Source organism: Luteimonas sp. AC640a, assembly GCF_979256585.1.
The window spans coordinates 316,567-429,539 of the sequence record NZ_CEEDOV010000007.1 but is presented as its reverse complement, the minus strand read 5'-3'; the positions used below and the strand labels follow the sequence as shown (position 1 = coordinate 429,539).

The following is a 112,973-nucleotide window of genomic DNA, read 5'->3' as shown; positions in this document are numbered from 1 at the left end:
GGACGCGGCGTACGCGGCGGAACAGATCGAGTGATGGGTCGCGTGGCCTGAGCAGAGATTCCGACCTCGACGACGCAAGGTCGCGCTATCCACCAGGCCGTCGCCCCGGCGCAGGCCGGGGCCCAGCGACTCCGGCTCGGGACGCGACTGATTTCTGACCGCGTAAAGGCGCTGGATCCCGGCGTACGCCGGGATGACAGGTTCCGGTTTTCGTCATGCCAGAGAATGCGTGGCACGTCGTCCCGCAATTCGCCCGCAACACCCGCTTGTCGCCAACCCGAATCACCCGTAGAATTCGCGTCCCGATCGCGCCACCCCTTGTGGGTCCAGCGCTGCGGAGACGGCCCAGGCAGTTTGCCCGCCCCTCCGAACGATCCGGGCGGTTAGCTCAGCGGTAGAGCATTGCCTTCACACGGCAAGGGTCACAGGTTCAATCCCTGTACCGCCCACCAGACACCAAGCGTGTGCGAGAAAGCCGGCCTGAGCGCCGGCTTTTTCGTACGCGCGCGTTCCTGCGATTCGCATTCTTCACGGCCGTGCGCGATGGACGGTCATCTCCCTGTGTTTCGCTTCGTGACCGTGCGCCGGTTGAACCGGCGTCCTGCACGTCCGCTGCACGATCCCACGCCTACTTTGGCGCACCTCCAAGGAAGATCTCCCGCAATGCGTGTCCAAGCCGGCTGCGAACTCTCGATCGAAACCGACACCGCCAGCCCGGTCATTGCCATGCTGCGCCCGCGCGACGGCATCGCCAGCTGGCGGATCAACGACCGCTCGGGCTTCGAGCGCAGTCACGGGTTCGATGAGCATGTCGACAGCTTCGGCAATCGCTGCCAGCGTTTCGTGGTGCCGAAGGGACTGACCCGCGTGCGGATCGACACCACCGTCGAGACCACGCCCGATATCCGGGTCGCGCCCGACGCGCCCGCGATCGATCCCGGTGCACTGCCGGCCGACACCCTGCAGTTCCTGTTGCCCAGCCGTTACTGCCCGTCCGACCGCAGTGCGATGTGGGAACAGGCACGCAACGTCGTCGGCGATGCCGCGCCGGGCTACGCCCAGGCCGAGGCGATCCGTCGCTGGATCGCCGCGCATCTCGAATATCGCTACGGCGTCAGCAACGCGAGCACCGATGCGCAGGACACCCTGGCGCACGGCGCCGGCGTGTGTCGCGATTTCGCCCATGTCGGCATCACCCTGTGCCGCGCGCTCGACATTCCGGCGCGCATGGTCGTGGGCTGGCTGCACGACCTCAAGCCCATGGACATGCATGCCTGGTTCGAGGCCTACCTCGGCGGCGCCTGGTACACCTTCGACGCCACCCAATCCGCCCCGCGCGGCGGACGCGTGGTGATCGCACATGGCCGCGACGCCGCCGACGTGGCGTTCCTGACCACCTATCGTCCGCTGCGTACGCTGTCGCTGCGCGTCTGGGCCGACCTCGAGTCTTCTGCCGCTCGCACGTTCGACGACGATCTCGGCCACGCCGCCTGATCCCGGAGCGACCTTGCCATGCAACTGTTCAAGTGCTCGCATTGCGAGCAGGTGCTGTACTTCGAAAACACCGCATGCCTGCGCTGCGGCAAGACGTTGGGCTTCCTGCCGCAGACGCTGACGCTCGAAGCGCTGGATCTCGATGCCGGCGAGTGGGTCACGCCCGCGCGGCCCGGCGCGCGCTTCAAGTTCTGCCGCAATGCCACGCATTCGGCCTGCAACTGGCTTCTGCCCACCAGCGATTCGAGCAGCTACTGTCTCGCCTGCCGGCACAACCGGACGATTCCCAACCTCGGCGATGCCGAACGCCTGGCCGACTGGCAGAAGATCGAAGTCGCCAAGCGCCGGCTGTTCTATACCTTGCTGCGTCTGCAGCTGCCGACGCCCGCGCCGGGCAGCGCTGATCCGCGACCGCTGTCATTCGATTTCCTCGCCGATCCCAAGACCGGCCCACGGGTCATGACCGGCCACGACAACGGCCACATCACCATCGCACTCGTCGAGGCCGACGATGCTGCGCGCGAGGCTACGCGGATCGCGATGGGCGAGTTGTACCGCACTCTGCTCGGTCACTTCCGCCACGAGATCGGCCATTACTACTGGGACCGTCTGGTGCGTGATGCGGGCGATGACGAACTCGCACGCTGTCGTGCGCTGTTCGGCGACGACAGCCAGAGCTACAGCGATGCGCTGGAGCGTTATTACGACCGCGGCGCGCCGGCCGACTGGCAGGCCGCGCACGTGAGCCCGTACGCGACGATGCATCCCTGGGAAGACTGGGCCGAGACGTGGGCGCACTACCTGCACATCGTCGATACCCTGGAGATGGCATCGGCGTTCGGCATCCGCATTGCGCCCGACGTTGCCGACGACCCGTCGATGGAAACCGACCTGTCGTTCGATCCGCATCGCGTTGCCGACATCCAGCGTTTGGTCGACGCGTGGCTGCCACTGACCTGGGCGATCAACAGCCTCAACCGCACGATGGGATTTCCGGATCTCTATCCGTTTGTGATCGCGCCGCCCGTAGTGGAGAAGATGGCGTACATCCACGGCCTGATTCGCCGCGCGCGGCGGGCGGCCGCCGCGCGACCCGCCACGCCGGCCGCACACTGAGCGCAGTGTCCACGACACGACGTGTGGCCTCGTCACCGAGACGAGGTTTGGACGCGATCCGCGAGCTGCACCACAATCACGCCGCGTCAGCGACATAAGTCACGCCGCAGTGTCGCGTTCCGCGTCTTCCGCGCCCCGCCTTGGAGTTGTCATGACCCTGCGTTTCAGCGAATCCCTGCGTCAATCCTGCGCGTCCACCTGGACCCGCGCCGTCGAACACCGCTTCGTGCAGGAGCTTGGAGAAGGCCGCATCGCCGATGAGGTGATGGCCGCCTATCTGGTGCAGGACCACCGCTTCCTCGACAGCTTCCTGGTACTGCTGGGCGCGGCGATCGCGAGCAGCGACCGCTTCGAATCGCGGCTGGTGCTGGGCGGCTTCGTCGGCATGGTCTGCGGCGAGGAGAACACCTATTTCCTGCGCGCGTTCGACGCACTGGGCGTTGACGCCGACACGCGGCACCGCGCGCCCGACACCGCGCCGACTGCCGGCTTCAAGGCGATCATGCGCGAGGCTGCGGCGACGCGGTCCTATGCCGCAACGCTCGCCGTGCTCAACGTCGCCGAAGGCCTGTATCTCGACTGGGCGCAGCGCGTGCCGCGCCCGCTGCCGACGCATTTCGTCCATGCCGAGTGGGTCACGTTGCACGACAACCCGATGTTCGTGGAATTCGTCGCGTTCCTGCAGGCAGAACTCGACCGTGTGGGGCCGGACGATGCCGCACGCGCGCAGGATTTCTTCCAGCGCGCGGTGGACCTCGAACTCGCGTTCTTCGACGCGGCGTATGCGGATGGCAACGCCTGATGTCGCTGTTCGAACGACTCAAGGCTGCGGCACCGAGCGACTGGACAAGCTATGTCGATCACGCGTTCGTGCGCGGCATGGGCGATGGCACGCTGCCCGAAGCCGCGTTCCGAACGTATCTGGTGCAGGACTATCTGTTCCTGATCCAGTTCGCACGCGCCAATGCGCTGGCCGCCTACAAGAGCCGCACGCTGGCCGATCTGCGCGCGGCGAAAGACGGACTGTCGGCAATCGTCGATGTCGAACTCGATCTGCACGTGCGGTTGTGCGAGCGCTGGGGACTGTCGCCTGCCGACATCGAGCGCGCGCCCGAGCATCAGGCCACCGTCGCGTACACGCGCTTCGTGCTCGATTGCGGCATGTCGGGCGATCTGCTCGACCTGCAGGTCGCACTGGCGCCCTGCGTGCTGGGCTACGCGGAGATCGGCCGCGCGCTGGCACCGACGGGCGTCGATGCGCTCGCCGGGCATCCGTATCGCGAATGGATCGGCGAATACGCCGGTGACAGCTATCAGGCGGTTGCTGCGAATGCGTCGCGCCATCTCGATGATCTGGGCGCGCGTTATCTCACTGCAGCCCGCTTCGACGAACTTGCCGCGCTGTTCGGCAAGGCCTCGCGACTGGAAGCCGATTTCTGGCAGATGGGACTGGTGGGACTGGACGCGACAGGAGGCTGATCGCGACGCCGATCAGTCGATACCGTCCGATCAGCTGCGTGTCTGTTGCAGCGCGTCGTAGTGCATGTCTGCCATCCGGTGCGCGTCGATGGTCGCGCACTGTTCGGCGATCGCCTCGCGATGCGCGGGGCGGTCCCAGCAGCGCGCGGTGTAGGCCTGCAGGACATCGCGGCCGTCGAGGAGGTCCAGACGATGCGCGATCTTCAGCACCGAGGACAGCATGAGATCGGCAACCGAGAAGTCGTCTCCGACAATCCAGGTCCGCGTGCCGAGCGCATCCTGCAGGTCGCTCAGACGCGTGCGCGCGGCGTCTTCGACGACCGGGCGACGCGCAGCCTGCTGCGCTGGATCCCTGGTGAAATACGCGACCTCCGCGACATTCATCAAAGCCGGCTCGACCGAGTTCAGCGCCGCGATGACCCAGCAGCTCGCGAGCGCGCGCTCGCCGGGATCCAGCGGCAGCAGTTTCCCCGCACGCGTGGCGACATCGAGCACCAACGCGCCTGATTCGAACAACGGCGGCCGGCCGTCTTCCTCGAGCACCGGCACCTGACCGAAGGGCTGGGCGCGACGGTACTCGGCGGATTTCATGCCAGGCGCGTCAAGCAGACGCACCTCGTAGGGCCAGCCCACCTCACGCAGCACCCAGCGCACGCGGTGATCCCGGACCTGCCCCGCCGCAAAGGGCGGTGCCCATTTCATTGCGGTGATCCGGATCATGTTTACCCTCCCGCGCGACGGATGTGCGCAGGCTGAGGCGGCGGACTGTAGAACCAGGTGAACACCGTGGAATGACGTCACCGCATTGACGCGGACGTCCAGGCGCACGTCGGCGACGCGGGACGCGCGAAGCGCACGTAGCCGGTCCGCGCCGTCCCGGCGCAGTGCGCCGGGACGGATCACACGATCAGGCGGCCTGCTGGACCTGACCGATTTCCTTCTCCGCGTCGGTCGCGTCGCGCACCGCGACGATCTCGATCGCGAAATGCAGGGTCTTGCCGGCGAGCGGATGATTGCCGTCGATCTTGACCTCGGTGTCGCCCACCTCGACCACGGTCACCAGCATCGGACCGGCGCCGCCCTGGGCCTGGAACTGCATGCCCGGCTCGATCGTGTCGATGCCCTGGAATGCCTGGCGCGGGACGGCCTGGACGAGGCTGTCGTTGCGCAGGCCGTAGCCTTCTTCAGGCTTCACGTCGACCTTCAGCGTATCGCCGGCTTTGCGGCCTTCCAGCGCCTGCTCCAGGCCCGGCACGATGTTGCCGCCGCCATGGAAGTACGGCAAAGGATTGGCTTCCGCCGACTTGTCGATGACGTTGCCGTCGTCGTCAGTGAGGGTGTAGTGGAACGTGGCGACGCGCGCAGCGGCGATCTCCATGGACGAACTCCTTGGATGGAATAGAACGAAGGGAATGCTGCAGAAGGCACCGGTAAAACGCACGATGCAGCAGCGATGGAACGCCGCTCACGATACCGGCCGGGCCCTTCGCGCGCAAACCTGCAGCCCTGCGCGTTCGACGCCCGTACACTTCGACAGCGCGCAGCAAATGGCGGAAATTCCCGCATATCCGCCGCATTTCCACTGGACGACGATGCACGCAGACGACACCGCCGACGAGACACCGCCGCAGATCTGGGTCGATGCCGACGCCTGCCCGGTGGTGATCCGCGACATCCTGTTCCGCGCCGCGCAGCGCGCGCAGGTCCACGTGACTTTCGTCGCCAACCAGTGGCTGCGCACGCCGGTTTCGCGCTACCTCCGGGCGATGCAGGTCTCCGGTGGCTACGACGTCGCCGACGACGCGATCGCCGCGCGTGCGCGCCCGGGCGATCTCGTCGTCACCCAGGACATTCCGCTGGCCGCGCGCGTGATCGAACGCGGCGCCGATGCGATCGATCCACGCGGGCAACGCTTCACACCCGACAACATCGCCGAGCGCCTGTCGATGCGGAATTTCATGGACGAGCTGCGCGGCGCCGGCGTGCAGACCGGCGGTCCTGCGGCGTTGCATGCGCGTGACCGGCAGGCGTTCGCCAGCCGGCTGGACCAGTGGATCGCCGGGCGTGACGCGCGACGGTGACGCACATCGATGCGCACGCCTTTCTACTGCACCGCTGCCAAGCGGTTCACAATAGCGGCATGTCACGTCCCCAGTCCCCCACAGAACCGCAGCTGATGCATCCGCGCAACCGCCACCAGGGTCGGTACGACCTCAAGCGGCTCTCCCGGGTCACACCTGCGCTGCAGCCTTTTCTCGTGCGCACGCCTGCGGGCGACACCAGCGTGGATTTCTCCAATCCGCGCGCGGTGCGCTTTCTCAACCAGGCGCTGCTGAAGGCCGATTACGGCATCGCGCACTGGGAAATTCCGGAGTCGTACCTGTGCCCACCGGTGCCGGGCCGCGCCGACTATGTCCATGGGCTTGCCGACCTGCTCGCAGGCGACCGTGACGGCGATATCCCGCGTGGCGATGACGTGCGGCTGTTCGATCTCGGCACTGGTGCGAACGTGATCTACCCGCTGCTCGGATACACCGAATACGGTTGGCACTTCGTCGGCTCGGACATCGACGAGACCGCGCTGCGCATCGCCGAATCGATCGTGCGCGGCAATCAGCTCGGCGGCGCGATCGAAGTACGCCCACAGACGCTGCGCGGACATCTGTTCCACGGCGCGCTGCGCAAGGGGGAGCGATACGCCGCCACGCTCTGCAACCCGCCGTTCCATGCCTCAGCGGCCGACGCCAATCGTAGCGGCCGCGACAAACGGCGCAATCTGGCGGCCCGCTCCGACGGTCCACCGCGCGCGTCGCGCAAGCTGCCCCTTAACTTCAGTGGCCGCGACGGCGAGCTCTGGTGCCAGGGCGGCGAAGCGCGGTTCGTGCGCAAGATGATCCGCGAGAGCGTGGATTTCGGATCGCAGGTGCTGTGGTTCAGCAGCCTGATTTCGAAGTCGGCGCATTTGCCGGGTCTGCGCGCCGAGCTGCGCAAGGCCGGCGCGGTGGAGGTCCGCGAGGTGGCCATGGCGCAGGGCAACAAGCAAAGCCGGTTCCTGGCCTGGAGCTTCCTGGCGACCGACGCCCGCCGTGACTGGTGGCGTGAGCCAGCCCATCCGACGCCGGACCACGGCAAGCCCTGACACATGCGCCGGGCGAGTCCCGGCACGGCACTCGACAGGTGCTGCCTACGCTGGTTCTCCCGTTGCCGGAGCACCGGATCGATGACCAGTCGCAGCGCCCGCACCACACTCGTCCTCATGCTGGCAGTCATGGCGCACGCCACGTCGGACGCACAGGCACAGACCGGCGAGCAGGGCCTGTTGTGGCGGTCCGGCGATCCGTTCGTGTTCTGCCGCCACGGCATGCAGCACAGTCCGAAAGCCTGGTACACCATTTCCGATTACGCCACGTCCACGCCCCGTCCGACGCCGGGCTACTGCCCGTGGCCGACCACCTATTGCCAGTATCAGCGTGGCTGGACGATGGACGAGATCTTCGCGTTCTTCACCTACCTGCGCATCTGTCCGCAGGCCGAGCGTTCCGGCCGCTGGGAAGGCGTGGGCGAGGGCACCCAGGCGCCGTTTTCGCACTGACGTTGCAGACACGTGGCGACGCGCAACGCAATCGCCACCCGCCCGGGATCGTGACCCCGGGTCACAGCGACTGCCGGCATGGTGTCTCGGTGATGTCGCCCTCTATGGGCTGCGCAAGATGACAATCCACCACAGGCTTGCGCCCGCCTTGCACCTGACGACAACTGCGTGGTCCGACCGACCTGCCCGCCTAGAGCATGTTGGTCATCGTAGCCGCCTCCCTGCACGCGGCCGTTCAGTCCTTCCGTCGCGCCGCATCCGTGCAGTGGACGTCCGGGGTCTGCCGGGGCCGCGTGCCTGACGACGCCGGATTCACCACCGCACTGGCATTTATCCGGTTCGGCCCGCGTTCGCGAGCACAGAACGGATACTTCCGATGGCACTGATCCACTCGATTCTCATGGGCGCCGTGGCCGGCATGCGCGCGATGACGCCGCTGGCCACGGTCGCGAACGCCGCCTGCAAGGGGACCCTGCCCCGCGGCAACGGCGCGCCGCGTCTGCTGTCGAACCGGCTGGCCTCGACCGGCGCCAAGCTGCTGGCTGCCGGCGAGCTGGCGGGCGACAAGATGGACGACGCGCCGGACCGCATCGTGGCGGCCGGCATGCTGGCGCGCATCGTTACCGGCGCCATTGCCGGCATGGCGCTGGCGCCGCGCGAGCAGCGTCCGCTGGCCGCTGTGCTCGGTGCCGGTGCGGCGGTCGGCATGGCCTATGTGACGTTCGACCTGCGCATCCGCGCGATGCGCCGCTTCGGGCAGAAGACAACCGGCGCGGTCGAGGACGCGATCACTGTCGGCAGCGCCACGCTGATCGCGCGCAGCGCGGCGCCCAAGCGCCGGGGACTGCTGCGCCGCTGATCCACGCGAAGCGCGTTACGACGCGCTTTCCGGTCACCACGCGTTCCGTGAAGCGTTGCTGGAGGCGTTGTTCGCGGCGGCGTGTGCGCACGTGAATCCGCACTGCGCAAGTCTCAACATCCGCGAACGGCCGACCCTACAATGCGCGCCCCCCGTCGCGGTCGCATTGCATGCACATCGTCGTTCTCGAAGAACTCAAGGCCTACATCGATCCGTTGACCCCCGACGAGTACGAAGCGCTCGAGCGCAGTCTGCTCGCCGAAGGCTGTCGCGATGCGCTGGTGCTGTGGGGCGACATCCTCGTCGACGGCCACAATCGGTACGGCATCTGCCAGAAGCACGACATCCCGTTCAACACGATGCAGAACACCCGCTTCCAGTCGATGGACGACGTGCATCTGTGGATGATCGAGCAGCATCTCGGACGACGGAGCGTGTCCGATTACCAGCGTGGCGTGCTGGCGCTGCGCAAGCGCGACATCGTCGCTGCCCGACAGCAGGCGCAGCGCATCGCGGCGCTGGAGACCGCGCCGGCCACGGGCACCGACGCACCTCCCGAGGACACCGACGACCGGCCGCCGTGGGACGACGCACCGTCGCAGGTGAGCCGCGCCGAGCTCGCCCGCGAGGCCAAGCTCAGCAGCAACCAGGTCGCGATGATCGAACGCATCCACGCCCAGGCCACGCCCGAGCTGGTCGAAGCGCTGAAGTCCGGCGCGATCTCGATGAGCGCGGCGGCGGCGGTCGCCAGCCTGCCCGAAGACGAGCAGCGCAGCGCCGCCCAGGCCGGCAAGGCCGAGCTGAAACAGGCCGCCAAACGGGCACGCGATTCGAAAAAGCGTCCGAAATCCGGCGACGAAGACGCGGCGGTCGCTGACGGCGTAGCGCCCTCGCCCGATGCGAAGGCGCTGCAGCGACGCGTCACCGAACTGGAACGCGAGAACGCGGACCTACGGGGCCAGATCGAAACGCTGCAGAACCAGATCGTGCGTCTGCGCGGCTGAGGGGCTGGAACCCCGGGATTCCCGGGCTGCGCCGACATGTGCCGCAGTGGGTTTCAGTTCCTGAATGGCGAAACTGGATGAGACCGCCTCCCAGATGAGACACTAGGCCGCTCAATCCAAGGGAGTTTCCGTGGCCAAGCCCAACTATTCGTTCGAAAAGCGTCAGCGCGAACTCGCCAAAAAGAAGAAGCAGGACGAGAAGGACGCGAAGAAGCGGGCCGAACGCGACGCTGCCAAGGGCACCGCAGAGTCGGGGCAGGACGCCGGTTCCGAGTCAGCCTGATCGGCAGCGCCGGGCGGCGCATGCCGCCCGGTACGGTCTTCGGATCTGTTGTTCCGCGCGACCGCCTCCGCGCGCGTCGACCGGGCGCAGCGCGCGCCCGACCGTCGGTTTTCATCGACGACGCGTACTGAATCACAGGTCTCGCACCGGAATACGGACAGCTCCGACACGCATGCGAACGTTTGTACTCAGAGCGCGGGCCGCGCCGACCGAGAGCCAGGCCTTACTGGCCGCTGTCGGCCAGGACGCGCACACCGAGATCCTCGCCCACACGCTGATGAACGCGATGTTCGTCGCGCAGGCGCATCGTCCGGACGTGACGGTCTATCTGGTGCTCGAGAGCACGCGGGATTTCTCCCGCACGATCCGCTTTGAAGTCAACGCCATGCGCGACATCGGCGGCTTCGACGAGCGGGCCCTGCTGGGCAAGATCGCGAACGCATTGGATACATCACGCGGCATGGGAAAGGACGAGACGCGTCCGGTGGAATCGGGCGTCGAGGTCCGGACGACCAGCTTCGAGCGGCTGGTGCAGACGCTGTCCGAAGACCACCAGCTGTTCCTGATGGATCGCAAGGGCACGCCGATCCGTGAGCAGGTGTTCGCGGACAATCCGTGTTTCCTGCTGACCGACCACATCCCGATGCCGAAGAAGACGATTCCCGGCCTCGAGCGCATGGGCGCGCGGAAGATCGCGCTCGGCCCGAAGATGCTGTTCGCCTCGCAGTGCGTCGTGCTGATCCATTACGAGCTGGATCAGAGCTGAGGCGCGATGTCGCTTATCCTTCTCTAGCTGGCGGAAGGTGCCCAGAGGACGTATACGGATGTTTTTACGGCGCGCTCAGTAGAGCCTGGACCCTCACCCGACGCGTTTTGCGCGTCGACCGCGCATCGAGTTCGGGGCAGGCTCTCTGCCGAAGGAAGAGGCGCTCGCTTTCCCGCATCTGTGAGGCACGACACACGTCGGCCGTTACGAAACATGTGGGTTCCGGCTCACAGGTCCCTTATCAGCCGCCGCGCACCCGCATCGTCAGGCCCTTGAGGAAATTGCGCAGCAGTTGGTCGCCGCACGGACGGAAATTGCGGTGTCCGGCCTGGCGGAACAGGGCCGACATCTCCGGCTTCGAAATCGGGAAGCCCGCGTCGGCGAAGATCTGGTGCATGTCGACGTCGGTCAGTTCGAACGCGACCCGCAGCTTCTTCAGCACGACATTGTTGCTGATGCGCGATTCAACCGGGCGCGCGGCCTGGCGCTCGTCGCGGCCACGGCGGTGCACGATCAGGCCGTCGAGCACATGCGCGAGCACGCTGTCGCTGCAGGCCACATAGCCGGGCTCGTCTTCCTTCAACAGCAGCGGACGCACGTCGTCCTTGTCGAGGGCGAAGTCGGGATCCACCAGTTTGGCGAGATCGACGACCTTCTGGTCGCTCAGGTCGAGCATGTAACGGATGCTGCGCAGGACGTCGTTGGTGATCATCGATCCAACAGGGCGGTTCGGAAGAGGCGCAATTCTACCGCTGTCGACCGGTGCGTCCCCGAAAGCAGTGCACGCACGCGCGTGATTTTCCGCAAGTACGTTCAAAACGGAGCGGGCGTATCGCGCGTGGCGGCCGGTGTGATGCGGGCATTCAACGCACGCGATCGAACCGGAACGTGCGCATGACCGCCTTGCCGTCGGCGCCGAAATGCACCGCGGTCTCGATCAGCTGGTCGCCATCCGGTGTGACCGCATAGACCCGCGTCGAGGCCGGCATGCCCTGCTTCGCCAGCGCCATCGTCAGCACGTCGCCGGTGGGCCGCTTCACAGCGATCGCGTCGGCTTCCAGCGTGTCGCCTTCGATCGGCACGGTGCTGCCATCGATCGGCACGGTCGCCGAGGACACACGCGCTGCGCCCTCGGCCGGCACGATCTCGACCCGTACCTTTAGCGCGCCCGCTGCCGCCTCGTCGAACGCCACCGTGACCCGCTGCGGCCGCGCCTCTGGCGGCATCGGCAACTGCACCACGTCGACCGACCACATGCCGAGCAGCCGCGCACCGTCGTCTGCCTGCACCGCTGCCGGCATCGCGAGCGCGATCACCGCAGCCATCCACACACCCGCCATCGTCTGTCGCATCGCTCGGCACTCCGGTCCGCGAAGGTTCGGGAACGACGCAGACCACACGGCCCGCTCGCCCTCGCCGCATCATCCACGCAATCGCCATGCTTGAGGCGCTGCGTCCGACGAACGCGCCGACCGGCCCCGCTCGCTACACTGCCCGCCCCGATTCCCGGCTGCACCCGATGTCCGCCCCCGTCCGACTGGCCAAACGCGTCTCCGAACTCGCCCGCTGCTCGCGCAGCGAGGCCGAGCAGTACATCGAAGGCGGCTGGGTATCGGTCGACGGCCGTGTTGTGGACATGCCGCAGCACATGGTGACCGACGAGGCCGTCGAACTCGATGCGGCTGCGAAGCTCGCAGTTGCCGAGCCGGCGACGATCCTGTTCCACAAACCCGCCGGTCTGGATGCGTTCGCCACGTCCGATGCCGCCCTGCCCTACGTCGAGCCGACCACGCGCTGGAGCGAGGATCCGACCGAAGTGCGCCTGCTGCAGCGGCACTTCCATCGGTTGACGCCCCTCGCGCCGCTGGAAGCCGAGGCCAGTGGTCTGATGGTGCTGAGCCAGGACGGCCGCGTGTGGCGGCGTTTGACCGAAGACCTGGATGGCATCGAGCAGGAATTCGTCGTCGAAGTAACCGGCGAAATGCCGTTCTACGGCATGCAGCGGCTCAAGCACGGCCTGCAGTACGACGGCCACACGCTGCCGCCGTGCAAGGTCAGCTGGCAGAACGAAGTGCGCCTGCGCTTCGCGATCAAGGGCGTGCGGCCGGGGCAGCTGCGCGACATGTGTGCGCAGGTCGGGCTGGGCGTCGTGTGGATCCGGCGCTTGCGCATCGGGCGCGTGTCGCTGGCGAAGATGCCGGTCGGCGCGTGGCGTTACCTGCCGGTCGAAGACCGCTTCTGAGCACAACGCGTTGCCGTGCGGTTGTCGGCCGGACCCGCACCGAAATCGGGCTTTCTAGCCGCCCGACGCTGCACGACGTCCGCTTCCGGATGCGACAGCACGCACGCTTGAGACAGGCGCCTGAATGCAGGCGCAGTCCGGCCCGCGACGCTTCACCCGCACACCCCCGGCTGCCGGTATCGTCTCCCGTCCACGTCGATAGAAGCGCCACCATGTCCAACCAGCACAAGAGTTCTCTGCGGCAGGCCAACGCGGCCATCGCGCGCGGCGACATCGAGGGGTTTCTGGCGTACTGCACCGACGACATCCAGTGGACGACCGTTGGCGGATCGACGCTCGACGGCAAGGACGCGGTGCGCGAGTGGATGACCGGCGCCTATGTCGAGCCGCCGGTGTTCACCGTCGATCACCTCATCGCCGAAGAAGACTTCGTGATCGCGCTGGGCAGCATCACCGTCAAGGCGGCAGACGGTACCGAGACGCGCCATGCCTACTCGGATGCGTGGCGGTTCCACGACGGCAAGATGGCGGAACTGCGTGCATTCGTGATCTGACGACACTAGATGTCCGCGACGCATTCGCGGATGCCGCAAATGCACGAACGCCGCCGGTGATGGAGAGATCACCGGCGGCGTTTTCACGTGCGTCGGAATCGATCGTCAGTCGTCGACCGTGCAGCCCAGCAACACGCGTGCGTGCGGATAGCCGGTGTCCGGATCGATCCACAGCTCCAGCACCGTGATGTCCTGGTCGGAGCGACCCCAGCTCCGGTAGCACTGGTCGTCCGCGTCGCGCCAGGCGTTGTCGATCGCCTCTTGGCTGCTGCGGCCGTAGGACTCGCCGATCACATCGAAATGATGTCGCGCTGCGAATGCGGTCGTGCTGGCAGCCACCGTGGTCAGCAGCAATACGCCGGACAAAGCCCACTTCTTCATCGGAAACTCCACGCGTCTGGAAGGAACCTCGACCTTTCCACTGCGATGCGACCGTGGTGTTAAGCATCGGTAAGACACGCGCGTTCAAGCGCGAGGCGATGTCCGTTACGTGACCGGGATTGCGTTGTGACGTGCCAGTGTCGCGTCGCGTTGCGACTCAGCCGGCCTCCGGCACCTTCGACGGCGCCCTTCGGCGCGCTGCAGGCTTCTTCGGCGTGGGCGAGTCGTCCGCGTCGGCTTCCACGTCGCCGTCCTCATCCTTGGCCGCCGCCATGGCCTCGGGCTCGAGTTCCTCGACGCTGCGGTTGAGTCGCAGGAACACGCCCCAGCCGACCAGCAACAGGGCCGCGGTCGCACCGATTGCCGCGGCGTAAGGCAACTGTTCCGGCGCTTCGTGCAGCAGGCGGAACACCGCGACCAGGGTTTCGATCGACAGCGCCACCACCAGCACCACCATGAAGCGCGACAGGAACCGGCGCACGCGCGTCGGCCCGCTGATCTTGACCTCCCGGCGCACTTCTTCCTCGAACACCGTCTGCGCCAGTTCGAACGCGACCAGCGCGATGGTCACGATGCCGATCGCATCGAGCACCGAGTCGAACCGTCCGCGCAGATCCATTGATTGCGCAGGCACCAGGGCCTGCCACATCTCGATCGCCGCCAGCCCGATCAGCGCGGCACCGGCGAACAGGAACAGGGCGATCACGGCGAGATAGCCGGCGGCGAAAAGGCGTTCGATGAGGCGCGTCATGGGCGGCGACTCTCGCTGTTCGAGACCCCGGGCCGCGTGAAGGTCAACCGTGGCGTTCCGGACGACGTCGTTGCACCGCCGAGGCGGCGCGATGCAGGTCAATCGGAAGGCGTCGCATCCTGCGAGCGCTGCGGTGTGTCGACCAGCTTGTCGACCGGGTAATCCATCGCGCGCGCCTGATCGATGAGCCGGCTGCGGATCTCCGGATCGAGCTGCGGCTCGCGCGACAGGATCCACAGGTAGTCCTTGCCCGGCGAGCCGACCATCGCCCAGCGGTACTCCGCTTCGTCGAGCGCGATCACCCAGTAATCGCCCCAGACCATCGGCAGCCACGACAGCCACTGCGGCGCGAATCGCACTTCCAGTGTCGAGGTCTTTCCGTCGACCACACGCGCGATGCCGTGTGCCTCGTTGAAGCTGCCGTCCTTCGTGCGGCAGCGGTTCAACACGCCGACCGTGCCATCCGGGTTGACGCTGTAGTTGGCGGTGGTGTCGTCGATGCATTTGCGCTGGAAGAACATCGGCAGATGCGCCTGCTCGTACCAGGTGCCGGCGTAGCGCGCGAGATCGACGGCGGCGACGGGTTCGTTCGGCACGGGCGGCTGGCGCGCCGCGTCGGCAGCGGCGGGCGCGGTCAGGCCCGCGGCAATCAGAAGAGGAGCAATTGGCAGGCGCATGGGCCACTCCGTGTGCAAAACACGATTCTCCGGGGGCGTGGCGTGCGGGCAACGTGAGGCTCCAAGATGCGGCGCGTTATCGCCTGAACAGAGCACGCGTGCAGTGGAGCCTGTTGCGAAATGACATTCATTCGCATCTAATACGCCTGCAGTTTCATACGCCCGCGGAGCGGGTAGGCAACCGACGCCGCCATTGCAGGGCCCAGAGAGGCGCTGCGGACGGAGCGATCCGATCACCCAATGCTGCCATCGGCAGCGGGACTGCAGCCTGGGAAACGCGCCGGAACTGCGCGCCCCAACGCACTTGATCGCTTTCCTCCCGCCCCGCTTGGCAAGGTTCCCATGTCCATGCTTCTGCAGTCCGTTGCTTCGATCCGCGCGCCCGCCAGCGCTGTCCTGTCGTGCGCCATTGCCCTCGCCTTGTCGGCAGGTGCGCTGCCTGCCTTCGCCGCCACGCGGGACGTTTCCGACACCGGGGCCGGCGCAACCGAACTCGATACGATCTTCGTGGTGTCGCAGCGCGCGGGCCGCGTCAGCAACGGCGCGACCAACCTCGACCTCGACATCAAGGACACGCCGCAGTCGATCAGCGTCGTCAGCAGCGAGCAGATGCAGAAGTTCGGCGCCGACAGCCTCAACGAGGCGCTGCGTCTGGCGACCGGCATCCAGGTCGAGGAATGGGAAACCAACCGCAGCAACTACACCGCGCGCGGTTTCGATATCGCCAACACCCAGATCGACGGCGTCGGCCTGCCCAACGGCTGGGGCATCGTCACCGGCGCGATGGACACCTTCGGCTACGAGAAGCTGGAGGTGATCCGCGGCGCCAACGGTCTGCTGACCGGCGTCGGCAACGCCGCCGGCACGATCAACTACGTGCGCAAGCGACCGACCAACCAGGCCGAAGGCTCGGCCGGGATCAGCTACGGGTCCTGGGGCACGACGCGCGGTGAAGTGGACTACTCCACGCCGTTCACCGAAGACGGCACCTGGGCCGGCCGCATTGTCGCCGCGCACGAGGAAGGCGATTCCTGGCTGCGTGGCAAGGACGACCGCCGCGACTTCGTCTACGGCGTCGTCGACGGCCAGATCGGCGAGAACGGCACGCTGACGCTCGGCACTTCGTGGCAGGACGCGCGCACCAACGGCAACATGTGGGGCGCGCTCGGCTTCATGTACAGCGACGGCACCCAGGCGCGCTGGGACCGCGGCGCATCGACCACGCAGGACTGGACCTACTGGGACACCACCAGCCAGACCGCGTTCGCCGAGTACGTGCACCAGCTCGGCGTCGACTGGCAGCTCAAGCTGGCCTACAACCATCGCGACGTGCGCAACGACGACCGCCTGTTCTACGCGACCGATTTCAACGCCACCGGTCTCGAGCCCGGCACCAATCTCGGCCTGTACGGCTATCCGTGGGGCGGCGAGGACGAACTGAAAGCCGATCTGGTCTCGGCCACGCTCAACGGCCATTTCCAGATGTGGGGCCGCGACCAGGAAGTCATGCTCGGCGTGGGCTGGTCGAAGAGCGAGAACGTCAGCTCGGAATTCGCCGGCGCGCTGTGCGGCGGTGCGCCGTGCGGCTACATCGAGATGCCCGGCTTCCCGTGGGCGGGCAATGTGATTCCCGAGCCACTGTGGGGCGAGAGTTCGGTCTACAGCACGCTCGACGAACGCCTCAAGCGCGCCTACGGCGCCACGCGCCTGGCGTTCACCGATCGCCTCAAGGCCGTCGTCGGTTTCAACTATGCCGAGTACCACCGCGACGACGTGAACTACGGCGTCCGCTTCGACCAGACCGAAAGCGAAACCAGTCCCTACGCCGGCCTGACCTACGATTTCAGCCCGAATGTGCTGGGTTACGTCAGCTACTCCGACATCTACCAGCCGCAAAGCCAGTCGGATGCGGACGGCCGTTACCTCGATCCGACCAAGGGCGCGAACTACGAAGTGGGCGTCAAGGCCGACTGGCTGGACAAGCGCCTGCTGACCACGCTGGCGGTGTTCCGCGCCGAGCAGAGTGGCCTGGCGACCGGCGCCGGCTACAACGACCGGGGCCAGTTCTATTACGAAGGCGTCGATGTCGAATCGAAGGGCGTCGAGCTCGAAGCCACCGGTCGCCTGAGCGAACACGTGGATCTGGTCGTGGGCTACACCGCGCTCAAGCTCACCGGCGACGACGGCGACGACACCTATCGCTGGGTGCCGCGTCGCACTGCCAACCTCGTGCTCAGCGCACTCGTGCCGAGCTACACAGCGCTGTCGTTCGGCATCGGCGGGCGTTGGCAGAGCGCGATCTCGAATGTCGAGAGCAACGGTTTCACCGTGCGCCAAGACAGCTACGCGGTGTTCAACGGTTTCGTCGGCTGGGACTTCCAGCCGAACGCCACGTTGCGCCTCAACGTCAACAACGTCGGCGACGAGACCTACATCAACACGCTGCGCTACAGCGGGTACTACGGCGCGCCGCGCAACTACACGCTGAGCCTGAACTACCGCTTCTGATCTGGATGCCCTGATCCACGTTTCCCGCCCTCTCGACACCGCAGCCGCCATGTCCCACGCCGCCATGTTCTCGACCCCTGCCCCGCGCCTGCGGCTCGCCGCGCGCATCGGCGCCGCCGTGTTCGGCGGCTATGCGTTCACCTGGGGCTGCATCGCCGCCGGTGCCGCGCTGATGTGCAAGGCCGGCATGGATTTCCACGATGCCGAGTTCCTGTCCAGCGCGCTCGGCCTGCTGGTGTTCCTGACGGTGTTCCTGTGGACATTCGCCACGCGTCGGCTCGTGCTGGCGTGGGGGGTGCTGGCCGGCGGTGGCGCGCTGCTGGCGGGCGTCGCGTCGCTGGTCCAGGCGAGCATCGTCTGATGGCGGCCCAGGGCGTGGTGACGCAGAGCTTCCGCCAGGCAATGGCATGGCTGCACACGTGGTTCGGCCTGGTGCTCGGCTTCGTGCTGATGGCCGCATTCTTCTTCGGCGCGCTGTCGGTATTCGATCGCGAGATCGACCGCTGGGCGATTCCATCCACGCGCTTCGAACCGCAGCCGATGCCGTCCTACGAGCAGATCCTGCGGCCGGCGTTCGAGCGTATGCAGCCCACGCAACAGGCCATCGATGCGATGCAGCCGCGCGTCGACGGCCCGATGCCCGAGCACTTCGACACCGTCGCCAACTGGAGCGCCTACACCACGCACCGCGATCCGGTGCTGGCGCTGTTCGCCGGCTTCCAGGTGCCGGGCGCCAAAGATCCCGACGAAGCGATCTTCACTCTCGGCACCATCGATCCGCGCGATGGAACCGCGCTGCCGGACGACCGGCTCAAGATCGGCAGCGGCTTCTTCTACCCGATGCACTACAGCCTGACGCTGGACTGGAAGAATCTCGGCTTCTGGATCGTCGGTTTCTCCGCGCTGGTGATGCTGGCCGCGCTGGTCAGCGGCGTGGTGATGCACCGCAAGTTCTTCCGCGAACTCTTCACCTTCCGGCCCGGCAAGGGCGGTCTGCGCAGCGTGCTGGACCTGCACAACCTCACCGGCGTGGTCGCGCTGCCGTTCCACTTCTTCTTCGCGTTCACCGGCCTGGTGATCTTCTCGGCGACGTATTTCTTTCCGGTCGGTCACACCCAGCTGCACGACCTGCACGATCTGCATGCCGCGACCGAAGCGAGCGAACTCGGCCTGCCGCACCAGCGCGCCGGTGTGCCCGCGGGCCTGGCGAACGTGGATGCGATGGTCGCCGAGGCGCAACGCCGCTGGGCGGCGCGCGACATGGCCGGCGATGTGGGTTTCCTCGTGCTGCAGCACGTCGGCGACGCCAACGGATACGTCAGCGTCTACCGCGCCGGTACCGATCGCATCGCGCTGGTCGGCCAGGGCATCCACTTCAAGGCGTCCACGGGAGAACTGATCCGCGAGGATCCCGTCGCCACGCCGGTGGGCAAAGTCGCCGAATTCCTGACCGGTCTGCATCTGCAGCATTTCCGCCACTGGCTGCTGCGCTGGCTGTACGTGCTCGGCGGCCTGCTAGGCGCGGTGTGCATCGCCACCGGCTTCGTGTTCTTCGTCGAGAAGCGCAAGCGCCAGCATGCGAAACAGGGCAGCCAGGGCGCGCGCATCGTCGACGCGCTGGCGGTGACGATGATCACCGGCATGGTCGCGGCCACGCTCGGCATTCTTGTCGCCAACCGCCTGCTGCCGGACGATCTGCCGGCGCGCGGCGACTGGGAACGCTACGCGTTCTGGGGCACCTGGGCGCTGGCGCTGCTGCATGCGGGCCTGCGCAGTGCACCGGTCGCACGCGGTCTGGCGAACCCGGCGTGGCGCGAGCAATGCGGCGCGATCGTCGTGCTGGCATTGGCCGCCGTCGCGCTGAACTGGATCACCACCGGCGACCATCTGCTGCGCACGCTCGGCGCAGGCTACTGGCCGGTGGCCGGTCTCGATCTCGCGTTGCTGGCGACCGCAGCCATTGCAGGCGCCACCGGCCTGCACCTGCGCCGCCGCGCAGCGGCCACGGCAGCCGTCGCACAGCCGCGCCGGGAGGCGGCCCATGCATGAGGCGTCGCACGCGGCCTGGCTGCTGACCGCGGCCCTGCTCGCCAGCAGTGTCGGCACGGCATGGCTGGCCCTGGCGATGCCGGCGCACGGCCAGCAGGTGTGGGGCGCGCCGGTTTCGCCTGTACATGCGCGGGTGCTGCGCGTGCTGGGCGCCGTCGCGCTCGCCGTGTCGCTGGCGCTGTGCCTGGCGAGCGACCATGCCTCGATGGCCGCGCTGGTCTGGGTGATGTCCCTCGCAGGCGGCGCATTCGCTACCGCGATGGCCCTCGCCTGGCGCGCCCGCTGGCTGGCGTTGCTCGCGCCCTGGATCGGCGCCGCGGACACCGTCGCGACGCACTGAGCCTGCGCACGCCGGCTTAACCGCTCGAGTGGCCTGCTGGATGTACCGTCCACGAGGGTCCCGGCCATGATTCCGAAGAACACCATCTGCCTGTGGTTCGACGGCACCGCGCTCGACGCGGCGACGTTCTACGCGGACACCTTTCCCGACAGCGCGGTCCAGGCAGTGCACCACGCGCCGGGCGACTACCCGGACGGCAAGGCCGGCACGCCGATCACGGTCGAGTTCACCGTGTGTGGCCTGCCCTGTCTCGGTCTCAACGGCGGTCCGCACTTCCCCCAGACCCAGGCGTTCTCGTTCCAGATCGCCACCGACGATCAGGCCGAGACCGATCGCCTGTGGAATGCGATCGTCGACAACGGCGGCGCCGAAAGCGAGTGCGGCTGGTGCAGGGACCGGTGGGGCGTGAACTGGCAGATCACCCCGCGCGTGCTCACCGAGGCCTACACGAGTCGCGACCGCGCAGCGGCCAGTCGCGCCTTCGCCGCGATGATGACAATGAAGAAGATCGACGTCGCCGCGATCGAAGCGGCGGTACGCGGCTGACGCGGCATTCCAACTCCATCGTTGCGCGTTGCGCTTTCCACGCAACGTGCGCGATCGATGTCTCAGGGCGACGTCGCCTGTGCCCAGCCCCAGGCGAACGCGTCGGCGAGTTCCGCCACCTGGCTGTCCTGCGACGAGCCGATGCCGTGGCCCTGCGCGGTATCGACGCGCAGCAGGATGTCGCGCCGGTCACCGAACTTCGCGCTCGCACGCGCAGCGAACTTCGCCGCCATCCACGGCACCACGCGGGTGTCGTTCATGCCGACGGTGATCAGCGTATCGGGCAGATCGCGCGCGTTCTCGAGCATCACGTAGGCGTCCTGCGCGAGCAGCGCTTCGAACCCGGCCTGCGTGCGCGGATCGCCCATCTCGGCGAACTGGTTCGGCCCGTTCGGCGCCGCTTCGAGACGGCTTGCATTGAGCACGGCGACGCGCGGCATCAGGCCGGCGAACAGTTCGGGATGTTTCATCGCGGTCGCTGGTGCCAGCAGACCGCCGGCACTGGTGCCCATGACCAGCGTGGTCGCCAGCGACGCGACGCCCATGGCCTGCGCCTGTTGCGCGCAAGCGGCCAGGTCGTCGTGCGCATTCGGCTTGTTCGCCTCGCGTCCGGCCTCGTGCCAGGCGCGGCCGCGTTCGCCACCGCCACGCGTCCCGCAGAACACGAAGGCGCCGCCGCGCTCGACCCACGGCGACAGCAACGGCGAACTCAGCGGCGATGTGGTCAGCACGCCGTAGCTGCCGTAGCCCTCGACGAACGTGGGCACCGGCACATCCGCGGCGCCCGGCTTGCGCAGCACGACCATCGGCACGCGCGTGCCGTCGCGGCTCACGGCCTCCTCGCGCGTCGCGACGAAGGCCTGCGTCGGCGCCCAGATCGCGGAATCCAGACCGAGTGCGTCGATACGTGCGCCGGTCGCGCGGAATGCGCGCGTGGTCGTGGTCCAACCGCGCAGGCCGAACACCATCGATCCGCCATCGCCGTCTGCCGAGGCATCCAGCAATTCACTTTCGAACGGCAGCGCGATCGCCTGCGGCGTGCCTGCGCCACCGGCGAGATACAGCACCTGCGAGACGCCGTCGCGGGTGCCCATCACATAGAGGCCGTCACGCGTGGCGACCAGGTCCGACAGGATCAGATCGCCTGCGGGCATCACGGTTTCGATCGCGCCGATCGCATCGGCGGTCAGCGTGCGCCGGTACAGCGCACCGTTCGACGCCTCCCGGGTGCTGACGAAGTAATAGTCCGACTCGCCGACCAGCGCATCGGTGGCGAGCTGGTCGCTGTAATCCGCAAGCGTCCGCCACGTGGGCGTGCCCGCGCGCAATGCGGCCAGCGAGGTCACCAGCGCACGTGCATCGGCGCGCGCGCCGAAGCCGTAGCCGAACACCAGATCGCCATGGCCCGGCCCGATGATCACCGGGAACTCTTCCGACGCAAAGGTCGGCCCGCCTTCGAGGCGATTGCCGAGGCCGATGCGTTCCACCGCGCCCTGCGGCGTCAGCGCGACCACCATCGCCTGCGTGTCGAGCAGCGGATCGACGCCGCTGTCGGGCGCGTGCGTCATGCGCGTATAGGCGACCAGATCCGGCGCGAGCCAGAACAGTTCGAAGTCGCCGAAGGTCATGCCGTCGAGGCGGTAGCGCTCGCGTCCATCAGCAACATCGAGAATCGCGAAACGCCCGAGTTCACCGCCGCCCTCGCCCACCATCACCGCCACAAGCGTGCCGTCGGGCGACGGCGCGTAGCTGGCGATCGCCTGCGTCGCGCCTGCGCGGCTGGAGGTATCGAGCAACACGCGCTCGCCGGCGCCATCGCGCACGACCAGCTTCGGCACGGCCGCGCCCGGATCGCGCTGCAGGAAGAACAGGTGACCACTGGCGGATTTCGTGTCGCCGTAGGACACGCCCGCGCGGGTCGCGGCCCGCAGCATGGTTTCGAACGCCGCGCGCTCGGGCAGCGCATCGAGACGCGCACGCGTTGCCGCGCTGGCTTCGGTCATCCACGCCTGCAGCTGCGCCGCCCGCGCCGGGTCTTCCATCCAGCGATACGGATCGTCGATGTCATGTCCGAAGCGGTCTTCGACGAATGCTTCGGTCGGCGCCGGCGGCAAGGGCGCAGCGTGTGCAATGGCGGCGCCCAGCAACAGCGGCAGGATCGAGTAGGCAGCGTTCACGCGTTGGACTCCTGCAGCGCCGCGATGGCGTGCTCGACTGGAGACAAACGTGGAGTACGTCGCCGACCGGACAGGTGCGGCCGCGACGCGCTAGCCCACGTAGGCGAACACCGCGTACTCGAATCCGTTGAACAGAAAGCGGGCGACCTCCTGCATGCCCATCTTCAGATGGGCGCGCAGCGAGGGCGTGTTGTCCGCGCGGATGAAAAGCACGCCCTCGCGTCCGGGTTCCAGCACCCGCAGCGCATCGAACATGCGTTGCGCAAGACCCTGCCCGCGCGCGTCCGCGCCGACACAGATCGGGCCATAGACGTAGCCATCCGGCGCGCCCGGATAGGCCGCGAACATCGCGCGCACGATCGCCAGATCGGCATTCATCGTCCGATCCGTCGTCATCAGAAAGCCGACCACGCGATCTCCCCGCCGCGCGACGATCAACGGCATCGCCGCCATCATCGCGACCACGCGTGCCAGGGGCAGACTGGCGGCTAGCGTGCCGCCGCGCGCGATCTGGTTCTCGGCCTGCAGCGCGAGGATGCCGTCGAGGTCGGACGCATCCGCGCGGGCCACAAGGGTGGTGTCTTCGGTCATCCGGAAACCTGTACGCGCGAGGCGTCGAGCGGTTGCGTTCGAGAATAGCAACGCACCCGGCCTCGCGTGATCCCGTTATCGGGAAGATCTGCAGAACGCAGAACGGGCGCAGATCACTGCGCCGTTTCCTGCACACCAGTATTGGGATCGGGCCTGGCACCGCGTCGATCCGTATTGCGCGGGCTGCACGTGCTCTCGTAGATCGCGGGTGAAAGACCAGTCCTTGCGGCCGGCAGACCATCGATCGGTATTACGCTCTGACGGCTCATCTGATTTCGCGACTCGGGCCTTTCCGGCGCCTTCATCCCGGCAGAAGGCGCGCTGTATCGGGCGCTAGCGCCAAAAAAAGCGCTAGCGGTCACACAGCTGGCCCTGCGCCGCCGATCCGATGGCAGGTTCGAACCGGTTTCTCCGTTCTCCCGGATGTCGCGCGGCCTCTCGCCCTTCGATTTCGCACCCACCTGCCGGAGCGCCCCGTGTATCCACCCGATCGTCTGACCGCGTCCACCATCCCCGGCGCCGCGACTTTGCCGCGCCACCGCACCGTGTTCTTTCCGGCGATGGCGCTGCTGCTCGCCGTCGTCGTCGCGGGGTTCTGGAACACATACTTCTTCCGCTCCGAGGCCGACGGGCCGCTCGCACTCCACCTGCACGTCCACGGCTTCGTGGTGACCACCTGGTTCGTGCTGTTCGCGACGCAGAGCCTGCTGGTCGCCAACGGTCGCATCGCGCTGCACCGCCGCCTCGGTGCGCTGGGTGCAGTGATCGCGCTCTGCGTCGTCGTGACTTCGATGATCACGCTCGCGCAGCTCGTGGACAGCTGGCGCGTTCAGGGCATCGATGTCGAAGCGCAACGTCCGCTGCTCAGCCTGATCATCTGGGGCGATCTCGGCGCGCTGACCGCCTACGTCGTGTTCCTCGTCCGCGGCCTGCTGCTGCGTCGGCGCGCAGACGCGCACCGGCGCCTGATGCTGCTGGCCTCGCTGGCGATCATCTCCCCTGCCCTGATCCGGCTCGCCGACCTGCCGCTGTTCGGCGGTGTCGACGGTGTCCTGATCACGATCGGCGGCCTGCTGGCGCTGGCCATCGTGCTGGTGGTCTACGACCTGGTGACCTTGCGCCGCATCCACCGCGAGACGTTGTGGGGCGCACCGTTCTTCCTCGTCGTACATCTGGCGCCGGCGTTCCTCATGCCGGGCACTGCTGCGGATACCTGGCTCATGGGCCTGGTCTGGTAGGCGCGAGAACGGCTGCCGCAACCCGTCGTTCCCCAATGCTTCCAGTCAACGGCTTTCGAAACGCACCACGGAGTTCGCCAGTGCACTACTACGGCAAGTATCGCGGCGTCGTTGTCGACAATCGGGATCCGAGCGGCCTGGCTCGGCTCAAGGTGTCGATGCCCGTCCTCGCCGGTACAACGCGCATGGATTGGGCGCTCCCGTGCCTGCCGCCTGGTGTGCCACCGCTGCTGCCTAAGATCGGCGACACGGTATGGATCGAGTTCGAAGCGGGCGACGTCAGTACGCCCATCTGGTGCGGTGTGTTCTGGACGGCGCAATCTCGTCCACCCCCAATGCCTGCCGCCGCGCCACCTTTGGACACATGGTCGGTCCGCACGTCCGAAGGCGCGATCATCGAAATCGGTCCAACCGGCATCGTGCTCGACAACGGCCAAGGCGCGCGCATGACGCTTGCCGGACCGGCGGTGTCCATCAACCGCGGCGCGCTGGAGATCGTCTGATGGGACAGCCGGTGCTCACATCCGCGGCCATTGTGATGTGCGTGCACGGTGCGCAGGCGGCCGTCTGGACCTCAGCCGCGCGCGTGCGGATTGCGGGCTCGCCTGTCCTGTGCACGGGCGACGCTGCCACCCTCGGCGCATGCCCGGCTCAACCGCCTTGCCTCGCGCTGCATCTGGCGGGCGCCAATCGCGTGTTCGCCTCCGGACGCGCGCTTGCTATCGGCGTGTCGCCGCTCCAACACCGCCCGACCTCACTGGGCCTGGTCGTCCATACCCAGGAACGGGTGCGCGTGACCTAGACGTCCCTCCCCGCGCAACGCATGACGACCAGCACTACCAACCCCTTACGGTCGCGACGCTATGATCCGCCGACATGGCGGGCATCGTGCCCGACCACGAACTGAAGGGAATTGCCATGGGTCTCGTACAGGCGGTGTCGGGTGCAGTCAGCGGCGTACTGGCCGACCAGTGGAAAGACTTCCTGACCGTGCCGACCGGCCTGCCATCGACGGCGGCGCTGTTCGCGGCGGTGCCGCAGGGCAAGAACGCCGGACGGGGGTCCAATACGCGCGGTTCGTCGAACATCATCAGCAACGGCTCGAAGATCGTCGTGCCCGAAGGCTACGGCCTGCTGCTGTTCCAGGACGGCGCGATCACCGGTTTCGTCGCCGAGCCGGGCGGCTACGAATGGCGCTCGGACGACCTCAACTCACAGTCGATCTTCGCCGGCGACGGCATCGTCAGCCCGTTGATCAAGCAGAGCTGGGAACGGTTCAAGTTCGGCGGCCAGCCGGGCGGCCAGCAGGCGGCGTTCTTCGTCTCGCTGAAGGAACTGCCGGACAACCGCTTCGGCACGCAGTCGGAGATCTACTGGGACGATGGCTTCCTCGGCACGCAGGTCGGCGCACTGACGCGCGGTTCCTACACGCTCAAGATCGTCGACCCGATCCTGTTCGTGAAGAATTTCGTGCCGGCGAGCTACCTCGCGCCGGGTCAGGTCTTCGACTTCACCGACATCGACAACGCGGCGGCCAGCCAGCTGTTCAACGAGGTCGTGAGCTCGCTCGCACCGGCCTTCAGCCTGTACACGAACGATCCGGGCAAGGGCAATCGCATCACGAAGCTGCAGCAGGATTCGCTGGGCTTCGCGCAGAGCCTGTCGGCAGCCGTCGAACAGGGTTACCAGTGGAAGTCCGACCGTGGCCTTGCCATCGTCAAGACCGCCATCGTCTCGATCGAGTACGACGCCAACACCCGCGAACTGCTCAAGACCGTGCAGCGCGCCGACGCCCTCGCCGGCTCGCGCGGCAATTCCAATCTGCAGGCAAGCGTCGCCCAGGGCATGCAGTCGGCCGGCGAGCACAGCGGCGCGGCGGGTCTCGTGGGTCTGGGCATGGCCTCGGGCATGGCCGGCGGCATCGGCAGCCTGCAGCAGCCGGCAACGCCTGCCGCGCCTGCCGCGGACGATCCGGTGGCGAAGCTCAAGAAGGCCAAGGAGATGCTCGACCTCGGCCTGATCACCCAGGACGACTACGACGCGCTCAAGGCCAAGGCGCTCGGCCTGTAAGCCGTCCGACGCACCTCGACCATGTCCGATACCAAGTTGCCGCCGCCGTTGCCGGTTCGCCCCGTCGACGGCCCGGGTTCGCCGCGTGACGTGCCGCCATTGCCGGGCACGTTGCCGGTCGATCCGGCCACGCTGCCCGGCCCGATCCGCGACGAGCTCGAAGCGCCCGATCCGCTGGCCATCGACACCTCCGCCGACGAATTGAAGGACGGCCTCAACCGCTGTCCGAAATGCGGCGCAACCGACATCCGCCAGCGCGTCGGCACCGACATCCTCGTGTGTCTGTACTGCCGCAACGAATGGAACGGCGAACGCGTGGAGGAAGCCTTCGGATTCGGTGAAGGCATTGCCGATCTCCGCGGCACCGTCATCGCGTCCGGCGCGCGCGACATCGAGGCCGATGCCGCCAGCCTGATGACCTTCAAGTGCGCCGGCTGCGGTGCGGAAGTGACGGTCAACACCGAAAGCACGATGACGGCGCGCTGCCACTGGTGCCGCCACGTGTTCGGTGTCAACGAGCAGATCGCCAACGGCGCGGTGCCCGATGCGGTGCTGCCGTTCCACATCCGCCAGGACGACGCCGTCGCGCGCATCCGCCAGTTCGTCGACAAGCGGCGGCTGTTCGCGCTCAAGGCGTTCAAGGACGAGTTCACGCCGGAGAACGTGGTCGGCGTCTACCTGCCCTACATGATCGTCGACGGCAGCGCGAGCGCGTCCGTCGCCGGCAAGGGCGAGATCAAGACGCGCGAGTACACACGCGGCACCCAGAACAACAAGCGCACCTATTACGACGCCGACGTCTACCAGGTCGAACGCCATGTCGAATTCACCGTCGACGACCTGCCGCTGGAATCGTCCACCGAGCGCGGCAATCTGGACGTCAACGTCAACACCAACAACATCATCAATACGATCCTGCCGTTCGACACCAAGAACGCGGTCAAGTGGAACGCGTCCTACCTCTCTGGTTTCACCTCCGAGAAGCGCAACAGCAACGTCCAGCATCTGCAGCCGCGGCTGGAAGACCAACTGCTGTCGATCGCCCGCGCGCAGGTCGAAGGTTCGACGCGTCGTTACGACCGCGGTGTGCGCTGGGAACAGGAACAACTCGACGTGCACGGCACGCGCTGGGCCTCGATGTACCTGCCGGTCTGGCTGTATTCGTATCACCAGCCGGGAAAGAGCGGTGGCCTGCTGCACTACATCGCGGTCAACGGCCGCACCGGCGAAACCATGGGCAGCGTGCCCGTCCAGCAGTGGAAACTGCTGCTCGCCGCGCTGACCGCCGGCACCTTCCTCGAGGGCATCGCGATCATGATTCTGGTGGGCATGTCATGAGCGACGACAGTGGTCTCTGGTTGCTGCTCGCCGGCCCCGCCGGCGCGACCGCGCTGTACTGGGCGCTGTACCGGTTCTATCGCAACACCGACAAATCGCACGCCTTCGAGCGCGAGACCAGCATCGACGCCAAGCCGGTGACCGGCAGCGACGCAAAGGTCGGCAACATCACAGGCACGCAGGCGACGCGCATCCAGGGCGACAACGTGGGTGCGTACCGCGCGCGGGTGCAGCGTGTGGCAAGCGGAGATGGTGCGACACCGGACGCGGACCACGATCGCCCGGTCTGAGCCGTCCCTGGCGAGGCTGACGTGGTGACCGCGACGCTGCTCAGCGAGTGTGCGCCGTGTGCGCACTCGCGGCGTTCGACGATTGCGCCGCGTTGCGCGCGCCCCAGACCTCTGGACCCGCTTTGCAGTAGCGCTCGATGAAAGCCTGTTGCGCAGGCATCTGCGACACGCCTCGCGCGATCGGCTCACGGATGCCGCGCAGCAGTTGCCGCAGATCCCCGTCGTCCAGAGCCCGCGTCAGCGGATGATGCTGGCGCGGCTCGATGCCCTGCCCCAGCAGTACATGCGTCCAGGAGTCGACCCGGAACAGTTCATCCGCGCCCTGCCAGGCATGCGCGCGGTCACGCCAGGCACGCAGACGGAGCTCGAGCGACGGTGGCAGCTCCATCGCGCGGCAAGCGGCCCACATGGGTTCGTCGCGCCGCGTCGCGTGGTAGTGCAGCACGATGAAGTCGCGCACGTGTTCCATCTCCGCGCGGCTGACGTCGTTGAAGAGCTCGACCAGCGCAGGCGAGATGCCGTCGAACGGAAACAGCTGGATCAGCCGCACGACGGCGCTGATGGTCAGATGCAGGCTGGTCGATTCCAACGGCTCGATGAAACCGCTGGCCAATCCCAGCGACACGACGTTGCCGTTCCAGGCCTTGCGGCGACGGCCGGTGCGGAACGGCACCAGCCAGGGATCCTTCAGCGGCGGCGCGCCGACATCGCGCAGCAACTTCGCGTGGGCTTCGTCATCGGACATGTAACGGCTGGAGAACACCAGGCCGCAACCCACGCGATGCTGTAGCGGAATATGCCAGCGCCAGCCCGCCTCGTGTGCGATGGCACGCGTGTACGGCACTGGTGGGGCCACCGGTTCGGTCTGTACGGCGACCGCGCGATCGCTCGGCAACCAGTGGCTCCAGTCCTCATAGCCGGTCTGCAGCGTCTGCTCGATAAGCAGCCCGCGGAACCCGCTGCAATCGATGAACAGGTCGCCTTCGATCCGCTGCCCGTCCTCCAGCACCACCGCTTCAACATCGCCGCTGTGCGCGTGACGCGTGACCTCGCGGATCTTGCCCTCCACACGACTCAGACCGTTGCGTTCGGCAATCCGACGCAGGAATTTCGCATACAGGCCGGCGTCGAGGTGGTAGGCGTAATTGACCGGCGGGTCGGTCGCCAGCGAGAACCGATCGCCCTGTGACGCGACGGTTTCGAGGCAGAAATCGCCGAGTTCCGACTGCATGCCGCGACGCCGGCTCTCCAGCCAGAAATGATGGAAACCGGCCGCCAGCGTGCCCTGGCCGGTGAACCCGAAGGGATGGATGTAGCGATCGCCGGGCCGGCGCCAGTGCTCGAACGAGATCGACAGCTTGAACGTGCCGGCCACAGCGCGCAGGAATTCCTGCTCGTCGATCTGCAGGAACCGGTGGAAGCTGCGGATCGGCGGCACGGTCGATTCCCCCACGCCGACGGTGCCGATCTGTTCCGATTCCACCAGCGTGATCTGGAGGCGCTCGCGGAACTGGTGCGCCAACGCGCACGCGGCCAACCAGCCCGCGGTGCCGCCGCCTGCGATCACCACCCTGCGGATCCGATCCGGTGTCGACTGCGCCGTGTCCATGTCTTCTGCGTCCTGGCCGCTCACCGGTTCAGCCAACCGATCAACATCGCGCGGATGCGACGCGCCCGCGTGTCGTCGATGGGTCCGAGCACATCGCGCGCCTGCTCCGGCACATGCGCGCCCGCGCGCGCCTTCGGACCGAACACGTAGTAATCGAACACATGCGACCAGGCTTGCTTGTCACGTTCGGGCAGATCACGCACAGCCCACAGCGCGTGGTAAAGCGCCGAGAACGGCGACGGCAGGAACGCCGGCGCATTGCGCCACCAGTAATTCACCAGCACGTTGAACGGCGCGAGGCTACGCACGTGGTGCCACCACATGCCGGGAATGAAGATGGCGTCGCCCGGCTCCAGCAATGCGGTCTGAGCGGTTGCCAGCGCATCGCGGAATCGCGGATAGCGGGCGTCATCGGGTCGGTCGAAATCGACCAGACTGACCGCTTGACCGCCCGGCGTCGGTTCCAACGGGCCCGGATAGAGATTGCCGATCTGGTCGGGCGGAAACACGGTGAATTCGCGTCGGCCCACGGCGCAGACCGCCAGGTTGTCGGGCGCATCGTAGTGGCAGGACGCGACGACGCGATTGCCGATCCAGATGCTGGGCGGCGCCTGTATCCCGTGATCGGCAAGCCGCAGATCGTTGTCCCGGCCGAACCCCGGCAACGCGCCTGCCACCGGCAGCGACGCGACGTAATAGGTCGGGGGCTGCGCGTCGTCGAGGTGTTGCGCGATCGCATTGAGCACGTCGCCCAGTGCGCCACGCCGGACCTCGAAATTCAGATTGCTGCAATCGTCGGTGTAGAACGGGCGCCCGCCGATGCCGGGCGCGCCGTACGAGTACGGCACCGGGCGCCCTGCGTCGAAGCCACGCAGGTACGACATCGCCGAGGCGGGGGATACCAGCCCGGCCCGCACCAGATCCCAGTCGCGCGCGACGCCCTTGAGCAGCGCTGGCTGGCCTTCGGTCAGCAGCGTCTCCAGCGGCAACGTGCCCGCCGAGCACTCCATCACGCGCATCGGCGCGGCCATCGGATCAGCGCCCGTTGCCGGACATCGCCGCGTCCTGCTCGCGCAGGCGGCGCTGTTTCTCGGCCATCAGCCGGCGCACGTTGTGCAGGGAAGCCAGCACCAGATACGCGCCTTCGAGATAGCCCGCGCGGCTCAGGCGTTCAAGCGCAACACCGTCCAGCGCTGCAAGCCGATCGCGATCGATGCCGTGCAAGCCACTGACATCGACCCGATGGCGATCATCCAGGTCCACGGCCAGCGTGACCGGCTGGATCAGGTCCAGCGCGTCGAAGGCCGCGAACATGTCCGCGCCGAACGCACTGCCGTCGCGGATGCCGCGCAGGATGCCCGCGACGTGATCGAGATAGGGACTGTTGCCGCCCTGTGGCAGGAAGACCGGCTCGCCGTGGGTCTCGCTGACGCGCGGGTGGTCGAGGTCGACGTGGATCACCGGTTCCTGCCGGAGTTCGCCGTCGATGCGTTGCTCCTGGAACCCGATGAGGAACGGACCTTTCGCCGCGGCGCCGGGCAGGTAGGCAGCGTTCCAGCGGTCGTCGCGCAGGAACAGGTTTTCGCGTTGCTCGAATCCCAGCAGCGCCACCGAGCCCCACTGCCCGGCCTCGTCCTTGCGAAAGAAAATCGGGTACTCGCGCTGCAACTCGGCGTACTCGCTGGGGAACGCCGGCACCATGCCGATGTCGTCGCCGAAGCGCGGGCCGAATCCGGTCGCGACACGCAAATCCCGGTGCGCGACATTGTTGAGCAGTTCGTAGCGGGGCATCGCCTCTCCAGGGTGGAGCGCCGGCGCACAGTTGGGTGACTGCCGGGCAAGATACTACGGGTCGGACGGAAGGACCTGTCCTTGCAGACCGGACCTCCGTGGGCCGATCGACAGAGGCCGCTGCACCTGCAGCGGCCCTGCCGCGCAACACCCGGGGGAGGTATCGTCAGGATCAGAACTTGTAGCGCGCGCCGAGCATGTAGCGCGGGCTCTGGTCGGCGAGTTTCATGATCTGCTGATCGGTGCGGGCGTGCCAGCGCACGTCCTCACCGGTGAGGTTGATCGCCTCCAGGCCGAACGACCAGTGATCGTTGAGCGCGTAGTTCACGCTCAGATCCCACTGGTCGTACGCTTCCACGTAATAGGGATTCCGGCTGGTGCCCTGGTTGGCGAGAATCAGATATTCGTCGCGCCAGTTCCAGGCCAGACGCACCGACCAGCCATACTTCTCGTACATGAACATGACATTGGCCGTGTCGCTCAGGCCCGTCAGCGAGAACTGGTCGATCCCCGGATCGCCGCCGTTGTCGTAACCGACATCGCCTTGGACGACCGTGTAATTCGCCAGGAGACCGAGTCCGCTCTGACCGAAGAAGTACTGCCCGCCCAGTTCCCAGCCGTGCAGTTTGGCCTCGTTCTGGTTGATCGGCCGGTTCACGTTGAACTGGTACAGCGGATCGTTGGCCTGCCCGTAGAGGTCATAGGCCGCTTCCGCCGCCAGCGCCTGTGCGCCGGTGCCATCGAACGCGCCGAGGCCGCCCGGATCATTGCGCAACAGCGCCAGTGCCGTGAACAGCGACGTATCGTTTCCCGAACACGCGGCGGCGTTGGCAGGCCCGACCTGCGCCCGGCACCCCGCGCTCTGCAGGAAGGCCAGCGCAGCCTGGGCATCGGGACCCGACGTGGGATCGGTCAGTCCGTACAGCGGCTCCTGGGTCACGGTGTTACCGACGAAATTGCCGACCGACTTGTTCCAATACGTCACGGACACATAGCTGGCGTCGGCGAAATACCATTCGAGTGCCAGGTCGAAGTTGTCTGATTCAAGCGGCTTGAGACTCGGATTCTGCGCGTTGCCGCTGGCGCGGCTGGACGGGTCCAGCAGCACGGAGCCGAACGGTCGCTCCGCACCCGGTCCGGCATACAGATTGCCGTAGGGCACGCGCGCGATGCTCTTGCCGAACGACGCGCGGCCTTTCAGCTGCTCGGTGAAGTCGATGCTGAAATCCAGATTCGGCAGAAGATAGCTGTAGCTCGAACGCTCGCTGAAAGGCTCCAGCTCATCGGACAGCACGATGCGGAAGTCATTGTTCGACTGCCACTCGATCGCTTCAGGAATCGCGATCACCGACGTCGAGATGACGTCCGTGGTCTCGTAGCGCATGCCGATCCGGGTATTGGTGCGCATGCCACCGAGTTCCCCGTCCAGCGAGACCTGCAGGTAAGCCGAGTTGGTCTTCTCCTCGACCCGGTTGTCGGCCGCGTACTGCGGGCTGACCCCCAGGCCCACGCCGTACTGCCCAGCAGCCCACTGGGCCAGCGCGCCGGCATCACCGCGCCATCCCGGCCAGCTGTTGACGCTGTAATCATCGAACAGGCCCGCCACATTGACAGGCTGCAGGAAGTCCATCAGCCCGCCTGCCACGTCGGCGTCGACATTGGCCACGCTCCAGTCGCCCAGGGTCGAATAGGCCTCGGCAGCCTGCAGGCGATGGGTGGTGGACTTGTTGCTGTCCACGCCGAACTGGAAGCGTCCCGCATCGAAGCTCCACTCACCGTCGACGCGTGCCTGCTTGATCTCGCTGATCTGCGTTTGCGCATTGATGCGCAGGACCTGCGAGCCGATCTCTCCGGCAACGAAGCCCGGATTCACCACACCGTTGGTGCCCGCGACCGCATCAGCGGCCGTGGGGTACCAGGTCTGGGTACCGACTGGCAGGCTGTTGTTGAAGAACAGTTCCTGCACCCACGAGCCGCCGCAGTGCGGACCGGTGGTGCAGTTGTTGGTGCCGGCAATGCTCGAGAAGATCGAACCACCGCCGGTCAGCGGATCGTTGGGCTTGCTCTCCGTCTTGGAGTTGTGCGCGTCGAAGCTCAGGCGCAGATCGCTGCTCACGTCCCAGACCGCGTTGAGGCCCAGCGAGCCGAGCTTGTACTTCTGCATGCTGCGCTGCTGTTCGAGGCCGAAATCCTTGGTGCCGGCGATCTCCCGGATGTAGACCGGCGTGGCCACCGCACCGGAGGTATCGAACTCGACATTGGTGTAGTCGCTGTTCTGCAACCACATGGCGCGCTCGCCGCGGTTTTCGGTGATCTCGTTCGTCGAATAGGTGTAATCCAGCGTCAGCGTCAGCGCATCGGTCGGCGCGAACTGCACGACCGCCTGGCCGTTGATGCGCTCGCGCTCGAACTCGGAGAAGGCATAGCGCAGATCGTTGGGCCGCGCGTAGAGCTCGCCAATCGCCGGCGCATTGACCACCACCGGATCACCCGGGAGCGTGCCCGTCCACGGCTGCACGTTCCAGTAGTTCTCGGTGGCCTGCACCGAACCGCCCTTGCGCTTCTGGTAGCTGGCGCTCAGACCCACGCCGAAGGTCTTGTCGGGATTGGTGAAACTGAAGATGCCGGACAGTTCCGGCGTCAGGTCGTTCTCGAAGATCTGGCTGCGATCGGACACCACCTTGGCGCCGGCGCTGGCGACGATGCCCGTGTGATTGAACGGCCGGTCGGTGAGGATGTTGATCGTCGCGCCGATGCCGCCGCTGGGCACATGCGCCTGACTGGTCTTGTAGACCTCGATCCCGCTGATGGACTCCGCCGCGAGCTGCGCGAAATTGAATGCGCGCGTGCCACCGTCCACACCACCGATCGCGACCTGTCCCGCCGCGCCGAAAGCATCGGCGCCGGGCACCTGACGCCCGTTGAGCGTGACCATGTTGAACTGCGGTCCGAAGCCGCGGGCGGTGACCTGCGCGCCTTCACCGTCACGACGTTCGATCGAGATGCCGGTGACGCGTTGCAGCGACTCGGCGAGATTGGTGTCCGGGAACTTGCCGATGTCCTCGGCACTGATCGCATCCACCACGCCGGCGGCGTCGCGCTTGGTTTCCATCGCCTGGTTGAGGCTGCCGCGAATGCCTGTGACGACCACCGAGTCGAGCGTCGTGGGGTCCGGGGCGGCGGCGGGGCGCGCCTCGGCGCTTTGCGTCGTGGGCTGCGGCGACGGATCCTGCGCGAACGCAGGATTGATGATGAGAACACCCCCCACGAAGGTGAACATCGCAGTCGATTTGAAGCGGTTGAATTTCAGGTTCATTGGCCAGTCCTCTGCACCGAGATACCAACGTCCGCGAGCAGGTTGCCCACGGCACGTGCCTCACTACCACCCCGTCGCACCTGACACGGGTGCGGAGCAACAAACGCACCCACTTGTCCTTCGAGCGCTCTCTGGAATCCAACGAATCATCGTGTCGTCAGCTGGCGATGCGTCCGCTCGGCAGCGTGTGTGTCCCGTGCATCGCCACCGGCTTGTGAAGTGCCCCACGCGGCATCGCGCCGCGGCAGGCACACCGCTCGCGGTGCACGTCATCCCTGGATCTCGTCTGTTACGACAGCGCTGTCTGATAGCGCTACCACCCTGGACGCAGATCTATACCGATGCGGGGGCGTTGTCACCGTGCACTGCAGCATCCAGGGAGATCGACCGGGCCGTTCGCTCGGGAGCGGATCGAAGCGACGACGCCCGCTCGAGCGCTGAAAATGAAAGGCGCTGGCGCGCCGATCGCTATACGTGTACGGGCGACGCAGCCGGCGTTTTTCGACAACATCCGCGCAGGCGAAGCGTGCGGCACGTACGCCAGTTCGGGTTCCGGACAACGCGGCCAAACAGTGCGGATGACCGCAAGCGGACGCTGCGCGCAAACCATGCCGAAGCGGAAGGCTTTACGACGAAGCCTCGCAATGCGGGGCTTCCTGCTTGCCAGCGTCAGCGTAGCGCGCCTGGCCGACACGTATCCCGCTGGCCGGATCAGCTGCGGGCCGAGACGAACGCCAGCAGATTGCGGAATGCACTGGAGAAATACAGTTCGTAACTCTTCTGCTCGACGTAACCCAGATGCGGGGTCGCGATCACGGCATCGTTATGCAGCAGCGGCGAGGTCGCCGGCAAAGGCTCCTGCTCGAACACGTCCAGCGCGAAGAGGCCCGGTCGGCCGGTCTGCAGCGCGCGCTCGATTGCACCGGCTTCGATGAGTTCCGCGCGACTTGTGTTGACCAGCAACGCGGTCGGTTTCATGCGCGCAAGATCATCGCCGGTGACGATGCCGCGTGTCGCGTCATCGAGGCGCAGGTGCAGCGACAGCACATCGGTCCGTTCGAAAAATGCCTCACGCGATTCGGCCACGGCGTAGCCGTCCGCAGACGCCCGTTGACGGCTGCCGTCCCGACCCCACACCAGCACCTGCATGCCGAACGCCTGGCCAAAGCCGGCAACGCGCCGGCCAATATTGCCGTAGCCCCAGATCCCGAGCACATCGCCGCGCAGTGACCGCCCGATACAGTCGCTTCCGGGCTGCGTCGCGCTCGATTGCCACACGCCGGCCTGCAGTTGCGCGACGTACTGCGGCACGCGGCGATAGGCCGCCATCACCAGCGCCCATGTCAGTTCGCTAGGTGCCGTCGGATCGCCCTCGCCCTCCAGCACGGTGACGCCGCGCGCGGCGGCCGCGGCGAGATCGATGTGCCGACCGGCCTTTCCGGTCTGCGAGATGACTTTCAGTGCCGGCAATCGCGTCAGCAGTGCTGCGTCGATGCGCGTGCGCTCGCGGATCAGTACCAGTGCTTCAAAACCGACCAGCGCGTCCGCCAGCGCATCGCCGTCCAGCGCCTGCTTGAACACGGTGACATCGTGGCCATCGAGCAGCCGGAAGCAATCGAGCCCGCGCGCGGCATTCTGGTAGTCGTCGAGGATCGCGATTTTCATGCGCCCGCCTTTGCGATTCCCGCGGACATGGCAGGCCTGCGACTCATGCGTACAGCGCCGCGTAACCGGCGCGATCGACCTGGCTCAGTCCCAGTCGGTCGAACTGATCCCACATGCCGTGCCAGCGTGCGGCATCGCGCTGCATCGGGCCGACGAGACGCGGACAGGTGTCGGCGATGATCGCGTCCATCAGCGCGGTGGGTTCGGTCCCGCTGTAGGCGTACCAGAGCGCAGCGGCCTGCGCGGGATCGTCGCGGCACAGCGTCGCGCCCTGCCCGATCAGGCGTGTCACCGTCGCCGCCACGTCGGCATGCTCGGCCAGAAACGCCTGCGCGGTGAAGAGTTCCAGCGCCGAGAAGTTGTGCAGGCCCACGTCGTGCGTGGCGATGAAGTGCGTATCCAGACCTTCGAGCCGCGCTTCGACACCTTCGAAGTTGGCGAAGCACAGCCACGCACCATCGAAGCCCGCGCGCAGGTTGGCGAGATGTTCGAAGCCGGCGCTCTCGATCACCACCTGCGACGCATCGAATGCCGCGCCCTGCTGCACACACCAGCGCGACAGGATTTCCACCGCGATCGCATCCGTCACGCCGCCGGCGACCGGGGACGCCAGCCGCAACATGCCGCCTTCGAGCAGGCGCTGGCCCGCCGCACGCTGCAGCAGGATGCCGCCATCGGTTTCGAAGAAGCAGCCGAGCGCCCTGAGGCCCGGCCGGTCCGCATCGATCATGTGCAGCGGTTCGTTGCATGCGAACGCGACATCGCCGCTGACCGTCGCCGCCAGTCCGTCGTAATGGTCATCGGGCACCAGCAGTTCGAGTTCGAGGCCCGCCTCGCGATACCAGCCCAGCTGGATGCCCGCGATCAGCGGCAGATGGTCGGGATTGAGGAACCACTCGAGGGACAGCTGGAGCTTCATCGTGACGACCCGGTTGGATGCAGGGCGCACAGACTAGTCGACGGCGCGCGCACTGGCACCACGATGGCGCGCCCTCAGTCGTCCTTCGCGAACCGGATCACCAGACCCGCGCGATCGTCGGTCGCCCAGATCGCGCCGTCGCTGGCGATTGCGAGTCCAACGGGTGAGCCCTGCGGACGCACGCCGCGCTTGAGTCCCCATCCGGGCGTCAGAAGAACCGACGTGGCCGCGGGGCCGGCGCCATAGGCGCGCATGCCCTGGCCGTAGACCGGAAACCGCGGATTGGCATCGACCGCCGGCACGCCGCGTGCATCGACCGAGAAGCTCGCGATGCGGCCGCCGACGGAACGATGTCCGTGCCAGGTCATCAGCAGACGATTCTGCAGCGCCGGGAACATCGCGCCCTCGTACCAGAGCATGTCCAATGGCGCGGCGTGCGGCGGCAACAACAGTGCGGGCGCGGTATGGGCGTCGGAACGGCACCAGTCGGCCTTGTCGCGCCACGCGGGCGTGGCCTGCGCGATGTCGGCGCAGTAGGGCCAGCCGTAATGACGGCCGGCTTCGATCACGTTGAGTTCTTCGAACGGCGACCAGCGGCTGTCGAAGTCATAGCTGTTCTCGGCCTGCAGCACGGTACCGGACGCATGCACCGCAAGCGCCAGCGAGTTACGCAGTCCGCGCGCCAAGACGGTGTAGTCGGATGACCAGCGGCCGTCGCCCTCGTAGCGATACCGGCGCAGGCTCGCGGCATCTTCAGCGCCTTCGCTCTGCGCGCACAGGCCGGCGTCCGTTCGCGCTTCGGCGCCCGTGCACTGGTCGCTCGGCGCGCCGACGTTGACCAGCAGGTCGCCGCCGGGGAGAAACACGAACTTCGACAGCGGATGACGATGGTCGTGCAGGCGGTTGTCCGGCAGGCCGCCGACCACTTCTTGTACGGTGTCGCCGGGCGTCGCCGCGTCCGGGTCGAAGCGGACGATGCGGCTCATCTCGCCGACATACACGCCTCCGTCCGGACCACGCGCGATCGCGTGCGGCAGGTGCAGGCCGTCGAGCGCGACCGCGAGATCGACGGCGCCATCGGCACCTGTGTGCACCCGCCACACCGCACCGCGGGTACCGTCCCATGCCCCCAGATCAGTGACCAGCCATGTCTGTGCGTCGAGCTGCAGCAGCGAGCGCGGCAGGCGCACTGTGCGCGTCGGATCCTCCGTTGTCGGCCCGAGCACCCGCCCCGCACACATGCCGGGCATCGTCTCGATGGCCAAGCGTGGATAGCCACCACACGCATCGCCCTCTACGGCGTGGCGCTCGCGCGCAGCGCACACCAGCACAGGCAGACAGCACAGCAACAGCAGCACGCAGATGCGCAGGCTTTGCATCACATCGACTCTCGGCATCGTGGAACCGCGCATTGTGGGCCAGCAGACAGATGCACGCGGACGCTTCGTGCGCCCATGCAGCGGCGGTGCCCCGCTAGCGTTCCAGGATCTGCGCGAGCGCGTCGTCCTTGTCCTGCCACAGCGCATTGATCCACTGCTGGAACCGGGCGCGCTTGGCGCGATCCTCGGCGCCGCCGCTTTGCAGGATGTCGTGGGGCATCGGGCGTTGCTGCACGACGACGTGGACCGCGGGGACGCGTGCCGCCAGCAGGTCGACCAGCGTCGGGCGTCCGCCGGGATAGGCGATCGTCACGTCGATGATGCCGTGCAGCGCGTCGCCCATCGCATCGAGCACGTACGCCACACCGCCCGCCTTGGGCTTGAGCAGGTGCCGGTACGGCGAGTCCTGGCGCGCATGTTTCTCTGCAGTGAAACGCGTGCCTTCGACGAAGTTCATCACCGAGACCGGAATGTCGCGGAACTTCTCGCAGGCCCGTCGCGTAGCCTGCATGTCGCGGCGCCCCAGCTCAGGATTACGCGCGATCTGCGCCCGGGTGTGGCGGCCCATGAACGGGAAATCCAGCGCCCACCACGCCAGGCCCAGCAGCGGCACCCAGAACAGCTGCCGCTTCAGGAAAAACCGCATCAGCGGAATGCGCCGGTTGAACACTTTCTGCAGCACGACGATATCGACCCAGCTCTGGTGGTTGGCCAGCACCAGATAGTGCCCATCGACCTGCAGCCCCTCCAGCCCGGTGACCTCGAAACGCGCGTGGCTGTAGCGGTCGACGAGCCAGGTATTGACCGCGATCCAGCGTTCGGTGAGCCCGGTGAGGGCCGAGTTGCATGCCAGACGCAGGCGCGCGGACGGCATCAGCGCCTTGACGAGTGCGGCCACGAGCAGCAGCGGCACATGCACGATGGTGTTGGCCACGACGGCCAGAAAGATCAATACAACGCGGAGCGATGTCATCAGGCGCGGAGTTCGGCAGAGAGGGCGAAAGAGTGCGAAAGGTACCAGTGGAGGGCGCCGACGACCATGCGGCGCGCACGCGACTGCAGCAACGGACCCGGCGCACGCGGGCGGTGACAAGGCCAGCCACCCGCTGTCGCGCGGATGCGAACGCCGCGAACGCGCCCGCCGCCCGCGCCAGGCGTTGGGAAGCGTCCTGACCTCACCCTGCGCCACCGGCCGACCCGCACTGAGCCTGAGCCGCCAGCGCGCTCGCCGTCCACCCCTCGGGCGCGTCCTCGCAGTCGCTGTCGATGACGGCCTGCCGGGACGGCATCGGTTCCACGTCACGCCCGATCGGGGCGAGGATGCCCGGCAGCACGCGCGCAGGCCGCCATCACCAGCGCCGGCGCCTGCCCATCCTGGGCAGCTGTCTGCCCACTGCCATCGTGGGCCTGGCCATTGACCTACTGCCTGCTGTTCGGCGCCCTGATCTCGCCGGTTGATCGGATTTCAATCCTGCTCGCGCGCCTGCTGACCATCGGCGCTCCGGTGCGGCTTACGAGCGGGCTCTTCCGCCTGTCTGCCAGCACCGGGCGCGTGCTGACTCGGGCCGGCCTGCGCGGCCGCATCGGGGTGGCGCTGGCGCCCTCGTTGCCGCGCCGCCCGCGACACCGTGCTGGCGCTCGCCTACGGTGTGGTCGTGTTCTCCGTTCTCGTGCACGGGCTGACCGTGGCCCGCGTCGCACGCAGCGTGCGCGACCTGACGCGCGAGGCGTAGCCGCCACTGCAGACCACACGCTCGCGCCTGCGGGGCTCGATCAACCCGAACGATCCACCGCTCGCGTTCACCGCTTGCCCTGCCCGCGTCGCGCAAGCTGCCGGTACCGCGCCGCACCGACGCTTCGAGACCGCCCCCATGCCCCGCGACACACAGCGTGACGCCGACGCGCAGGCCGATCCCCCGGTGGAAGACGAGACAGACGCAGACGTCCGGGACACGCTCAAGGAAACCTCGGGCAGCGGCTTCGCCTTGTCTGGCGACGAGCACGAAAAAGTCGAAGAACAGAGCCCGCCGCGTGCGGCCGTGCTGCACGAGATCATCCGGCGCAACGGCCAGGCAGAACTCAAGCGCGGCGTGGCGGCGCTGGCCTGGTCGGCGCTGGCCGCCGGACTGACCATGGGCTTCTCATTCCTGGCGCGCGCCGTGCTGCACCGCTACCTGGAGGACGTGCCGGCGAGTCATCTGATCGACGGCTTCGGTTACACCTTTGGCTTCATCGCCGTGATCATCGCCCGCCAGCAGCTGTTCACCGAGAACACGCTCACGGTCGTGCTGCCAGTCATGACGGCACCGAGCTGGCAGCAGTTCGGACGCCTGCTGCGGCTGTGGGGCGTTGTGCTGGTCGGCAACCTGGTAGGGGTCACGCTGTTCGCGCTCGGCCTGTTGAAGCTGCACCAGTTCGATGCCGCGACGCACGCCTCGTTTCTCGAGATCGGCCGTGAGTTGATGGGCAATACGCCGCTCGAAATGTTCACCAAGGGCGTGCTGGCCGGCTGGATCATCGCGATGATGGTCTGGATGATGGCCGCCACCGAGCAGTCCCGGCTGCTGATCATCATTCTGTGTACCTGGTTGATCGCGATCTGCGGCTTCACCCACATCATCGTCGGCTCGGCCGAGGCGATGTACATGGTGTTTGCCGGCGAAACCGCATTCGCCGATGCCGTGCTGCGGTTCGGCCTGCCGACGCTGGCCGGCAACGTGGTCGGTGGCAGCCTGATCTTCGCGCTGATCAGTCACGCGCAGGTGCGCAGCGATGTCGAGTGACGTCGCACGGGTTCGCGATCACGTCTCGACACGAACCCGCCGGGCGATCAGCCGTAGAAATCCACGCCGATGATCTTGCAGACCTCTTCCTCGTTGTAGCCGTGGAAGCGGCGGCCGCGCGTGGTGTGCGTGCGCGCGAACAGCTTGCCGTTGGCATCGGTCCGCTCGCGCTTCTCGGTCAGCAGCCACTTGGCGTAATCGTGTGTCAGGTTCCGCTCCCGGGTCGGGTCGCGCTTCAATCGGGCCATCGTCTGCATCCTCGGTTCTGATCCGCGGGCGTCCTGGCAGGCGCGCGCGGCGCACAGGATACGCGGCTGGCGCGCGCGCGGCGCCGGTCGCGGTGGCATGTGACAGCGCAATCGAGCGCGCGACCCGGAGCGGGATCGCATCCGCACGCTTCGAGACGCTTCGATCCATCCATCGCCGCACGCACTCTGGCACTCTGGGCGCCGTTGCGTTCCAGACCCGTCGCCCGCCCTGCATGACCCCGAACCTGCCGCTGCCCGCCGAGATCCTGGACCTGCTGCCCGATGCGGTCTGCGTGGTCGATCCGGCCGGACGCTACCTGTTCGTGAGCGCGGGCTTCGAGCGGATCCTCGGCTACCGTCCAGCGGATGTGCTCGGGCGTCAGGCCTTCGAGTTCATCCATCCCGACGATCGCGACGACACCATGCAGCAGGCCACCCAGGTGATGGCCGGCGAGTTCCAGCGCCATTTCCGCAACCGCTACCTGCACCGGGACGGTCATGCAGTGGACATGCAGTGGTCGGCCAACTGGCATCCCACGCATGGCGTGCGGATCGGCGTGGGGCGCGAGGTCACCGAGTTGCGGCGTGTGGAGCGTGAGCTGGAACATCTCGCTGGTCACGACGCACTGACCGGATTGCCCAACCGGTACCGGTTGCACCAGACGCTGGACCGTGCGCTGGCGCAGGCCGGCGCATCCGGTGACGGTCTCGCCCTGCTCTACATCGACCTCGACGGTTTCAAGACGGTCAACGACATCGGCGGACACGATGCGGGCGATCGCCTGCTGCAGGATGTCGCGGCCCGCCTGACGGCATCATTGCGACATGGCGACGTGGCCGCGCGCGTCGGCGGCGACGAGTTCGTGATCCTGCTGCCGGGATGTCGCGATGCCAGCGTCGCACGCCAGGTCGCCGACACCCTGCGCGCGCAGTTGCGACTGGTGTACCGCCTGGCGGATCGCGCGTTCCAGCTCGATGCGAGTCTGGGCATCGCCTGCTTCCCCGCCGACGGCAGCGACGCAGCGAGCCTGCTCGGCCATGCCGACCGCGAGATGTATGCCGTCAAACGCCGCGCAACGCGCGACACCGCGGCCTGATTCCGGGCACCCCGCGCCTGCCCGTCATCGACGCCGGCGTCTGGTGCCAGACGTCTGTTGTCAGCCTCAGCGCCCGGGCATCCGTTCCCCACCTCGCGGCACGAGGCGGGCACTCGTCCCGCATCGCGCGGTGTCCGTCGCTCGTGACCCTCAGCAGCAGTACATGCGTCGGATCGTGTTGTCGCGGTCCAGTTCCAGCGTCATCCGGTCCAAACGCGTATCGCGACCGACGATCGGCTCGGGCCGGCGCGGCCGGATCAGGCCGGCGCGACTGTCCCGCCAGACGCGACCGGTCACCGCCGAGGTCGCGACCTGGCCGACTGCCCACTGCACGGGCTCGGCGTGACTGGCGCCCGACACCGCGGCGCGTGCGTGCGGCCCACCCGGCACGGGTTGCCAGGCGGCGCAGGCAGACGGCCTGCAGGCCAGGAACGAGCGCATCGAAACGCGAACGGCTGGTACACGACGCGACCTCCGGAAGGGAATACGTCGCGCGCGCACGTCAGACGAACGCGTTCCGCGAACGCAGGCAACGCCGACAGCTGCCTTCTATACGAACGCCGCGTAGAAGAACCAGCCGGCCACGCCGACCATGCCCAAGGCCAGTGCACGCCGGACCGGTTGCACCCGGTCGGGCCGGGTCAGCACGGTCCGCAGACGTCCGGCGCCGAGCACCAGCCCCAGATGCACCAGGGTCGCAACGCCCACGCTGATCAGGCCCAACAGCATGATCTCGCGCAACGGGGCGTCCGGTCCGGACAGGAAGCGCGGCACCACCGTGAGAAAGAACAGCGCCGCCTTGGCATTGAGCAGATTGATGGCCACACCCGCCCACAGGTCGCGATGCGATGCGTAGCCTGCCACGCGTGCCGACGACGCATCAGCCGAGGCCTGCCAGCCACGCCAGGCCAGCCACAGCATCATCAGGCCCGCGCCCACGCCGACCCACGTACCGACCCCGGGGAACTTCAGAAGCAGGGCGCTGAGGCCCAGACTCGACAGCGCTGCATTGAGCATCAGGCCAATGGCCACGCCCGCTGTCGCAATCAGCCCAGCGCGCCGTCCTTCGGCCAACGTCAGCGAGACCAGCCAGGCCATGTTGGGGCCGGGCGTGATCTCCACCAGCAACACTGCAAGCGCAAAGCCGAGCCAGTCCAAGGTCCGTCCCCCGTGTGTCCAGCGGACACACCGGGCACGAGACTAAACGGTTCCGGACCAACGCACCTCTGCGCGATCCATGTCAGTCCGGCGCGCTGCGTCGGTGACGGCCCCTCGTGATGCGCCGTCAGGGCGACAGATAGCCGGTGACGTCTTCCGCATCACGCTGCCCGTCGATCGCCAGCAGGTCCTTGAGGATCGCGGTGTGTCCGGCGCCGGCGATCACCAGCACGCGATGACCGGGCGCCGCGGCTTTCTGCACGTTGGCGTACATGCGGAAGTTGCGATGCCACCAGCTCGCGGATGCATCTGCGCCGACGAAACCGCCGCCCGCATCGACGGCATTGGTGACGATGTAGAGATCCTTGTTCTCGCGATCGCGTTCGGGATCGTTGGTCAACCGCAGCAGTTCGTGCAACGGCAGCGTGGTCTGCTCGCGGGTCGTGCGCGCCGAGAGTGCTTCGAATACCGCGTCCATTGCGGCTTTCTGCGCCGGCGCGTGCGCGCCGACGTACTCGAACAAGGGTTCGCCGTTCCAGTGCACGTTGCCTTCATCAAAACACGTCACGCCCTCGAGCCCCGCCGCTTTCGCCACGCGGAACCCGATCTGCTGGGTCTCGTCGACAGTCAACGCCGCCGTCCCGTCGCGCCAGGCGGCATACGCGGCGTCCTGCTTCGCCTGCGCTGACGGCTCGCACTCCACCAGCACATCGGTCGGACGGAACGCGGCGATTCGCGTCGCCAGACCCGCCAAATACGCCTGGTTGGCGTCGGTCGTGACGTCGACCACTTCCGACTTGACCACGTCCAGACCGGGATTCTCGAAGTGGAACACGCCCAGCATCATCACCTGCGCCGGTTCGGACACGGTTTCTGCTGCGCGGGCGTCGGTGAACAATGCAGCTGTGATGAACAGGAGCGCGGCGTAAGGCAGTCGGTATGACATCGGGGCAGCTCCGTTGGCGGCTCCAGCCTGGCTGCACCGTGCAGTCAGGTCCGGCAAGGCTCCAACGTACGGCGCGCGCCCGGAATGCGCACATGCCGGAAGTCGCGGGATCCAAGGACATGGGACCACGCCGCCACTTCGCATGATCGATCGCATCTGGCGCCGCTGGACAGGTTCGACGTGTCGTGGATGGTGAATCCCCGATCCGTCGACGCAGACCTAATCAGGAGCGCGTGCATCCTCACCCGATGCGCTGTGCGCATCGACCTCTCCCGGAGGGAGAAATGGCTGGTCTGCGTGGCGACGACGCAATCGGTGATTCCGAGCAGAAGTTCGAACGGATTCAGTCCGTCAGACGATTTCTCTCCGTCGCAACTGGCGAAGACCCAGATGCAGCGCTATCACACCCATCACCGGCGACAGCAGGACCGCAAGCCGCTGTGCCTCGACGGTCTGCGCGGAGATCGACACCATCGGGTAACTCCACGGCACCCACACCCAGAGCCGGGTCGAGGCCAGCTCCATGCCGACGAACGTGGCGATCAGGGCGATCGACAATGGCGGCACAAGCGTGCGGAAATGCCAGCTCAGTCCGTGCTGGATCGCCAGCGTCGACAGCGCCGCCACCGGTGGGGCCCACAGCACGCGCCATGAGCGCAGGTCGAACGCGCCGGTCAGGTCGTAACCGGACAGCCCCAGCACCCAGAGCGCGAGCACGATCGACACGAGCAGGATCACGTGTGCACACAGCATCAGCGCGATCGCGAGCAGCGCCTTGGCGATGTAGAGCGCGTCCGCGCTGATCGGCAGGCTGAGCATGAGCCGCCACGTCTGGTTGCGATGGTCGTTGCCGTTGATGAGGCTCGTGGTCAGTGCGACGAACAAAGGCAGCATGAAGTATGCCCAGATCGAAACGACATCCGACCAGAACCGTGCCATGTCGGCGCCGGTCATCTCCGGCGGGTCCCATGCCCGCAGCGTCATCAGGCACATGAAACCCACGATCGCCAGCGGACACACCAGCGTCATCACGATTACCAGCGAACGCTTGATCTTCAACAGCTCGATCAGAAACAGCTGGCCGATCATGACGCGTCTCCTTCCGCGAACGCGCTCTCGAGAAACCACTGCTCCAGGCTGGGTTTGCGCTGCACGGATTCGAACAGCGTCACACCGGCATCCATGAGCGTCCGATGGATTGCGCCGGCGTCGGCGCGCGTGACAGCGGGGATCGTGACGCGCCCTGCCCCGTCCACCGCGGCCGCATGACCGCCGGCCTGCAAAACACGTGCTGCGCGTTCAGGGGTATCGACATCCAGCGACAACACGTTCGGCAAGGCCTGCGTGAGGTCGCGGATGGATGCCTGCAGGCGCACTGCACCTTGACGCAGCACCGCCATGTGGGTGGCCGTCTTCTCCACCTCGTCCAGCAGATGGCTCGAGAAGAAGATCGTGCACCCGGCCTGCTCGGGCAGTGTCGATAGCAGATATCGGATGTCCTGCATGCCGTCGGGATCGAGTCCGTTGGTCGGTTCATCGAGGACCAGCAGGCGCGGCTTGCCGACCAGCGCGAACGCGAGCGCGAGTCGCTGTTTCATACCGAGCGAGAAGTGCTCGATGCGCTGGCGCCGATCGGCCTGCAGGCCGGCCAGCTCCAGCACGCGATCAATCTCGCTGCCCGGCAGCTGCTTGACCCGTGTCGCGATCGACAGGAACTCGCGGGCAGTGAGATTCGGGTACGCGCTCGGCGCTTCGATCAGGCACCCCATTTCGGCGAGCGCCTGTTGTCGCTCGACGCGGATATCGCGGCCCAGCACCTGCACACTGCCCGCATCCGCATTGGCGAGACCGGCGATCAGCCGGATCGTCGTCGACTTGCCGTGACCGTTGTTGCCCAGAAACGCGAACACGCTGCGCTCGGGCACCTGCAGATCGAGGTGCCGCAACACATGGTGCTGACCGAAGAACTTGTCGACTGCACGCAGCTCGATCGCAAGATTCATGAATGCATTTCCTTCCGTGGAGATAACCGATCAGACGCCTCAGCCGACGCGAGGCAACAGATCAGACAGCCGATGCAACGTTTGGTTCATCGCTCGAGTGCGGCGTCCTTTTCGCACGGACACGCTCGCACCATGGCGCCATCGCCTGTTTGCACCTGTTGCACGCCTTGCGTTCCGTCAGCTGCCTGCTGGCGCTGACGGTCGCGACGCCCGCGCATGCCGCGCGCGATCGCGCCGGCGCGCTCCGCGCTCATTGCGCGTACAGCACTTCCGTCGCTTCTGCCGCCGCAGGCACATAGACTGCAAAGCCGATTGCGTTCCCTCAAGGAGTCAAGCATGCGGCCTGGACAACACCGTGCGTTGCAAGATGTGACGCTGGATACGATCCCCTCATCCGGGAGCGCCGCCTTCCTGGGCCAGGCGGAGGCACACCGCATTCTCATCGAATGGAACCGGACAGCGCAGGCGTACGACCAGACGGACACCATCTGGGGGCTCGTCGAGAAGCAGGTGCAGGCGCAGCCGCAACAAGTTGCCATCGTCGATGGACACACGCAGATCGATTACGCGCAGCTGGCAGCACGCGCGAATGCGATCGCGGGCGAACTCGTGACGCGGAGCGTGGAGCCGGGGTCGTTGGTCGGCGTGTGTATGGGCCGCACTTGGGAACTGGCGGCGACACTGCTGGGCGTGATGCGCGCGGGGTGCGCGTATGTGCCGCTGGATCCACAGTACCCACGCGAACGGGTGCGCTACATGCTGGCGCACGCCCGTGCGGCGGCGGCCATCGTCGATGATTCGAACGCGGCAGAACTCTGCGCCGGGGTGCCCACACTCGTGCGGCTCGACGAGGTGACGGCACGGGCACCGGCGCCGATGGCCGGGCCCTCGGCGCGGGACCTCGCCTATGTGATCTATACATCGGGCTCGACAGGACAGCCCAAGGGCGTGGCCGTCGAGCATCGAAGCGTCGTTGCGATGACCCGTTCGATGCGTCAGCTGTTCGATGACGAAGAACTGGCCGGTGTACTGGCGGCAGCTTCTGTCTGTTTCGACACCTCGGTCATGGAAATCCTGGGCACGTTGTCGCTCGGCGGCACGGTGGTGCTGTCCGAAAACGCATTGGCGCTGCCGGAACTGCCGTCGGCAGACCGGGTGCGGACAACCATCATGGTGCCGTCGGCGATGCAGGCCCTGCTCGTGGCAGGCGGGTTGCCGAAGGGCGTTCGCTGCGTCGTGCTCGGAGGCGACGTGCTCAAACGTCCGCTGGTGGAGCAACTGCACGCGCTGGCACAACGGCCGCGCGTGCTCAACCTGTACGGGCCGACCGAGGACACCGTCTATGCGACGGCGACCGAGGTGCCCGCAGATGTGGAGACGATCACGATCGGCAAGCCGGTGGCGAACGCCCGCACGTACATTCTGGACGATGCCATGCAACCAGTTGCGGTGGGCGTGTCGGGAGAATTGCACCTCGCAGGCGACCAGCTCGCTCGGGGATATCTGCACGACGAGGCGCGCACGCGGCTGCAGTTTGTCGAGGTGGACCAGAACGGGCCGATTCCGGAGCGACGGCTGTACCGGACCGGCGATCGATGCCGATGGACGACAGAGGGCCAGATCGAGTTCCTCGGACGGGTCGACCAGCAGGTCAAGATCCGGGGCTTCCGGATCGAACTGGAAGAGATCGAGTCGACGCTGGAGTCGATGCCGGGCGTCGAAGAAGCAGCGGCGGCAGCCATCGACATGGACGGTGGCAAGACCCTGCTCGTTGGCTATGTGGTGAGCCGGGACGAAGCGGTGACCAGCGAGGCCTTGCGCACGCACGTGGCAGAGCGGCTGCCCCGATACATGGTGCCGCAGGTTGTGATGCACCTCGCCGACATTCCCCGGTTGCCGAATGGCAAACTCGACCGCAAGCGGCTCCCGAGCCCGGACGTGGGCCAAGCGCATGGCGCGTCGGACCTGCATGCCCCACAGTCCGACCGATCGGTCCCCGACGAGAGCGGAGGCCTGTTGCATCGCCTGGCGAACCTGCCGAAAGACCAGCGGCATCCGGCCCTGCTTGCCATCATCCAGGGCGAAATCGCCCGCTTCCTTCGCCTGGACGATCCAGAACTGGTCCCGCCACATCAGGCGTTGGAAGCCCTCGGCATCGACTCGCTGGACTCGGTCGAACTGAGCCATCGGCTGTCCACGCTTCTGGGCAGGAAGCTGCCCGCATCGACACTCGTCGAACATCCGACGCCCGCCGCCGTTGCCGATCATCTGCTCGACATATTGGGAAGCGGCGCCACAGATCACGCCTCGAACGCACCTGCGAATGGCCGCACCTCGGACACGCTGGGTCATTTCCAGGCGCAGATCCAGTCCGGCCACCCGCCTTTCCTCGCCGCCCGGGCGCCCGCTTGGTCCGCGACCGACAAGGGCACGCTGATCCGCGCGCTCAAAAGCCTGCTCGTCAGTTCAGGGCGGGAGCCCTACAGCAAGCTGGTCCGCACCGGCAGCGGACACAAAGGCACGGTCGCCGACGTGCACACCGGTGAAGAACACGAGGCCATCATCTGGAGCACCAATCTGTATCTCGGTCTGAACCGCGACAGCGACGTCATCCACCAGGCCCGATCCGCCCTCGAACGTTTCGGCACCGGCATGGGCACATCCCCGACCGCATCGGGCATGACCGATCTGCACCTGGACTTCGAGAAAGAGTTCGCCGAGCTCGTGGGCAAGCCGGTCGGCTGCCTGTTCTCCACGGGCTTCACCGCGAACCTCGGGGTGATCGCGGGCATGCTGGGCGACAAGGACGTGGTGGTGATGGACCAGCTCTGTCATGCCTCCATCGTGGACGGCGCCCGCCTGAGCGGCGCGACGATCAGAACGTTCAAACACAACGACCCGACCGACCTACAATCGGTCCTCGAGGCAGAAGCGTCGCCCTACCGCACCACCCTCGTGGTGCTCGAAGGCGTCTACAGCATGGGCGAAGGGACCGCGCCGGTGCGCGACATCGTACGCACGGCGAAACGGCACGGCGCGCTCGTCCTCGTCGACGAAGCGCACTCGTTCGGCTTCTACGGTCCCCGGGGCGCCGGCATCTGCGCGGCCCAGGGCATCACCGACCAGGTCGATTTCATCATGACCACCCTCAGCAAGGCGCTCGGCAGCCTTGGCGGTGTGATTGCCGCCAGTGAGGCACACATCGCACTGCTCAAGACATCCGCCAGGGCCTATGTCTTCCAGGCGACCACCACCCCTGCCGATATCGCAGCGGCGCTGGCCGCATTGCGGCGACTCCGCGCGGACGACGCGCTGCGCGAGCGGCTGTGGGACACCACCCATTACATGCGGCAGCGCTTCTCCGACGCCGGCTACGATCTGGGCACGGGCGATGGCCCCATCGTCACCCCGCATTTTTCCCACAGCGACACGCTGTATGCGATTGCACGCGGCCTGGAGGCGCGCGGCATCCACACGACAGCCGTCACGTATCCGATCGTCGAACGCGGACGTGGGCGCCTGCGCTTCATCTGCTCGGCCGCGCACACGCGCGACGACGTCGACAGAACGCTCGACGCCCTGATCGACGCGCAGCGCGAGGCCGAGAGGATTCGACCGGCAACACAGCACGGCTCCCATGACAGCAGATCGGGCGCGGTCCCATCGCTCGAACGCCACGACATGCCCGGCGCGAAAGTCCAGCAGACCAAGGAGGCGCCGGAGGCCGTGCATCCGGAACGATCCAGCGTGCACGCTTGGGCCCACACCTTTCGCGACTACCTGGAAGGCGCTCTGGCCGAGGTATCGGGTCCGATGCCGGATCTCGCCGTGTCGATCGGACTTCCGGACAAGGAAGACCCGATCACGATCCGGATCGATGGGCGGGCTCTCACGCTGGGTGCGCAAGGCGCAGCGCATATGCCCTGCTGTTCGCTGCTGCTCACGGACGATCCGGCAATCGCCGCGTTGCACGCGCGCGATGTGCAGGGACTGCTCAGCAGCATCGTCAAGGGCACATGCGTCCTGAGCGGGCAGACCGAGCCTTTCGTCTGGCTCATCGGGCGACTGGCCGACTGGCAACGCGCGGATGCGGCGCTTCAATAGGCGGGAGACGGAGAGGGGGTAGTCCAACCTGCCCCCGTTGTCCGCTGCGTGCTGATGTGTAATGGATTCCCCTTCGTCCGCCTGGCGCCCTCGCTCGGGGCTATCCTGTCGCCCCGTTTATAGCGCTGCCTCTCATGACTCATCGCCTGCTTCGCCATGTCGCCGTCCTGTCTGTGCTGCTGCTCGCCGCCTGCGGCAGCCCACCGCCGTACACCGGTGGCGACGTCACCGAACTCGAACGCATCGACATGACAGCGGGCGAAGGCGCACCTGCGGTGGTGGGCGACACGGTCACCGTGCATTACACCGGCTGGCTCTACGACCAGAACGCGCCCGACAAGCGCGGCGCGCAGTTCGACAGCTCGCATGACCGCAGTCAGCCGTTCGTGTTCGAACTCGGCGCGGGTCGCGTCATCCGGGGCTGGGATGAAGGCGTTGCCGGCATGCGGCCGGGCGGTACGCGCGAGCTGCAGATTCCGGCGTGGCTGGGTTATGGCGACAGCGGCGCAGGGAGGGCGATTCCACCCGGCGCGTCGCTGGTGTTCGAAGTGGCGCTGCTGGACGTCCGCAAGTAGCGCGAAACGCGCATCTGCACGCGACCGAGGTCAACGGTTCCTCAGCGCTTGCGAAACACCACCACGTGCTGCCACGGCAATGTCTCGGCAGTGCGTTCCCAGACCAGCGGATGCAGCGCCGTTTCCTTGCGGATCTGCGCCTCGCTCATCTTGTGCAGCGGTTTGATCGGCACATCGTCGTCCTCGGCGCGATACTCGACGAACACCAGTCGCCCACCGGGCCGCAATGCGCGCACCAGCGACTGGAGTACCTCATGCGGGTATTCCAGCTCGTGGTAGACGTCGACCATCAGCGCCAGATCCACGGACGCCGGCGCGAGTCCGGGATCGGTAGCGCTGGCCTGGATCGGAACGAGGTTGTCGAGTCCCGGCTGTGAGGCCAGCTCGGTAAGCATCGCCACCATCTGCGGCTGCACGTCCACCGCGTAGACCTGGCCGCCGGGCGCCACCAGCGGCGCCATGCGGCGCGCGTAATAACCAGTGCCTGCGCCGAAGTCCGCGATCTCCATGCCCGGCTGCAGCGCCAGTTCCTGCAACAGCAGACTGCCGCGCTCCTCGCGCTCGCGTGCCTCGCGCTCCAGCCACGCCGCACCCTGCCAGCCCATGACGGCCGAGATTTCGCGACCCTGATAGGTCTTGCCGATACCGTCCGCGCTCCGTCGCACGGATTCGTAGATGGGTTCGCCTGCGCCAGCGCGTGCGGTGGCCGGCGTTTCGGTCGACTGCACGGACGGCGGCGCGGAACACGCCGACCCCATGCACAACATCAGCGCGAGCACCGCGAACGAATGGACGTGGCGCATGGCGGGCTTCCGGTCAGCGGCGGCAATGCCGAGCGTCCAAGCCTGCACCTTCGGCTGCCATCGCGCAGTGATGTCGCTCCTGTGTTCCGCATGCCTTCCGCCGCACCGATCCACGTCTGCGAGGCATGCGCGGGACTGTCAGTCCTGCACCGCCAAGGCTGGCGTCGCGAATCCAATGCCGGCGTCCGCACCGTCGTAGAACGCATCGCTGCCGACATGTGCGCCGCCTCCCGCCGCTGCGGCCGCAGCCTCATCGCGGAACTCGCCGGCGATACGGGTGATCTCGTCCTCGATCTCGAAGAACGCATCGAGCACGGCCGGATCGAACGTCGCGCCGCGCAGTTCGCGCATCATCGCCATCGCCTGTGCGTGCGGAAACGGCGGCTTGTAGCAGCGGCGATTGACGAGGGCGTCGTAGACGTCGGCCACCGCCATGATGCGGCCCGACAGCGGAATCGCCGGGCCCTTCAGACCGGCCGGATAGCCCGAGCCGTCCCACTTCTCGTGATGTGTCGCGGCGATTTCCGCCGCCACCGACAGGAAGTTGTCGCCTTCGATGTGACGCGACGTGCTGAGGATGATGGTGCGGCCGAACTCGGCATGCCGGCGCATCAGCACCCACTCGGCTTCGGTGAGCGGGCCCGGCTTGAGCAGAATGTGATCGGGCACACCGACCTTGCCGATGTCATGCAGAGGCGCGGACAGGAACAGCAGGTCGATGTACGCCTCGGTCAGGAGATCGGCGTACTGGCCGCTGTCGCGCAGGCGCTGCGCGATGACGCGCACATAGTGCTGGGTGCGCTTGATGTGCGCGCCGGTCTCGGGGTCGCGCGTTTCGGCGACCGCCGACATCGATTCGATCGTGACCTGTCGCGCGTTCTCGAGCTGCCGGCGCCAGCGGCGCGCATGGCGTTGCTGCACCCAGAACCGGATCGCGGCAGCCGCGATCAACACCGTCGATGCCACCAGCGCCGGCGCTGCAACCGGCAGTACGAAGCCGAAGTATTCGAAGCCGGCGAACGCCAGCGCACCGAGCCCGAGCACGATGCCCAGTGTCACGATCGCCACCGTCAGCAGGCTGCGCCCCGACACCAGCAGGCCGCCCTGCAGCAACGCGATCAACAGTCCGAGTGCCAGCGCCGCACCGGCGCCCCACTCCGGCGCCCGCAACACGCGTCCGTCGAACATGTTCTGCATCAGCGCCGACTGCACTTTCGATCCCGAGAATGCAAGGCTCATCGCAGTGATGTGCCGGTCGCCGAGGCCCACTGCCGACGAGCCGATCACGATCACCTTGCCGCGCAGATCCTGCGGTGCATGCCGCCCGGCCAGCACGTCCACCGCCGAGACGCTGGCGTAATCCGCCGGCGGGCCATCGAAGCGCAGCAGCGCATGCCCGCGGCGATCGACCGGTACCACGTGCGGCCCGATCACGAGCGAGGCGCCATCGCGCCCGGCCACCACCTGTCCGGACGACACGCCCAGCGCCCGCATCGTCGTGGCCAGCGCCAGGCTGGGCTGCAGCACGCCGCGGTATTCGATCAGCAGCGGCAGGCGACGCAGCACGCCATCGTCGTCGACCTGCATGTTGACGAACCCGCTGACGCGGGTCTGCGCGCCGATCGCGCCAACGTTGTCGAGCACGCCATGCGCGCTGTCGAGATCCAGCGCGTCCAGCGCACCTTCGAAGCCCACGCCGGGCCGCGTGGGCGCGGTCTCGCCGGTGGTGTGGTCGAAATAGAAATAGCGCGCACCGACCACGCCCGCGTCGGCCATCGCCTGGCCCAGGTAGCCGTCGTTGTCGAGCAGCCCCTCGGGCACGCCGGTGATGGCGACATCGATGCCGAAATCGCGCTGGAAGGTTTTCTGGATATCGGCCAGCGACACCCGGTCCGCCTCGGGCAACAGCACGTCCAGCGCGATCGCCGACGGGCGTTCGGCGGCAATGCGCTCCACCAGCGCGGCAAGGCGATAGCGCGGCCAGGGCCATTGGCCCACTGCCGACAGGCTCACATCGTCGATGTCGACGACCACCGTGTCGGGCGCGGGTACGCCGGTTGCGGTCGCACGCATCAGGCCGTCGAGCACCGCGTCGTCGAATCGTTCCACCGGTGCGACGCGCTGCAGTCCCGCCACGCCAATTGCCACGGCAATCAGCAGGCCGAGCACCAGCAACAGCAAATCCTGCCGTCGACTCTGTGCGGCCCCCAGCCCCGGCGGTTGCGCGCGTGCGTCTACGCGGCGCATCGCGTGCGCCCCATACCTGTCCCTGGCCGCGTGGCCGCTGCCGTCACAGGATCAGGATCTCCGCGCGGCGGTTCCGGGGCTCCGGTTTGCCGGCCGGCGACGGCACCAGCGGCGACTTGTCACCGAACCAGTCCAGCTGCACCGGCAACGCCGGATCGATCTTCCGCAGCAGCGCGGCGACCGCGCGTGCGCGCTCGGCCGAGAGCTGCAGGTTGTACGCGGGCGCGCCCGAGGAGTCGGCATAGCCGAACACCGTCACTTCGGTCGGCAGGCGCTTGCGCACCGCCGCCAGCACCTCGGGCAGCTTCTGCCGGGATTCGGGCGTGAGTTCCATGCTGTCGAACAGGAAATTCAGCACGAAGCTCGACGGCGGCGTGGGCTGCGCGTCCAGCAAGGCGCGGTGCTTCGCCTCGAACGCTTCGCGCGTGTCGGCTTTGGCCTGCGCGGGCGCCGCCGAGGTGCCGGCATCGATGCGGCCATAGGCCTGGTCGAGCCGCTGCTGTCCATGTGCGTTGTGCACCACCACCGCGCCGACCTTGCCGTCCTGGTCGGGCAGCAGGGTCACGCGCGTGGGCGCAGCCGAACAGGCCGACAGCAAGGCGGCCATACACAGCAGCACGAATGCATGCCAATGGCCGCGATAGAGCTTCGCCATGCTCAGTTCGCCTCGATCAAAAAGCGCGTGCCGCGCACGCCCACCGTGGCCTGCGGCGTTTCCACCTTCACCGACTCCGGCGCCAGACGACCGATCTTGCCGGACTCGTAGATCGCCGAGCCCTGCCCCATGTAGACCGAGAATGCGTAGCGGTTGGTCTTCGGCTCGAACACATAGTCGCGCACGTGGACATCCGCGCTTCCGCCGAGCGTGAGCATGGTGCCGTCGCGGAACACGATCGATGCGGTCGCGCCCGGCGCCGTCACGATGCGATCCGCCACCTGCAACTGCGTGCCCGCTTCCGCGACGCGCGTGGCGCTGGCCTGCACGATGCTGACGCTGCCGGACACACCCTTGACCAGCCCGACGTGCAGATCCTCCGCGGCAAGCGGCGACGCGCTGCACGCCAGCCATGCGGCGGCCAGCAAAGTCAATACCTTCGACATCGAATTTCCCCTGTTGATGTATGCACCCGGCCGGGCGACAGCGCGTCAAGCGGTCCGCATGGCCTGAACCCCGAAGCCACGCAGCTCCGTTGTGAAGTCGTTAACGGCTGCGAAGCGGAATGCTACAGAGGCACTTTGTGATGAATTTTTCACTGCCCGCGCGTCCGCTGGCGCAGTTCGGCAACTGCAATGCGCCAGGGCCACGACAGATTCCGCACAACGCCTGAAGCCACGGCGCGTGGCTGCGCGGTTCCAAGACCGACGCCTCGCCCGTCAGAACGCGATCAGTGCACCTGGCGTCGTCACCTTGGCCGGCGACACGTCCGCCGCGAACACGCACAGCCCCAACGCCTGGCTCTTGGCCTGGTACATCGCGGCGTCCGCGGCGCGTAGATAGTCGTCACTCGTGACCAGGCGGGGATGGCTGCACACCAGACCGATGCTCGCGCTGCTGACCACGGTCTGCGGGCCGATCTCGTAGGGCGCTGCCAGGGCGACGGCAATCTGCCGGGCGCGATCGGCGGCGGCATCCGGATCGACGGACTCGAGCAGCACATTGAATTCGTCGCCACTCATCCGGGCGACCAGGTCGACCGCGCGGACGCAGGATTCGAGTCGGCGCGCGACCTGCTGCAGCAACTGGTCACCGACGTGATGGCCGTGGGTGTCGTTGACCGCCTTGAACCCGTCGAGATCGAGCATCAGCACGGCGAACATCGTGGCGTCGCCGTGCGCCGGGGTGCACGCGTCTGCCGCCCCGTCCCGGTACAGCGCAATGGCGTGCTCAAGGCGGTCGCGGAACCGCGGCCGGCCCGGCAGGTTGGTCAACGCATCGTAGGAACTGCCGCGTTCGGCCAGGTCGCTCAGCGAGCCCGCCATCCGCACGGGAACTCCGTCCTCGAACCGGGCGACCCCGCGCCAGTTCACCCACACCAGCCGCCCTGAGCTGTGCCAGGCGCGGAAATCCACGGAGAAGTTCGGGCTGACCCCCGACAGATGCCGCCGGTACGCCGACTGCACGCGTGCGCGGTCGTCGGGATCGATCAGCGTCTGCAGAAAGCGCCAGCCGTCTTCGTGCAGAGCACCGCCACCCGCCAATCCGACGATCTCGTGGAAGCGCCCCGATGCATGCAGCACGTCCGTGCGCAGGTCCCAGTCCCAGATGCCATCGTTGGAACCGCGCGTGGCCAGCGCATAGCGCTCATCGGACCGCAGCAGTTCGAGTTCGGCATTCTTCTCGCGGGTCACGTCGATCATCAGGCCGATCATGCGGTTCGCCCGCCCCGCCTCCACGACCGTCCGGCAGAGGTCGCGCACCCAGATCACCTCGCCGGAGCGCGCAATCAGGCGGTAACTCATCTCGTAGGCGTAGCTGTGCGTCGCGTTGTAGGCGGCCTCGTCGATCGCCAGCGCCGCCGGCAGATCGTCGGGGTGCACGCGCGACCGCCAGAAGCCCGGATCGCTCCGCCACTCCTCCACGGTGAAGCCGAACAGGCGCTCGACCTGCGGGCTCAGAAAGGTATTGCCCGCACCGCGCTCAGCTTCCCAGACCACGCCGTCGATGGTCTCCAGCAATCGCAGGAAGCGCTGGCGCACCTCCACCAGCACCTGCTCGGTGACATCCGTAATTTCGATCAGCACGCCCTGGCGGCTGAGCACACGATCCGCCGCATCGGTCTCGGGCTGCAGCTGCAACCGCATCCACCGGTAGTCCCCATCTGCAAACCGCAGCCGGAAGACCGGCATACCGGATCGCAGCGTGCCGATGTCATCGGCATGCACGAAATCGAGCAACGAATGGTCGATCGCATCGGCCACCCGATGGCCCGTGAGCGTGTGCCAGGCGGGATTGAGATAGGTGACCGTCCACTGGGCATCCGTCTGCACGACCGCGTCGGGCAACAACTGCAGCAGGTGTGCGGACGGTGTGGGGTGGGCGGGCATCTGGCCGCTATGGTCACCGATGCGCGATCACCCGGTCCAGCACGGATGCGCTGCGTTCGGGCGATTGACGACCTCGCCTGCCCCCGGACCCCGCCTGCCCCCGAACGCCGGTGACGTTGCGCGTTCCGACGACGCCCGCGCCTCGGTCATTCAGGGTTTGCCGATCAGCCGGGACGCGTGACCTGTCATCGCTGGCGTGCGTCGCGCAGCCGCGCGAGCGCAGCGGTCGGTTGAACCCGCCCGCGGTCCCGCTCAATCGCGACCGAGACGACGCGCGGCCTCAGCTGCGGTTTTCAGCACGCCGACATAGTCCGTCCGCGCCTTCGGGGCCTGACCTGCCACGCTCTCCAGCCCTTCCACATACGCCGCCGCCAGTGCGGAGGCGTTGTACTGATCGGCCAGCTCGGCCATCGACCTTGCCACGGCATCCTGCAGATGGAACTGCACATTGACGCCCTTCTGCGCCTCATTGGCGAGATCCACGACGCGCAGCAGATGTGGCGTGACAAGACTGACGACGGTGGCTCTCATGGGCGATCCTGGATTCGGAAGTACGGAAGCCTACCCACAGATGCGCTGGCAAACAGGGATCCGCGTGCACTTTTCGACACAGGCCTGTCGCCGGGTGCGGTGCTCTCGCGGCGCCCCCGTCTTGTGCCGGGCATGTCCGCGTTACCGCGCATGTCCGCAGCGGCATGTGCCAGCTTCGCTCTTCCCCAAGCGATACTGGGAAGGCGCGGACACCGTCGCCCCCGGACGCGACCCTGTTCTGTTTCCAGACCGCGCGACGCCGATCAGGAACCGGGCTTCTGCAGCCGCGCTTTCAGATCCGCAAACGGATTGGACGTGGCCGCGGCAGGCGCGTCCTCAGCATTGCGCGCACTGACGCCGGTGTGGTCGAGCTGGCGGGAATGCTCGTTGTCGTGGCAGTACACGCACAGCAACTCCCAGTTGCTGCCGTCGGCCGGGTTGTCGTCGTGGTTGTGGTTGCGGTGATGCACCGTCAATTCCCGCAGATTGACGCGGGTGAACTCGCGCGCGCAGCGGCCGCAGATCCACGGGTACATGCCCAGGGCACGTTCGCGGTAACCCTTGTCGCGCTGCTCGGCGTTGCGCCGGGCGTCGGCGACGATGCGGTCGAGTTTGGTCTGATCGAGATTGGCCATGGGCGAAGTCTAGCCGGAAGGCCGCGTGGGACTACGCGCGGCGCAGGCCATGGGGGCACGACGGCTTGTCGAAGGTGCATCCATCGCGCATCACGCGAGCAAACGCGGTACCCCTTCGGAGTCCACGGGACACGCTCAGTCGGCATGAGCGGTCACTACGCCTGTCTCATCGATATCCCCGCGCCGGCGATCGCTCGCCCGCAGATACAGGCCCCGGCTGCGGCAGACGTCGATATCGCGATAGAGCAGCGTGCGCCCATCGCGAAATCCGATGCGGAAGTCCTGCATGCACGGCTCGCCGGACAACTCGATCGTCGCGGTGTTGAAGCCGCCACGCAGTGGCGCGATCGGGATCGGTACAAATCCGCCGTCGCCGGCGGGCGCCGCCGAGACAGAGACCGCGCTGTCGTGGCTGACGTTGATCAGCTCGAAGTAGCGCGTGCCGGCACCTTCGGCTCGCGCATCAGGGGTGTGGGACAGTGTCGCGAGCAGCGCGACCAGAACGAGAACGCGCACAGGGGTCATGACAGCGGCTCCGGGCAAGGATTGGGACCGGAGGCAGGTGATCCACGCTCCGGCCCTGACATCAGGCCGTCTCGTCGGGGTACCCGAAAGCGATTCGGGACGAATCGTCGTCATGCGCCTGCCAATCGTAGCCAGCCGAAGGCGTCGCTTCCGGCGCACCTTCGATCCGCCTAGGATGCGGACGTCCCACAACGACGCGCGCGGCACGACGCCGACGCCATCACCCGCACGCCACCACCCGCGCAAGCGACATCGATACCGGAGCAGCATGAAGATCCGTCTGGGCGGTCACGAGATCGGCCTGTTCCGCTACCTCGGGCTGTGGACGGCAGTCGCGGTGCTGTTCGCCCTGCAGAACAAGATCAACCGCGGCCTGCCCACGACCGATTTTCCGCTGTGGGATCTGCTCCGCTGGTCGTTGATCCAGTGGTACACCTGGGCGGCCCTTGCCCCCAACGTGTTCCGCCTGGCCGAGCGTTACCCGGTCCGCAACACGTTGCGCTTCTACGGGCTGGGCACGCAGCTGCTGGCCAGCCTGGGCGTGACGTTTCTCGCGATGATGATCGGCGCGATGGTCTCGACGCTGTTCGAACCCAGCGGCTTCGGCACGCAGCTGGAGTACTTCATCGAGCAGCACTTCGCCATCGGTCTGCTGACCTACTGGCTGCTGTTCGCCATCCAGCAGGCGATCCACTTCCACGCCGAGAAAGCACGACGCGAACTGGAGGCCAGCCGGCTGGCCACCGACCTGGCGCAGTCGCGCCTGCTGGCGCTCAAGTCGCAGCTGCAGCCGCATTTCCTGTTCAACACGCTGCACGCCATCATCACCCTGCTCGACGAGGACAAGGTTTCCGCCGAGGACATGCTGCTGCGCCTGAGCGAACTGCTGCGCGCGTTCCTCGAAGACTATGACGGCCAGGAAATCAGCCTGCGTCAGGAACTGGTGCTGCTGGATCTATACCTCGGAATCCAGCGCACGCGCTTCAAGGATCGCCTGACCACGCGGATCTACATCGCGCCGGACACACTCGACTGCGCCGTGCCGAGCCTGATCCTGCAACCGATCGTCGAGAACGCGATCCACCACGGCATTGGCAAGCGCGTGGGCGCGGACTGCATCGAGATCGAGAGCCGTCGCGAGGGCGGCACGCTGTACCTGGACGTGCGCAACCGCAACAGCACGCTCGAAGACTCGGGTACTACCAGCGACACTGGCGATCTGGGCAGCGATGGCATCGAGGTCCCCAGCCATGGCATCGGCCTGTCCAACACCCGCCTGCGATTGCAGGAACTCTACGGCGATGCCGCCCAGGTGCGCCTGGACATCACCTGGCCGCAGGGCGTCGCCTGCCGCATCCAGTTGCCGTTCCGCAGGTTCGAAGAGGCTGCGGTCGATCCATTCGGACCCGATGCCCAGGGATCCACCACCCACACGCACGACACCGACCTGTTCGATGACGACGACGCCCCGGAAGTGCCGCGCGCATGACGCTCACCGCACTGGTCATCGACGACGAGCCGATCGCGCGCCTGGCCATCGTGCGTCTGTTGCGCGATGACCCGGAGATCGAGCTGGTCGGTGAGTGCGGCGACGGCGTGTCCGCAGTCGAGACGATTCGCAGCAGTTCCCCGGACCTGGTGTTCCTCGACATCCAGATGCCCGGCATCACCGGACTCGACGTGGTCGCGACCATCGGCGCAGCGCGCATGCCGGCGACCGTCTTCGTGACCGCCTACGAACAGTTCGCGGTGCGCGCCTTCGATGCCAATGCCGTCGACTATCTGGTCAAGCCCTTCGCCCGCGAACGGTTCGCCGATGCGCTGCGCCGGGTCAAGGCGCGGCTGGCGGCGGCGCAAGGCAATCAGGCCGACACCGCCGCGCGGATCATGCAGGCGCTCGACGCCCTGCGCCAACGCGACGACTACCTGACGCGCATCCCGGTGCGCGAGGACGAACGCGTGGTCTTCGTCGATGTCGACGACATCATCTGGATCCGCGCAAACCGCAACAGCGTGCAGATCCACGTGCCCGGCCGCGTGCACGAGCTCCGCGAGACCATGACCGCGCTGCAGGCGCGCTTGGACCCACGTCGCTTCGCGCGCGTGCATCGTTCGGCAATCATCAACATCCAGCGCATCAAGACCATCGACACCTGGTTCAACGGCCACCACGTGGTCACGATGGACAACGGCCAGCAATTGCGCATGAGCCGTTACCAGCACGAGACCTTCCTGCGCCTGGTGACCACGCAGCGCCCTGGCGCCCAGGCCGTGGACACGTCCGTCTAGCCGATCATCGGGACTTCGCGCTGCATCTTTAGATACTCAGCGTCACGGGGTCAGGCTTGAGTACAGCGGTTGGGGCCTCGGCTCAAAGCCAGCGGCCTGAGCACGCTCAGCAGCCCCAGCAAGGCCAATGCTGCGCCGACCCATAGCGGTGCGCGCAGGCCATAACCGGCCTCGATTGCAGCGCCGCCCGCCCAGCTTCCCAAAGCGATCCCCGCGGTGATCACTGAGGTATGCAGGGTGTTGACCAGCGGCCCGGATTCAGCCGACTTCATCACGCGAGCGACCATTGCCGGGTTCAGCGCCACGCCGGTCAAGCCAATGGCGAAAAAGCAGCCGAGATTCAGCCAGACGTGATCGCCCGCCAAGGCGAAGCCAAGCAATGCGAGTACCAGCATCAACAAGCCCCCACCCAGTGCGGCAAATGTGTGGCTATCGGCAACACGCCCTACGACCATGTTGCCCAGCAGATTGGCCACGCCGTACAGCGCCAATATTGGTGCGACCTGGCCGGGCGATATGCCCACTTCTTCGATCAGGATGGGCGTGCAATAGCTGAAGGCGGCAAAGGCGGCACCGATGATCAGGCCGCTGGTGAGGTACGCCGCCCACAGACTGCGGTTACCCAGTGTCGCCCACTGCCGCCGCAGCCCGGCTTGCCCGGCGTCACTTGCAGGCAAGCGCAACGCCGCAAAAAAAGTGCAGATGAGGGCCAATACGACGACTGCCCAGGAGCTGGCACGCCAGCCGTAATGATGTTCGATCCAGGCGGTCATCGGGACGCCCGCCACGGGCGAGAGCATCAGCCCTGCCAGCACCACCGAGATTGCCCTGCCCCGCGCCTCAAGCGGCACCATGGCTGCGCAGACCGTCATGCATAAGCCGATACAGGCGGCGCTGGACACGCCCATGATGACCCTCGCCAAGGCCAGCACCGCGTAGCTCGGTGCAGCTGAGGCGAGTACGCCTGCGGCCACATACACGGTCAGCAGCCCGACCAACGCGTGCTTGTTGCTGATACCCCGAGCGAGCAGCAGGATCGTCACAGGTGGCCCACCCAACGCCATGCCCAGCGCATAGAGCGCGATGAGGTTGCCAACCTGCGCCAGGCTCACTGAAAACGCATCGGCCAAGGCGGGCATCATCCCCGCGACCATGAATTCGGCAGTGACCAACGAAAATATGGTCGCCCCCAGCAAATAGACAGTAGCGGGCAATCTCGAGCGGACTGTCATCAATATTTCGGGGGGAAAACGGCCGCACACCCTATGCACTACTGCACGATTGGTCAAATAATGGCCACGCATAAGACGCTGACTGAAAACCTGTGCGGTCTCAGATACCAGCTGTTGCGCTGTGAATTCGAGGCGCGGTCACGTGGCGCTGATCGGTCACGACGCACGTGGGGCGTTGAGCAGGCTCGAACGCAGTACGTCGACATTGCGCTCTGAGAGTTGCGACCAGGCGCATCGCCCACGGTTCGGGCGGATCAATGGGCGCGTCGAGCAGCGTGCAGACCGGTTTCAGGTTCACTTTTCCGGGTTCACTTTTCCGAAACGGTGGAAACCCTCGAAGGGACGCAACCATGCGTCGACAGCCCTGCATCGAACTGCCAGGAAGGCTGCAACATGTCCGCCAATGCGGTCACGACCGGCAGCCTGGCGTTCTCGCCGACGTCGACCGTATCCGCCATCCGTAGGATCTGCGCCGGCATGCGCGTCGCGAGGCATGTGCCGTGCGCACGTACGGCTTGATAACCCACTACCTCCATTTGCTGACCCGTGATCAGCCATCCGCCTCCACGCTACTCTGCACGCCCGATCCTCCGAGCCATGCACCATGCCGCGCCGATCACGTCTCTGCGTCGTTCCGTCTGTCATGCAGCTGATCGCCGTGTGCGTACTTGCATTGGTACTTCCTACAACCTTCGCAGCCGCACCGCCCGCGCCGCAGGTGATCATCGAATCCGAACTGCGGGTTCCCACGCGCGACGGTATCGAACTCGCGGTCCGGGTCTGGCGGCCAGCCGGCGACGGCCGTTACACAGTGGTCATGCAGCACACGCCCTATCTGTCGGACGAAACGCACGCGCGGGCGATGAAGTTCGTGCGCGCCGGTTTCGCCTACGCCAGCGTCGATCGCCGCGGCCGCGGCACCTCGGGCGGCGAGTTTCGGCCGCTGGAAGGCGGCGGGTTGGACGGCGCCGACGCGGCGCGCTGGCTCGCCGGCAGGCCTTGGTCAGACGGCCGCGTGACGATGATGGGCGGCTCCTACCGCGGCACGATGCAGTGGCAGGCCATGGCGGAGGACCCGGGCGCGATCCACGCCGCCGCGCCCACCGCGTCGGCGTACCCGGGCTTCGACTTTCCACAGCCGCGCGGCATCTTCCTGGGGTTCATCGCGCCGTGGCTCGCCTACGTCGACGGGCGCGCCAGTAACGGCCAGTGGTTTGCCGACACCGAACTGTGGAAGAGCCACTTCGAGCGGGCCTGGCGCGGCGAGATCGCGTTCGCCGACCTGCCCGCCGTCAGTGGCGTGCCGCAGGCGCCATTCGCACGCTGGCTGGCACATCCCGGCTACGACGCCTACTGGCGGGCCATGAACCCGACGCCTGCGCAATACGCGGCCATCGAAACACCGGTGCTCAGCATCACCGGCTACTTCGACGGCGACCAGGACGGCACGCTGCGCTTCCACAGCGAACACCTCGCACACGCCAGCCCGCGCGGGCGCGCCAACCATTGGCTGCTGATCGGCCCCTGGAGCCACGCGGGCACCCGTTACCCCAAGGCAGAACTGGGCGGCCTGAAGTTCGACCAGGCCGCAGTGCTGGATCTGGATGCACTGCAGATCGACTGGTTCCGGCACGTGCTCGACGGCGCGCCCAGGCCCGACGCCCTGCCCGACCGCGTGACCTACTACGTCATGGGCGCCGAAGCCTGGCGGTCCGCGCCCAGCCTGGAGGCCGTCGCCGCGCACAGCCTCAGCTTCCAGCTCAGCGGCGGTGGACTACCGGCAGATGACGTGTTCCGCAGCGGCCGCCTGCAGCGCGGGCCGGCTGGCGCGGAGCCGCCATCGGTCTATCGCTACGATCCGCACCACACGCCCGAGCGCCCGGCCACGCTCCCCATGGCGGAATTCGACTACACCGTGCAAGGCAACGCGCTCCAGGGTGGCCAGCTGTTTTTTCACAGCGATCCGTTGCCGAAGACGCAAACGCTCTGCGGACGCATGTCGTTCGATGCCAGCATCGAGCTCGACGTGCCGGACACCGACGTGCAGGTCGAGGTGTACCAGGTCACGCCGCGCAACGAGCTCCGCTGGCTGGGCCGCGACTTCAAGCGCGCGCGGTTCCGTCACGGCATGGAATCGGAACAGTTTGCGACCCCGGGCACGATCGACACATGGCGCTTCGACCAGTTCCCGTGGACCTGCCGGGAACTGGAGCAAGGCAGCCGGCTGCGGCTGGTGATCGCACCGGTGGACACGCCCGAGCTGCAGCGAAACTTCAACAGCGGCGGGCGGATCGGTCACGAGACACTGGCGGATGCACGGGTGGCGACGGTGCGGCTGCATCACAGCGCCGCGCATCCAAGCGTGCTGCATCTGCCGGTGGTCGAAGCGCCGGCAGAACCGGGCGATCAATAAGACGCACGGCCTCGCGCGTCCGATCGACGGCGAATGGCTGCAAACACGGTCGATGGTCTGGAGGTCCGACGTCCCTCAAACCTTATGAAGCGCACGGCACTTCATAAGGTGTTCCTGCCGATTGGCCGCCCCAACCTCGAAAGCAGGCAGCTGGTGGAAACCGTTACGCACCGTATGCACAGGCCATCAAACCTGCGATGGCAAGCAGGCGTCGAGCGCCCGGCTCGAAAGGCGATGCAGTGCCCGGCGGACGCTGACGATGTCTTCCGCCGACGCAACATCTGCCAGCAGCGGCTCAATCAAGTCCAGCGGTACATGGCTGGACGCATGGGGGCGACGCTGCGTTCGCCCGTGATCCCGCAACAGATTTCGCACGACGCGATACATCACCGATGCGTGGAGCGTGATGTCGGGCGCCTCGCGGTAGGCGAGCATGCGCAGTCACGCTTCTTGCGTGAGGTCAGCGGCAGTGTCCGCGTCGCGAGCGTGCCGTCGCATAAGCGCACCTTGCACCGCGATTTCCCAAATCAGGCACCGCTGATTCCCGCGAGAGACAGAGCGCGTAGCCGGCCCCCGTTGTCGAACAGCGCCAGGCGCACGTCCCTGGGCACCGCTGTTCGAATCAATCCTCGCGTTTCGACGACGCGCGGCTTTCCGCGAAATCCGGGAAGGTCTCCGCCATCGAATCCTTGTCCGGCAGGATGTAGAACACGCCACCCTTCTCGAACGTCGTGCTGACGACCTGTTCGTAGAACGCGGGCGCGACGTTGATGCACCCGTGGGTCACACGATTGTCGTCCGGCGTGGGCGATGCCAGACGCTCATCGCGTCGCTCGGCCGGAAGGCCGCTGGCCGTGGGGTGCATCGAGACGGCGGAATCGTAGTCCACCCAGAGCACGCGCCCGGCGTCGATGGATGGACCGTATCCGCCTACGAAACGTCCGGCAGGCGTGGTGCGATCCCGCCCCGGAATCTCGCGAAGCGCAAGACCGGCGATGCCGGGCGCCGCATGGTCGCCGACCGCCGACCCGAACAGCCCGGGGGCTGCGCCCCGCAGCTTGCCGTCGCCGCCGAACACCAGTACCTGCGCGGCGGCCTTGTCGATCACCGCGAATGGGTAGCCGTGGTTGTCGTCGGCAGCGATGATCCAGCCCGCAAGCTCGATCACCGTGTCGGACACCTCTTGTCCGGGCGGAAGCTGATCGACCGAGGCAACCGGTCGTGCCGCGGGTTCCTCGGCCATGGCCACGCCCACGCTGGCGGATACCAACGCAAGCAGCAGCGCACCGTGGAAAACCCGCATCGCAGCGTGTGGGGACCTGGCGATGGGAACACTCCTCAAAAGAACGGGTGACACACCGGGACCCGTGGCCGGCAGGCCAGCGGGTCCCGGTCCGATCAGATCAACCGCGCGGCGTGCGACGCGGCGCCGTTTCCAGCTGCTGGACGCGACGTTCCATCGTATCCAGGCGCTGATTGGCTTGCGTCGCCGACTGGTTGGCGGATTCCGCGCTCTGGGCCGCACCCTGCACCCGCGAGTCGAGGGTATCGAGGCGCGTATCGATGCGTGCGAAGTCGTCCTTGTAGGTGGCACAGCCACCAAGCCCCACGGCCGCGACCAGCGCCACGCCGACCATTTGTGCCGTCTTCTTATGCTGTTGGATGAGCGACATTTCAGTTCTCCTGCTTCGGGGGAGTCCGGAATATAGCGGCGTTTTTGCCGCAGTTTCCGTGTGTCTTCAGGCGAAATTGGCGTACGTGGACGACATGTGAAATTCGCCTGATAACTGACCTAGGGCGTGCCCTAGATGCCGGAGATAACGCGTTGTGCTTTGCGATTCGGACAGGAAGGCTGAGCGGAGTCAGGTTCATTTCCCCGACGCTCCGATCATTCGACCGGCCAGCCATCTACAGACTCGACCGATGCGCGCACCGCGTCCGGAGCGGCACGCTGCGTCTAATGGCTCGCCTGCCCCGCCTCGATCTGCCTGGCATTCCGCAGCACACCGTGCAGCGCGGCAACAATCGCCTGCCGTGTTTCCTCGACGATGGTGACCGCCTGCGGTATCTGCAGGGACTGCAGGACGCGCTGATGGCGACCGGCGTGCAGCTGCATGCCTACGTTCTGATGGACAACCACGTGCATCTGTTGGCCACGCCGGCCGCCGCTGGCGACATCGGGCGACTCATGCAGCGGCTCGGACGCCAGTACGTCGGCCTGTTCAATGCCCTCCACCGTCGCACCGGCACGCTTTGGGAGGGCCGTTACAAGTCGTGTCTTGTCGATAGCGACCGTTACGTGCTGATCTGCCAGCGCTACATCGAACTCAATCCGGTACGCGCCCGAATCACCGACGATGCGGTCGCCTGGCGCTGGTCCAGTTGCGCGGCCCATCTGGGCGAATGCAAAGGATCGATGCTGACGCCCCACCCGGCATGGCTGGCACTCGATTCCGATCCACTCATGCGCGCACGCCGCTGGCGGGACATGCTCGACGAAGCTGTGACCGAAGAAGACCCCACGCGATCCGCGAATACCTGCAACAACAGCGCGCCTGGGGCCGCGACGACTTCCGCACCATGGTTGAAGCCGAGATGAGGCGCTTTGCTGGCGTACGTCCTGCGCATCGACCCAGCAAGGCGGATAAGTGAACCTGACCCCGTTATTCCACCTTCGCTGGCAGTCGGTCGATCTCCATGCGCTCCGGGTCTACAAACACGACCCGCGAAAGTCTCAACTTCGCTCGGTTCCCATGATTATCGACGTGTGTTCGACCGGCCCAGAAGAAAAGAAAGAGGCTAGCCGCTAAAAATAACGCGACAACCCATTCAATACGCACGCCTTGATCAGTCGAAAAAGGCAGCAAAGTGCGCACAAACATCACAGTCCAAATTAAGACAGTGAAGTAGCTAATTATCTGATTAATTGCAGAAACTGAAAACGCCGCCGGCCCCGAAATTAGCTCTTTGAAATAGGCACCCCCTGAAGCCTTTGGTCGACGCAAAACTGTCTTATGAAGAGGGCCAATGACATCATCCTCCAGCATATCAACATGATTTTCCCAGTTTTCCTGCCACTGCTTGCTACCTTTATTGACCAGCAGCCAAGCCACTGAGAACAGCAGGCCAAGGGCTGAAATCACACACGCAAGCAATTTCCTATCATCAACGTCTGCACCACTGAGCACTCTTGAACTATTTACTACACCGTAGCCAACTAAGCTCGCGCCGATCAGAGTCCAGAAATAAGTCGCGCGCTTCCAGTACATTTCTATCTCAAATTTTCGCGTTTCCAACGCTTGAGCGAGAGCTTTGTGAAGCTTCGTATCCGGGCCACACGATTCTCCTTCGAACAAGGCTCGGTACTGGAGAGTTTGAGCAGCCGAATTATTCTTGAACTCCTCTCGACGCTGGCTCTTCGCTTCCTCGCATTTATCCTGCTTATTCCAAAAAAATTTCAGTTTCATAGCAATCCCTCGCTGCAAAAATTCTTGATACGCAAGGTCGACCACGTCAGCCCTGCGCGCGTTCTGAAATTAGTCTCAGGCCACTAAAAGCCCCGTTTCTCACACTCCCCCCCCTACACCCTGCCAGCGCACCGTTCGGACCAACCTCAAAACCTTGTCGCACGCTGTTCCCCGGACCACGTCACCGCCCGCACGGCGTCTTCTTACTGATCCCAGTCGTCGCCCAGGTCGCGGCGATTCCCGCGCCATGTTCGAAGCGGAGATCATCGCTTCGCTGGCGTGCGCCCTTCTAATCGACAGCCAGGACAGACGAGTAAACCTAACCCCGTTCTCCGCCCGGTGGACCAGAGGCGCGGAGTCTGTTCTCACATTTCGGGTGTCGAAGCGCGCAGCACCTCCATCGCGGCATCTGCCTTGCGCTGCGACTCGCGGACATCCGCGAGGCTGGGCTTCGGGCGTGCGGCGTGTTCCGCGCAGCGGTCGACACTGGCACCAGTGCGCGGATCGTGGTCGATGCAGAAGCTCGCGACTGCGGGCGTGGCCGCGACGGCCGAGCGCGACGGCACGAACTGTGGCGCTGGTGCAGGACGCTGGATGGCCGCCGTCGCAGGTCGGCCGACGGACTGCAGGCTCTGGTCGAGATTCCGACTGAGCGCCTGGATCACCTGGTACACGACCAGCAACATCACTACGAGAGCAAAGCCCTTCAGCGCCAGCGTTGCGGCGGTGGCTTTGGCCCAGGACGTTGCCGCCTTGCGGCCAGCCGGCAAGGCGCGATCCATGGCCGCGTGCAGCAGGTGTTCCCCTACCTGCGCAGCCAGACTGTCGGCGGTGCGCGTTGCGGGCGGCGCTTCCGGCAAAGGCCCCAGCATTGCGCGGAGTTCGTCGCCGTCGATCAGCTGCACCAGCCCGTTGCGGGTCGCCGCCTCAATCGCGGCCTTGGTGAACTCACCGCTGGTGACGAGGATCGCGGCATCGGCGCGCGCGTTGACCATCAGCCCGATCAGCTGATGCACCTCGTTGTGCGGCACCTTGTAGGCGTTCCAGTGCTTGACCTGCACCAGCACGACCCGACCGTCGCGCTGCAGCTTCAGATCGACGCCGCCATCGAACCGACCAGCCGATGCGCCGGTTCCCACGTGCTCGACCTGATAGCCCGCGTCCCGGTAATACGCGGCGAGCAGATGCTCCAGCCGGTCCCACCGCACCCCCGTCAGCGCATCGTCCCGACGATGCGCCACCCGCTTCAATCCCTGTCGCATGCCGTCCCCCTGACTGGCCTACGTCGCCGCTCGCGCGGCGTCATCCAAAATAAGTGAACCTGACCCCGTTATTCGGCAATCAGCGCCAGCGTCTAGAACGAGGCGTCGTACAACCGGACCAAATGACTCTGCATTCTTTTCCGCAATCTTGCCTCGCAGAACTAATCGCTTGGTCTTCGGAGTCCGGACGGTAAGCCCAATTGCTTCTTCCATCGCCGGAAACAACAGCCGCACATCCCAACTCCAAAGTGAACTCAACTTCGCACTCTCCACCACCCCGTTCTTCGCACATCTGGAGGGCAGCTCGTTCCGCCAATCGCTCAGACTCGCCGTAAACAAAACCCGTCATGGAGTTCGTCAGGCTTCCGGCAAAGGCAATCCATGGACCAGATGGGAGGCCCCAGCTTTGTGTAGTGGAGGGATGCTCTGGGATGGTCTGTTGCGCTGAACTCGGACTGGGTATCAGCCCGGATAGCAGGGCTATCGCAGCAACAACCAAAATCGTTGAGTAGCGCATTTCACCTCTCCCTGTGTGCGTCAAACGATCGTAGCGCAGAGACTGGGGAGCGTGTCTCCGACGCCCCCTGACTGCCCTGCGTCACCGCTCGCTTGGCGTCATCCTGGATACGTGAACCTGACCCCTTTTATTCGTCATCAACAGCGCCCATCGCAACGCAGCTCCAGATCGACGCCACCGTCGAACCGGCCGTCCGTCGCGCCCGTCCCCACGTGCGTGACCTTATACCCCCACATCCCGGTAGTACACGGAGAGCAGATGCTCCAACCGGTCCCACCGCACCCCTGTCAGCGCATCGTTGCGACGATGCGCCACCCGCTTCAATCCCTGTCGCACGCCCTCCCCCTGACTGGCCTACGTCGCCGCTCGCGCGGCGTCATCCTAGATAAGTGCACCCGACCCCGTTATTCATCCTCTTACACTGTCCCATGTTTTGTCGATTAGGCGGCACCATCGCGAATCACTTGTTCTGTTAGACCATAGAACGACTCGGTTCTAATCTCTTCGTTCCAAACGTCTTTGAACGGATGACGCTTAAGGTACCAAGCCATACCCCGACACCAGGACCGCCACACCTCCCGCGGTATATAACCCTCTCGATAGAATAGGTACTCTTCCGCGCACAGATTGAAATAGTCGACTATGATATTACGCTGATCAAGCGTAATTTTAGCCCCATTACCTACCATTTCGATAAGCGGACCGTTAAACCTGTCATAGCGAGCATTGAAACTCGTGAAAAGCTGATGGAAAAGATGTGTTTCCGCAAGCTTCTGTTGCTGAACGAAATAGCAAAATCCTAAGGCCCCGGCAACGCTGCTCCCAATAAGTCCAACCCGCTCACCGCCGCCATACAAGTACGCCGTAAATACAAACGCACTACCAATCAGAATGGCGATCCACCAATAGTGCCTGAATACAAAACGTCGATTAATCAACACTCTCATTCCTTTGCAATACGCCGCGGCTTCAGCCCTGTCGCATGCAGCCTTCAACCGGCCGACGTCGCTGTTCGCCCAGCTCCGACCCAGATATGTAAACGCGACAACGCTACTCCACGAGAATAAGGCTCCGACCCCTTCGGGAGGAGTCATTCTAGATAAGTGCCTCTGACCCCGTTACTCCCCGCAACGCATGGCGAGGAAACGATGCCAGGTTTACTTCTCCGATGGTCGAAGCCAAGATCCGACGCTTCGCTGGCATCCGCTCCGCGCATTGTCCAGCCAAACTCAGTAAGTGAACCTGGCACCGTTACTTTGACCGGCGCCCTCCTCTATTTTCATTAGGTCACTTGTCCATGGCGAAACCACCAAACGCGTCTCGCACATCAGATTGATCCCCTTGAGGGACAAGCCGGTCAACTAGAACTCGTAAACGGAAAGAAATTGACGATGCATCATTAGGGGTCTGAGAAAGCCGGAAGAACTCTCTGAACGCAGAGGCCTCAGCATCACTTAGACCAGAATTTCCATTCTTAAGCTCATCGCGTAGTGCCAAGCACGCCTCAACTTCATCAACTTTGAAATGTTCCTCACGCCCAGAGACCATCAAAGTCCTAGCCAGCCAATATAGCACTGGCACTAGCCCCACAGACTTAAAGATAGGATCTCGCTGGCGAGCAACATTCGAAATAAAATCCAGAACACCGGCAACTCGCCCGGCAGCGATTTTAACCCCGGAATCGCCGACTCTAGAAAATGTCCGCGCAAATCGATCCAAAGACTCTCGCTTTGTGTCACTAATAGATTCTTGAAATTCAAGAAACAGAAGCTTAGCCGCGACATCAGCATGTCGAGATCTATGGTTTCGGAACGGCACTATATCCCTAAAGAAATCGTGCTGGACTAGATTATTCACCTCGTCCATCACAAAACCACCGATTGCTCGGCGCTTCTCAGCAGCACTCAAAGGAGCACCTTCATTTAAACGACAAAACATGTCCTCAATAAGGGATTCGTCTTCGGTCGACACGTTTACAATCGTCAGCGGGAAAAAATCAAAGTCGCGCTTCAGAGATGGGGCCACTAGCCCTAGCTGGGAGTATTTCTTTCCAGCAAGCGATGGAACTTGGGAGTCCAATAACTCGAAGTCATTCGCCAGAGAAAACTCGTCAGACATGAATCCCCACAACGCTTGGAGGCGTTGCTGACCGTCCACCACCGCGAACCTATTCTGGCCACCGTTTATGCCAAGATCGTGAAGGTAAAATTTTGGAAGATCAAATCCGTTCAGAACAGAATCTATTAGAAGCTGCCTCTTATCCAGCGACCAGACATCGCCCTCGCGCTGATACGGAGGATTAAGGTCGATCTCTTTCCTTAACCTATACATATCTGCCACCGTCGCTTCGCGCAGAAAACGAAAGCTTATAGACTTTTTCATCGAATGCCCGCCTTAAGCAACGAAATTGCTTTGTCAAGCTCCGGGAACATCGAGAATCCGTTTACGCGAAGAAGGTCCAGCTCTTTGCGGATATTCGGCTTATCGCCAGACTTAATTATGTAGCGCCACAGATGCTTCTTGTCGTGCAAGTCCTCCAGAGGATCAAAAACACTATGGAACACGGTGAAAACTCCGTGTTGAGCCACGATCCTTGGTGAGTTCCTTGAAGCCAACGCAGCAACCGGCCATTGCCCCGAACTATCGACGACGTTCTCGTACGCATAGCTCTCAAGATCTCGATCTATCCCGAAGAAGGGAATTCCGTTACTCAAAGTTGCGGCTGACAAGGCAGCCTTTTGGTTAAGATCTTCAGGCGTCAGCACCCAAACCACGCCGTCTTTGCCACTCAATGCTTCGCTTTGAACGGCAAAATACAGAGCCACTAATGGGCTCTCGCTCCAGTCGAGCAGGCGGGTAGGAAACCCATAGTGCTGCATCAGGAACATCCAGCCCCAATCGTCAACCGGCAAGGGCTGAATAAGTGATGCGGCATTCTGACGAAAAGCTTTTCTAGATTGATGCTCTTTTCTTAATGGTTCGGCTTCATCTCGCGCAACATTAGGCTGAAGCTTCCATTCAATCGCATCATGGCCGCGAAACCAGTTTATCTGCCCTGCTGTCCTATTCGCGTCCAACTTGTTAATAAAGTCGCCAATCGACTTGACCTCCTTATCCTCGAATCGCATTCCTGGCATCCCCTTAGCAAGATACAGACACAACACCCAGCTTCAAACAACAAGAAAACTACATATTCCGCCGATATTCCCCACCCACGTCATACAACGCATGGCTGATCTGCCCCAGGCTATGCGTCTTCACCGCCTCCATCAGCGCTTCGAACACATTCCTTCGTTCCCGCGCCGCGTTCTGAAGATACGCCAGACCATGTCCGTCGTGGACCATCGGCGCCTGTTCGTCGGCGTCGGCCTGATGGGCGTGTGAGGTCTCGCCCTTCGGCGCGAGGGCATTGCGGCCTTCCTGCCAGTTGCGGACGTTCACGATCTGCTGGCCTTTCTCTTCCTCTGTGCTGCGGATCAGTTCGATTTCGGTGGCGATCTCGCCGGCGTGTTCCTTGGGCAGGAACATGTTCACGCCTACCAGGGGCAACGAGCCGTCGTGCTTCTTGTGCTCGTAGTACATGGACTCTTCCTGGATCTTGCCGCGCTGGTACATGGTGTCCATGGCACCCAGCACGCCGCCGCGCTCGCTGATGGCTTCGAACTCCTTGTAGACGGCCTCTTCCACGATGTCGGTGAGGTAGTCGACGGCAAAGCTGCCCTGCCAGGGGTTCTCGATGAAGTTGAGCCCCATTTCCTTGTTGATGATCATCTGGATGGCGACGGCGCGGCGCACGCTTTCTTCCGTCGGCGTGGTGATGGCTTCGTCGTAGGCGTTGGTGTGCAGGCTGTTGCAGTTGTCGAACAGGGCGTAGAGCGCCTGCAAGGTGGTGCGGATGTCGTTGAACTGGATCTCCTGCGCGTGCAGGGACCGGCCGCTGGTCTGGATGTGGTACTTCATCATCTGACTGCGTTCGTTGGCGCCGTAGCGCTCGCGCATGGCGCGGGCCCAGATGCGACGGGCGACGCGGCCGATGACGGTGTATTCCGGGTCCATGCCGTTGGAGAAGAAGAACGACAGGTTGGGCGCGAAGTCGTCCACGCGCATGCCGCGCGCGAGGTAGTACTCGACTATGGTGAAGCCGTTGCTCAGGGTGAAAGCGAGCTGGCTGATCGGGTTCGCGCCGGCTTCGGCGATGTGATAGCCGGAGATGCTGACCGAGTAGAAATTGCGGACCTTGCGATCCACGAAGTATTGCTGGATGTCGCCCATCATCCGCAGCGCGAACTCGGTGCTGAAGATGCAGGTGTTCTGGGCCTGGTCCTCTTTCAGGATGTCGGCCTGCACGGTGCCGCGCACGGTGGCGAGGGTGCGTGCCTTGATGTCGGCATAGGTGTCGGCGTCCACCATCTGGTCGCCGGAGACGCCCAGCAGGCTCAGGCCGAGGCCGTCATTGGTGGGCGGCAATTCGCCGTGGTAGCGCGGGCGCTCGCGGCCTTCGAAGAGCTTGGCGAGTTTGGCTTCGGCCTCTTTCCAGCGGGCGTCGTCTGCCTTGAGGTACTTCTCGATCTGTTGGTCGATGGCGCAGTTCATGAACATCGCCAGGATCATCGGCGCAGGGCCATTGATGGTCATCGACACCGACGTGGTAGGCGCGCACAGGTCGAAGCCGGAGTAGAGCTTCTTCATGTCGTCGAGCGTGGGGATGTTGACGCCCGAGTTGCCGATCTTGCCGTAGATGTCCGGGCGCGGCGCCGGGTCTTCGCCGTACAGGGTGACGCTGTCGAACGCGGTGGACAGGCGCGCGGCCGGCTGGCCGACGGAGAGGTAATGGAAGCGGCGGTTGGTGCGCTCGGGCGTGCCCTCGCCCGCGAACATGCGGATCGGGTCTTCGCCGGTGCGGCGGTACGGGTACACGCCGCCGGTGTAGGGATAGCTGCCCGGCAGGTTTTCCTTGCCGAGGAAGGTCAACAGCTCGCCCCAGCTCTTGTAGGTGGGCGCGGCGATCTTGGGGATCCTCTGGTGGCTCAGCGAATCGCGGTAGTTGTCGACCTTGATCGACTTGTCGCGCACCTGGTACTCGGTGAATTCGTCGGTGATGGACTTCAGACGCTGCGGCCAGTCGCGCAGGAGTTTGAGCGATTCACTGCTGAGCGCCTGGATGGCGTCGTTGTAGCGCTGGCGCAGGGTGAGAAGCGAGCGGTCGACTCGTTCGTCATTCCCGCGAAGGCGGGAATCCAAGGACGTTGCGCTTCCACTGCCTGAACGTCCATGGGCCCCCGCCTCCGCGGGGGCGACGGCGCTCGGGTCAGGCGCGGTGCCGGCCTGGACGGGGTCGGCGGGGACCGCGGGGGATGGGCTGTCGACGACGGTCGCGCTGGAAGCACCCTCACCCGCGCCTACGGCGCGACCTCTCCCGGAGGGAGAGGTGTTGAGATCGCGTGCGGGCTGCAGGTCGTCGGAGTGGTAAAGATCCAGCGCCTTTGGCAGCTGCGCGTCGTCCAGTTCCTGCAGCGCCTGCCACATGGCCTGGGCGCGGTCGGCGGCTTCGGCCTGGCGCTCGATGTCGCTGTTGATGCGTCGGCCGGATTCGGCGATTTCGGCCAGATAGCGCACGCGTGCGCCGGGGATCAGCACGGTGGCGCGCGGTTCCTTGAGCGAGGTGTCGAGGTTGGGCTGGAAATCGCACGCCAACGCTGTTGTAGGAGCGGCCTTGGCCGCGATGCCTTTGACATCACCGGTCGAAGCCCCGGTCGCGGCCGAGGCCGCTCCTACAGGGGTGCCGGCGCCGGTCTTCTCGCGCAACAGGCGGCACAGGTTGTCGAACATCCAGGTCACGCCGGGATCGTTGAACTGGCTGGCGATGGTGGGATACACCGGCACGTCGGCATCGGCGGTCTGGAACGCGACGCGGTTGCGCTTCCATTGCTTGCGGATGTCGCGCAGCGCGTCTTCGGCGCCGCGCTTGTCGTACTTGTTGAGCACGATCAGCTCGGCGTAATCGATCATGTCGATCTTCTCGAGCTGGCTGGCCGCGCCGTAGTCGCTGGTCATGACGTACATCGGGAAATCGACGAGATCGACGATCTCCGAATCCGACTGGCCGATACCGGCGGTCTCGACGATCACGAGGTCGTAGGCGAGGCTCTTGAGGAAGCCGATGCAGTCCTTGAGCACCGCATTGGTGGCGACGTTCTGGCGACGCGTGGCCATCGAGCGCATGTAGACGCGATGGCTGCGCAGCGAGTTCATGCGGATGCGATCGCCCAGCAAGGCGCCGCCGCTACGGCGACGTGTGGGATCGACCGAGATCACCGCGATGCGCATCTGCGGGAAGCTGGCAAGGAAGCGGTTGAGCAGTTCGTCGGTGACCGAGGACTTGCCCGCGCCGCCGGTACCGGTGATGCCGATGACGGGCGTCCGGCCGCCGGCCAGCTGCCAGGTCTTGCGCAGCTTCGCGAGTTCGTTCTCGCTGATGCTGCCGTCTTCGAGTGCGGACAGTACGCGGCCCAGGCCGATTTCGTCGTCGATGTCGGGCGCGTGGCCCGAATCGTCGCGGACGGCGGCATCGCGCGCGGATGCGGCGCGGTTGACGACGTCCTCGATCATTTCGACAAGGCCCATCTTCATGCCGTCGTTCGGGTGATAGATGCGCTCGACGCCGTAGCCCTGCAGCTCGCGGATTTCCTCGGGCGTGATCGTGCCGCCACCGCCGCCGAACACGCGGATATGGCCGGCGCCGCGCTCTTTGAGCATGTCGACCATGTACTTGAAGTACTCGACGTGGCCGCCCTGATAGCTCGACAGCGCGATGCCGTCGGCGTCTTCCTGCAGCGCGGCGCGCACCACGTCCTCGACGCTGCGGTTGTGGCCGAGGTGGATGACCTCGGCGCCCTGCGACTGGATGAGCCGCCGCATGATGTTGATGGCCGCGTCGTGCCCGTCGAACAGGCTGGCGGCAGTGACGAAGCGCAGCGGCGAGGACTCGGGCTGACGGTCGGAGGCGGTGGAATCGATCTGGCTGGCCGGCGTGCTCATGGCGCGCTCCTGCGGGGGAAAAAGATGCGTCGATTGTAGCGGCGGGGCGCGGGGCTGTTTCGGTTGAAAATATGCTGCGGTGCGGCATTTTCGGGGTGTGTGGGGTGTTCGGCTGGTGGGGCTGAAGAGCAGAGTCGCTGGGCCCCGGCGTGCGCCGGGGCGACGGGTGGTCTGGGTTGCGTGGATTGATCTTTAGCTGCATGTGAATGCTTTGAGGGAGCATTTACAAAAGCTTTTACGAGCGCTCGCGCGTTCCCGGGTTGCGGCGTACCGGCAGCTGAAGATCAAAATGGGCCCCAGCGTGCGCTGGGGCGACGGCTGGAGATGCTTAGCGTGTTGCCGTCATCCCAGCGGCCTTCAACAGACGCATGTCTGGTCATGCTGGAAGCGCCTTTCAACAGCCGAACGGCTGGTCATCCATTTTGATTTTTCGCGGATCCGGGCGGTTCGATAGAGCGTCACTGCGCCTAGCCTGTCGCCCCGGCGGCTTTCAACAGACGCATGTCTGGTCACGCCTGGGCCCAGCGACTTCCGCCCTGACATAGAGCGCTACCGCCACCATTGCCTGCCCTCGACAGCATCGGGCGCAGCATCCAGACCCGACTCTCGGAGCGCCGCCCATGACCCCACTCGACAAACCGCTCAAGCGCGAAGTCCGCATCGGCGAGGACGCGTACTCGCTGACCATCGATCCCGACGGCCTGAAGCTGGTGCCGAAGGGCAAGCGCAAAGGCCTCGAACTGCGCTGGGCGGATCTCGTCAGCGGCGATGCCGCATTGGCGACCGCGTTGCAGGCGTCGCTCGAATCCCGCTGAGCGGCACGCTTCAGAACAGGCCGGCTTGCGCCGGCGGATAGACGAGATCCGCGCCGGCGGGCCGGGCATCGGGATGCATCACGTGCGGCTGCACCTTGCCGATCTCCAGGATGTGGCAGACATCGACACCGCGATGGGTCAGCAGATCGGCGATCAGGCGGCGGTGACATCCCCACCACAGCGCCTCAGCACACATCAGTGCGGTGCGTTTTTGTGCCGCCACCGTGAGTGTCTGCGAGAGACCATCCGCGAATTCATCGCTGGCCATGTGGTCGGCATACCCCTGGAACGCGGCGCTGCGCCACGCGCCGTTCGGCGAGTTGGGCTGCGCACGGCGGCGGCCGCCGAGTTGCGGCAGCCAGTGGTAGTCGATGTGCGACGCCAACAACTGCTCGGCCATCGTCTCGCTGGCGAACCAGGGATAGCGGCGTGATCCGGGAAACCGCCGCACGTCGACGATGGCCTCGATGCGCCAGTGGGTGAGTAGTGCGAGGAAGTCGTCCCAGGACCGCGTCGAGTGACCGATGGTCCAGAGGGTGTCGACGTTGCTGCCTGGATCGGGACTGGGCACGGCGAGGCGGAGCTGGGCGGGTGTGCCATTGGACTCGACGGCATGTCTGGCGGGCGTCAGTCGGGTGGCGTGCGAGGGCCGACGTTAAACACGCAGATCAAAATGGGCCCCAGCGCCTTTCAACAGCCGAACGGCTGGTCATCCATTTTTGACGTTCGCGCAGTGTGCGGCGCTACCGGGGCACGCAGACCTCACACCGTCATCCAATCGCACGCGAAAAAACCTTTCGACAGCCGAAGGACTGGTCATCCAGTTGATCTTCGCTATGAAAGCTCAAGCGCCAGAGAACCACCTCTCACCCCGCCCCCCGGCGGCTTTCAACAGACGCATGTCTGGTCACGCCGGGGCCCAGCGACTTGCGCACCGGGTCAGACAGCCCAAATCACCGCCGCCCCACCGGCTCCAACGCCTCACTCAACCGCGCCCGGCAATCCGCCAAGCCCGATTCCGAGCGGTGAATCCGCACCGGCGCCGTGGTGCTGCGCTCGCCGAGGATCCGGCACAGCGTGGCCTGCAGCGTCGCGCTGTCATCGTCGAAACCGCCGTGACTCGTGGCCGCGCTGCCATCCGCCGCTTGCGTGGGATCGCCCTGCATCGGTGCCTGGATCCAGTCGAGCTTGCCGGTCGCCAGCAGGTCGCGGATGGCGCCGTTGGATTCGATGAAGCGCGCCATGCCCAGCAGTGGCGTGCCGTTGCGGTATTCGCGGCGCACCCAGCTGCGGGCGCGTTCCTCGAAGGCGTGGGCGACGAGGTACAGCAGTGACTTGTTGTAGACGCGGGCGCAGTGGTCGTCCTGTTCGGCGCGGTCGCTCAGCGTGAACAGGCCGGCGTGCGCGATCGTGCCGGCGGCCAGCGCAGGCGCGAAGCTCTGTTCGAACAGCGCCATGGTCATCGCCGGCGCCCACAGGTTGAGGCTGGCGATGCGCTGGCCGATGCCCTGCATGCTGGCAGCCGGGCCGGTGGCGACGAGTCCATCGGACGTCAGCAGTTGCGCCAGCGGCGCGAGCAGGATCGAGCCCGCGCTGTGGCCGACGAGATGCAGTTCGACGGTCGGATCTGCCTGCATCCATTCGCCAAGCAGGCGCGCGACCTGCGCAGCGCCGCCGGCTTCGGTGAGTTGATCGCCATTGCGGATGACGGCCGTCGTCGCCAGCAGCGCGTTCTCCTTCATCTCGTCCCACATCGCCTTGCCGCCGAGCGCGCGCGCCAGCGGTTCGATGGTGTCGTCGACGCGATCCAGCAGCACGCCCTTGGCCTTGTCCATCAAGCCTTCGCTACGCGGGCGCACGGCGTCGCGCAGCACGTTGCCGAGCGTGCTCCAGACGTCGGTCTTCCAGACGAAGCACAGCGGGTAGATCTGCTGCGGCAGCATGAGTTCGCGCAGGTCGGCGACGCGCTGGATCGCAGCCTGTTCCGGCACGAGGCCGCCGTGCGCGTAGACCATCACGCGCTTCTTCGGCCAGTCTTTCGTGATGCGCGGCAGGTCTTCGCGGATGAGATTGCGCACCGCGTCCTGGCCGGTACCGAAGCGGCCGCTGGTGCGCAGGCGGCCGTCGTTGCCGAGACTGACGATATGCGGACGCAGGTCGGCCTGCGAGTAGCCGTTCGATTGCCGCGCCAACGCGGAGTTGCTGGCGGCCACGGCCTGTACGCGCTGCAGACGCACCGGCACGGCGAGGCGCGCGACCCAGACATCGGTGCCGCGCTGCAGCCATTCGTCGTAGCTGACCCAGCCGAAGCCGCGCTTGCCCCAGCGCGTGCCCCAGGAGTTCTGGATCCAGAAGCCATCGCGGTCGTAGCCGACGATCGCGAACGCGTGGTAGCCGGCGATCGTCTGCTCGGTCCATTCGATGACACCTGATTTCGGCGGCGCCATCCAGCCGGCATGCACGGCGGCCGAGGCGTAGAGCACGCCCACTTCCGCGAACGCGGCGTGCATCGCCACCAAGTCCTTGTGGTTGACGCGGTAATAGGCGCCGAGCGGATGTGCCTGCGCGGCGCGCGCGCGTTCTTCGGTGTAGACCTCCTGCAGCGGGCGGCCGGGCGTGTCCGGCCAGCATTCCTCGGCGCACACGCCATGGCGATGCCAGCCCTTCATCGCGCCGCGGCAGCTGGAACCGTCGTAGTCCTCGCCTTCCCATTCGTCATACCGGCGGGCCATGTCGTAGAGCATGCGCGTGCTGATGCGCCGCGTGACCGGATCGGGCCGCCGGCGCCGCAGCAAGGTGTGCGCGACGGTCGCGAGGCCGTAGGCGGTACAGGCGCCCGCATCCCCCTGGTCGAGCACCGGCACGCGCAACGCGACGAAGCGCGCCAGCGGCATCTCGCTGGGCACGTCGACCAGCGTGGGTTCGAACATACGGTCTCGAAAATCCGCGGTGTCGGGGCGTGCGTCGAGCAGCCGCGGGGTGGTCGCCTTGGGCGCAACGCTGCGCGTGGTCTTCCGGGTCGCCATGAAGCCTCCGTGGTTCGCATATCGAACGCGCCCGGACCTGCCGGGCGGACAGCGACGGATCCCCCGCCGCAGTGTGCAACGGATCGATGACCGTCGCGATGTCGTCCACGCTGCACCGGCGCGGTCGCAGGCGCCGCGACCCTCCCTGCGAAGACGCGTGGGCGGCGCATCTGCGATGCTTGTCCGGATGACCTCAGGCCCCTGCACATGAAGAAGCGCGTCAAGAAACTGATCGGCTGGGGACTTTTCACGTTGCTCGTGATGGCCGTGAGCAGCGTATTCGTGGCCGACCATCTGCTGCCGCCGGCCACGGGCAGGCCGAGCCAGACGCTGCCGCTGTCCGAGGACGCGACCCCGCTCGACCGCGAACTGGTGCCGCTACTGGCGCGTCACGACGGCAAGACCGGCGCGATCATGCTGCCCGACGGCGTGGACGCCTACGCCGCGCGCGCGATCTCCGCGCGAAATGCCGGGCGCAGCCTCGATCTGCAGTACTACATCTGGCACGACGACCTGACCGGACGGATGCTCGCCAACGAAGCCTGGGAGGCGGCCGAGCGCGGCGTGCGCGTGCGCATCCTGCTCGACGATATGGGCATCGGCAAGATGGACGAGACGCTGCTGGCGATGGACTCGCACGACAACATCGAGCTGCGCGTCTACAACCCGTTCCGCAACCGCACCGGCGTGATGCGCCTGCTGGAAATGGTGCAGCGCGCCTGGGGCGTGAACCACCGCATGCACAACAAGGCCTGGATCGCGGACGGCCGCGTGGCGGTGGTCGGCGGGCGCAACGTGGGCGAGGAGTACTTCAGCGCCGCCGAGGAATTCAATTTCCACGATCTCGACATGGTGTTGTTCGGCCCGGCCGTGGCCGATGCCAGCGTGATCTTCGACGACTTCTGGAACAGCGAAGCGGCGATTCCGATCGAGGCGCTGAACCGCAAGTCGAAGTCGACGATCCGCGCGGTGCTGGCGCGGATCCACAAAGAAGCCGGCAGCGAAGAAGCGCGCCGCTATCTGGATGCGACGGAACTGTCGCCGACCGTGCGCGGCTATTTCTCCCAGGGGCTCACGCCGATCTGGAGCGAGAACGTCCGCATCATGTCCGACCCGCCGATCAAATGGCGCGGCGACGACCGCGAGGACTGGCTGGTCGAGCGCCTGGTTGGCGACATCGTGAAGGCCGAGCGGTCCGCGCTGCTGATCTCGCCCTACTTCGTGCCCGGCGTGCAGGGCACCAGCGGACTGGTGCACCTGGCTGAGCGCGGCGTGCACGTCTCGGTGGTGACGAACTCGCTGGCCGCGAACGATGTGGTCGCCGTACACGGCGGTTACCTGCGCTATCGCAACACCTTGCTCGAGGGCGGCGTGCATCTGTTCGAGGCCCGCAGCCAGGCGGACGCGAAAGCGGCCAGCAGCCTGTTCGGCAGCGGCGGCGCCAGCCTGCACACCAAGGCGATCCTGGTGGACGGCCGACGCGGTTTCGTCGGCTCGTTCAACCTCGACCCGCGCTCGGCCAACCTCAACACCGAAATGGGCGTGCTGTTCGACGACCCTGCACTGGGCGCCGCCCTGTTCAAGGAATACAGGCACCTCACCGCGCCGGGCATGAGCTACTGGGTGTACCTCAACGCCGACGGCGACACGCGCTGGCTCGACCGCGACAGAGACCCACCGGCGCCGCTGAAGGTGGAACCCGACAGCACCCGCCTGCAGCGCGTGGGCGCGAACGTGGTGCGGTGGCTGCCGGTGGAGTCGCAGCTGTAGCCTGACGCCCTTCCCTGCGTGCGGGGATGGCGCGTGTCGTGTCTCGTCAGGGCGGTTTTACCGGACGCTTGTCCGATCCTTCGCGCCATTGCTCGACGCCGCGCACACGTCCATGGACTCCCGCCTCCGCGGGAGTGACGGGTGTGTGGGCAAATCGTCCGAGCCTGCGTGATGCGCTTGCTGCCGATCGAGTCGCAGCCTCAGCTCGAAGCCCTCCCCCGCGTGCGGGGGAGGGTTGGGTGGGGCAAACCGTCCGATCTCGCGTACTGCCCTGGCTGCTGATCGAATCGCAGCACCAGCTCGAAGCCCTCCCCCGCATGCGGGGGAGGGTTGGGAGGGGGCAAACCGTCAGGCGGTGCAGTGCACGAACCACGCGAGCCCGACAGGCGTCTCCTGCCTGGGCGCACGTCGTCCCGCCGCTCGCCAGAACGACACGTCCACGCCTGAAGCCCCCGCCCACTTGCGGTTCGACACCAGGCATCCCCGAGCCAGCCCGGCACACAACGCAAAACCCCCGCAACCAATTGATCCTGAAGCGCTTCCGCTCTTTCGGTTGCACCTTCAACCAATTGTCGGATGAGGGGCGTAAAATGACCCCGGTCAATCACACCCTGCGGCCCTGCCGGACCCATCCGGTCGCCTAGACCGACCCGCACAGCCCCCACGCCGCCTCCTGCCACCAGACGTCGGGCCCAACGCCCGTGACGGAGTTTTGAATGATTTTCGAGCACCTCGACACCTACGGCCACGAACAAGTCGTGTTCTGCCACAACAAGGACGTGGGTCTGAAGGCGATCATCGCGATCCACAACACCGTGCTGGGTCCGGCGCTGGGCGGCACCCGCATGTGGCCGTACGACTCCGAGCAGGACGCGCTCAATGACGTGCTGCGCCTGTCGCGCGGCATGACCTACAAGAACGCGGTCGCCGGTCTGAACCTCGGCGGCGGCAAGGCCGTGATCATCGGTGACCCGGCCGCCGACAAGTCGGAAGGCCTGTTCCGTGCGTTCGGCCAGTGCGTCGAGTCGCTGGGCGGCCGTTACATCACCGCCGAGGACGTCGGCATCGACGTCAACGATATGGAACTCGTGTACCGCGAGACCCAGTTCGTCACCGGCGTGCACCAGGTTCACGGCGGTTCGGGCGACCCGTCGCCGTTCACCGCCTACGGCACGATGCAGGGCCTGCTGGCGTCGCTCAACCGCAAGTTCGGCAACGAGGACGTCGGCAACTACAGCTACGCCGTCCAGGGCCTAGGCCATGTCGGCATCGAGTTCGTGAAGCTGCTGTCCGAGCGCGGCGCGAAGGTGTTCGTCACCGACATCAACAAGGATCGCGTGGCACGTGCGGTCGGCGAATACGGCGCCGAGGCTGTGGGCCTGGACGAGATCTACGACGTCGACGCCGATGTCTACTCGCCGTGCGCGCTGGGCGGCACGGTCAACGAGAAGACGCTGCCGCGCCTAAAGGCCAAGATCATCTGCGGCGCGGCGAACAACCAGCTCGCCAACAATGCGATCGGCGACGAAGTGGAAAAGCGCGGCATCCTCTACGCGCCCGACTACGCGGTCAACGCAGGCGGCGTGATGAACATTTCGCTGGAAATCGACGGCTACAACCGCGAGCGCGCGATGCGCATGATGCGCACGATCTACCACAACCTCACGCGCATCTTCGAGATTTCCGAGCGCGATGGCGTGCCGACCTACATGGCCGCCGACCGCCTCGCCGAGGAGCGTATCGAGACCATGGGCAAGCTGAAGCTGCCGCTGGGCCGCGCGCAGCCGCGCTTCCAGGGCCGCGTGCGCGGCGGCTGATCCAGCCGTCCCGCAGCTGTCACAAAAACGCCACCTTCGGGTGGCGTTTTTCGTTCTCGGGGAGCCCGCCTTGCCGTGTCTGGCGGTGTGTCGATGGCGCGACGCCGCCGTGGAACCCGCCGGTGTAGCCTGATTCGTCGGCGTCGCACGACGCCCCTCATCCGGAGAGTTCAATGCAGCGTTCGTCCCGTTCCCGCGTTCTGGTTGCCGCCATCGCCGCCCTGCTCGCACCCGCGTGCGTCTTCGCCCAGCAGTACGACTATGAGCGTCAGGAAAAGTGGGATTACCCGGCGTCGCTGGGACAATCCCCGATCGACATCCAGCGCTCGGTGGCGAACGAAGGCGACATGGAAGAAGCCCAGGCGATCGAACTGCGCGACACCGAAGCCGCGCTGCGCGTGGTCGACAACGGCCACTCGGTGGAAGTGGAAGCGCACGGCCCGGACGCGCTGATCCGCGGACGCCATTTCGAACTGATGCAGTTCCATTTCCATGCCGCCAGCGAACACACGATCGACGGCGAATCGTTTCCGCTCGAGGGCCACTTCGTGTTCAAGGCGAAGGACGGCCGCCTCGCTGTGGTCGGCGTGATGTATCGCGAAGGCGACGCCAACAGGCTCGCCGGCGAAGTGCTTGAGGCGCTGGGCGATGCACGCGAAGGCGAAATCGAGCGCGAGGACATCGCGATCATGCTGCCGCGCGACAAGAGCTATCACCACTATCTGGGTTCGCTGACCACGCCGCCGCTGACCGAGAACGTCGAGTGGTATGTGCTGGACACGCCCGTGACGCTATCGGCGCCCCAGATCGCAGGCTTCAATGCCCGCTACAGCCACAACAACCGCAAGGTCCAGCCCCTCAACGAGCGTCCGCTCATCCATTACGCGGCGCATTGAGTGCTGGATTGTCTGTAGGAGCGCAAGGCGGCGACAACAACTGCAAAGTACAACTCTTCAACGCGGGACCCTGAGTGCGGGCTTGTCTGTAGGAGCGCGCTCGCGCGCGATCAGGTCCGGCTGGAACTATCGCCGTCGCATGTATTCGTGCCTGTGCTGCTTTTGCGTCCGTCGAGCCAGACCTCATCCCAGAACGGATAGTCGGCAAGCGACCGGCTCAGCCCTGCCCGAAGCGGATTGGCGACGACGTAGCGCGCCGCGGCGTGTAGGTCCTCGTCGCGCCGCATCGCACGGTCGTGAAACGCCCTCGCCCATATGGGATGCGTGCTCCCCCAGTTGTGATGCAAATTTCGGCTGACAGCCGACTTCATCCGCGCCACCACGCGCTCTAATGATTCGCCGCCCAGCTGCAACAACCAGTGCGCGTGGTCGGGCATCAGGCCCCAGGCCAAGAGCTTCGAATCCCCAGCAGCACGCGGGCTCGTGAAGGCGCAGCACGCTGCTCGCGCGTTGTCAAAATCAGCGAATAGTCTGCGCCGTTTCCAGGTGGAAGCGGTGACGAGGTAAGGCCGATCGACTTCAGACCGTCGACCGATACGCAGCGCACGATGACCGCGGCTTTCGACTGGACATGGCATGCCTCAATGTTCGGACGCACACTATCTCGAAGCCACAGGGGATCAACCCGAGGCTCTGTAGGTGGCACTGCGTGACGCTGCTCTCTCGACAGCGCATTTCGCGCGCAAGCGCGCTCCTACAGAAAAAGGCTGCTTGTGAGCAGCCTTTTTCTGCGGGGATTGCTGGCAGATCAGAACCCGACCGCAACCTGCATCGACGCCATGCGGTCACTCCCCCGCGGCCCGAAGCGCTGATCGACACCCAGCAGCATCCGCGCACGCGGCGTCAGCCAGGATTCGAAGGCGATTCCCGCAAGACCACCCGATCGCGCCGGCGCAAGCCCGGCGATCGGCGCCCAGGCCTCGATGCCGGTGAAGCTCGCCTGCAGATCGAATCCGCTCGACGACACGGTCTGCTGCCATTCCCCGTAGCCATGCAGCGAGAACCCAGGCGTATCCCAGCGCGCGCGCAGACCGCCGATCGCCTGGCTGCGTGCAACATCCCAGCCTGCACTGCGCAGACCGAAGCCATCGCCACCCCGCTCGTCGAATCCGTCGCTGCGCAGGCGCACCTGCTCGGCGCCGACATACGGACCGAACGCAGCCGCGCCGACGCGCCACTGGTGCCCCGCCTCGACCGCCGCCTGTGTGTAGTTGCCGGCGTACCGCGCCGCCACGCCCTGCCAGTCGGCGCCCGCGAACAACTGACGCTGCATGTCGCGATCGAAACGACCGCTGCCGAGCTGCGCCATGACGTAGCTGTCGCCGAAGCTGCGCGCCAGATATGCCTGCGCCTGCGTCTGCCGATCGCGATTGCGATCACCGCGTGCCGCCGCAATCCCATCGCCGCGCAGCTCGCCGAACGCGAAGCCCGCCACAAGACCATTGCCGAGCAGATGATCGCGGCCGATGCTCCAGCCATCGACGCTGAAACCGTCGCGCGCAAATCCGCCACTGCCGCCCTGCCCCAGCGATTGCCTCCACACGCCGACCGCCGCGTCGCGCGCCGCCAGCGCGCCCACGCGCGACGCGATCGCGCGCCGCCCCATGTCGACGTTGTCGAACGTCGCCGTCAACGCCGCCGCATGTTGTGCACCGGACATGCTGTCGAGCGCGGCGAGCGCCGCCGCTTCGCTCTGGATGCCCTGGAATGCACCGGCCGCGCGGATGAAACCGTCGGCGACGGGGCCATCGGTGACGGACGACTGGCCATCGATCTGTGCGAACGCGCCTTCGACGCGCTCGGCGGCACCGAGCGACTGCGCGGTGATCGATGCGAACGAGGCGGCCGCGGCCGTCACGTTGATCCGGATGACGTCGATCCAGGCGAGGTTCGTGTCGTAGCGCAGAGTGCCCTCGAGGAAGACACCCGGACCGCTGGTCAGACTGCCGAAAACGCCAGTCACACCGCCTGCGGCTTCGACGACGTTCTCGCGGCGTTGCGTCGTGTAACCGCTGACGATACCGGTCACCTGCAACTCACCCGCCAGAGTCGCACTGCCGCTGACCTGCAACGGCGCGCCCATCTGCCAGGCGAGGCGTCCGCCCGTGCCCTGCTGGAAATTGCCGTCGACTGCACGTGCACGCGTGTTGCCGGTGACCGCAAACGTGCCGTTGTTGACCAGGTTGCCGCCCACGCGCGCGCCGCCGAACTGCAGGGCCGCGCCGGATGCGACCGTTGCCGCGCCCGGGATTGAAGACGTTTCGAACGCGAGCGTGCCGCCCTCCGCACGTGTCGCGCCACCGTAGCCCGCAACCCCTGTCACTCGCAGCGTGCCACCGCCACGCTTGACCAGACCGCCCGCGCCGCTGAGGTCGTTGGCCCAGGTCGACGTGCCGCTGTTGAAGTTCGCGGTGACATCGCCCCAATCGAACTTCGCCGGCCCCAGCACAGCCTTGCCGACGTTGAGCGCGCCATAGCCGAACACGGGATCCACGCCAGGCGCACCGATGTCGGTCGCGGTACCCAGAATCGTCTGACGCACCAGATCGTTGTCGAAATACGGGAACGCTTCCCAGACCAGTGCGGCTGCGCCCGACACCAGCGGCGTGGCCAGCGACGTGCCGCTGTAACGGAAATACGTGGGGGCGTTGGGTGCATCGTCGGGGCCGGTGACGATCACCGTGCCCGGCGCCACCAGGCAGTAGCGCATCGCCACACCGCAGGCATTCGAATAACTCGCCAGCTGCGTCGTGCTGTTCTCCGCCAGCGCGGACACGGTCAGCCAGCCGCGCTCGAGATCCGCCGCCGGTGTGCTGCCGTTGGTCCCGGCCTTGCTCGGCAGCGCGGCGGTATCGGACGGATTGGCGAATGCCGAATTGCCCGATGCGAACACGACAAGCCCGCCATGGTTGATGACGAAGGGACGGTATTCACTCGCGATCTGCGCGGTGACGGCGAGGTTGGTCCAGTATAGACCACCCCAGGAGTTGTTCATCACCTTGACGTTGCGGTCAATCAGGTCGCGGTGGATCGCGGTCAGCCCGAGAGGACCGTCGATTTCGTTGCCGCCGCCGCTGCCGTCGTCCTCCGGCGGTTTGTCGCTGATGATGCGTGCCGAGACGATCTCCGCGTTCTGTGCCACGCCGCCAGGCCATGTGCCGAACGGACGCCCCGCCGCGGTCTGGGCGACGGCAGTGCCGTGGCCGGCCACATCGTCGACAGACAGATTGTTGTCCGACGCGCTGATGTAATTCAGGTTCGCGACCACACGATCGCGCAACGCCGGATGCTTGCGGTTGACGCCGCTGTCGAGAAACCCGATGCGCACCCCACGGCCGGTGAATCCGGCATCGTGGGCGGCGTATGTATTGGTATCGACCAGATGCCCGCTGTATGCCGGATTGGGCGGCTGCACCACGGTAGGCGGCGGCGTGGTCGGTGGTGGCGTGGTCGGGGGTGGTGCCAACGGCGGCGGGGGCGTCGGCATCACCAGTCCCTCTCCCGATCCACCACCGCCACAGGCGACCAGCGCAGTCCCCAGGGCGCAAGCCAGCAGGCTGCGACGTGCGCCCCGCGCGACGCTGCGCGCGCTCTTCGAATTCGACATCGGTCTTCTCTCGTCCCGCGCGGCCGTTGTACGGCCGCGAACACCCCTGTTGCGGCATCTATACCTGCAATCCAGAACGCGCGCCATCCGGGCGCACACCAGGGCCGGCGACGATGCCGCACGCCGGGTGCGATAATCGGCGGACCCAGCAGTCCCCTCATTGGAGTCACCTCACCATGACTGACATCGTCATCGTCGGCGCCAAGCGCACCGCCATCGGTTCCATGCTCGGCCAGTTCACCGGCGTTCCCACGACGACCCTCGGCGCGACCGCGATCACCGCCGCGCTCGAACACGCCGGCGTATCGCCCGACCTCATCGACGAAGCCATCATCGGCTGCGTGCTGCCAGCCGGTCTGGGCCAGGCACCGGCGCGCCAGGCATCGCGCGCGGCGGGTATCCCTGACAAGGCCGGCTGCGTGACCATCAACAAGGTCTGCGGCTCGGGCATGCAGGCAGTGATGTTCGGCCACGACCTGATCAAGGCCGGCACCGCGAAGTTCGTCGTCGCAGGCGGTATGGAATCGATGACCAATGCGCCGCATCTGCTCAACGGCTCGCGCACCGGCATCCGCTATGGCAGCGCCGAGATGCTCGATCACATGGCATGGGACGGCCTGACCAATCCCGACGACGGCAAGTCGATGGGCGTATTCGGCGACGTTGCCAGCCACAAGTACGGCTTCACCCGCGAGGATCTGGACGCCTACGCCGTCGAGAGCGCCACCCGTGCGAAGCGGGCGATCGAAAGCGGCGCATTCAAGAACGAAATCGCACCGGTGACGGTCAAGACCCGCAAGGGCGACGCCACGTTCGACACCGATGAGGCGCCCGGCAAGATCCAGGTCGAGAAGATCCCGACCCTGCGCGCTGCGTTCGGCAAGGACGGCGTGCTGACCGCTGCCAGCTCCTCGAGCATCTCCGATGGCGCCGCGGCGCTGGTGCTGACCTCGGCGGATGAAGCTGCCGCGCATGGCCTCAAGCCGCTGGCGCGCATCGTGGCCCACGCGCGCCACTCGCAGGCGCCCGAATGGTTCACCACGGCGCCTGTCACAGCAATCCAGAACGTGCTCGACAAGGCGGGCTGGAAGATCGAAGACGTCGACCTGTTCGAGGTCAACGAAGCGTTCGCCAACGTGGCGATGGCGCCGATGAAGGATCTCGGCATCCCGCACGACCGCCTCAATGTGAATGGAGGCGCACTGGCGCTCGGTCACCCGATCGGTGCGAGCGGCGCTCGACTGATCGTCACGCTGATCCATGCGCTTCAAGCGCGCGGCCTAAAGCGCGGTGTTGCCACACTCTGTATCGGTGGCGGCGAAGCGACCGCAATTGCCGTGCAAATCGCGTGAACTTCGGATAACGTGTTTTTTACGAAAAAACCACGCACGTCCCGCTTGACAGCCGTCTGAGGCTTGTCATCATGTCGGCGGCGCGCATTAAGCGCGTTGCCCACACTTTCAGACGAGGAAGACACAATGACGATTAATAAGGCTCTGCTTGCCCTGGCTCTGGGTATGGCGCTGGCTGCTTGCAGCAACGCCGACCAGGCCAACAGCTCGGCTGAAGGCGCTGCTGACGCAGCTGCCGACGCGCAGGCTGCTGCCAACCAGACGCAGGACCCGGCCGTTGCCGACACCGCGCAGGTTGCTGCTGACGACGCCGCTGCCGCTGCTGACGCCGCTGCCGACGCTGCCGCCCAGGCTGCCGCTGCCGGTACCGACGACGCTGCCGAGCACGCTGCCGACGCCGCTGACCATGCAGAGACCAAGGCTGAAGATGCCAAGGACGCTGCTGAAGAAGTGACGCCGTAATTTACTTCGATGGCCTTGTGCCATCGGTAGTGGATTCGAAGGCCGCCGGGTTCTCCCGGCGGCCTTTTTTTGTGGACACGGTCGTCCGCGCCGAGACCGGAACGCGGCGATTCAGCGCAACGTCGGCCACGCGACACGTCTTTGCGCGACCCTCACACAGGCGCATTCAATCTGCGCGCCGTCCTTTGATCACAGGAGACACGCCATGCATTTCAAGCCGATGACCGTACTCGCACCTGCAATGCTGTTGGCCCTTGCCGCCTGCAGCAATTCCAACGATGCCGAGCGTGAGCGCGCCGAAGCCGCCGCCGCGACCGAGAGCGCAGGTCAGGCGATCTCCGACGCCGCCTCTGCCACTGCGGACGCTGCACGCGCCACCGCTGACGCGGCTGCCCAGCAGACCCGCGACGCTGCCCAGAACGCCGAAGTCGCTGCTCAGGATGCAGCACGCCGCGCAGACGTCGCTGCCGAGGAGGCTGCACGGGCCACCGGCCAGGCGACGCAGGACGCAGGCCAGGCGATCGAGAATGCCGGTGAGCGCGTGGAAGAACGCGCCGACCGCTGATCGCATCTGCTGAAGCGACTGAAAGCCCGCCTGATGGCGGGCTTTTTTTTGGAAATTCTTCTCCTTGCAGCGCTGGATCGGAGCGCCTGAGCGCGATACCCACATCTCGCGTAACGCTTCTTGAACATGCGGCAAGTCCTTGCTGTGTCTCGAATCCGCTCCAGCCGTCACAGTTGGGGATCGTCGATTGCGTGCTAAGGTCGGACTCCGCGTTTGCCCCACCGCGGCGGCGCGGAATTCCCTGTTCGAGCGGTCCTTTTCCGCTCTCCTGTCCATTTCCGAGGTAACGCGCGACATGGCCATTTTTCAGCAGTCCGGCACCGTCAAGAAAGATTCCCCCGCTTTCGGCACAGACGCGCCGCCGCCCGCGCCGGCTCGCGAGACGCCGCCGCCCGCAGTCGCGGATTTCCAGACCGCGGCACCGCCTGCGCCGCCCGCAGCAGCGACTGCACCTGCCGCAGCGCCGACGCCCGCGCCGCGTGCCGCAGCGCCGGTGAGCAAGGAATCGATCATCGCCGCCGACCTCACCATCGAGGGCAAGATCGAAGGTACGGGCGATGTGCGCATCGCCGGCCGCTTCAAGGGCGACGTCAACGTGCAGGGCAACCTGACCATCGAACACGGCGCCAAGCTCAACGGCGGCGTGCGTGCCCAGCAGGTGCTGGTGTCGGGCGAACTGGAAGGCAACATCGAATCGGCGTCGCTGGTCGAGCTGCGTGATTCGGCGGTTCTGACCGGTGACCTCAAGGCCGGTTCGCTGACGGTGGCGTCTGGCTCGAAGATTCGCGGCCATATCGAGTGCGGCTGGGGCGACGTCAAGCCTGGCCCGACACCGACCGGCAATGCCAAGGACAAGGCCGCCAACGACAAGTCCAGCGACTGATCGTGAGCAGTCGCCCGGGCGCGGCAGGTGCCACGCGCACCTGCCCGCACTGCAAGACCATGATCCTGGAGAGCGCGTCGCGCTGTCCGGCGTGCCAGCAATCGGTGAAGCTCGACGCCGCGCCCGGCTCGCCGATCGTGGCGCGCAACACCGTGCAGCGCGAGGAGACCACGACCGCGCTGCAGGTCGAGGGTCGCATCCGGCATCCATCGGAAGGCGGCGCCTGGGAATACTCCGTCGTGCTGGTGATTCGCGATGAGGACGGCAAGGAGATCAATCGCCAGGTCGTCGGTGTCGGCGCCTTGCTGGTGGGCGACGAACGGACCTTCAGCCTGTCGGTGGAAGTCACGCCGACCAGCGACGCGCGACGGCCTACCCGCTCGCCCCTGAGCCGGGGACGCCACTAGCGTCTCCGGATCGACACCGCGCAATGACGCGCGCCGCCAAGACAAGGATGTCCGATGCGTTTTTCTGCCCGCTCCGTTTTTTCCGCCTGCCTGCTCACAGCTGCGTCCGCACTTGCCGCCTGCGCGCCCTCTGCGCCTTCAACCGACGCATCGGTCGAGTCATCGACCCGTGCAGACCGTGCCGCGTCGACCAGGACTGCCGAAACGTCGTCGACCGGATCGACTGCCGGCCCCTCATATGACGCACCGTGCGCCTCTCTCGAAAACGGCACCGCGCGCTCTGCAGATACGCCGCCCCGCTCGCATGCATTCGCGTTGCGCGCAGACATCCGCGCCTGCGTGCACCTGCGCGCGCAGTCGGAGGGCAGTCGCCGCAGCGCGGTCTTCAATCACTACCGCCCCAACGTTCGCTTCGTCGGCACGGATGGCGAGGTCTTGGCGACGGCGCTGTGTGCGTTGCGATTCGATGCGGAAGGCGCGGTCGAGCCGGGCAGCACGATCGCCTCGCACCTGAAATGCGAGGCGCCGCTTGCACTCGAAGACGGCAGCGCGTTCGTGCTGGTCGAGGGAGGTCGCGATGTCGGCGGTGGCATAGTGGTACTGCCGCCCGCCTGAGAACCCAGCCGGCCGCTCAGCGCCTGGGCGGGCCGCAGCTGTCGCAACCGCCGCATGTGTTCGCCGCGATCGGCACCGGTGCGATGCGCCGGCCCACTGCGCGCATCCACGCCGGCCGACCGTCGCGCATCAGCGGCAACGCGAACGCGACGCGCAGCCGTCGCGCCGCATTCGGCGCCTGCTTCTTCAGTACGACCCACGCGCTGAGCAGCACGGCCAGTGCCACGACGACGTATTGCAGGACCAGCCCGGCGGTCATCGTCGCGATGCTCAGCCTGCGCCCAGGGCGCGGGCGATCTGATAGGTCAGCAGCGACGCGAGATACGCCAGCGCGAACAGATAGCCGGCGTTGAGCGCCATCAGTTTCCACGAGCCGGTTTCGCGCTTGATCGTCGCCCACGTCGACAGGCATTGCGGCGCATAGATGAACCACACCAGCAGCGACAGGCCCGTGGCCAGCGACCAGCCGTCGGTGATGATCGGGGTGAGCGCCTGCGCGGCCACTGCGTCATCGGTTGCCGACAGCGCGTAGACCGTCGCCAGCGATGCGACCGCGACCTCGCGCGCGGCGAGGCCGGGAATCAGCGCGATGCAGATCTGCCAGTTGAAGCCCAACGGCGCGAACAGCACCGCCAGCGCGTGGCCGATGCGCCCGCCGAAGCTGTACTCGATCGCGGCGCCGGTCGCACCATCGGGTGGCGCGGGAAACGACAGCAGGAACCACAGCAGCACGGTCAGCGCGAGGATGATGCCGCCCACGCGCTTGAGAAAGATCATCGCGCGCTCCTTGAGCCCGATCAGAAGGTCTCGGGGATGCGGCACGCGATACGACGGCAGCTCGAGCATCAATGCGTGCTCGCGCTTGTCGCGTCGCCATTTCTTCATGATGTACGACACTGCCAGCGCACTGAGGATGCCCGCCAGATACAGCGCGAACAGGACCAGACCCTGCAGGTTCAGCACGCCCCAGACCGCGCGCTGCGGGATGAAAGCGCCGATCAGCAATGCGTACACCGGCAAGCGCGCCGAACACGTCATCAACGGCGCGACCATGATCGTGGCGAGCCGGTCGCGTGGATCCTGGATCGAACGCGTCGCCATGATGCCGGGGATCGCGCAGGCGAAGCTCGACAGCAGCGGAATGAAGGAGCGCCCCGACAGGCCCGCGCCCTTCATCACCCGGTCGAGCAGGAACGCCGCACGCGGCAGATAGCCCGACTCCTCGAGCGCGAGGATGAAGAGGAACAGGATCAGGATCTGCGGCAGGAACACGATCACGCCGCCCAGGCCGGCGATGATGCCGTCGGCGAGCAGGCTGGTCAGTGGCCCGGGCGGGAATGTCGTCGACACCCAAGCGCCCAGCGCGGACGTGCCGGCGTCGATCAGATCCATCATCGGGGTCGCCCAGGCGTACACGGCCTGGAAGATCAGGAACATGATCGTCGCCAGCGCCAGCAGACCGAAGATCGGGTGTAACAGCCAACGATCCAGTGCGTCGTCGATGCGCGCGGTACGGCGCGGCATCGTGACCGCCGCCGCGAGCAGTGCACGTGTTTCGGCGTGCAGGTCAACGCTGCCCTCCGCCGCCGGCGGCGGTTGCGGATGCGCCACGACATCGGCAAGTCGTGCCAACAGTGCCTGCGCACCATCGCGGCGGATCGCGACGGTTTCGACCACGGGTACGCCCAGCGTTGCCTCCAGCGCTGCAAGGTCGATACCAATGCCGCGGCGCTGCGCGGCATCGGCCATGTTCAGAGCGACGATCATCGGCACGCCCAGCGTGCGCAGTTCCAGCACGAAGCGCAGATGCAGACGCAGGTTGGTCGCGTCGACCACGCACACCAGCACGTCAGGCGCGGATTCGCCGGGATAGAAGCCGCGACACAGGTCGCGGGTGATCGCCTCGTCCAGACTCGCCGGCTGCAGGCTGTAGGCGCCCGGCAGATCGAGCAGGGCCCAGCCCTCACCGTTCGGCCCGTGCATGCGGCCTTCCTTGCGCTCGACGGTCACGCCGGCGTAGTTGGCCACCTTCTGGCGGCTGCCGGTCAACAGATTGAACAGCGCGGTCTTGCCGGCGTTGGGATTGCCGACCAGTGCGAAACGCGGTGCCGCGATCGCCGTGCTCACGCCGCAGGCGCCATGCGCACGCGCACCCGCGCCGCTTCACTGCGACGGAGCGCGAAACGGGTATAGCCCACCTGCACCAGCAGCGGATCGCCCCCGAACGGCCCGGCCGCCATGACCTCGACCGGCTCACCGGGCACGAAGCCGAGTTCGCCAAGCCGGCGCGCGATGGGATCGACCGCGTCCACGGCCTCGATGTCTTCAACGAGGGCGGGCGTGCGGCGTGGCAGCTGGCAAAGGTTCACAGGGGAATCTGGTATCGAGAATGGTTCGCATTGTACGCCCGGCGCCGCCGGCGCATGCCCCTGCACGGCGGGCTGTTGCGGATCCAGTCCGTTTCACGACCGGGACGCTGCAGCGCAACGCCGGGCGAACACCGTGCAAACCCGGCAGATGGCCGATCGATCAGGAATTGGCCGTTCTCTGCACGACATGAACCGCGACGACATCCTGCCGGGCAACACGACCGTTCCGGACGGACTGGCCGGCGTCTGGACGCCGCTGCGGGACGGCGCTAAAACTGGACGCATCGTCCCCCAACCCCGGACAGGCGCTGGCGCCGCGCACATGACGGACCGATCGGGCACCGGGCCTACCGGACTGCTGGAACGCCAGGCGCATGCCCTGGCATTACCTGATGCGCTGTCGCTGGCGGCCGACGATACCGAACTGCCGGCCGACGTCCGCGCCCTGCTCGCCCGCGCACGCGATGCGCTGGCGGCCGCGCGCGCAGAGGCCGATGCCGCCGGACTGCGCTACCACGCGTTATTCGACGCGGTGCCCGATCCGGTGAGCATTCTCGATGCGAACGGCATCGTGCTCGACCTCAATCGCGCCGGGGAGCAGGCATACGGCCGCCCGCGCACCGACATCGTCGGCCAACCGATCGAGCTGCTGAATCCGGATCTGCCACGCGATCACCTCGCGCCCGTATGGGACGCCGTGCATCGCGGGCGCACCTACGTCATCGAAGTCACCAACATGCGCGGCGACGGCTCGCGCTTCCCGGTCGAGGTGCACACCGCCGGCTTCGAGCACCAAGGCGAGCCGTGTCTGGTCGCGGTGGCGCGCGATCTCAGCGAGCGCCGCGAGGCGGAGGTGCGCTACCGCGAACTGATGGATGTGATGGACCGGGGCATCGCGATCCACGATGTCGCGGGCAGGTTCGTCTACGGCAATCCGGCGGCGCTGCGCCTGCTCGGCATCCGCCAGGGGACCTCGCTCGGCGACCTGTCCAACCTCGGCGAGTGGGTTGCGATCGCGCCCGACGGCAACGAGATGTCTTGGGAGGCGCTGCCGCCGGTGCGCGCGCTGCGCGACGGCCGCATCGTCGAAAGCACCCTGGTTGGTCTCTATCACCGCATGCGCCGCGAGCTGTACTGGCTGATGGTCACCGCTGTGCCGCAGTACCCGCCGGGCGGCGACCGGCCGCACCAGGTGCTGTCGCTGTTCTCGGACGTCAGCGCGCTCAAGCGCGACAGCGCGATGTTCGACCGTGTGCAGGCCTTGGCGCACATCGGCGGCTGGGAGCTCGACTGCGGCACCGACCGGCTGTATCTCACGGCCGAGGCCGCACAGATTCTCGACCCAGTACAGCCGCCGACGACGATGGAGGCGCTGGTCGCCCTGTTGCTGATGCCCGACCGCGCCCGGCTGCGCGACGCGCTCGGTGCGGCGATGCTCGACGCCGCCGGCTTCGACATCGAATTGCAGGGCTTGCGCAGCGACGGCAGCGCGTTCTGGGTGCGCGCGATCGGCGGGCCGAGACAGGGTGATCCGGCGACCTCGCGGCTGACCGGCACGTTGCAGGACATCGCGCGCGACAAACACGACGAGGCGATCCTGCGGGCACAGGCGCGCACCGATCCGCTGACCGGCCTGCTCAATCGCGACGCGATTCTGTGCGAGCTCGAGGGGCGCATGGCCGATCCCGCGCGTGCCGGCGTGGCCGTGCTCTACATCGATCTCGACCGCTTCAAGTTCGTCAACGATGCGCTCGGCCATGCCGCCGGCGACGAACTATTGATCGCCGCCGCGCATCGCATCCGCCAGGCGGTGGGCGTGTCGGGCAGCATCGCCCGCTTCGGCGGCGACGAATTCCTGGTCGTCTGCGACGCCGGCACCGGCGCCAGCCATGCCGAACGCGTCGCCAACGCGATCCTCGATGCGTTCGGCGACGGCTTCCGTTTCGACAAGGAGGAATTTTCGATCACCGCGAGCATCGGCATCGCACGCGCACCGGAGGATGGCGACCGGCCGCAGACGCTGATCCAGAACGCCGACGCGGCGATGTACGAGAGCAAGCGACGCATCCGCAATGGCTGGCAGTTGTTCACGCCTGCGCTGGCGCAGACCCAGCAGGACCGGTTGCGCGTGGAGACGCATCTGCGCCGCGCGATCGACAACGACGAATTCCACCTGGTCTATCAGCCGCAGGTCGACCTGCGCAGCCGGCGCGTGATCGCAGCAGAAGCGCTGATCCGCTGGCGCAACCGACAGCTCGGGGAGATGCGACCTGACCATTTCATCGACCACGCCGAGAGCACCGGCGACATCGTCCGCATCGGCGCCTGGGTGCTGCGCGAAGCCTGCCAGCAGATCGCGGCGTGGCGCGATGCCGGCCTCGGCGTGGTGCGCGTGGCGGTGAACGTGTCCTACCGTCAATTCCTCGGCGACGATCTCGCCACCCACGTGCGCGACGTGCTCGAGGAATTCGCGCTGCCGGGCAGCGCGCTGGAACTGGAGTTCACCGAGCGCGTATTGATCGAAGACGCGCCCGACACGCTGCGCACGTTCGCCGCGCTGCGCAGCATGGGTGTGCAGCTGAGCATCGACGATTTTGGCGAAGGCTACAGCGGCCTGAACTATCTGCGCCGGTTGCCGATCCACGGACTCAAGCTCAGTCAGCTGTTCGTCGGCGGCGTGCCGGGTGACCGTTCCGATGTCGCGGTGTGCCAGGCGGTCGCCGGCATCGCGCGCAGTCTCGGGCTCGGCCTGGTCGCCGAGGGCATCGAGTCGGAAGCGCAGCGGCGGTTTCTGCTGGATCTCGGCGTGACGGTCGGCCAGGGCTTCCTGTTCGCGCCGGGGCTCTCCCCTGACGAGTTCATCCGGCATCTCCAAGGCGGTCCCAGCGCGTCCGTCTGAACACGTGCACTGGAGCGGGACTGACCGGCGCACGCGGCCGGCCGGTTAAACTGCGGGTTTTCCGTCCAAGGATCCGCACATGACGCCCGATTCCGTCCGCGCCCTCATCACCGGTGGCGTCTCCGGCCTCGGCCTCGCCGTGGCCCGCCACCTCGTCGCCGGCGGCGGCAAGGTCGTGCTGTTCGACGTCAACGACGACAAGGGCACCGAAGCAGTCGCCGCGCTCGGCGAGGCCAATGTGCGCTACCTGCGCACCGATGTGACCGACGAAGCCGGCGTGGTGGCGAACGTCGACGCCGCGCGTGAATTCCTCGGCGGGCTCAACGTGGCCGTGAACTGCGCCGGCATCCTCGGCGCCGGCCGCGTGCTCGGCCGCGAGGCGCCGATGCCGCTGGAGACCTTCAGCCGCACGGTCATGGTGAACCTCGTCGGCAGCTTCAATGTGGCCAAGGCCGCCGCCGCGGCGATGCAGGGCAATGACCCGGGCGAAGACGGCGAGCGCGGCGTGATCGTCAACACCGCATCGGTCGCGGCGTACGAGGGCCAGATCGGCCAGGCCGCGTATTCGGCGTCCAAGGGCGGCGTGGTCGCGATGACCCTGCCGATGGCACGCGAGTTCTCGCGCTTCGGCATCCGCGTCAACACGATCGCGCCGGGAATCTTCTGGACGCCGATGGTCGACGGCATGCCGGACGAGGTGCAGCAGTCGCTGTCGGCCTCGATCCCGTTCCCGTCGCGTCTGGGCCGCCCGGAAGAATTCGCCGAGCTCGTCGCCTACATCGTCGGCAGCCGCTACATCAACGGCGAGACCATTCGCCTCGACGGTGCGGTGCGTCTCGCGCCGAAGTGATGCGCCGCGCCGTCCCGACATCGTGGATCGTATGTGGACTGGCTGCGCTGCTGTGCGGCTCACCCGCGCTCGCGCGCGAGTCGACGCCGATGGCGCTCGCCGCCGCGCTGACACCGGCGGGCTACACCGCGGTGGCGATGACGCGTCACGGCGATTCGCATCTCACGGTCGACGTCCGCATCAACGGCGTCGCCGGCACCTTCATCCTCGACACCGGCGCAGGCCGCACGGTCATCGACCGCGCGGCGCAGTCGCGCTTCGACGAAGGCCGTGACGTGGTGGCCGGCGGCCAGGCGACCGGCGCCGGCGGCACGGGCATGGCGATCAGTGCCCTGCCCGGCAACCGCCTGCGCATCGGCGACTACCGCGACGACGCGTTCACCGTGCATTTCCTCGCGCTCGACCACGTCAATGCCGCGTTCTCGCAGCGCGGCGAAACGCCGGTCGACGGTGTGATCGGCGCCGACATCCTCGAACGCGGCGGCGCCGTGATCGACTATCCAAATCTGCGGCTCTATCTCCGCAATCCGGCTGCCGCGGACGCGGCGGCGCCCTCTCCATCCAGCAGCGAACAACGATGAAAGCCTACGACGTCAAGAAAGGAAACGTGATCGAACACAACGGCACCGTCTATCAGGTGCGTGATATCGAGCGCAGCGCGCCGCAGGGTCGCGGCGGCGGACTCAAGATGCGTTTCACGCTGTACAGCGTGCCGGGCGGCAACAAGTTCGACCTCAACATCGGCGGCGACGACGATCTGAAGGAAGTCGAACTGCAGCGCCGGCAAGCGACGTTTTCTTACAAGGATGGCGAAGCATTCGTGTTCATGGATGACGAGGATTACACGCCCTACACGCTCGACGCTGATGTCGTTGGCGACGCCAGCGGCTACATCACCGATGCGTTGTCGGGCTGCTACGTGCAGATCATCGACGAACAACCGGTCGGATTGCAGCTGCCGCCAAACGTGGTGCTGGAAGTGATCGAGACGCCGCCCGAACTGAAGGGCGGCACAGCAACCAAGCGCCCGAAGCCGGCAAAGCTCAACACCGGCATCGAAATCCAGGTCCCGGAATACATCACCAACGGCGAGAGGATCCTGGTCAGCACCAGTACCGGCGAGTTTGGCGGTCGCGCGGACTGAAGACGCGCTGCTCCGGTGCGCTCCGTCAACGGAGTGCACCGGGACCGGTCGACCGCGACGCGCCTCCGCGTGCGGGGCATTACGTCATGACCTGCCAGGGATCGAGTGGAGCCAGCAAGCAGCCTTCGTAGAATGGGTAGAGCCCAGCGACAACCATCGCCGATCACTCAGTCCAGCTGCAGCCCACCCGCCTCTCGATGCAGCGCGCGCAAGCGCGCACCGAGCGCGTCCACATTCCGGTCCAGCGCCGCGATTCGTCCCAGTGCCTCGGGCGCCAGCGCCGCGCGCGCTTCATTCTCAAGCTGTCCACGCAGTCCGCGCAGCCCTTGCGCACGCGTTTCCACATCGTCCTGAAGCAACTCGCGTTCCGCCGCCTGCGGCAAGCCGTATCCCTCGGTCAGCAACTGCGCCGGCCGACTGAGGCTGTTCCCCGCCGCCAGCAGTGCGCGCAGGGTCGCGATGGCCGGCGCCGCATCCGCGGCGTGCCGCGGATCGAGCAGCTGACGCTTCAGCACATCGCGCAACCGCAGTTCTTCCCGTCGCCGCGCCGCATGTTCGAGCACCAGTAACGCCGCGCCATCGCGCAGCTGGGCCTCCGCGAGCCATGGCGCGCGCGCATCCGGCGGTAGATCCAGCCAGTCATCGACACGCGAGAATGGCAATGGCTGCACCGCGCGAGCGATGTCCAGCAGCGCCTGGTACTCCGCATCCGCAGACGGAAAGTAGTAACCGGCACGCACCGCATCCTCGCGGTCGAGCACGCTCTGATCCGCATCGCCACTGCGCACGAGTTTCCGCAGCAACCCGGTCGGCGTGATGCTGCGCAGCCGCGCGTCGGCCAGCCGCGGGACGCCTGTCTGGAGCAGCTTCCAGGTCTCGGCCGCACAGTTGTTGCCGACGAAGTAGTAACGTCCGTCGTAGCTCCAGTGCAGGTTCGCGGCTTGCGTCAGCAAAGAGGCGATTTCGTCCGGCGACAGCTGCAGCGGAATCGACTGCAGCCCGCGCAGCTCGATGCGCGTGTACTCGTCGATCACCTGGTCGAGCGGCAACACGAACAGGCGCGAGGGATAGCGGCCGGTCAAACCGCGCAGGCTGGAGATCTGCACGTCGTCGACGAACGCGCGGAACGACAGCACGCGATGGTGGGCAAGATCGAGGCGGCAATCCGGCCCGAGCGCGCGGCCGGGCGCGCAGACCACCAGCCGCAGCATGCTGTGGCCCCAGCGGCTCATCGGCTGGGCGTTGCCCTCGGCGAGCAAGTAATCGACGGCATAGACGCGCGCCGGATCCAGCGCGAGCAGCGGCGCTGCATCTAGACCCGGCTCGGCTTCGACGAACGGCAGATCCGGTGCGCAATCCGCCTGCGGCGGCGCCCAGTCAAAGTGCGTCGCGAAGTACGCGTGCAACGCGGGGCGCCGACAGGCGTACTCGGCGTCGAGCAGAAAGTGTTCGAGATTGACCGCGACGAACTCGGCCGGCGATGCGAGCTCGTAGGCATCGGGGCTGCGATCGCGCATCGCGTTGGCGCGCACGCGCATCCCGAAGCGCAGCGGCCGCTGCGGCCAGCCTGCGAGATCAAGCAACCGTGGATCGCGCGACAGACTGCCATGGGTCGAGCGGTCGTAGCGATGGGCGAATTCGTGCAGCAATGCAGCCTGCAGGGGCTGCGCTGCCGCGTCATCGGTCAACAGCGCACGTTGCAGACGCAGATGGGCGCCGAAGGTGCGACCGTGTACGGCGTCAGGCAGATCCTCGCGCCAGTCGATGACGACATCGAGTCCCGGCGCGTCACGCCAGTTCGGTGGCAATCGCGCCTGTGCGTCGGCGATCGCGGCGTCGGCACGCGACGACTCGGCAGCCGTCAGCGGCGCACCGGTTGCCTGTTGTGCAACCGACCAGCCGGCCGCCGACGCGATCGGCGCCAGCAGCAAGGCGACAACGGACAGGGCGGCGCGCACTTGCACACGCGCCTGCCGGATCAACGCGCCAGGATCGCCTGGGCGAGTGCGAGATCGGACGCGTCGCGCGCGGCGCTCTGCGTCTCGCGCAGATGACGCAATGCCGCTTCCAGGCGTGCGCCGCGGATGCGGCCGTCACTCGCGACGAAGCCGGCGGCGTCTTCGCGCGCCTGCAGCACCACCTTGTCGTCGCCCGACGTGCTGCCCGACGACGCCGACGACCCACCGGACGAAGCGCCCGCGCTGGTGCCGGCGAAACTGCCGGCGAACGCCGACGCGGACAGACCGGTCAGCAGAAGAACGAGTGCGGTACGGACCATCATGTGGGGCATCTCCGAACGGTAACGGCAGCCGACACTCTAGCGTCGGCGTGGTGCAGCGGGCTGAACCGGACTCAATCGAACAGCTTGCCGGGATTGAGGATACCGGCCGGATCCAGTGCCTGGCGGATGCCGCGCATCACCGCGATCTCGGCCGGGCTGCGCGTCGAACCCAGATACGGTTTCTTGACCAGGCCGATGCCGTGCTCGGCCGAGATGCTGCCGCCGTGCTCGGCCAGCGTCGCCGCCAGCAGCTTGGTCACGCGCTCGCATTCGACGACGAAATCCGCATTCGCCATGTCGGCCGGCTTGAGCACATTGATGTGCAGATTGCCGTCGCCGATGTGGCCGAACCAGACCACATCGAACTGCGGGTACTCGGCCGTGAGCAGCGCCTGCGTGCGCGCTAGGAACGCCGGCATCGCCGAGATGCGCACCGACACGTCGTTCTTGTACGGCACGTGCGGCGCGAGGCTTTCGGTGATGCCCTCGCGCAGGCGCCACAGCGCCGCGGCCTGGGTGTCACCATGACTGATCACGCCGTCCTCGACCCAGCCCTGTTCCATGCAGTACTCGAATGCCGACAGCACCTGCACCTCGCCGGCTTCGCCCTCGCAGGCGAATTCGGCGACGACGTAATACGGATACACCGACTCGAACGGCGGCTGCGCGCCATGCGCGACGACGTGGTGCAGCGCACGATCGGTGAAGAACTCGAACGCCTCCAGCGGCAGGCGCGCGCGCAGCGCCTGGAAGACTTCCATCAGCACCTCGAACGACGGCAGCGCGAGCAGCATGACTCGCGTCTCCGGCGGTGGCGCGGCCAGCCGCAGCGTCGCCTCCACGATGACGCCGAGTGTGCCTTCCGACGCGACCACCAGATGCCGCAGGTCGTAGCCGCTGGAATTCTTGACCAGACCGCGATTGAGATCGAGCAGCTCGCCGGTCGCGGTCACCAGCTTGACGCCCGCCACCCACTCACGCGTGTTGCCGTAGCGCACCACGCGGATGCCACCCGCATTGGTCGCGATATTGCCGCCGATGGAACACGAACCGCGCGCCGCAAAGTCCACCGGGTACTGCAGGTCGTGGGTCCGCGCTGCCTCGTGCACGGCTTCCAGCGCGATGCCGGCTTCAACGGTCAGCAGGCGATCGGCAGGCTCGTAGCCGAGTACCTTGTTCATGCGCTGCAGGCTCAGCACCAGCTCGCCGTTCGCCGCGACCGCGCCACCCGACAGCCCGGTGCGACCGCCCGATGGCACCACGGCCACGCCTTGCGCGTGCGCCCAGCGCATCGTCGCCTGCACTTCTTCGACATCGGCCGGCAGCGCGATCGCCAGCGGCGCCGGCGTCCAGCGGCGGGTCCAGTCGACGCCGTAATGCGCGAGGTCCGCAGGCTCGGTCAACAGCCGCAAGGTCGGCACGGCGGCCTGGAGACTGGAAACGCGGGAATCGGACATCGTCGGGCGCCTGACAAACGGGCCGTCAGCGTGCCAGCGCGCTTTGGGCGCGTCCAGCGCTGCGCCGCAACACGCCCGGTGCGATTCTGGCACCATGGCCCGCGCTGTCCCCCACGCGCGAATCCCACTCGATGAAGACCTCGTTTCCCCTGCAGGACATCCGCGTCCTGCTGCTCGAAGGCGTCAGCCAGAGCGCCGTCGATATCTTCCACGCCGCCGGTTACTCGCAGGTCGAGATCCATGCCAAATCGCTCCCCGAAGACCAGCTGCGGGCGAAGATCGCCGACGCGCACATCATCGGCATCCGCTCGCGCACGCACCTGAGCGCCGACGTGCTGGCCGACGCGCGCCGGCTGATGGCAATCGGCTGCTTCTGCATCGGCACCAACCAGGTCGACGTGGACGCGGCGGAACTGGCCGGCATTCCGGTGTTCAACGCGCCCTACTCCAACACGCGCTCGGTGGCCGAACTCGTCGTCGCCGAGGCGATCATGCTGCTGCGCGGGATTCCGCAGAAGAACGCGGAGTGCCACCGCGGCGGCTGGAGCAAGTCCGCGCTCGGCAGCCACGAAGCGCGTGGCAAGACGCTGGGCATCGTGGGCTACGGGCACATCGGCACCCAGGTCGGCGTGCTGGCCGAGTCGCTGGGCATGCAGGTGCTCTTCCACGACATCGAAACCAAGCTGTCGCTGGGCAATGCGCGCAGCGCGACGAGTCTGGAAGACCTGCTCGCGCGCAGCGACGTGGTCACTCTGCACGTGCCGGAAACGCCGTCGACGAAGCTGATGTTCGGCGCGGCCGAAATCAACGCGATGAAGCCCGGCGCGCATCTGATCAACGCCTCGCGCGGCACCGTGGTCGACATCGACGCGCTCGATGCCGCGTTGCGCAGCGGCCAGGTCGGCGGCGCCGCGATCGACGTGTTCCCGATCGAACCCAAGGGCAATGACGACGCGTTCGAATCGCCACTGCTCGGCCACGACAACGTGTTGCTGACCCCGCACGTCGGCGGCAGCACGCTGGAAGCGCAGGACAACATCGGCATCGAGGTCGCGGCGAAACTCGTGCGCTACAGCGACAACGGCAGCACGCTGTCGGCGGTCAACTTCCCCGAAGTTACCCTGCCCGAGCACATCGGCAGCCACCGCCTGCTGCACCTGCACCGCAACGTGCCCGGCGTGCTGTCGAAGATCAACGAAGTGTTCTCGCGCGAAGCGATCAACATCGACGGCCAGTACCTGCGCACGAACGCGAACATCGGCTACGTGGTCATCGACGTTGCCGCGACCGGGGAACAGGCGGCGCATCTGCGCAGCGAGTTGCAGAAGATCGACGGGACGATGCGGACACGCGTGTTGTATTGAGGTGGCTAGGCGCGGTGACGGGTGTTGCTGCGCTCACCCGATCTTGCGGACGCGATACTCAGCGCTCCGGTACTTCCAGCCAGCGGCGAGCCATGCGCCGCAGCGAGGCATCGTAGGCCTCGCCATCGGCGACGTCGCGCAGCGGCACCCAGGCCAGCGCGTGCGATTCCTCGCTGACGGCGAAGGTCTCATCGCTGCCTGCGTGCACGACGTAGCGCACGTCGTAGTGCCAGTGCCCGGGCACGCTCTTGTGCTCCGGAATCCAGTGCCGGTCGAGATCGAAGATGCCCGGCTGCACAGTCACGCCGACCAGTCCGGTTTCCTCTTCGGTCTCGCGCAAGGCCACGCGCGCCAGATCGCGGTCGCCGTCGGCGTGGCCGCCCGGCTGCAGCCACATGCCGAGCTTGCGGTGATGAGTGAGCAACGTGCGCGCGCCGTCGCCGCTGACCACCAGCGCCGATGCGGTGAAATGGCCGGCCAGACGCGCACGTTCGAAAGGATCCTGGGCGTCGCCGAGCAGGTCGATGAATTCCCCGACCAGTGCCTGTTGCGCAGGCTGCAGCACACCGAAATCGGCGAACGCACGTGCCAGCGCCTGCACTGCGTCAGGCGCGATGGACAGGCGTTCGAATTCAGGCGAAGACGGGTTCGACATCGGGAAATTTGCTGCAACGCGGCGTGACGGGAGGCGCAGCATCGGCGTTCGCGTGCGTGCGCACAAGCGGCAGATATGTTGCTTGTGCCGGCACGCAGCGTTTGGCATGGTACGGCGATTGCCGCGTGGCCGCGGGGAGTCGACGGCACGTCCGTCAGCCATCCGCGGACCGCACCGAACGACCAACCGGGGACACCGATGTTCAAGAACCTGATGATTACCAAGCCGATCGCGGCGCAACCGCATGTCGATGCGGGCGAGCCGGTCGAGGGCAGCCTCGGCGGCGAAGTCGGCTTCAAGCGCACGCTGACCGCCAAGCATCTGGTGATGCTGGGTCTGGGCGCGGTCATCGGCGCGGGCATCTTCGTCATCACCGGTACCGCGGCAGCCAACCACGCCGGCCCGGCGATCATGCTGAGCTTCGTCATCGCCGGCTTCGCCTGCGCGATGGCCGGCCTGTGCTACGCGGAATTCGCGGCGATGATCCCGGCCTCGGGCAGCGCCTACAGCTACACCTACGCGACGCTGGGCGAGGCGCTGGCCTGGTTCGTCGGCTGGAGCCTGGTGCTTGAATATCTGTTCGCGGCGTCCACCGTCGCGGTGGGCTGGTCGGGTTACACGGTCAGCTTCCTCGACAGTCTCGGCGTACATCTGCCCGCGGCGCTGACCCAGGCCCCGATCAACTTCTGTACGCACGAAGCGGCCGTTGCCGGCGCGTGCGAGTTCGGCAAGTTCGTCACGACCGGCGCGCTGTTCAATCTCCCGGCGGTGCTGATCATCGGCGCGGTCGGCGTGCTGTGCTACGTCGGCATCACCCAGTCGGCGACCGCCAACGCGATCATCGTGTCGATCAAGGTGTTGGTGATCCTGTTGCTGCTGGGCTTCGGTGCGCAGTACGTCGACACCCAGAACTGGCTGCCGTTCGTGCCGGAGAACCAGGGCGGCGACCGCTTCGGCTGGGAAGGCGTGCTGCGTGGCGCGTCGATCGTGTTCTTCGCCTACATCGGGTTCGATGCGGTCTCGACCGCGGCGCAGGAAGTCAAGAATCCGCAGCGGGACATGCCGATCGGCATTCTTGGTTCGCTGTTCCTGTGCACCCTGATCTACATCGCGGTGTCGGCGGTGCTGACCGGCATGGTGCCCTACACCGTGCTGGGCACGGCGAAGCCGGTCGCGACCGCGCTCGAGGCGTATCCCGCGCTGGCCTGGCTGAAAACCCTGGTCGAGATCGGCGCGATCGCCGGCCTCACCACGGTGATCCTGGTGATGCTGATGGGCCAGCCGCGCATCTTCTTCTCGATGGCGCAGGACGGCCTGCTGCCGAAGTTCTTCGGCGCGATCCACAAGCGCTTCCGCACGCCCCACAAGGGCACCGTGGTGGTCGCGCTGGTCGCGGCGGTCATGGCGGCATTCCTGCCGATCCAGCTGCTCGGTGACGTGGTGTCGATGGGCACCCTGGTCGCGTTCGCCACCGTGTGCCTGGGCGTGATGGTGTTGCGCCGTACCCAGCCGAACCTGCATCGCCCGTTCCGCGTGCCGGCGGTGTTCATCGTCGGCAGTCTCGGCATGGCCGCGTGTCTGGGCCTGATCGCGACGATGCCGCTGCTGAACTGGATGGTGCTGCTGGTGTGGACGATCATCGGCTTCTCCATCTACTTCTTCTACGGCTACAAGCACAGCAAGCTCCGGCAGCAACTGCCGAAGCGCTGATCCGATCCAATCGCACGGCCCGCCTTCCGCGGGCCGTGTGTCCATAGCGCCTCCCCATCTGCGGCCGCTCGCGCCGCCCACCACGCGGATCGCATGATGTCCACGACTTCCACGGCCAAGAAGATCGGCCCGGTGCTGGCGACCTTCATGGTCGCCAACAACATGATCGGTTCCGGATTCTTCCTGCTGCCCGCCACGCTCGCGCGCTCGGGCGCGGTGACGGTGTTCTCCTGGCTGATCGGCACGCTGCTCGCGGTCGCGCTGGGCGCCGCGTTCGCACGGCTCGCACGCCAGTACCCGGATCTCAACTCGCCGGACGACTACATCCGCCCGAGCCTCGGCCGCGACATGGGCTTTCTGGCGACCACGGCGTACTGGCTGTCGTCCTGGGTGGGCAACAACGCGATCGCCGTCGCGGCGGTCGGCTATCTGGTGATTCTGCTGCCAGTCGACGACACGCCCGTCGTGCAGCTCACCGGGCAGGTGCTGCTGATCTGGTCGATGTTCGCGCTTAACATGCTGGGGCCACGCAACATCGCGCGCTTCCAGTCGTTCTGCGTGGTGTTCGGTCTGCTCCCGGTCGCGGCCATCCTGATCGCCGGCTGGACCTATTTCGATCCCACGATCTACCGGGCGGCATGGAATGTCAGCGGCCAGTCCGATGCGGCCGTGGCGATCGGCTCGCTGGCGACCGTGTTCTGGGCCTTCATCGGTCTTGAGACCGGCGCAATGGTCGCCGGCGTGGTGCGCAATCCCGAACGCAACGTGCCGATCGCGACCCTCGGCGGCATCCTGCTAGCGGGCGTGGTCTACATGGTCTCGTCGGTGCTGATGATGGGCATCGTGCCGGTCGAGGACCTCGCCGCGTCCAGCGCACCGTTCGCGCTCGTCGCCGGGCAGATGTTCGGCGCCTGGGCGATTCCAGTGATCGCCGCCGCCGCGGCGCTCAAGGCCACCGGCACGCTTGGCGGCTGGATGCTGGTCACCGGTGAGTCGGGCGCGCGCGCCGCGCAGCGCGGGTTCCTGCCTTCGATATTCGGACGCCTGCTGAAAAACGGCGCCGCCGGTCCGGGCCTGCTGATCGTCGTGATCTCGATGACCCTGATCGCATTCACCACGGTCTCGGATACGGTGGGCAACCAGTTCGAGACGATCATCAACATGGCGGTGACGTTGGTCGTCATGGCGTACGCCGCCGCGGGCCTGAGCCTGTTGCTCGGCAACCCCCTGCATCCGGCCGGCCGACGCGAACGCCTGCTCGGCATGGGCGCATTGATCGCGTGCGGGTTGCTGGTCTGGTCGACACCGATCGACACGCTCATGGGCGCGGCGATCATCGCGCTGCTGGCCTGGGCCGCGTATCGCGGTTTTTCCTCGCGTCGTCGCGACGCGCCGCCCGCGCCATGAGCGAGCGGCGCGACGACTACTGGTTTCCGGCCAAAACGCTCGGCTACGGCTGGGGCCTGCCGCGGCGCCTGCAGGGCTGGGTGGTGTTGGCGGTGTATCTGGGCGCGATCGCGGTCAGCGCATGGCGGTTGCCGCCGGCCGCGCATCCGGCGGCGTTCGGCATTTGCGTGTTGGTGGCGACGGCGTTGCTGATCGCAGTCTGCGCACTGAAGGGCGAGCCGCCGCGCTGGCGCTGGACACGCTGAACCAGCCGCGCGCTAGAATCCGCGCCATGTCCGATACGCCCACGCCCTACGACATCCACCGCCTGCGCGAGCTCGCCGGCGAGCTGATCGTCAACATCCGCGAACTCGCCCAGTCCGGCTGGACGCCCGCCACCAGCAGCAACTTCTCGCGCCGCCTCGATGACCGCCATGCGGCGATCACCGTGTCCGGCCGCGACAAGGGCAAGCTGAAGGAAGGCGACATCATGGTCGTCGACTTCGATGGCGCCGCGGTCGGCAGCGATCACCGCCCCTCGGCCGAAACCCTTCTGCACACGCAGCTGTATCGCCGGTTCCCGGAGATCGGCTGCATCCTGCACACGCATTCGCCGACCCAGACCATCGCCTCGCGCCTGTTCGCCGCCGAGGGCCATGTGCGTCTGGAAGGCTACGAACTGCTGAAGGCCTTCGCCGGCAACAGCACGCACGAAATGGCGGTCGATGTGCCCGTGCTGCCCAACAGCCAGGACATGCAGGTGCTGTCGGCGCAGGTCGAATCCCTGCTCGACGCCGGCCCGATGTGGGGCTATCTGATCGACGGCCACGGCCTCTACGCCTGGGGTCGCGACATGGCGGAAGCGCGTCGCCATCTCGAAGCCTTCGAGTTCCTGCTGCACTGCGAACTCGAACTGCGCCGCCTGCGCGCGCAGCACTGACGCTTCACAGCGTCACCAGCGGTGGAACCATGGTGTTCCGCCGCGGTCAATGTTGCAGCAGTGCGGCTTTGCTAGGCTGGACGACCCCGTCACGCGCCGAGCCAGACCGCCATGAGCCGCCTCCGCATTTTCGATGCCACCGCCCCCGATGCGCCGCTGTTCGACAGCCGCGACGGCGACGCGATCGCCCGCGAACTGCAGACGATCGGCGTTACCTTCGAACGCTGGCAGGCCGCCCAGCCGGTGGGCGCCGGCGCCTCGCAGGACGAGGTGATCGCCGCCTACAAGGCCGACATCGACCGCATCAGCGCCGAGCGCGGCTTCAAGTCCGTCGACGTGATCAGCATCGTGCCCGACAACCCGAAGCGCGAAGAACTGCGCGCCAAGTTCCTCGACGAACACTTCCACAAGGAAGACGAAGTGCGCTTCTTCGTCGACGGCTCCGGCCTGTTCACCCTGCACGTCGACGGCAAGGTCTACGAGATCGAATGCGTCAAGGACGACCTGATCGGCGTGCCCGACGGCACCACCCACTGGTTCGACATGGGCAGCGAACCGCGCTTCGTCGCGATCCGCTTCTTCGAGCAGCCCGACGGCTGGATCGGCCACTTCACCGGCTCGGACATCGCGCAGAAATTTCCGCGCTACGAGCCTGGGTCGCGCTGAGGCTGCGTCCGGCGGTTTGACGGACGAGTGCGTTGGCGCACGGGTGCTGCGTAACCCCAGTTCACTATCAACCGTCATTCCCGCGCAGGCGGGAATGACGAGTTCAAAGGGAGTCGCACGGATCCAGCTGAGCGCTCCGTTTCGACGCGCTCCAACCGGAGGCGTCTCCACGCTCGACGACGCCTTACACTTCAACGCCCCGACTCCCGGCTGACGCGCGGATGATCCTGACCGATATCGAAGGCACCACCAGCAGCATTTCGTTCGTCAAGGACGTGCTGTTTCCCTATGCGCGCCGCGCGCTGCCCGGCTTCGTCGCTGCGCATCGCGACGATCCGGAAGTGCGCCGCTGGCTCGACGTGGTCGCGACCGAACACGGTGCGATCTGCGACGACAAGGTGATCGTCGAGACGCTGCAGGGCTGGATCGACGCCGACCGCAAGCACACCGCGCTCAAGGCGCTGCAGGGCATGATCTGGTCGGCCGGTTACCAGGACGCCGACTTCACCGCGCACATTTATCCCGACGCCGCCGAAGCGCTGCGCCGCTGGCATGCAGATGGCGAAACGCTGGCGGTGTATTCCTCGGGCTCGGTGCCCGCGCAGAAACTGTTCTTCGGCCACAGCGACGCGGGCGATCTGACCGGGCTGGTGTCGAACTGGTTCGATACCGAGGTCGGCGGCAAGCGCGAGGCCGAGAGCTACGCACGTATCGCCGACGCGCTCGATGCGGCGCCGGCGGAGATCCTGTTTCTGTCGGATGTGGTCGAAGAACTCGATGCCGCGCGCGACGCCGGCCTGCGCACCGTGCTGGTCGACCGTCTCGATGACTATCCGCAACCGCGCGATGCAGCGGCCGCCAACGGTCACACGCGCGTGACCGTGTTCGACCAGATCGACGCGATCCGCTGACGTGCGGCCGGCGCGTGGTCGGCTGATCTTTCAACACTGGATGCAGGTGACGGCGCTGCTGTCCCTGCTCGTCTGCGCGCCGCTGCAGGCGTCCGAACCGCTGGCGGCGCGCGATCACGCGCTG

General features: G+C 66.3%; 109 protein-coding genes and 1 tRNA gene (2 of these 110 only partly in view). 56 read left to right on the top strand and 54 right to left on the bottom strand.

Translation table 11 applies throughout. From position 1 onward, the window contains the following. The 6 genes from ACZ9YD_RS06225 to ACZ9YD_RS06200 all read left to right on the top strand — a co-directional run. Positions 1-34 carry the end of a hypothetical protein gene (locus tag ACZ9YD_RS06225; protein ID WP_465074253.1) on the top strand. Its footprint begins 818 nt before the window's first position, so 34 of the gene's 852 nt are visible here — the last part of the coding sequence; its start codon lies off the left edge, out of view; its stop codon occupies positions 32-34. Positions 35-377: 343 nt separating this feature from the next. Beyond that, positions 378-452 (top strand) — tRNA-Val (locus tag ACZ9YD_RS06220). Positions 453-663: 211 nt separating this feature from the next. After that, on the top strand, positions 664-1,494 hold the full coding sequence (locus ACZ9YD_RS06215; protein ID WP_465074252.1) for a transglutaminase domain-containing protein: 831 nt from the start codon (positions 664-666) through the stop codon (positions 1,492-1,494). An 18-nt stretch (positions 1,495-1,512) separates the two neighbouring features. Beyond that, a complete protein-coding gene (locus ACZ9YD_RS06210; protein ID WP_465074251.1) occupies positions 1,513-2,610 on the top strand; it encodes a zinc-binding metallopeptidase family protein in 1,098 nt (365 codons plus the stop codon). A gap of 151 nt (positions 2,611-2,761) precedes the next feature. Next, complete coding sequence (locus tag ACZ9YD_RS06205; RefSeq protein ID WP_465074250.1) at positions 2,762-3,412, top strand: TenA family protein; 651 nt, start codon at positions 2,762-2,764, stop codon at positions 3,410-3,412. After that, positions 3,412-4,089: a TenA family protein gene (locus ACZ9YD_RS06200; protein ID WP_465074249.1), complete on the top strand. Its 678-nt coding sequence runs from the start codon at positions 3,412-3,414 to the stop codon at positions 4,087-4,089. Before ACZ9YD_RS06205 ends, ACZ9YD_RS06200 begins: the two co-directional genes overlap by 1 nt. A gap of 30 nt (positions 4,090-4,119) precedes the next feature. Here ACZ9YD_RS06200 and ACZ9YD_RS06195 read toward each other — a convergent pair whose 3' ends face one another. Next, on the bottom strand, positions 4,120-4,791 hold the full coding sequence (locus ACZ9YD_RS06195) for a glutathione S-transferase family protein (protein WP_465074248.1): 672 nt from the start codon (positions 4,789-4,791) through the stop codon (positions 4,120-4,122). A 205-nt stretch (positions 4,792-4,996) separates the two neighbouring features. Next, a complete protein-coding gene (locus tag ACZ9YD_RS06190; protein WP_465074247.1) occupies positions 4,997-5,467 on the bottom strand; it encodes an FKBP-type peptidyl-prolyl cis-trans isomerase in 471 nt (156 codons plus the stop codon). 214 nt (positions 5,468-5,681) lie between these two features. Between ACZ9YD_RS06190 and ACZ9YD_RS06185 the strand changes: the two genes are divergently transcribed. The 7 genes from ACZ9YD_RS06185 (at position 5,682) to trmY (ending at position 10,593) form a co-directional block, all read left to right on the top strand. Beyond that, complete coding sequence (locus tag ACZ9YD_RS06185; RefSeq protein ID WP_465074246.1) at positions 5,682-6,170, top strand: YaiI/YqxD family protein; 489 nt, start codon at positions 5,682-5,684, stop codon at positions 6,168-6,170. Further along, positions 6,167-7,228, top strand: coding sequence for a 23S rRNA (adenine(1618)-N(6))-methyltransferase RlmF (gene rlmF, locus ACZ9YD_RS06180; protein WP_465074245.1), 1,062 nt, complete (start codon positions 6,167-6,169; stop codon positions 7,226-7,228). The genes ACZ9YD_RS06185 and rlmF overlap by 4 nt, the downstream gene beginning before the upstream one ends. 81 nt (positions 7,229-7,309) lie before the next feature. Further along, positions 7,310-7,681, top strand: coding sequence for a hypothetical protein (locus ACZ9YD_RS06175; protein WP_465074244.1), 372 nt, complete (start codon positions 7,310-7,312; stop codon positions 7,679-7,681). Between the two features lie 376 nt (positions 7,682-8,057). Further along, positions 8,058-8,540 carry a DUF4126 domain-containing protein gene (locus ACZ9YD_RS06170; protein WP_465074243.1) on the top strand — a complete coding sequence of 161 codons (483 nt, stop codon included), beginning with the start codon at positions 8,058-8,060 and terminating at the stop codon, positions 8,538-8,540. A 170-nt stretch (positions 8,541-8,710) separates the two neighbouring features. Further along, positions 8,711-9,544 (top strand): ParB N-terminal domain-containing protein, encoded by an 834-nt coding sequence (locus tag ACZ9YD_RS06165; RefSeq protein WP_465074242.1) that lies wholly within the window; start codon positions 8,711-8,713, stop codon positions 9,542-9,544. Positions 9,545-9,674: 130 nt separating this feature from the next. Beyond that, entirely contained in the window at positions 9,675-9,827 is a 153-nt protein-coding gene (locus tag ACZ9YD_RS06160; protein ID WP_465074241.1) for a hypothetical protein, read from the top strand. Positions 9,828-9,999: 172 nt separating this feature from the next. Then, positions 10,000-10,593, top strand: coding sequence for a tRNA (pseudouridine(54)-N(1))-methyltransferase TrmY (gene trmY / locus ACZ9YD_RS06155; protein WP_465074240.1), 594 nt, complete (start codon positions 10,000-10,002; stop codon positions 10,591-10,593). A 241-nt stretch (positions 10,594-10,834) separates the two neighbouring features. On the opposite strand, the gene ACZ9YD_RS06150 is transcribed toward trmY, so the two are convergent. After that, complete coding sequence (locus tag ACZ9YD_RS06150; protein ID WP_232135638.1) at positions 10,835-11,305, bottom strand: YehS family protein; 471 nt, start codon at positions 11,303-11,305, stop codon at positions 10,835-10,837. A gap of 151 nt (positions 11,306-11,456) precedes the next feature. Then, complete coding sequence (locus tag ACZ9YD_RS06145; protein ID WP_465074239.1) at positions 11,457-11,945, bottom strand: hypothetical protein; 489 nt, start codon at positions 11,943-11,945, stop codon at positions 11,457-11,459. A gap of 167 nt (positions 11,946-12,112) precedes the next feature. Between ACZ9YD_RS06145 and ACZ9YD_RS06140 the strand changes: the two genes are divergently transcribed. Further along, positions 12,113-12,835: an rRNA pseudouridine synthase gene (locus ACZ9YD_RS06140; RefSeq protein ID WP_465074238.1), complete on the top strand. Its 723-nt coding sequence runs from the start codon at positions 12,113-12,115 to the stop codon at positions 12,833-12,835. A gap of 212 nt (positions 12,836-13,047) precedes the next feature. Further along, a complete protein-coding gene (locus ACZ9YD_RS06135; RefSeq protein WP_465074237.1) occupies positions 13,048-13,389 on the top strand; it encodes a nuclear transport factor 2 family protein in 342 nt (113 codons plus the stop codon). Positions 13,390-13,494: 105 nt separating this feature from the next. Here the strand turns inward: ACZ9YD_RS06135 and ACZ9YD_RS06130 are convergent, their stop codons facing one another. The 3 genes from ACZ9YD_RS06130 to ACZ9YD_RS06120 all read right to left on the bottom strand — a co-directional run bounded on the left by ACZ9YD_RS06130 (position 13,495) and on the right by ACZ9YD_RS06120 (position 15,198). Continuing rightward, positions 13,495-13,770 carry a hypothetical protein gene (locus ACZ9YD_RS06130; protein ID WP_465074236.1) on the bottom strand — a complete coding sequence of 92 codons (276 nt, stop codon included), beginning with the start codon at positions 13,768-13,770 and terminating at the stop codon, positions 13,495-13,497. A 157-nt stretch (positions 13,771-13,927) separates the two neighbouring features. Continuing rightward, positions 13,928-14,521 carry a hypothetical protein gene (locus tag ACZ9YD_RS06125; protein WP_465074235.1) on the bottom strand — a complete coding sequence of 198 codons (594 nt, stop codon included), beginning with the start codon at positions 14,519-14,521 and terminating at the stop codon, positions 13,928-13,930. A gap of 98 nt (positions 14,522-14,619) precedes the next feature. Continuing rightward, complete coding sequence (locus tag ACZ9YD_RS06120) at positions 14,620-15,198, bottom strand: lipocalin family protein (protein ID WP_465074234.1); 579 nt, start codon at positions 15,196-15,198, stop codon at positions 14,620-14,622. A gap of 342 nt (positions 15,199-15,540) precedes the next feature. On the opposite strand from ACZ9YD_RS06120, the gene ACZ9YD_RS06115 reads away from it, so the two are divergent. The 5 genes from ACZ9YD_RS06115 to ACZ9YD_RS06095 all read left to right on the top strand — a co-directional run bounded on the left by ACZ9YD_RS06115 (position 15,541) and on the right by ACZ9YD_RS06095 (position 20,641). Further along, positions 15,541-17,706 (top strand): TonB-dependent siderophore receptor, encoded by a 2,166-nt coding sequence (locus ACZ9YD_RS06115; protein WP_465074233.1) that lies wholly within the window; start codon positions 15,541-15,543, stop codon positions 17,704-17,706. A 49-nt stretch (positions 17,707-17,755) separates the two neighbouring features. Then, positions 17,756-18,067: an iron uptake protein gene (locus tag ACZ9YD_RS06110; protein ID WP_465074232.1), complete on the top strand. Its 312-nt coding sequence runs from the start codon at positions 17,756-17,758 to the stop codon at positions 18,065-18,067. Beyond that, positions 18,067-19,755 (top strand): PepSY-associated TM helix domain-containing protein, encoded by a 1,689-nt coding sequence (locus tag ACZ9YD_RS06105; RefSeq protein WP_465074231.1) that lies wholly within the window; start codon positions 18,067-18,069, stop codon positions 19,753-19,755. Before ACZ9YD_RS06110 ends, ACZ9YD_RS06105 begins: the two co-directional genes overlap by 1 nt. Continuing rightward, positions 19,748-20,095: a DUF3325 domain-containing protein gene (locus tag ACZ9YD_RS06100; protein WP_465074230.1), complete on the top strand. Its 348-nt coding sequence runs from the start codon at positions 19,748-19,750 to the stop codon at positions 20,093-20,095. The genes ACZ9YD_RS06105 and ACZ9YD_RS06100 overlap by 8 nt, the downstream gene beginning before the upstream one ends. Positions 20,096-20,161: 66 nt before the next feature. After that, positions 20,162-20,641, top strand: a complete 480-nt coding sequence (locus ACZ9YD_RS06095; protein ID WP_465074229.1) for a VOC family protein — start codon at positions 20,162-20,164, stop codon at positions 20,639-20,641. A gap of 62 nt (positions 20,642-20,703) precedes the next feature. Here ACZ9YD_RS06095 and ACZ9YD_RS06090 read toward each other — a convergent pair whose 3' ends face one another. Both ACZ9YD_RS06090 and ACZ9YD_RS06085 read right to left on the bottom strand, forming a co-directional pair. Beyond that, on the bottom strand, positions 20,704-22,818 hold the full coding sequence (locus ACZ9YD_RS06090) for a prolyl oligopeptidase family serine peptidase (RefSeq protein WP_465074228.1): 2,115 nt from the start codon (positions 22,816-22,818) through the stop codon (positions 20,704-20,706). Positions 22,819-22,908: 90 nt separating this feature from the next. Continuing rightward, positions 22,909-23,409, bottom strand: coding sequence for an N-acetyltransferase family protein (locus tag ACZ9YD_RS06085; protein WP_465074227.1), 501 nt, complete (start codon positions 23,407-23,409; stop codon positions 22,909-22,911). 476 nt (positions 23,410-23,885) lie between these two features. On the opposite strand from ACZ9YD_RS06085, the gene ACZ9YD_RS06080 reads away from it, so the two are divergent. The 6 genes from ACZ9YD_RS06080 to ACZ9YD_RS06055 all read left to right on the top strand — a co-directional run bounded on the left by ACZ9YD_RS06080 (position 23,886) and on the right by ACZ9YD_RS06055 (position 28,345). Next, positions 23,886-24,647: a hypothetical protein gene (locus ACZ9YD_RS06080; RefSeq protein ID WP_465074226.1), complete on the top strand. Its 762-nt coding sequence runs from the start codon at positions 23,886-23,888 to the stop codon at positions 24,645-24,647. A gap of 80 nt (positions 24,648-24,727) precedes the next feature. Then, positions 24,728-25,150, top strand: a complete 423-nt coding sequence (locus ACZ9YD_RS06075; RefSeq protein ID WP_465074225.1) for a phage baseplate assembly protein V — start codon at positions 24,728-24,730, stop codon at positions 25,148-25,150. Beyond that, entirely contained in the window at positions 25,150-25,449 is a 300-nt protein-coding gene (locus tag ACZ9YD_RS06070; protein WP_465074224.1) for a hypothetical protein, read from the top strand. Before ACZ9YD_RS06075 ends, ACZ9YD_RS06070 begins: the two co-directional genes overlap by 1 nt. A 116-nt stretch (positions 25,450-25,565) precedes the next feature. Then, positions 25,566-26,717, top strand: coding sequence for an SPFH domain-containing protein (locus ACZ9YD_RS06065; RefSeq protein WP_465074223.1), 1,152 nt, complete (start codon positions 25,566-25,568; stop codon positions 26,715-26,717). A gap of 21 nt (positions 26,718-26,738) precedes the next feature. After that, positions 26,739-28,055, top strand: a complete 1,317-nt coding sequence (locus ACZ9YD_RS06060; protein ID WP_465074222.1) for a TFIIB-type zinc ribbon-containing protein — start codon at positions 26,739-26,741, stop codon at positions 28,053-28,055. Then, positions 28,052-28,345 carry a hypothetical protein gene (locus tag ACZ9YD_RS06055; RefSeq protein WP_465074221.1) on the top strand — a complete coding sequence of 98 codons (294 nt, stop codon included), beginning with the start codon at positions 28,052-28,054 and terminating at the stop codon, positions 28,343-28,345. The genes ACZ9YD_RS06060 and ACZ9YD_RS06055 overlap by 4 nt, the downstream gene beginning before the upstream one ends. Positions 28,346-28,385: 40 nt before the next feature. On the opposite strand, the gene ACZ9YD_RS06050 is transcribed toward ACZ9YD_RS06055, so the two are convergent. The 8 genes from ACZ9YD_RS06050 to ACZ9YD_RS06015 form a co-directional block, all read right to left on the bottom strand. Further along, positions 28,386-29,954 carry a tryptophan halogenase family protein gene (locus ACZ9YD_RS06050; protein ID WP_465074220.1) on the bottom strand — a complete coding sequence of 523 codons (1,569 nt, stop codon included), beginning with the start codon at positions 29,952-29,954 and terminating at the stop codon, positions 28,386-28,388. 20 nt (positions 29,955-29,974) lie between these two features. Next, complete coding sequence (locus ACZ9YD_RS06045; protein WP_465074219.1) at positions 29,975-30,985, bottom strand: cupin-like domain-containing protein; 1,011 nt, start codon at positions 30,983-30,985, stop codon at positions 29,975-29,977. A gap of 4 nt (positions 30,986-30,989) precedes the next feature. Next, a complete protein-coding gene (locus ACZ9YD_RS06040) occupies positions 30,990-31,745 on the bottom strand; it encodes a SapC family protein (protein WP_465074218.1) in 756 nt (251 codons plus the stop codon). A 172-nt stretch (positions 31,746-31,917) separates the two neighbouring features. Continuing rightward, entirely contained in the window at positions 31,918-35,061 is a 3,144-nt protein-coding gene (locus tag ACZ9YD_RS06035) for a TonB-dependent receptor (protein WP_465074217.1), read from the bottom strand. A gap of 711 nt (positions 35,062-35,772) precedes the next feature. Further along, on the bottom strand, positions 35,773-36,726 hold the full coding sequence (locus ACZ9YD_RS06030; RefSeq protein ID WP_465074216.1) for a D-2-hydroxyacid dehydrogenase family protein: 954 nt from the start codon (positions 36,724-36,726) through the stop codon (positions 35,773-35,775). Between the two features lie 43 nt (positions 36,727-36,769). Continuing rightward, positions 36,770-37,645 (bottom strand): ABC transporter substrate-binding protein, encoded by an 876-nt coding sequence (locus ACZ9YD_RS06025; RefSeq protein WP_465074215.1) that lies wholly within the window; start codon positions 37,643-37,645, stop codon positions 36,770-36,772. Positions 37,646-37,719: 74 nt separating this feature from the next. Continuing rightward, entirely contained in the window at positions 37,720-39,024 is a 1,305-nt protein-coding gene (locus ACZ9YD_RS06020; protein ID WP_465074214.1) for a PQQ-dependent sugar dehydrogenase, read from the bottom strand. A gap of 94 nt (positions 39,025-39,118) precedes the next feature. Next, positions 39,119-39,997 (bottom strand): acyltransferase, encoded by an 879-nt coding sequence (locus tag ACZ9YD_RS06015; protein ID WP_465074213.1) that lies wholly within the window; start codon positions 39,995-39,997, stop codon positions 39,119-39,121. Positions 39,998-40,895: 898 nt separating this feature from the next. Between ACZ9YD_RS06015 and ACZ9YD_RS06010 the strand changes: the two genes are divergently transcribed. Then, positions 40,896-41,807: a formate/nitrite transporter family protein gene (locus tag ACZ9YD_RS06010; protein ID WP_465074212.1), complete on the top strand. Its 912-nt coding sequence runs from the start codon at positions 40,896-40,898 to the stop codon at positions 41,805-41,807. 47 nt (positions 41,808-41,854) lie between these two features. Here the strand turns inward: ACZ9YD_RS06010 and ACZ9YD_RS06005 are convergent, their stop codons facing one another. Continuing rightward, positions 41,855-42,055, bottom strand: coding sequence for a hypothetical protein (locus ACZ9YD_RS06005; RefSeq protein WP_465074211.1), 201 nt, complete (start codon positions 42,053-42,055; stop codon positions 41,855-41,857). A 233-nt stretch (positions 42,056-42,288) separates the two neighbouring features. On the opposite strand from ACZ9YD_RS06005, the gene ACZ9YD_RS06000 reads away from it, so the two are divergent. Beyond that, the gene (locus tag ACZ9YD_RS06000) at positions 42,289-43,152 is read left to right on the top strand and encodes a diguanylate cyclase domain-containing protein (RefSeq protein ID WP_465074210.1); all 864 of its coding nucleotides are present in this window, start codon (positions 42,289-42,291) and stop codon (positions 43,150-43,152) included. A gap of 150 nt (positions 43,153-43,302) precedes the next feature. Here the strand turns inward: ACZ9YD_RS06000 and ACZ9YD_RS05995 are convergent, their stop codons facing one another. From ACZ9YD_RS05995 to ACZ9YD_RS05975, 5 genes are all read right to left on the bottom strand, one after another. Next, positions 43,303-43,593, bottom strand: a complete 291-nt coding sequence (locus tag ACZ9YD_RS05995; protein ID WP_465074209.1) for an I78 family peptidase inhibitor — start codon at positions 43,591-43,593, stop codon at positions 43,303-43,305. Positions 43,594-43,701: 108 nt separating this feature from the next. After that, positions 43,702-44,310, bottom strand: coding sequence for a LysE family translocator (locus ACZ9YD_RS05990; RefSeq protein WP_465074208.1), 609 nt, complete (start codon positions 44,308-44,310; stop codon positions 43,702-43,704). A 127-nt stretch (positions 44,311-44,437) separates the two neighbouring features. Further along, positions 44,438-45,256 (bottom strand): DUF5694 domain-containing protein, encoded by an 819-nt coding sequence (locus ACZ9YD_RS05985; RefSeq protein WP_465074207.1) that lies wholly within the window; start codon positions 45,254-45,256, stop codon positions 44,438-44,440. A 351-nt stretch (positions 45,257-45,607) separates the two neighbouring features. After that, positions 45,608-46,345: an ABC transporter permease gene (locus ACZ9YD_RS05980; RefSeq protein WP_465074206.1), complete on the bottom strand. Its 738-nt coding sequence runs from the start codon at positions 46,343-46,345 to the stop codon at positions 45,608-45,610. Then, a complete protein-coding gene (locus ACZ9YD_RS05975; RefSeq protein WP_465074205.1) occupies positions 46,342-47,259 on the bottom strand; it encodes an ATP-binding cassette domain-containing protein in 918 nt (305 codons plus the stop codon). The genes ACZ9YD_RS05980 and ACZ9YD_RS05975 overlap by 4 nt, the downstream gene beginning before the upstream one ends. 336 nt (positions 47,260-47,595) lie before the next feature. Between ACZ9YD_RS05975 and ACZ9YD_RS05970 the strand changes: the two genes are divergently transcribed. Both ACZ9YD_RS05970 and ACZ9YD_RS05965 read left to right on the top strand, forming a co-directional pair. Beyond that, entirely contained in the window at positions 47,596-51,363 is a 3,768-nt protein-coding gene (locus tag ACZ9YD_RS05970) for an amino acid adenylation domain-containing protein (protein ID WP_465074204.1), read from the top strand. Between the two features lie 134 nt (positions 51,364-51,497). Further along, the gene (locus tag ACZ9YD_RS05965; protein ID WP_465074203.1) at positions 51,498-51,938 is read left to right on the top strand and encodes an FKBP-type peptidyl-prolyl cis-trans isomerase; all 441 of its coding nucleotides are present in this window, start codon (positions 51,498-51,500) and stop codon (positions 51,936-51,938) included. Between the two features lie 41 nt (positions 51,939-51,979). Here ACZ9YD_RS05965 and ACZ9YD_RS05960 read toward each other — a convergent pair whose 3' ends face one another. From ACZ9YD_RS05960 to ACZ9YD_RS05925, 8 genes are all read right to left on the bottom strand, one after another. Continuing rightward, positions 51,980-52,741, bottom strand: a complete 762-nt coding sequence (locus ACZ9YD_RS05960) for a class I SAM-dependent methyltransferase (RefSeq protein WP_465074202.1) — start codon at positions 52,739-52,741, stop codon at positions 51,980-51,982. A 138-nt stretch (positions 52,742-52,879) separates the two neighbouring features. Beyond that, complete coding sequence (locus ACZ9YD_RS05955; RefSeq protein WP_465074201.1) at positions 52,880-54,988, bottom strand: CHASE2 domain-containing protein; 2,109 nt, start codon at positions 54,986-54,988, stop codon at positions 52,880-52,882. Positions 54,989-55,031: 43 nt separating this feature from the next. Beyond that, positions 55,032-55,643, bottom strand: coding sequence for an OmpA family protein (locus ACZ9YD_RS05950; protein ID WP_465074200.1), 612 nt, complete (start codon positions 55,641-55,643; stop codon positions 55,032-55,034). 2 nt (positions 55,644-55,645) lie between these two features. Next, on the bottom strand, positions 55,646-56,089 hold the full coding sequence (locus tag ACZ9YD_RS05945; RefSeq protein ID WP_465074199.1) for a FecR family protein: 444 nt from the start codon (positions 56,087-56,089) through the stop codon (positions 55,646-55,648). Positions 56,090-56,362: 273 nt separating this feature from the next. Next, on the bottom strand, positions 56,363-58,033 hold the full coding sequence (locus ACZ9YD_RS05940) for a PAS domain-containing protein (RefSeq protein ID WP_465074198.1): 1,671 nt from the start codon (positions 58,031-58,033) through the stop codon (positions 56,363-56,365). Between the two features lie 252 nt (positions 58,034-58,285). Continuing rightward, positions 58,286-58,564: a hypothetical protein gene (locus ACZ9YD_RS05935; RefSeq protein WP_465074197.1), complete on the bottom strand. Its 279-nt coding sequence runs from the start codon at positions 58,562-58,564 to the stop codon at positions 58,286-58,288. Between the two features lie 263 nt (positions 58,565-58,827). Continuing rightward, entirely contained in the window at positions 58,828-59,199 is a 372-nt protein-coding gene (locus ACZ9YD_RS05930; RefSeq protein WP_465074196.1) for a YajD family HNH nuclease, read from the bottom strand. Positions 59,200-59,334: 135 nt separating this feature from the next. Continuing rightward, a complete protein-coding gene (locus tag ACZ9YD_RS05925) occupies positions 59,335-59,838 on the bottom strand; it encodes a hypothetical protein (RefSeq protein WP_465074195.1) in 504 nt (167 codons plus the stop codon). Between the two features lie 154 nt (positions 59,839-59,992). Here ACZ9YD_RS05925 and ACZ9YD_RS05920 point away from each other — a divergent pair, with 154 nt between their 5' ends. Further along, positions 59,993-61,213 (top strand): sensor histidine kinase, encoded by a 1,221-nt coding sequence (locus tag ACZ9YD_RS05920; protein WP_465074194.1) that lies wholly within the window; start codon positions 59,993-59,995, stop codon positions 61,211-61,213. Beyond that, positions 61,210-62,013: a LytR/AlgR family response regulator transcription factor gene (locus ACZ9YD_RS05915; protein WP_465074193.1), complete on the top strand. Its 804-nt coding sequence runs from the start codon at positions 61,210-61,212 to the stop codon at positions 62,011-62,013. The genes ACZ9YD_RS05920 and ACZ9YD_RS05915 overlap by 4 nt, the downstream gene beginning before the upstream one ends. 50 nt (positions 62,014-62,063) lie before the next feature. On the opposite strand, the gene ACZ9YD_RS05910 is transcribed toward ACZ9YD_RS05915, so the two are convergent. Beyond that, positions 62,064-63,245 carry an MFS transporter gene (locus ACZ9YD_RS05910; protein WP_465074192.1) on the bottom strand — a complete coding sequence of 394 codons (1,182 nt, stop codon included), beginning with the start codon at positions 63,243-63,245 and terminating at the stop codon, positions 62,064-62,066. A gap of 308 nt (positions 63,246-63,553) precedes the next feature. After that, entirely contained in the window at positions 63,554-63,724 is a 171-nt protein-coding gene (locus ACZ9YD_RS05905) for a hypothetical protein (RefSeq protein ID WP_465074191.1), read from the bottom strand. Positions 63,725-63,888: 164 nt separating this feature from the next. On the opposite strand from ACZ9YD_RS05905, the gene ACZ9YD_RS05900 reads away from it, so the two are divergent. Then, on the top strand, positions 63,889-65,658 hold the full coding sequence (locus ACZ9YD_RS05900; RefSeq protein WP_465074190.1) for a CocE/NonD family hydrolase: 1,770 nt from the start codon (positions 63,889-63,891) through the stop codon (positions 65,656-65,658). Positions 65,659-65,844: 186 nt separating this feature from the next. Here the strand turns inward: ACZ9YD_RS05900 and ACZ9YD_RS05895 are convergent, their stop codons facing one another. From ACZ9YD_RS05895 to ACZ9YD_RS05885, 3 genes are all read right to left on the bottom strand, one after another. Then, positions 65,845-66,093, bottom strand: coding sequence for a hypothetical protein (locus ACZ9YD_RS05895; RefSeq protein WP_465074189.1), 249 nt, complete (start codon positions 66,091-66,093; stop codon positions 65,845-65,847). Positions 66,094-66,280: 187 nt separating this feature from the next. Next, complete coding sequence (locus tag ACZ9YD_RS05890; protein WP_465074188.1) at positions 66,281-66,961, bottom strand: hypothetical protein; 681 nt, start codon at positions 66,959-66,961, stop codon at positions 66,281-66,283. Between the two features lie 100 nt (positions 66,962-67,061). Continuing rightward, positions 67,062-67,331, bottom strand: coding sequence for a hemolysin XhlA family protein (locus ACZ9YD_RS05885; protein ID WP_232135700.1), 270 nt, complete (start codon positions 67,329-67,331; stop codon positions 67,062-67,064). Between the two features lie 287 nt (positions 67,332-67,618). Here ACZ9YD_RS05885 and ACZ9YD_RS05880 point away from each other — a divergent pair, with 287 nt between their 5' ends. Beyond that, complete coding sequence (locus tag ACZ9YD_RS05880) at positions 67,619-68,257, top strand: transposase (RefSeq protein WP_465074187.1); 639 nt, start codon at positions 67,619-67,621, stop codon at positions 68,255-68,257. Positions 68,258-68,321: 64 nt separating this feature from the next. Here ACZ9YD_RS05880 and ACZ9YD_RS05875 read toward each other — a convergent pair whose 3' ends face one another. The 7 genes from ACZ9YD_RS05875 to ACZ9YD_RS05845 form a co-directional block, all read right to left on the bottom strand. After that, positions 68,322-69,125 (bottom strand): RipA family octameric membrane protein, encoded by an 804-nt coding sequence (locus ACZ9YD_RS05875; RefSeq protein WP_465074186.1) that lies wholly within the window; start codon positions 69,123-69,125, stop codon positions 68,322-68,324. Between the two features lie 365 nt (positions 69,126-69,490). Next, positions 69,491-70,366: a restriction endonuclease gene (locus ACZ9YD_RS05870; RefSeq protein ID WP_465074185.1), complete on the bottom strand. Its 876-nt coding sequence runs from the start codon at positions 70,364-70,366 to the stop codon at positions 69,491-69,493. Positions 70,367-70,466: 100 nt separating this feature from the next. Further along, positions 70,467-70,904 carry a DUF4189 domain-containing protein gene (locus tag ACZ9YD_RS05865; protein ID WP_465074184.1) on the bottom strand — a complete coding sequence of 146 codons (438 nt, stop codon included), beginning with the start codon at positions 70,902-70,904 and terminating at the stop codon, positions 70,467-70,469. A gap of 440 nt (positions 70,905-71,344) precedes the next feature. Further along, positions 71,345-71,851 carry a hypothetical protein gene (locus ACZ9YD_RS05860; RefSeq protein WP_465074183.1) on the bottom strand — a complete coding sequence of 169 codons (507 nt, stop codon included), beginning with the start codon at positions 71,849-71,851 and terminating at the stop codon, positions 71,345-71,347. Between the two features lie 340 nt (positions 71,852-72,191). Then, positions 72,192-73,286, bottom strand: coding sequence for a DUF262 domain-containing protein (locus ACZ9YD_RS05855; RefSeq protein ID WP_465074182.1), 1,095 nt, complete (start codon positions 73,284-73,286; stop codon positions 72,192-72,194). Then, positions 73,283-74,032 carry an FRG domain-containing protein gene (locus ACZ9YD_RS05850; protein WP_465074181.1) on the bottom strand — a complete coding sequence of 250 codons (750 nt, stop codon included), beginning with the start codon at positions 74,030-74,032 and terminating at the stop codon, positions 73,283-73,285. The genes ACZ9YD_RS05855 and ACZ9YD_RS05850 overlap by 4 nt, the downstream gene beginning before the upstream one ends. Before the next feature lie 58 nt (positions 74,033-74,090). Then, positions 74,091-77,942 (bottom strand): methylmalonyl-CoA mutase family protein, encoded by a 3,852-nt coding sequence (locus ACZ9YD_RS05845; RefSeq protein WP_465074180.1) that lies wholly within the window; start codon positions 77,940-77,942, stop codon positions 74,091-74,093. Between the two features lie 620 nt (positions 77,943-78,562). On the opposite strand from ACZ9YD_RS05845, the gene ACZ9YD_RS05840 reads away from it, so the two are divergent. Next, positions 78,563-78,757: a hypothetical protein gene (locus ACZ9YD_RS05840; RefSeq protein ID WP_465074179.1), complete on the top strand. Its 195-nt coding sequence runs from the start codon at positions 78,563-78,565 to the stop codon at positions 78,755-78,757. Between the two features lie 10 nt (positions 78,758-78,767). Here the strand turns inward: ACZ9YD_RS05840 and ACZ9YD_RS05835 are convergent, their stop codons facing one another. Further along, complete coding sequence (locus ACZ9YD_RS05835; protein WP_465074178.1) at positions 78,768-79,328, bottom strand: DUF488 domain-containing protein; 561 nt, start codon at positions 79,326-79,328, stop codon at positions 78,768-78,770. 382 nt (positions 79,329-79,710) lie between these two features. Continuing rightward, on the bottom strand, positions 79,711-81,783 hold the full coding sequence (locus ACZ9YD_RS05830) for a C1 family peptidase (RefSeq protein WP_465074177.1): 2,073 nt from the start codon (positions 81,781-81,783) through the stop codon (positions 79,711-79,713). A 207-nt stretch (positions 81,784-81,990) separates the two neighbouring features. On the opposite strand from ACZ9YD_RS05830, the gene ACZ9YD_RS05825 reads away from it, so the two are divergent. The 3 genes from ACZ9YD_RS05825 (at position 81,991) to ACZ9YD_RS05815 (ending at position 86,266) form a co-directional block, all read left to right on the top strand. After that, entirely contained in the window at positions 81,991-83,553 is a 1,563-nt protein-coding gene (locus ACZ9YD_RS05825) for a phospholipase D family protein (protein ID WP_465074176.1), read from the top strand. A gap of 716 nt (positions 83,554-84,269) precedes the next feature. Beyond that, the gene (locus ACZ9YD_RS05820; protein ID WP_465074175.1) at positions 84,270-85,370 is read left to right on the top strand and encodes a Glu/Leu/Phe/Val dehydrogenase dimerization domain-containing protein; all 1,101 of its coding nucleotides are present in this window, start codon (positions 84,270-84,272) and stop codon (positions 85,368-85,370) included. A gap of 173 nt (positions 85,371-85,543) precedes the next feature. Beyond that, positions 85,544-86,266: a carbonic anhydrase family protein gene (locus ACZ9YD_RS05815; protein WP_465074174.1), complete on the top strand. Its 723-nt coding sequence runs from the start codon at positions 85,544-85,546 to the stop codon at positions 86,264-86,266. A 110-nt stretch (positions 86,267-86,376) separates the two neighbouring features. On the opposite strand, the gene ACZ9YD_RS05810 is transcribed toward ACZ9YD_RS05815, so the two are convergent. Both ACZ9YD_RS05810 and ACZ9YD_RS05805 read right to left on the bottom strand, forming a co-directional pair. Beyond that, positions 86,377-86,904 carry an REP-associated tyrosine transposase gene (locus tag ACZ9YD_RS05810; RefSeq protein WP_465074173.1) on the bottom strand — a complete coding sequence of 176 codons (528 nt, stop codon included), beginning with the start codon at positions 86,902-86,904 and terminating at the stop codon, positions 86,377-86,379. 170 nt (positions 86,905-87,074) lie between these two features. Further along, positions 87,075-89,933, bottom strand: coding sequence for a S8 family serine peptidase (locus tag ACZ9YD_RS05805; protein WP_465074172.1), 2,859 nt, complete (start codon positions 89,931-89,933; stop codon positions 87,075-87,077). 176 nt (positions 89,934-90,109) lie between these two features. On the opposite strand from ACZ9YD_RS05805, the gene ACZ9YD_RS05800 reads away from it, so the two are divergent. The 6 genes from ACZ9YD_RS05800 to ACZ9YD_RS05775 all read left to right on the top strand — a co-directional run bounded on the left by ACZ9YD_RS05800 (position 90,110) and on the right by ACZ9YD_RS05775 (position 94,217). Next, on the top strand, positions 90,110-91,285 hold the full coding sequence (locus ACZ9YD_RS05800) for a thiolase family protein (RefSeq protein WP_465074171.1): 1,176 nt from the start codon (positions 90,110-90,112) through the stop codon (positions 91,283-91,285). Between the two features lie 126 nt (positions 91,286-91,411). Continuing rightward, the gene (locus ACZ9YD_RS05795; protein WP_465074170.1) at positions 91,412-91,747 is read left to right on the top strand and encodes a hypothetical protein; all 336 of its coding nucleotides are present in this window, start codon (positions 91,412-91,414) and stop codon (positions 91,745-91,747) included. A gap of 205 nt (positions 91,748-91,952) precedes the next feature. Then, positions 91,953-92,312 carry a hypothetical protein gene (locus tag ACZ9YD_RS05790; protein ID WP_465074169.1) on the top strand — a complete coding sequence of 120 codons (360 nt, stop codon included), beginning with the start codon at positions 91,953-91,955 and terminating at the stop codon, positions 92,310-92,312. 295 nt (positions 92,313-92,607) lie between these two features. Beyond that, a complete protein-coding gene (locus ACZ9YD_RS05785; protein WP_465074168.1) occupies positions 92,608-93,195 on the top strand; it encodes a bactofilin family protein in 588 nt (195 codons plus the stop codon). Positions 93,196-93,254: 59 nt separating this feature from the next. Then, positions 93,255-93,602 (top strand): hypothetical protein, encoded by a 348-nt coding sequence (locus tag ACZ9YD_RS05780; protein ID WP_465074690.1) that lies wholly within the window; start codon positions 93,255-93,257, stop codon positions 93,600-93,602. A 315-nt stretch (positions 93,603-93,917) separates the two neighbouring features. Beyond that, entirely contained in the window at positions 93,918-94,217 is a 300-nt protein-coding gene (locus ACZ9YD_RS05775) for an EF-Tu C-terminal domain-related protein (protein ID WP_465074167.1), read from the top strand. Positions 94,218-94,233: 16 nt separating this feature from the next. On the opposite strand, the gene ACZ9YD_RS05770 is transcribed toward ACZ9YD_RS05775, so the two are convergent. From ACZ9YD_RS05770 to ACZ9YD_RS05760, 3 genes are read right to left on the bottom strand one after another with little or no spacing between them, the layout of a single operon-like run. Next, positions 94,234-94,476 (bottom strand): DUF6587 family protein, encoded by a 243-nt coding sequence (locus tag ACZ9YD_RS05770; RefSeq protein WP_465074166.1) that lies wholly within the window; start codon positions 94,474-94,476, stop codon positions 94,234-94,236. Positions 94,477-94,487: 11 nt separating this feature from the next. Continuing rightward, the gene (gene feoB / locus ACZ9YD_RS05765; protein ID WP_465074165.1) at positions 94,488-96,344 is read right to left on the bottom strand and encodes a ferrous iron transporter B; all 1,857 of its coding nucleotides are present in this window, start codon (positions 96,342-96,344) and stop codon (positions 94,488-94,490) included. After that, complete coding sequence (locus ACZ9YD_RS05760; protein WP_465074689.1) at positions 96,341-96,571, bottom strand: FeoA family protein; 231 nt, start codon at positions 96,569-96,571, stop codon at positions 96,341-96,343. The genes feoB and ACZ9YD_RS05760 overlap by 4 nt, the downstream gene beginning before the upstream one ends. A 337-nt stretch (positions 96,572-96,908) precedes the next feature. On the opposite strand from ACZ9YD_RS05760, the gene ACZ9YD_RS05755 reads away from it, so the two are divergent. The 4 genes from ACZ9YD_RS05755 to efpL all read left to right on the top strand — a co-directional run bounded on the left by ACZ9YD_RS05755 (position 96,909) and on the right by efpL (position 101,479). Then, on the top strand, positions 96,909-99,485 hold the full coding sequence (locus ACZ9YD_RS05755; RefSeq protein ID WP_465074164.1) for a sensor domain-containing protein: 2,577 nt from the start codon (positions 96,909-96,911) through the stop codon (positions 99,483-99,485). 79 nt (positions 99,486-99,564) lie between these two features. Continuing rightward, complete coding sequence (locus tag ACZ9YD_RS05750) at positions 99,565-100,335, top strand: SDR family oxidoreductase (RefSeq protein WP_465074163.1); 771 nt, start codon at positions 99,565-99,567, stop codon at positions 100,333-100,335. Then, complete coding sequence (locus tag ACZ9YD_RS05745) at positions 100,335-100,916, top strand: aspartyl protease family protein (protein ID WP_465074162.1); 582 nt, start codon at positions 100,335-100,337, stop codon at positions 100,914-100,916. Before ACZ9YD_RS05750 ends, ACZ9YD_RS05745 begins: the two co-directional genes overlap by 1 nt. Beyond that, complete coding sequence (efpL, locus tag ACZ9YD_RS05740; RefSeq protein WP_465074161.1) at positions 100,913-101,479, top strand: elongation factor P-like protein EfpL; 567 nt, start codon at positions 100,913-100,915, stop codon at positions 101,477-101,479. The genes ACZ9YD_RS05745 and efpL overlap by 4 nt, the downstream gene beginning before the upstream one ends. A 167-nt stretch (positions 101,480-101,646) precedes the next feature. Here the strand turns inward: efpL and ACZ9YD_RS05735 are convergent, their stop codons facing one another. The 3 genes from ACZ9YD_RS05735 to ACZ9YD_RS05725 all read right to left on the bottom strand — a co-directional run bounded on the left by ACZ9YD_RS05735 (position 101,647) and on the right by ACZ9YD_RS05725 (position 105,217). Next, positions 101,647-103,437, bottom strand: a complete 1,791-nt coding sequence (locus ACZ9YD_RS05735) for a DUF7844 domain-containing protein (protein ID WP_465074160.1) — start codon at positions 103,435-103,437, stop codon at positions 101,647-101,649. A gap of 20 nt (positions 103,438-103,457) precedes the next feature. After that, positions 103,458-103,757, bottom strand: coding sequence for a DUF2388 domain-containing protein (locus tag ACZ9YD_RS05730; protein WP_232136169.1), 300 nt, complete (start codon positions 103,755-103,757; stop codon positions 103,458-103,460). 74 nt (positions 103,758-103,831) lie between these two features. Further along, positions 103,832-105,217, bottom strand: a complete 1,386-nt coding sequence (locus tag ACZ9YD_RS05725; protein ID WP_465074159.1) for an FAD-binding oxidoreductase — start codon at positions 105,215-105,217, stop codon at positions 103,832-103,834. 131 nt (positions 105,218-105,348) lie between these two features. Between ACZ9YD_RS05725 and serA the strand changes: the two genes are divergently transcribed. Beyond that, positions 105,349-106,581 carry a phosphoglycerate dehydrogenase gene (gene serA / locus ACZ9YD_RS05720; RefSeq protein ID WP_465074158.1) on the top strand — a complete coding sequence of 411 codons (1,233 nt, stop codon included), beginning with the start codon at positions 105,349-105,351 and terminating at the stop codon, positions 106,579-106,581. Positions 106,582-106,639: 58 nt separating this feature from the next. Here serA and ACZ9YD_RS05715 read toward each other — a convergent pair whose 3' ends face one another. Beyond that, positions 106,640-107,236: an NUDIX hydrolase gene (locus ACZ9YD_RS05715; protein ID WP_465074157.1), complete on the bottom strand. Its 597-nt coding sequence runs from the start codon at positions 107,234-107,236 to the stop codon at positions 106,640-106,642. A 198-nt stretch (positions 107,237-107,434) separates the two neighbouring features. Here ACZ9YD_RS05715 and ACZ9YD_RS05710 point away from each other — a divergent pair, with 198 nt between their 5' ends. The 7 genes from ACZ9YD_RS05710 to ACZ9YD_RS05680 all read left to right on the top strand — a co-directional run. Beyond that, positions 107,435-108,946 carry an amino acid permease gene (locus ACZ9YD_RS05710; protein WP_465074156.1) on the top strand — a complete coding sequence of 504 codons (1,512 nt, stop codon included), beginning with the start codon at positions 107,435-107,437 and terminating at the stop codon, positions 108,944-108,946. Positions 108,947-109,042: 96 nt separating this feature from the next. Next, positions 109,043-110,353 (top strand): amino acid permease, encoded by a 1,311-nt coding sequence (locus tag ACZ9YD_RS05705; protein ID WP_465074155.1) that lies wholly within the window; start codon positions 109,043-109,045, stop codon positions 110,351-110,353. Beyond that, complete coding sequence (locus ACZ9YD_RS05700; protein ID WP_465074154.1) at positions 110,350-110,598, top strand: hypothetical protein; 249 nt, start codon at positions 110,350-110,352, stop codon at positions 110,596-110,598. Before ACZ9YD_RS05705 ends, ACZ9YD_RS05700 begins: the two co-directional genes overlap by 4 nt. A 26-nt stretch (positions 110,599-110,624) precedes the next feature. Then, positions 110,625-111,272 carry a methylthioribulose 1-phosphate dehydratase gene (locus ACZ9YD_RS05695; RefSeq protein WP_465074153.1) on the top strand — a complete coding sequence of 216 codons (648 nt, stop codon included), beginning with the start codon at positions 110,625-110,627 and terminating at the stop codon, positions 111,270-111,272. Between the two features lie 111 nt (positions 111,273-111,383). Continuing rightward, positions 111,384-111,938 (top strand): 1,2-dihydroxy-3-keto-5-methylthiopentene dioxygenase, encoded by a 555-nt coding sequence (locus ACZ9YD_RS05690; RefSeq protein WP_465074152.1) that lies wholly within the window; start codon positions 111,384-111,386, stop codon positions 111,936-111,938. Between the two features lie 221 nt (positions 111,939-112,159). Continuing rightward, complete coding sequence (gene mtnC, locus ACZ9YD_RS05685) at positions 112,160-112,849, top strand: acireductone synthase (RefSeq protein WP_465074151.1); 690 nt, start codon at positions 112,160-112,162, stop codon at positions 112,847-112,849. Between the two features lie 46 nt (positions 112,850-112,895). Further along, a protein-coding gene (locus ACZ9YD_RS05680) for a C13 family peptidase (RefSeq protein ID WP_465074150.1) crosses the window boundary here: on the top strand, positions 112,896-112,973 show its start. 771 nt of this gene lie beyond the right edge of the window; only the first 78 of its 849 coding nucleotides appear in the window; its start codon is at positions 112,896-112,898; its stop codon lies beyond the right edge, outside the window.

Coding starts and splice junctions, on each gene's coding strand:
- ACZ9YD_RS06215 (WP_465074252.1), top strand. CDS start 664: ATGCGTGTCCAAGCCGGCTGCGAACTCTCGATCGAAACCGACACCGCC.
- ACZ9YD_RS06210 (WP_465074251.1), top strand. CDS start 1,513: ATGCAACTGTTCAAGTGCTCGCATTGCGAGCAGGTGCTGTACTTCGAA.
- ACZ9YD_RS06205 (WP_465074250.1), top strand. CDS start 2,762: ATGACCCTGCGTTTCAGCGAATCCCTGCGTCAATCCTGCGCGTCCACC.
- ACZ9YD_RS06200 (WP_465074249.1), top strand. CDS start 3,412: ATGTCGCTGTTCGAACGACTCAAGGCTGCGGCACCGAGCGACTGGACA.
- ACZ9YD_RS06195 (WP_465074248.1), bottom strand. CDS start 4,791: ATGAAATGGGCACCGCCCTTTGCGGCGGGGCAGGTCCGGGATCACCGC.
- ACZ9YD_RS06190 (WP_465074247.1), bottom strand. CDS start 5,467: ATGGAGATCGCCGCTGCGCGCGTCGCCACGTTCCACTACACCCTCACT.
- ACZ9YD_RS06185 (WP_465074246.1), top strand. CDS start 5,682: ATGCACGCAGACGACACCGCCGACGAGACACCGCCGCAGATCTGGGTC.
- ACZ9YD_RS06175 (WP_465074244.1), top strand. CDS start 7,310: ATGACCAGTCGCAGCGCCCGCACCACACTCGTCCTCATGCTGGCAGTC.
- ACZ9YD_RS06170 (WP_465074243.1), top strand. CDS start 8,058: ATGGCACTGATCCACTCGATTCTCATGGGCGCCGTGGCCGGCATGCGC.
- ACZ9YD_RS06165 (WP_465074242.1), top strand. CDS start 8,711: ATGCACATCGTCGTTCTCGAAGAACTCAAGGCCTACATCGATCCGTTG.
- trmY (WP_465074240.1), top strand. CDS start 10,000: ATGCGAACGTTTGTACTCAGAGCGCGGGCCGCGCCGACCGAGAGCCAG.
- ACZ9YD_RS06150 (WP_232135638.1), bottom strand. CDS start 11,305: ATGATCACCAACGACGTCCTGCGCAGCATCCGTTACATGCTCGACCTG.
- ACZ9YD_RS06145 (WP_465074239.1), bottom strand. CDS start 11,945: ATGCGACAGACGATGGCGGGTGTGTGGATGGCTGCGGTGATCGCGCTC.
- ACZ9YD_RS06140 (WP_465074238.1), top strand. CDS start 12,113: ATGTCCGCCCCCGTCCGACTGGCCAAACGCGTCTCCGAACTCGCCCGC.
- ACZ9YD_RS06135 (WP_465074237.1), top strand. CDS start 13,048: ATGTCCAACCAGCACAAGAGTTCTCTGCGGCAGGCCAACGCGGCCATC.
- ACZ9YD_RS06130 (WP_465074236.1), bottom strand. CDS start 13,770: ATGAAGAAGTGGGCTTTGTCCGGCGTATTGCTGCTGACCACGGTGGCT.
- ACZ9YD_RS06125 (WP_465074235.1), bottom strand. CDS start 14,521: ATGACGCGCCTCATCGAACGCCTTTTCGCCGCCGGCTATCTCGCCGTG.
- ACZ9YD_RS06120 (WP_465074234.1), bottom strand. CDS start 15,198: ATGCGCCTGCCAATTGCTCCTCTTCTGATTGCCGCGGGCCTGACCGCG.
- ACZ9YD_RS06115 (WP_465074233.1), top strand. CDS start 15,541: ATGTCCATGCTTCTGCAGTCCGTTGCTTCGATCCGCGCGCCCGCCAGC.
- ACZ9YD_RS06110 (WP_465074232.1), top strand. CDS start 17,756: ATGTCCCACGCCGCCATGTTCTCGACCCCTGCCCCGCGCCTGCGGCTC.
- ACZ9YD_RS06105 (WP_465074231.1), top strand. CDS start 18,067: ATGGCGGCCCAGGGCGTGGTGACGCAGAGCTTCCGCCAGGCAATGGCA.
- ACZ9YD_RS06100 (WP_465074230.1), top strand. CDS start 19,748: ATGCATGAGGCGTCGCACGCGGCCTGGCTGCTGACCGCGGCCCTGCTC.
- ACZ9YD_RS06095 (WP_465074229.1), top strand. CDS start 20,162: ATGATTCCGAAGAACACCATCTGCCTGTGGTTCGACGGCACCGCGCTC.
- ACZ9YD_RS06085 (WP_465074227.1), bottom strand. CDS start 23,409: ATGACCGAAGACACCACCCTTGTGGCCCGCGCGGATGCGTCCGACCTC.
- ACZ9YD_RS06070 (WP_465074224.1), top strand. CDS start 25,150: ATGGGACAGCCGGTGCTCACATCCGCGGCCATTGTGATGTGCGTGCAC.
- ACZ9YD_RS06065 (WP_465074223.1), top strand. CDS start 25,566: ATGGGTCTCGTACAGGCGGTGTCGGGTGCAGTCAGCGGCGTACTGGCC.
- ACZ9YD_RS06060 (WP_465074222.1), top strand. CDS start 26,739: ATGTCCGATACCAAGTTGCCGCCGCCGTTGCCGGTTCGCCCCGTCGAC.
- ACZ9YD_RS06055 (WP_465074221.1), top strand. CDS start 28,052: ATGAGCGACGACAGTGGTCTCTGGTTGCTGCTCGCCGGCCCCGCCGGC.
- ACZ9YD_RS06050 (WP_465074220.1), bottom strand. CDS start 29,954: ATGGACACGGCGCAGTCGACACCGGATCGGATCCGCAGGGTGGTGATC.
- ACZ9YD_RS06045 (WP_465074219.1), bottom strand. CDS start 30,985: ATGGCCGCGCCGATGCGCGTGATGGAGTGCTCGGCGGGCACGTTGCCG.
- ACZ9YD_RS06040 (WP_465074218.1), bottom strand. CDS start 31,745: ATGCCCCGCTACGAACTGCTCAACAATGTCGCGCACCGGGATTTGCGT.
- ACZ9YD_RS06035 (WP_465074217.1), bottom strand. CDS start 35,061: ATGAACCTGAAATTCAACCGCTTCAAATCGACTGCGATGTTCACCTTC.
- ACZ9YD_RS06030 (WP_465074216.1), bottom strand. CDS start 36,726: ATGAAAATCGCGATCCTCGACGACTACCAGAATGCCGCGCGCGGGCTC.
- ACZ9YD_RS06025 (WP_465074215.1), bottom strand. CDS start 37,645: ATGAAGCTCCAGCTGTCCCTCGAGTGGTTCCTCAATCCCGACCATCTG.
- ACZ9YD_RS06020 (WP_465074214.1), bottom strand. CDS start 39,024: ATGCAAAGCCTGCGCATCTGCGTGCTGCTGTTGCTGTGCTGTCTGCCT.
- ACZ9YD_RS06015 (WP_465074213.1), bottom strand. CDS start 39,997: ATGACATCGCTCCGCGTTGTATTGATCTTTCTGGCCGTCGTGGCCAAC.
- ACZ9YD_RS06010 (WP_465074212.1), top strand. CDS start 40,896: ATGCCCCGCGACACACAGCGTGACGCCGACGCGCAGGCCGATCCCCCG.
- ACZ9YD_RS06005 (WP_465074211.1), bottom strand. CDS start 42,055: ATGGCCCGATTGAAGCGCGACCCGACCCGGGAGCGGAACCTGACACAC.
- ACZ9YD_RS06000 (WP_465074210.1), top strand. CDS start 42,289: ATGACCCCGAACCTGCCGCTGCCCGCCGAGATCCTGGACCTGCTGCCC.
- ACZ9YD_RS05995 (WP_465074209.1), bottom strand. CDS start 43,593: ATGCGCTCGTTCCTGGCCTGCAGGCCGTCTGCCTGCGCCGCCTGGCAA.
- ACZ9YD_RS05985 (WP_465074207.1), bottom strand. CDS start 45,256: ATGTCATACCGACTGCCTTACGCCGCGCTCCTGTTCATCACAGCTGCA.
- ACZ9YD_RS05980 (WP_465074206.1), bottom strand. CDS start 46,345: ATGATCGGCCAGCTGTTTCTGATCGAGCTGTTGAAGATCAAGCGTTCG.
- ACZ9YD_RS05975 (WP_465074205.1), bottom strand. CDS start 47,259: ATGAATCTTGCGATCGAGCTGCGTGCAGTCGACAAGTTCTTCGGTCAG.
- ACZ9YD_RS05970 (WP_465074204.1), top strand. CDS start 47,596: ATGCGGCCTGGACAACACCGTGCGTTGCAAGATGTGACGCTGGATACG.
- ACZ9YD_RS05965 (WP_465074203.1), top strand. CDS start 51,498: ATGACTCATCGCCTGCTTCGCCATGTCGCCGTCCTGTCTGTGCTGCTG.
- ACZ9YD_RS05960 (WP_465074202.1), bottom strand. CDS start 52,741: ATGCGCCACGTCCATTCGTTCGCGGTGCTCGCGCTGATGTTGTGCATG.
- ACZ9YD_RS05955 (WP_465074201.1), bottom strand. CDS start 54,988: ATGCGCCGCGTAGACGCACGCGCGCAACCGCCGGGGCTGGGGGCCGCA.
- ACZ9YD_RS05950 (WP_465074200.1), bottom strand. CDS start 55,643: ATGGCGAAGCTCTATCGCGGCCATTGGCATGCATTCGTGCTGCTGTGT.
- ACZ9YD_RS05945 (WP_465074199.1), bottom strand. CDS start 56,089: ATGTCGAAGGTATTGACTTTGCTGGCCGCCGCATGGCTGGCGTGCAGC.
- ACZ9YD_RS05940 (WP_465074198.1), bottom strand. CDS start 58,033: ATGCCCGCCCACCCCACACCGTCCGCACACCTGCTGCAGTTGTTGCCC.
- ACZ9YD_RS05935 (WP_465074197.1), bottom strand. CDS start 58,564: ATGAGAGCCACCGTCGTCAGTCTTGTCACGCCACATCTGCTGCGCGTC.
- ACZ9YD_RS05930 (WP_465074196.1), bottom strand. CDS start 59,199: ATGGCCAATCTCGATCAGACCAAACTCGACCGCATCGTCGCCGACGCC.
- ACZ9YD_RS05925 (WP_465074195.1), bottom strand. CDS start 59,838: ATGACGACGATTCGTCCCGAATCGCTTTCGGGTACCCCGACGAGACGG.
- ACZ9YD_RS05920 (WP_465074194.1), top strand. CDS start 59,993: ATGAAGATCCGTCTGGGCGGTCACGAGATCGGCCTGTTCCGCTACCTC.
- ACZ9YD_RS05915 (WP_465074193.1), top strand. CDS start 61,210: ATGACGCTCACCGCACTGGTCATCGACGACGAGCCGATCGCGCGCCTG.
- ACZ9YD_RS05910 (WP_465074192.1), bottom strand. CDS start 63,245: ATGACAGTCCGCTCGAGATTGCCCGCTACTGTCTATTTGCTGGGGGCG.
- ACZ9YD_RS05905 (WP_465074191.1), bottom strand. CDS start 63,724: ATGCCGGCGCAGATCCTACGGATGGCGGATACGGTCGACGTCGGCGAG.
- ACZ9YD_RS05900 (WP_465074190.1), top strand. CDS start 63,889: ATGCAGCTGATCGCCGTGTGCGTACTTGCATTGGTACTTCCTACAACC.
- ACZ9YD_RS05895 (WP_465074189.1), bottom strand. CDS start 66,093: ATGCTCGCCTACCGCGAGGCGCCCGACATCACGCTCCACGCATCGGTG.
- ACZ9YD_RS05890 (WP_465074188.1), bottom strand. CDS start 66,961: ATGCGGGTTTTCCACGGTGCGCTGCTGCTTGCGTTGGTATCCGCCAGC.
- ACZ9YD_RS05885 (WP_232135700.1), bottom strand. CDS start 67,331: ATGTCGCTCATCCAACAGCATAAGAAGACGGCACAAATGGTCGGCGTG.
- ACZ9YD_RS05880 (WP_465074187.1), top strand. CDS start 67,619: ATGGCTCGCCTGCCCCGCCTCGATCTGCCTGGCATTCCGCAGCACACC.
- ACZ9YD_RS05875 (WP_465074186.1), bottom strand. CDS start 69,125: ATGAAACTGAAATTTTTTTGGAATAAGCAGGATAAATGCGAGGAAGCG.
- ACZ9YD_RS05865 (WP_465074184.1), bottom strand. CDS start 70,904: ATGCGCTACTCAACGATTTTGGTTGTTGCTGCGATAGCCCTGCTATCC.
- ACZ9YD_RS05860 (WP_465074183.1), bottom strand. CDS start 71,851: ATGAGAGTGTTGATTAATCGACGTTTTGTATTCAGGCACTATTGGTGG.
- ACZ9YD_RS05855 (WP_465074182.1), bottom strand. CDS start 73,286: ATGAAAAAGTCTATAAGCTTTCGTTTTCTGCGCGAAGCGACGGTGGCA.
- ACZ9YD_RS05850 (WP_465074181.1), bottom strand. CDS start 74,032: ATGCGATTCGAGGATAAGGAGGTCAAGTCGATTGGCGACTTTATTAAC.
- ACZ9YD_RS05845 (WP_465074180.1), bottom strand. CDS start 77,942: ATGAGCACGCCGGCCAGCCAGATCGATTCCACCGCCTCCGACCGTCAG.
- ACZ9YD_RS05840 (WP_465074179.1), top strand. CDS start 78,563: ATGACCCCACTCGACAAACCGCTCAAGCGCGAAGTCCGCATCGGCGAG.
- ACZ9YD_RS05830 (WP_465074177.1), bottom strand. CDS start 81,783: ATGGCGACCCGGAAGACCACGCGCAGCGTTGCGCCCAAGGCGACCACC.
- ACZ9YD_RS05825 (WP_465074176.1), top strand. CDS start 81,991: ATGAAGAAGCGCGTCAAGAAACTGATCGGCTGGGGACTTTTCACGTTG.
- ACZ9YD_RS05820 (WP_465074175.1), top strand. CDS start 84,270: ATGATTTTCGAGCACCTCGACACCTACGGCCACGAACAAGTCGTGTTC.
- ACZ9YD_RS05815 (WP_465074174.1), top strand. CDS start 85,544: ATGCAGCGTTCGTCCCGTTCCCGCGTTCTGGTTGCCGCCATCGCCGCC.
- ACZ9YD_RS05810 (WP_465074173.1), bottom strand. CDS start 86,904: ATGCCATGTCCAGTCGAAAGCCGCGGTCATCGTGCGCTGCGTATCGGT.
- ACZ9YD_RS05805 (WP_465074172.1), bottom strand. CDS start 89,933: ATGTCGAATTCGAAGAGCGCGCGCAGCGTCGCGCGGGGCGCACGTCGC.
- ACZ9YD_RS05800 (WP_465074171.1), top strand. CDS start 90,110: ATGACTGACATCGTCATCGTCGGCGCCAAGCGCACCGCCATCGGTTCC.
- ACZ9YD_RS05795 (WP_465074170.1), top strand. CDS start 91,412: ATGACGATTAATAAGGCTCTGCTTGCCCTGGCTCTGGGTATGGCGCTG.
- ACZ9YD_RS05790 (WP_465074169.1), top strand. CDS start 91,953: ATGCATTTCAAGCCGATGACCGTACTCGCACCTGCAATGCTGTTGGCC.
- ACZ9YD_RS05785 (WP_465074168.1), top strand. CDS start 92,608: ATGGCCATTTTTCAGCAGTCCGGCACCGTCAAGAAAGATTCCCCCGCT.
- ACZ9YD_RS05780 (WP_465074690.1), top strand. CDS start 93,255: ATGATCCTGGAGAGCGCGTCGCGCTGTCCGGCGTGCCAGCAATCGGTG.
- ACZ9YD_RS05770 (WP_465074166.1), bottom strand. CDS start 94,476: ATGACCGCCGGGCTGGTCCTGCAATACGTCGTCGTGGCACTGGCCGTG.
- ACZ9YD_RS05755 (WP_465074164.1), top strand. CDS start 96,909: ATGACGGACCGATCGGGCACCGGGCCTACCGGACTGCTGGAACGCCAG.
- ACZ9YD_RS05750 (WP_465074163.1), top strand. CDS start 99,565: ATGACGCCCGATTCCGTCCGCGCCCTCATCACCGGTGGCGTCTCCGGC.
- ACZ9YD_RS05745 (WP_465074162.1), top strand. CDS start 100,335: ATGCGCCGCGCCGTCCCGACATCGTGGATCGTATGTGGACTGGCTGCG.
- efpL (WP_465074161.1), top strand. CDS start 100,913: ATGAAAGCCTACGACGTCAAGAAAGGAAACGTGATCGAACACAACGGC.
- ACZ9YD_RS05730 (WP_232136169.1), bottom strand. CDS start 103,757: ATGGTCCGTACCGCACTCGTTCTTCTGCTGACCGGTCTGTCCGCGTCG.
- ACZ9YD_RS05725 (WP_465074159.1), bottom strand. CDS start 105,217: ATGTCCGATTCCCGCGTTTCCAGTCTCCAGGCCGCCGTGCCGACCTTG.
- serA (WP_465074158.1), top strand. CDS start 105,349: ATGAAGACCTCGTTTCCCCTGCAGGACATCCGCGTCCTGCTGCTCGAA.
- ACZ9YD_RS05715 (WP_465074157.1), bottom strand. CDS start 107,236: ATGTCGAACCCGTCTTCGCCTGAATTCGAACGCCTGTCCATCGCGCCT.
- ACZ9YD_RS05710 (WP_465074156.1), top strand. CDS start 107,435: ATGTTCAAGAACCTGATGATTACCAAGCCGATCGCGGCGCAACCGCAT.
- ACZ9YD_RS05705 (WP_465074155.1), top strand. CDS start 109,043: ATGTCCACGACTTCCACGGCCAAGAAGATCGGCCCGGTGCTGGCGACC.
- ACZ9YD_RS05700 (WP_465074154.1), top strand. CDS start 110,350: ATGAGCGAGCGGCGCGACGACTACTGGTTTCCGGCCAAAACGCTCGGC.
- ACZ9YD_RS05695 (WP_465074153.1), top strand. CDS start 110,625: ATGTCCGATACGCCCACGCCCTACGACATCCACCGCCTGCGCGAGCTC.
- ACZ9YD_RS05690 (WP_465074152.1), top strand. CDS start 111,384: ATGAGCCGCCTCCGCATTTTCGATGCCACCGCCCCCGATGCGCCGCTG.
- mtnC (WP_465074151.1), top strand. CDS start 112,160: ATGATCCTGACCGATATCGAAGGCACCACCAGCAGCATTTCGTTCGTC.